General features: G+C 64.6%; 100 protein-coding genes (1 of these 100 cut by a window edge). 60 read left to right on the top strand and 40 right to left on the bottom strand.

Annotated features, from left to right (window positions below; all coding sequences use genetic code 11):
- Positions 1 to 195: 195 nt before the first annotated feature.
- The 3 genes from J2X70_RS08235 to J2X70_RS08225 form a co-directional block, all read right to left on the bottom strand.
- Positions 196 to 1068, bottom strand: coding sequence for a hypothetical protein (locus J2X70_RS08235; protein WP_309909852.1), 873 nt, complete (start codon positions 1066 to 1068; stop codon positions 196 to 198).
- Positions 1069 to 1502: 434 nt separating this feature from the next.
- Positions 1503 to 2285, bottom strand: coding sequence for a hypothetical protein (locus J2X70_RS08230; protein ID WP_100437507.1), 783 nt, complete (start codon positions 2283 to 2285; stop codon positions 1503 to 1505).
- A gap of 432 nt (positions 2286 to 2717) precedes the next feature.
- Positions 2718 to 6266: a hypothetical protein gene (locus tag J2X70_RS08225; protein ID WP_309909849.1), complete on the bottom strand. Its 3549-nt coding sequence runs from the start codon at positions 6264 to 6266 to the stop codon at positions 2718 to 2720.
- A 657-nt stretch (positions 6267 to 6923) separates the two neighbouring features.
- On the opposite strand from J2X70_RS08225, the gene J2X70_RS08220 reads away from it, so the two are divergent.
- The 4 genes from J2X70_RS08220 (at position 6924) to J2X70_RS08205 (ending at position 10049) form a co-directional block, all read left to right on the top strand.
- Positions 6924 to 7517: a hypothetical protein gene (locus J2X70_RS08220; protein ID WP_309909847.1), complete on the top strand. Its 594-nt coding sequence runs from the start codon at positions 6924 to 6926 to the stop codon at positions 7515 to 7517.
- A gap of 73 nt (positions 7518 to 7590) precedes the next feature.
- A complete protein-coding gene (locus tag J2X70_RS08215) occupies positions 7591 to 8055 on the top strand; it encodes a hypothetical protein (RefSeq protein WP_309909845.1) in 465 nt (154 codons plus the stop codon).
- 86 nt (positions 8056 to 8141) lie between these two features.
- Complete coding sequence (locus J2X70_RS08210; RefSeq protein ID WP_309909843.1) at positions 8142 to 8783, top strand: AbiV family abortive infection protein; 642 nt, start codon at positions 8142 to 8144, stop codon at positions 8781 to 8783.
- A 366-nt stretch (positions 8784 to 9149) separates the two neighbouring features.
- The gene (locus tag J2X70_RS08205) at positions 9150 to 10049 is read left to right on the top strand and encodes a hypothetical protein (RefSeq protein WP_309909841.1); all 900 of its coding nucleotides are present in this window, start codon (positions 9150 to 9152) and stop codon (positions 10047 to 10049) included.
- A gap of 154 nt (positions 10050 to 10203) precedes the next feature.
- Here J2X70_RS08205 and J2X70_RS08200 read toward each other — a convergent pair whose 3' ends face one another.
- Positions 10204 to 10461 carry a hypothetical protein gene (locus J2X70_RS08200; protein ID WP_309909839.1) on the bottom strand — a complete coding sequence of 86 codons (258 nt, stop codon included), beginning with the start codon at positions 10459 to 10461 and terminating at the stop codon, positions 10204 to 10206.
- 574 nt (positions 10462 to 11035) lie between these two features.
- Between J2X70_RS08200 and J2X70_RS08195 the strand changes: the two genes are divergently transcribed.
- From J2X70_RS08195 to J2X70_RS08185, 3 genes are all read left to right on the top strand, one after another.
- The gene (locus J2X70_RS08195) at positions 11036 to 11470 is read left to right on the top strand and encodes a hypothetical protein (protein WP_309909837.1); all 435 of its coding nucleotides are present in this window, start codon (positions 11036 to 11038) and stop codon (positions 11468 to 11470) included.
- Positions 11471 to 11565: 95 nt separating this feature from the next.
- The gene (locus tag J2X70_RS08190; RefSeq protein ID WP_309909835.1) at positions 11566 to 12282 is read left to right on the top strand and encodes a hypothetical protein; all 717 of its coding nucleotides are present in this window, start codon (positions 11566 to 11568) and stop codon (positions 12280 to 12282) included.
- A gap of 440 nt (positions 12283 to 12722) precedes the next feature.
- Complete coding sequence (locus tag J2X70_RS08185; protein ID WP_309909833.1) at positions 12723 to 13829, top strand: DUF4238 domain-containing protein; 1107 nt, start codon at positions 12723 to 12725, stop codon at positions 13827 to 13829.
- 937 nt (positions 13830 to 14766) lie between these two features.
- Here J2X70_RS08185 and J2X70_RS08180 read toward each other — a convergent pair.
- The 5 genes from J2X70_RS08180 to J2X70_RS08160 all read right to left on the bottom strand — a co-directional run bounded on the left by J2X70_RS08180 (position 14767) and on the right by J2X70_RS08160 (position 20417).
- Positions 14767 to 16821, bottom strand: a complete 2055-nt coding sequence (locus tag J2X70_RS08180; protein WP_309909831.1) for a hypothetical protein — start codon at positions 16819 to 16821, stop codon at positions 14767 to 14769.
- A gap of 20 nt (positions 16822 to 16841) precedes the next feature.
- Positions 16842 to 17798 carry a site-specific integrase gene (locus J2X70_RS08175; protein ID WP_309909829.1) on the bottom strand — a complete coding sequence of 319 codons (957 nt, stop codon included), beginning with the start codon at positions 17796 to 17798 and terminating at the stop codon, positions 16842 to 16844.
- Positions 17799 to 17813: 15 nt separating this feature from the next.
- Entirely contained in the window at positions 17814 to 18386 is a 573-nt protein-coding gene (locus J2X70_RS08170; protein ID WP_309909827.1) for a hypothetical protein, read from the bottom strand.
- Entirely contained in the window at positions 18373 to 19701 is a 1329-nt protein-coding gene (locus tag J2X70_RS08165; protein ID WP_309909825.1) for a site-specific integrase, read from the bottom strand. Before J2X70_RS08165 ends, J2X70_RS08170 begins: the two co-directional genes overlap by 14 nt.
- Before the next feature lie 140 nt (positions 19702 to 19841).
- Positions 19842 to 20417: a single-stranded DNA-binding protein gene (locus J2X70_RS08160; RefSeq protein ID WP_025873948.1), complete on the bottom strand. Its 576-nt coding sequence runs from the start codon at positions 20415 to 20417 to the stop codon at positions 19842 to 19844.
- Between the two features lie 283 nt (positions 20418 to 20700).
- Between J2X70_RS08160 and J2X70_RS08155 the strand changes: the two genes are divergently transcribed.
- Positions 20701 to 21732: a LacI family DNA-binding transcriptional regulator gene (locus tag J2X70_RS08155; protein WP_032975883.1), complete on the top strand. Its 1032-nt coding sequence runs from the start codon at positions 20701 to 20703 to the stop codon at positions 21730 to 21732.
- Positions 21733 to 21826: 94 nt separating this feature from the next.
- On the opposite strand, the gene J2X70_RS08150 is transcribed toward J2X70_RS08155, so the two are convergent.
- From J2X70_RS08150 to J2X70_RS08140, 3 genes are all read right to left on the bottom strand, one after another.
- Positions 21827 to 23881: a PAS domain-containing sensor histidine kinase gene (locus J2X70_RS08150; protein WP_105163599.1), complete on the bottom strand. Its 2055-nt coding sequence runs from the start codon at positions 23879 to 23881 to the stop codon at positions 21827 to 21829.
- The gene (locus tag J2X70_RS08145; protein ID WP_025873951.1) at positions 23871 to 25367 is read right to left on the bottom strand and encodes an ATPase domain-containing protein; all 1497 of its coding nucleotides are present in this window, start codon (positions 25365 to 25367) and stop codon (positions 23871 to 23873) included. The genes J2X70_RS08150 and J2X70_RS08145 overlap by 11 nt, the downstream gene beginning before the upstream one ends.
- A gap of 81 nt (positions 25368 to 25448) precedes the next feature.
- Complete coding sequence (locus J2X70_RS08140) at positions 25449 to 26162, bottom strand: hypothetical protein (RefSeq protein ID WP_279208312.1); 714 nt, start codon at positions 26160 to 26162, stop codon at positions 25449 to 25451.
- Between the two features lie 155 nt (positions 26163 to 26317).
- On the opposite strand from J2X70_RS08140, the gene J2X70_RS08135 reads away from it, so the two are divergent.
- Together J2X70_RS08135 and J2X70_RS08130 are read left to right on the top strand one after the other, a co-directional pair.
- Positions 26318 to 27217, top strand: a complete 900-nt coding sequence (locus tag J2X70_RS08135) for an ABC transporter ATP-binding protein (RefSeq protein ID WP_032975880.1) — start codon at positions 26318 to 26320, stop codon at positions 27215 to 27217.
- A 12-nt stretch (positions 27218 to 27229) separates the two neighbouring features.
- Complete coding sequence (locus J2X70_RS08130) at positions 27230 to 30808, top strand: M1 family aminopeptidase (protein ID WP_309909819.1); 3579 nt, start codon at positions 27230 to 27232, stop codon at positions 30806 to 30808.
- Between the two features lie 124 nt (positions 30809 to 30932).
- Here J2X70_RS08130 and J2X70_RS08125 read toward each other — a convergent pair whose 3' ends face one another.
- The 6 genes from J2X70_RS08125 to J2X70_RS08100 all read right to left on the bottom strand — a co-directional run bounded on the left by J2X70_RS08125 (position 30933) and on the right by J2X70_RS08100 (position 37748).
- Entirely contained in the window at positions 30933 to 31238 is a 306-nt protein-coding gene (locus J2X70_RS08125; protein ID WP_033830565.1) for a hypothetical protein, read from the bottom strand.
- Positions 31235 to 31699: a GNAT family N-acetyltransferase gene (locus J2X70_RS08120; RefSeq protein ID WP_032975876.1), complete on the bottom strand. Its 465-nt coding sequence runs from the start codon at positions 31697 to 31699 to the stop codon at positions 31235 to 31237. The genes J2X70_RS08125 and J2X70_RS08120 overlap by 4 nt, the downstream gene beginning before the upstream one ends.
- A gap of 117 nt (positions 31700 to 31816) precedes the next feature.
- A complete protein-coding gene (locus J2X70_RS08115; RefSeq protein WP_025873957.1) occupies positions 31817 to 32203 on the bottom strand; it encodes an SseB family protein in 387 nt (128 codons plus the stop codon).
- 153 nt (positions 32204 to 32356) lie between these two features.
- Positions 32357 to 34072, bottom strand: a complete 1716-nt coding sequence (locus J2X70_RS08110) for an alpha-amylase family glycosyl hydrolase (protein ID WP_309909816.1) — start codon at positions 34070 to 34072, stop codon at positions 32357 to 32359.
- The gene (locus J2X70_RS08105; protein WP_309909814.1) at positions 34072 to 35559 is read right to left on the bottom strand and encodes an MFS transporter; all 1488 of its coding nucleotides are present in this window, start codon (positions 35557 to 35559) and stop codon (positions 34072 to 34074) included. Before J2X70_RS08105 ends, J2X70_RS08110 begins: the two co-directional genes overlap by 1 nt.
- Positions 35556 to 37748, bottom strand: coding sequence for a Six-hairpin glycosidase-like protein (locus tag J2X70_RS08100; protein ID WP_309909812.1), 2193 nt, complete (start codon positions 37746 to 37748; stop codon positions 35556 to 35558). Before J2X70_RS08100 ends, J2X70_RS08105 begins: the two co-directional genes overlap by 4 nt.
- Before the next feature lie 236 nt (positions 37749 to 37984).
- On the opposite strand from J2X70_RS08100, the gene J2X70_RS08095 reads away from it, so the two are divergent.
- Positions 37985 to 40039 carry a glycoside hydrolase family 97 protein gene (locus tag J2X70_RS08095; RefSeq protein ID WP_309909810.1) on the top strand — a complete coding sequence of 685 codons (2055 nt, stop codon included), beginning with the start codon at positions 37985 to 37987 and terminating at the stop codon, positions 40037 to 40039.
- 254 nt (positions 40040 to 40293) lie between these two features.
- Positions 40294 to 43053 (top strand): TonB-dependent receptor, encoded by a 2760-nt coding sequence (locus J2X70_RS08090; protein WP_309909809.1) that lies wholly within the window; start codon positions 40294 to 40296, stop codon positions 43051 to 43053.
- A gap of 408 nt (positions 43054 to 43461) precedes the next feature.
- On the opposite strand, the gene J2X70_RS08085 is transcribed toward J2X70_RS08090, so the two are convergent.
- Positions 43462 to 45075, bottom strand: coding sequence for an alpha-glucosidase family protein (locus tag J2X70_RS08085; RefSeq protein ID WP_100435931.1), 1614 nt, complete (start codon positions 45073 to 45075; stop codon positions 43462 to 43464).
- Between the two features lie 215 nt (positions 45076 to 45290).
- On the opposite strand from J2X70_RS08085, the gene J2X70_RS08080 reads away from it, so the two are divergent.
- Entirely contained in the window at positions 45291 to 46289 is a 999-nt protein-coding gene (locus tag J2X70_RS08080; RefSeq protein ID WP_025873964.1) for a polyprenyl synthetase family protein, read from the top strand.
- A 71-nt stretch (positions 46290 to 46360) separates the two neighbouring features.
- On the opposite strand, the gene J2X70_RS08075 is transcribed toward J2X70_RS08080, so the two are convergent.
- Positions 46361 to 47152: a dienelactone hydrolase family protein gene (locus tag J2X70_RS08075; RefSeq protein WP_309909805.1), complete on the bottom strand. Its 792-nt coding sequence runs from the start codon at positions 47150 to 47152 to the stop codon at positions 46361 to 46363.
- 130 nt (positions 47153 to 47282) lie between these two features.
- Between J2X70_RS08075 and J2X70_RS08070 the strand changes: the two genes are divergently transcribed.
- Positions 47283 to 47864, top strand: a complete 582-nt coding sequence (locus J2X70_RS08070; RefSeq protein ID WP_309909803.1) for an SMI1/KNR4 family protein — start codon at positions 47283 to 47285, stop codon at positions 47862 to 47864.
- Positions 47865 to 47930: 66 nt separating this feature from the next.
- On the opposite strand, the gene J2X70_RS08065 is transcribed toward J2X70_RS08070, so the two are convergent.
- From J2X70_RS08065 to J2X70_RS08050, 4 genes are all read right to left on the bottom strand, one after another.
- The gene (locus tag J2X70_RS08065) at positions 47931 to 48545 is read right to left on the bottom strand and encodes a hypothetical protein (protein WP_309909801.1); all 615 of its coding nucleotides are present in this window, start codon (positions 48543 to 48545) and stop codon (positions 47931 to 47933) included.
- A gap of 15 nt (positions 48546 to 48560) precedes the next feature.
- Positions 48561 to 49970: a UDP-N-acetylmuramoyl-L-alanine--D-glutamate ligase gene (gene murD, locus J2X70_RS08060; RefSeq protein ID WP_309909799.1), complete on the bottom strand. Its 1410-nt coding sequence runs from the start codon at positions 49968 to 49970 to the stop codon at positions 48561 to 48563.
- On the bottom strand, positions 49951 to 51303 hold the full coding sequence (gene murL / locus J2X70_RS08055; RefSeq protein WP_218788850.1) for a UDP-N-acetyl-alpha-D-muramoyl-L-alanyl-L-glutamate epimerase: 1353 nt from the start codon (positions 51301 to 51303) through the stop codon (positions 49951 to 49953). Before murL ends, murD begins: the two co-directional genes overlap by 20 nt.
- A 90-nt stretch (positions 51304 to 51393) precedes the next feature.
- On the bottom strand, positions 51394 to 53988 hold the full coding sequence (locus J2X70_RS08050) for a bifunctional aspartate kinase/diaminopimelate decarboxylase (protein WP_309909796.1): 2595 nt from the start codon (positions 53986 to 53988) through the stop codon (positions 51394 to 51396).
- A gap of 75 nt (positions 53989 to 54063) precedes the next feature.
- On the opposite strand from J2X70_RS08050, the gene J2X70_RS08045 reads away from it, so the two are divergent.
- Both J2X70_RS08045 and J2X70_RS08040 read left to right on the top strand, forming a co-directional pair.
- A complete protein-coding gene (locus J2X70_RS08045) occupies positions 54064 to 54936 on the top strand; it encodes a PhzF family phenazine biosynthesis protein (protein ID WP_309909794.1) in 873 nt (290 codons plus the stop codon).
- Between the two features lie 94 nt (positions 54937 to 55030).
- A complete protein-coding gene (locus J2X70_RS08040; protein WP_309909792.1) occupies positions 55031 to 55909 on the top strand; it encodes a PhzF family phenazine biosynthesis protein in 879 nt (292 codons plus the stop codon).
- An 87-nt stretch (positions 55910 to 55996) separates the two neighbouring features.
- On the opposite strand, the gene J2X70_RS08035 is transcribed toward J2X70_RS08040, so the two are convergent.
- Complete coding sequence (locus J2X70_RS08035; protein WP_025873972.1) at positions 55997 to 56428, bottom strand: OsmC family protein; 432 nt, start codon at positions 56426 to 56428, stop codon at positions 55997 to 55999.
- Between the two features lie 370 nt (positions 56429 to 56798).
- Here J2X70_RS08035 and J2X70_RS08030 point away from each other — a divergent pair, with 370 nt between their 5' ends.
- From J2X70_RS08030 to J2X70_RS08015, 4 genes are all read left to right on the top strand, one after another.
- Positions 56799 to 57197, top strand: coding sequence for an HU family DNA-binding protein (locus tag J2X70_RS08030; RefSeq protein WP_025873973.1), 399 nt, complete (start codon positions 56799 to 56801; stop codon positions 57195 to 57197).
- Between the two features lie 304 nt (positions 57198 to 57501).
- Positions 57502 to 57810, top strand: coding sequence for a DUF3861 family protein (locus J2X70_RS08025; protein WP_025873974.1), 309 nt, complete (start codon positions 57502 to 57504; stop codon positions 57808 to 57810).
- Between the two features lie 70 nt (positions 57811 to 57880).
- Entirely contained in the window at positions 57881 to 58423 is a 543-nt protein-coding gene (locus J2X70_RS08020; RefSeq protein ID WP_025873975.1) for a hypothetical protein, read from the top strand.
- Positions 58424 to 58504: 81 nt separating this feature from the next.
- Entirely contained in the window at positions 58505 to 59101 is a 597-nt protein-coding gene (locus J2X70_RS08015; RefSeq protein WP_025873976.1) for a DUF1439 domain-containing protein, read from the top strand.
- A gap of 101 nt (positions 59102 to 59202) precedes the next feature.
- Here J2X70_RS08015 and J2X70_RS08010 read toward each other — a convergent pair whose 3' ends face one another.
- Positions 59203 to 59745 carry a type 1 glutamine amidotransferase domain-containing protein gene (locus J2X70_RS08010; RefSeq protein WP_309909788.1) on the bottom strand — a complete coding sequence of 181 codons (543 nt, stop codon included), beginning with the start codon at positions 59743 to 59745 and terminating at the stop codon, positions 59203 to 59205.
- A 172-nt stretch (positions 59746 to 59917) separates the two neighbouring features.
- Positions 59918 to 60385: an SET domain-containing protein-lysine N-methyltransferase gene (locus tag J2X70_RS08005; protein ID WP_010483549.1), complete on the bottom strand. Its 468-nt coding sequence runs from the start codon at positions 60383 to 60385 to the stop codon at positions 59918 to 59920.
- Positions 60386 to 60595: 210 nt separating this feature from the next.
- Here J2X70_RS08005 and J2X70_RS08000 point away from each other — a divergent pair, with 210 nt between their 5' ends.
- The 5 genes from J2X70_RS08000 to J2X70_RS07980 all read left to right on the top strand — a co-directional run bounded on the left by J2X70_RS08000 (position 60596) and on the right by J2X70_RS07980 (position 65897).
- Positions 60596 to 61051 carry an SUF system Fe-S cluster assembly regulator gene (locus tag J2X70_RS08000; protein WP_025873978.1) on the top strand — a complete coding sequence of 152 codons (456 nt, stop codon included), beginning with the start codon at positions 60596 to 60598 and terminating at the stop codon, positions 61049 to 61051.
- Positions 61052 to 61068: 17 nt separating this feature from the next.
- Positions 61069 to 62544, top strand: a complete 1476-nt coding sequence (sufB, locus tag J2X70_RS07995) for a Fe-S cluster assembly protein SufB (protein WP_025873979.1) — start codon at positions 61069 to 61071, stop codon at positions 62542 to 62544.
- Positions 62545 to 62617: 73 nt separating this feature from the next.
- Positions 62618 to 63382, top strand: a complete 765-nt coding sequence (sufC, locus tag J2X70_RS07990; protein WP_025873980.1) for a Fe-S cluster assembly ATPase SufC — start codon at positions 62618 to 62620, stop codon at positions 63380 to 63382.
- Positions 63382 to 64644 carry a Fe-S cluster assembly protein SufD gene (gene sufD / locus J2X70_RS07985; RefSeq protein ID WP_025873981.1) on the top strand — a complete coding sequence of 421 codons (1263 nt, stop codon included), beginning with the start codon at positions 63382 to 63384 and terminating at the stop codon, positions 64642 to 64644. The genes sufC and sufD overlap by 1 nt, the downstream gene beginning before the upstream one ends.
- Positions 64641 to 65897, top strand: a complete 1257-nt coding sequence (locus J2X70_RS07980) for a cysteine desulfurase (RefSeq protein ID WP_309909784.1) — start codon at positions 64641 to 64643, stop codon at positions 65895 to 65897. The genes sufD and J2X70_RS07980 overlap by 4 nt, the downstream gene beginning before the upstream one ends.
- Positions 65898 to 66593: 696 nt before the next feature.
- Here the strand turns inward: J2X70_RS07980 and J2X70_RS07975 are convergent.
- From J2X70_RS07975 to J2X70_RS07965, 3 genes are read right to left on the bottom strand one after another with little or no spacing between them, the layout of a single operon-like run.
- Positions 66594 to 66959: a hypothetical protein gene (locus tag J2X70_RS07975; RefSeq protein ID WP_081323682.1), complete on the bottom strand. Its 366-nt coding sequence runs from the start codon at positions 66957 to 66959 to the stop codon at positions 66594 to 66596.
- 16 nt (positions 66960 to 66975) lie between these two features.
- Positions 66976 to 67959: an RHS repeat-associated core domain-containing protein gene (locus J2X70_RS07970; protein ID WP_081323681.1), complete on the bottom strand. Its 984-nt coding sequence runs from the start codon at positions 67957 to 67959 to the stop codon at positions 66976 to 66978.
- Positions 67960 to 67962: 3 nt separating this feature from the next.
- Positions 67963 to 73404 (bottom strand): wall-associated protein, encoded by a 5442-nt coding sequence (locus J2X70_RS07965; RefSeq protein WP_309909779.1) that lies wholly within the window; start codon positions 73402 to 73404, stop codon positions 67963 to 67965.
- A 118-nt stretch (positions 73405 to 73522) separates the two neighbouring features.
- Between J2X70_RS07965 and J2X70_RS07960 the strand changes: the two genes are divergently transcribed.
- The 11 genes from J2X70_RS07960 (at position 73523) to J2X70_RS07910 (ending at position 86230) form a co-directional block, all read left to right on the top strand.
- Complete coding sequence (locus J2X70_RS07960) at positions 73523 to 74062, top strand: GNAT family N-acetyltransferase (RefSeq protein ID WP_309909776.1); 540 nt, start codon at positions 73523 to 73525, stop codon at positions 74060 to 74062.
- Positions 74059 to 74391: a non-heme iron oxygenase ferredoxin subunit gene (locus J2X70_RS07955; RefSeq protein ID WP_025873985.1), complete on the top strand. Its 333-nt coding sequence runs from the start codon at positions 74059 to 74061 to the stop codon at positions 74389 to 74391. The genes J2X70_RS07960 and J2X70_RS07955 overlap by 4 nt, the downstream gene beginning before the upstream one ends.
- 660 nt (positions 74392 to 75051) lie before the next feature.
- Positions 75052 to 77376 carry a catecholate siderophore receptor Fiu gene (locus tag J2X70_RS07950; protein WP_309909774.1) on the top strand — a complete coding sequence of 775 codons (2325 nt, stop codon included), beginning with the start codon at positions 75052 to 75054 and terminating at the stop codon, positions 77374 to 77376.
- Between the two features lie 51 nt (positions 77377 to 77427).
- Positions 77428 to 78105 carry a Fe2+-dependent dioxygenase gene (locus J2X70_RS07945; protein ID WP_309909772.1) on the top strand — a complete coding sequence of 226 codons (678 nt, stop codon included), beginning with the start codon at positions 77428 to 77430 and terminating at the stop codon, positions 78103 to 78105.
- Positions 78106 to 78277: 172 nt separating this feature from the next.
- Positions 78278 to 78673, top strand: a complete 396-nt coding sequence (locus J2X70_RS07940; protein WP_080149535.1) for a hypothetical protein — start codon at positions 78278 to 78280, stop codon at positions 78671 to 78673.
- A gap of 148 nt (positions 78674 to 78821) precedes the next feature.
- Complete coding sequence (locus tag J2X70_RS07935) at positions 78822 to 81242, top strand: TonB-dependent receptor (RefSeq protein ID WP_301864135.1); 2421 nt, start codon at positions 78822 to 78824, stop codon at positions 81240 to 81242.
- A 236-nt stretch (positions 81243 to 81478) separates the two neighbouring features.
- Positions 81479 to 82114, top strand: coding sequence for a PepSY-associated TM helix domain-containing protein (locus tag J2X70_RS07930; protein ID WP_309909769.1), 636 nt, complete (start codon positions 81479 to 81481; stop codon positions 82112 to 82114).
- A 40-nt stretch (positions 82115 to 82154) separates the two neighbouring features.
- The gene (locus tag J2X70_RS07925) at positions 82155 to 82673 is read left to right on the top strand and encodes a DUF2271 domain-containing protein (RefSeq protein ID WP_025873991.1); all 519 of its coding nucleotides are present in this window, start codon (positions 82155 to 82157) and stop codon (positions 82671 to 82673) included.
- 125 nt (positions 82674 to 82798) lie between these two features.
- The gene (locus J2X70_RS07920) at positions 82799 to 83602 is read left to right on the top strand and encodes a DUF4198 domain-containing protein (protein ID WP_309909767.1); all 804 of its coding nucleotides are present in this window, start codon (positions 82799 to 82801) and stop codon (positions 83600 to 83602) included.
- A 55-nt stretch (positions 83603 to 83657) separates the two neighbouring features.
- Positions 83658 to 84629, top strand: a complete 972-nt coding sequence (locus tag J2X70_RS07915) for an FAD:protein FMN transferase (RefSeq protein WP_309909765.1) — start codon at positions 83658 to 83660, stop codon at positions 84627 to 84629.
- Positions 84626 to 86230 carry a sulfite reductase subunit alpha gene (locus J2X70_RS07910; RefSeq protein ID WP_309909762.1) on the top strand — a complete coding sequence of 535 codons (1605 nt, stop codon included), beginning with the start codon at positions 84626 to 84628 and terminating at the stop codon, positions 86228 to 86230. Before J2X70_RS07915 ends, J2X70_RS07910 begins: the two co-directional genes overlap by 4 nt.
- 422 nt (positions 86231 to 86652) lie before the next feature.
- On the opposite strand, the gene J2X70_RS07905 is transcribed toward J2X70_RS07910, so the two are convergent.
- The 4 genes from J2X70_RS07905 to J2X70_RS07890 all read right to left on the bottom strand — a co-directional run bounded on the left by J2X70_RS07905 (position 86653) and on the right by J2X70_RS07890 (position 89770).
- The gene (locus J2X70_RS07905; RefSeq protein ID WP_032975832.1) at positions 86653 to 87261 is read right to left on the bottom strand and encodes a HutD family protein; all 609 of its coding nucleotides are present in this window, start codon (positions 87259 to 87261) and stop codon (positions 86653 to 86655) included.
- Between the two features lie 34 nt (positions 87262 to 87295).
- Positions 87296 to 88021 carry a murein L,D-transpeptidase catalytic domain family protein gene (locus J2X70_RS07900; RefSeq protein ID WP_025873996.1) on the bottom strand — a complete coding sequence of 242 codons (726 nt, stop codon included), beginning with the start codon at positions 88019 to 88021 and terminating at the stop codon, positions 87296 to 87298.
- A 17-nt stretch (positions 88022 to 88038) separates the two neighbouring features.
- Positions 88039 to 89106: a L,D-transpeptidase gene (locus J2X70_RS07895; protein WP_105164937.1), complete on the bottom strand. Its 1068-nt coding sequence runs from the start codon at positions 89104 to 89106 to the stop codon at positions 88039 to 88041.
- 337 nt (positions 89107 to 89443) lie between these two features.
- Positions 89444 to 89770, bottom strand: a complete 327-nt coding sequence (locus J2X70_RS07890; RefSeq protein WP_033832065.1) for a helix-hairpin-helix domain-containing protein — start codon at positions 89768 to 89770, stop codon at positions 89444 to 89446.
- A gap of 198 nt (positions 89771 to 89968) precedes the next feature.
- On the opposite strand from J2X70_RS07890, the gene J2X70_RS07885 reads away from it, so the two are divergent.
- The 4 genes from J2X70_RS07885 (at position 89969) to murU (ending at position 93614) form a co-directional block, all read left to right on the top strand.
- Positions 89969 to 91462: a M20 family metallopeptidase gene (locus J2X70_RS07885; RefSeq protein WP_309909757.1), complete on the top strand. Its 1494-nt coding sequence runs from the start codon at positions 89969 to 89971 to the stop codon at positions 91460 to 91462.
- A gap of 69 nt (positions 91463 to 91531) precedes the next feature.
- Positions 91532 to 91801: a GlsB/YeaQ/YmgE family stress response membrane protein gene (locus J2X70_RS07880; RefSeq protein ID WP_025874000.1), complete on the top strand. Its 270-nt coding sequence runs from the start codon at positions 91532 to 91534 to the stop codon at positions 91799 to 91801.
- A 65-nt stretch (positions 91802 to 91866) separates the two neighbouring features.
- Positions 91867 to 92892 carry a phosphotransferase gene (locus J2X70_RS07875; RefSeq protein WP_309909755.1) on the top strand — a complete coding sequence of 342 codons (1026 nt, stop codon included), beginning with the start codon at positions 91867 to 91869 and terminating at the stop codon, positions 92890 to 92892.
- A gap of 11 nt (positions 92893 to 92903) precedes the next feature.
- Positions 92904 to 93614 carry an N-acetylmuramate alpha-1-phosphate uridylyltransferase MurU gene (gene murU, locus J2X70_RS07870; RefSeq protein ID WP_032975826.1) on the top strand — a complete coding sequence of 237 codons (711 nt, stop codon included), beginning with the start codon at positions 92904 to 92906 and terminating at the stop codon, positions 93612 to 93614.
- A 703-nt stretch (positions 93615 to 94317) separates the two neighbouring features.
- On the opposite strand, the gene hda is transcribed toward murU, so the two are convergent.
- From hda to J2X70_RS07855, 3 genes are read right to left on the bottom strand one after another with little or no spacing between them, the layout of a single operon-like run.
- Positions 94318 to 95025 carry a DnaA regulatory inactivator Hda gene (gene hda, locus J2X70_RS07865; RefSeq protein ID WP_218789453.1) on the bottom strand — a complete coding sequence of 236 codons (708 nt, stop codon included), beginning with the start codon at positions 95023 to 95025 and terminating at the stop codon, positions 94318 to 94320.
- Complete coding sequence (locus tag J2X70_RS07860) at positions 95025 to 96197, bottom strand: AI-2E family transporter (RefSeq protein ID WP_032977517.1); 1173 nt, start codon at positions 96195 to 96197, stop codon at positions 95025 to 95027. Before J2X70_RS07860 ends, hda begins: the two co-directional genes overlap by 1 nt.
- Positions 96194 to 97321, bottom strand: coding sequence for a DUF2066 domain-containing protein (locus tag J2X70_RS07855; protein WP_223482051.1), 1128 nt, complete (start codon positions 97319 to 97321; stop codon positions 96194 to 96196). The genes J2X70_RS07860 and J2X70_RS07855 overlap by 4 nt, the downstream gene beginning before the upstream one ends.
- A 112-nt stretch (positions 97322 to 97433) precedes the next feature.
- Here J2X70_RS07855 and purM point away from each other — a divergent pair, with 112 nt between their 5' ends.
- The 7 genes from purM to J2X70_RS07820 all read left to right on the top strand — a co-directional run bounded on the left by purM (position 97434) and on the right by J2X70_RS07820 (position 102342).
- Positions 97434 to 98492 (top strand): phosphoribosylformylglycinamidine cyclo-ligase, encoded by a 1059-nt coding sequence (gene purM / locus J2X70_RS07850; RefSeq protein ID WP_032951578.1) that lies wholly within the window; start codon positions 97434 to 97436, stop codon positions 98490 to 98492.
- Between the two features lie 22 nt (positions 98493 to 98514).
- A complete protein-coding gene (locus tag J2X70_RS07845; protein WP_105163572.1) occupies positions 98515 to 99012 on the top strand; it encodes a hypothetical protein in 498 nt (165 codons plus the stop codon).
- On the top strand, positions 99009 to 99431 hold the full coding sequence (locus J2X70_RS07840; protein WP_032977522.1) for a hypothetical protein: 423 nt from the start codon (positions 99009 to 99011) through the stop codon (positions 99429 to 99431). The genes J2X70_RS07845 and J2X70_RS07840 overlap by 4 nt, the downstream gene beginning before the upstream one ends.
- A 94-nt stretch (positions 99432 to 99525) precedes the next feature.
- Positions 99526 to 100137, top strand: a complete 612-nt coding sequence (locus tag J2X70_RS07835) for a DUF2238 domain-containing protein (RefSeq protein WP_170919604.1) — start codon at positions 99526 to 99528, stop codon at positions 100135 to 100137.
- The gene (purN, locus tag J2X70_RS07830; protein ID WP_025874009.1) at positions 100134 to 100790 is read left to right on the top strand and encodes a phosphoribosylglycinamide formyltransferase; all 657 of its coding nucleotides are present in this window, start codon (positions 100134 to 100136) and stop codon (positions 100788 to 100790) included. Before J2X70_RS07835 ends, purN begins: the two co-directional genes overlap by 4 nt.
- A 68-nt stretch (positions 100791 to 100858) precedes the next feature.
- Entirely contained in the window at positions 100859 to 101656 is a 798-nt protein-coding gene (locus tag J2X70_RS07825; RefSeq protein ID WP_025874010.1) for a DUF3108 domain-containing protein, read from the top strand.
- A 2-nt stretch (positions 101657 to 101658) separates the two neighbouring features.
- The gene (locus J2X70_RS07820; protein WP_025874011.1) at positions 101659 to 102342 is read left to right on the top strand and encodes a DUF3108 domain-containing protein; all 684 of its coding nucleotides are present in this window, start codon (positions 101659 to 101661) and stop codon (positions 102340 to 102342) included.
- A 113-nt stretch (positions 102343 to 102455) separates the two neighbouring features.
- On the opposite strand, the gene J2X70_RS07815 is transcribed toward J2X70_RS07820, so the two are convergent.
- From J2X70_RS07815 to J2X70_RS07805, 3 genes are read right to left on the bottom strand one after another with little or no spacing between them, the layout of a single operon-like run.
- A complete protein-coding gene (locus tag J2X70_RS07815; protein WP_309909746.1) occupies positions 102456 to 102770 on the bottom strand; it encodes an EF-hand domain-containing protein in 315 nt (104 codons plus the stop codon).
- Entirely contained in the window at positions 102767 to 104041 is a 1275-nt protein-coding gene (gene murA / locus J2X70_RS07810) for a UDP-N-acetylglucosamine 1-carboxyvinyltransferase (RefSeq protein ID WP_025874013.1), read from the bottom strand. The genes J2X70_RS07815 and murA overlap by 4 nt, the downstream gene beginning before the upstream one ends.
- A 21-nt stretch (positions 104042 to 104062) precedes the next feature.
- A complete protein-coding gene (locus J2X70_RS07805) occupies positions 104063 to 104293 on the bottom strand; it encodes a BolA family protein (RefSeq protein WP_025874014.1) in 231 nt (76 codons plus the stop codon).
- A 54-nt stretch (positions 104294 to 104347) separates the two neighbouring features.
- Here J2X70_RS07805 and J2X70_RS07800 point away from each other — a divergent pair, with 54 nt between their 5' ends.
- The 13 genes from J2X70_RS07800 to ptsP all read left to right on the top strand — a co-directional run.
- Positions 104348 to 105349: a KpsF/GutQ family sugar-phosphate isomerase gene (locus J2X70_RS07800; protein ID WP_025874015.1), complete on the top strand. Its 1002-nt coding sequence runs from the start codon at positions 104348 to 104350 to the stop codon at positions 105347 to 105349.
- A 66-nt stretch (positions 105350 to 105415) separates the two neighbouring features.
- The gene (locus J2X70_RS07795; protein ID WP_033830524.1) at positions 105416 to 105964 is read left to right on the top strand and encodes an HAD hydrolase family protein; all 549 of its coding nucleotides are present in this window, start codon (positions 105416 to 105418) and stop codon (positions 105962 to 105964) included.
- On the top strand, positions 105961 to 106536 hold the full coding sequence (lptC, locus tag J2X70_RS07790; RefSeq protein WP_080149498.1) for an LPS export ABC transporter periplasmic protein LptC: 576 nt from the start codon (positions 105961 to 105963) through the stop codon (positions 106534 to 106536). The genes J2X70_RS07795 and lptC overlap by 4 nt, the downstream gene beginning before the upstream one ends.
- Before the next feature lie 105 nt (positions 106537 to 106641).
- The gene (lptA, locus tag J2X70_RS07785) at positions 106642 to 107166 is read left to right on the top strand and encodes a lipopolysaccharide transport periplasmic protein LptA (RefSeq protein WP_309909743.1); all 525 of its coding nucleotides are present in this window, start codon (positions 106642 to 106644) and stop codon (positions 107164 to 107166) included.
- Complete coding sequence (lptB, locus tag J2X70_RS07780; RefSeq protein ID WP_025874019.1) at positions 107166 to 107885, top strand: LPS export ABC transporter ATP-binding protein; 720 nt, start codon at positions 107166 to 107168, stop codon at positions 107883 to 107885. The genes lptA and lptB overlap by 1 nt, the downstream gene beginning before the upstream one ends.
- A gap of 40 nt (positions 107886 to 107925) precedes the next feature.
- Complete coding sequence (locus J2X70_RS07775) at positions 107926 to 109365, top strand: RNA polymerase factor sigma-54 (RefSeq protein WP_025874020.1); 1440 nt, start codon at positions 107926 to 107928, stop codon at positions 109363 to 109365.
- Positions 109366 to 109423: 58 nt separating this feature from the next.
- Positions 109424 to 109741 carry a ribosome-associated translation inhibitor RaiA gene (raiA, locus tag J2X70_RS07770; protein ID WP_004147311.1) on the top strand — a complete coding sequence of 106 codons (318 nt, stop codon included), beginning with the start codon at positions 109424 to 109426 and terminating at the stop codon, positions 109739 to 109741.
- A 21-nt stretch (positions 109742 to 109762) separates the two neighbouring features.
- Entirely contained in the window at positions 109763 to 110215 is a 453-nt protein-coding gene (locus tag J2X70_RS07765; RefSeq protein ID WP_032977285.1) for a PTS sugar transporter subunit IIA, read from the top strand.
- A complete protein-coding gene (gene hprK, locus J2X70_RS07760) occupies positions 110212 to 111162 on the top strand; it encodes an HPr(Ser) kinase/phosphatase (RefSeq protein ID WP_004147299.1) in 951 nt (316 codons plus the stop codon). Before J2X70_RS07765 ends, hprK begins: the two co-directional genes overlap by 4 nt.
- Before the next feature lie 27 nt (positions 111163 to 111189).
- On the top strand, positions 111190 to 112074 hold the full coding sequence (rapZ, locus tag J2X70_RS07755) for an RNase adapter RapZ (protein ID WP_032951584.1): 885 nt from the start codon (positions 111190 to 111192) through the stop codon (positions 112072 to 112074).
- Positions 112075 to 112503: 429 nt separating this feature from the next.
- On the top strand, positions 112504 to 112896 hold the full coding sequence (locus tag J2X70_RS07750; RefSeq protein ID WP_025874023.1) for a PTS fructose IIA component family protein: 393 nt from the start codon (positions 112504 to 112506) through the stop codon (positions 112894 to 112896).
- Positions 112889 to 113158, top strand: coding sequence for an HPr family phosphocarrier protein (locus J2X70_RS07745; protein WP_025874024.1), 270 nt, complete (start codon positions 112889 to 112891; stop codon positions 113156 to 113158). The genes J2X70_RS07750 and J2X70_RS07745 overlap by 8 nt, the downstream gene beginning before the upstream one ends.
- Before the next feature lie 2 nt (positions 113159 to 113160).
- Positions 113161 to 114256 carry the 5' portion of a phosphoenolpyruvate--protein phosphotransferase gene (ptsP, locus tag J2X70_RS07740; protein ID WP_309909739.1) on the top strand. It continues 674 nt past the right edge of the window, so only the first 1096 of its 1770 coding nucleotides appear in the window; the start codon lies at positions 113161 to 113163; its stop codon lies off the right edge, out of view.

The following is a 114256-nucleotide window of genomic DNA, read 5'->3' as shown; positions in this document are numbered from 1 at the left end:
CGGCCTCCCAACCGGTATCAAACGCAACGATTCACGGCAATGCAATCGATTGCACCATAGGGGAGGAAATTGTCTGTTTGCAAGTCGCGGTGCACGAAAATCAATGCTGCGAGGCACCACGGCAAGCCCGATTCCGGCATCGCAGCTGAGCGGCCAAGGTGTGCAGCGCTGCGGGGAAGCGAACGCGCGTGAAGCTCAGTGCAGTTCCCGCTTGCCCTGGGACCGGGCCAAGGCGCGCAGGTGTTGATGCCAGCGCGGTTCGAATTCCGCGTAGCTGCCGATCAGCTGCTGGAAGGCCGCTGGATCTCCGCGTCGGTGCAGAAGCAGCAGAGCTTGCCGACGATGGGCCTGGTCGTCGCCTTCCATCAGGAAGTGAACCAGGCTCCACCATGCCAGGTAGTAGCCGTTCACGTGCGCTGCGACGGGCGGCCCGCTGTCTTCCACCAGTTGCTGCAGGGTGGGCAGCGGCGCATTTTCGAGGCTGGGGCGCCCGGCGCTATCGAAGCGTAGTTCGCTCAGCCACCAGACCGGGTAGCCGGCCGGATCCGGCGTGCCCACCTGCAGCGTTCCGCCTGAAAGCCTGCTGGCGCCGAAGTAACAGGCCATGCCTTCGTTCATCCAGCGTCGCGGGGACAGGCCACTGGCCTCGGCCAGCAGCTGATGGGTCACTTCATGCAGCATCCACTGATGGGGCGCGTCGCCCTCGCCGGGGTAGGCAAAGGCGTAAGGTCGGCGGTAGTACGCCTCGGCCCATGGGCTGCTGCGGTTGTGTGCCTTGAAGTCGACCTGGTCGCGGTACAGCACCAACTGGAAAGGCCCGGCGGTGCCTCGCTGCCCCACGGTCATCGCATACGACCGATGCAGCGCTTCCACGGCCATGCCGACCGCAGCGGTCTGTTGCGGGTTTGCGGCGCTGTGGATGAGGAAGTGCGGTGTACGCGACGCCATCGCAGGCAGGCCAGGTGGCGCGGTCGTAGCTGATTGGCGCCGGGAATCGCGGTTACCGCCGTCGCTGCAGCCGCCGAGAATCAGCAGCAGGGCGACGGTGGCTAGGCGGAAGCGCGTCATGTGCACCCACGCTACAACAAAAAACCCCGGCAGGCGCTGGGCCTTGCCGGGGTTCTGCAGGCCGGAGCCTGGCGGGAATCAGAACGGTTGTGTACACAGGAGCAAATCAGACTAGCGCCCGAGCGGACGAAAAAATACGGTTAAATCAATAGCCTAAGAGGAAGCCAGGAGACATTTTCCTCAACCATGCGAGCTGATTCAGTAGATTTTCCAGCCCGCTAGCGCATGACCCGGCCCTTCAGAGCGCAACTGCCGTCTGCCGCTGGCGCTTCTCTAAGCCCTGGTAGCACAAGAAAAGAATCGGCCTACTCGGCATCGGACCTCCAACAGCGGTAGCAGGGCCGGTTCCACCCAGCCCCTCCACGCCCGGCATGCACGCTGGTTCTGCCTGAGGTCCCGCCGAGCAACAAGCCGCGGGGCGACTCATCGTGCAATCACATGCGTCGGATTCTGTAGCCACTAATCACTGGATTGCGCATGGCGAAAGCCCAGCTCCAACCTCCTCCCATCAAACGTCCTCCAAGCAGCGCCACATGCCCCAGCCTCCTCGCTGCCGGCGACACTGCGAACTCAGCCGGAAGCCCTTTCTTCACCGCCTTGTCTAAGGCTTTCGTCAATCCAGCATTGGGCGTGATGAGTTCGATTTGCTCACCAGGCAGTAGTCCATTGAGCAGTCCCACCAACGCGGCTCTCCCGCCCAGCACGCCTATATTGGAGGTTTGTTCGGGCTTCCACTTTTGAATTCGAATCAATCGCATAAATCGAGACTTCGAACGCTTCACTACGTGGAGCTGCACCTTCCCGAATCCAATCGGCTCCAGTACATAGCGATACGCAGGATTCCACTCGCAGGCGGGCTGGCCACGGTCGGGGTTCGACAGTACAAGCACGCGGGTCACGTTCCACTGCCACTGTAGCCAAACTGCGACTGGCAGAATCGGGGCCAGGAGCATCATCATTCCGGCTCGGAACATCGAAGGGCTCATTCCAGCGGAGACGGACTTTAGAACCAGTCCCGTCACACCAAGAATGCTCCAGACCACCGTCCAAGTCATCGCTGCGCTCTGCGTCACCAAGTATCGCTCACGCCCCTGACGCCGTTCGATTATTCCCCAGAATGCGAACAGCGCAACCACAGACAGCAGCGAGCCTATGTAGATCCATGACCACACCGGTATCCATTTCCAATAGAGAACTTCCCAGTCCAGCCAGTTCATGCTTGCCCTCCAATGAGTTGCCTTCTATATCGGCAACTTGGAAGAAAAGATGACCCCGACGTTGTTGGGCGAACTCTGGGTACTAGCTTGAATACGATGAAGCGCCGCACTGACCGGCGTCTGGGCGCGGCCTTCCAGCATGCTGCCCGCACAGCACCACGACTCTCGTTACAGAGATCGTCCGCTCTACAAACCACCTGTCCGCCTAGTGCCTCCCCCCCAAAGGCCCGAGGGGTGTTTTGCATAGCCGCCAGTGTTCAGGTAATTGCCGCCCTGCAGATAGCCGTCTTTCAGGATCCTACATAGCCGGGTGCAGGCTGCGACTGGAGTTTCGCCTTGGATGAAATGGATCAGTTCACTCGACAGGTCCCAGCGGGACATGATCGTATTCCCTTTCCGTATAGCTATGTGGGCTGCAAAGCGGCCCCACGCTCAGATCGGCCCGTTTGATCGGTCCTGATACTCCTCCACGATCCGTTGAGCATCTCGCTCATACCACGCGGCGAGCTCCCGAAGCATTGATGCAAAGCGCTGGAATCCGGCGTTCTCGATCTGCTCTGCCTTGCGTCTGTAATCGGCCGCGAGCTCAAATTCCGGTGCGGCTGCGGGATCAACGACATGCGCGCCTCGCGAGTTGAAGGTTGCTGTCCGGAAGCCGTCTCGCATGTGCTGCGCATCGCGGGCATTGAGCACGGCAGCGGCACCCCGGTCGATCCAGAGACCACCGGAATCGGGGGGCACGTGAATCAGCACCGCCCCAGTCTGAATCAACGCGACATCTATATGTCCCGACTCGTTACAGCGTGCCTTCACCACATCCAGCCAGGCATCAAGTTGCGCAGCGCTGTAGCTGCCATCGGATTGGAGCCCGGGTGGGGTCGACCACTCGTTCAGGAGACGCCACGCGTTCAACGCAATTGCTTTTCGGCTCTGCGATACATCGACGTCAGATGCGTCCTTGTCCGTGGACCGATAGAGCACGCGAATTACCTCGCAGAAGAACTCGGGCTCTGTCGCCAGCTTTCGTTCAAGGAGCTCTGGCCTTCTTTCACCATGCGAGTTCAGCAATGGCAAATACGCCCACTCGACCTTGAAAAGATCATCCTCCGTAACGGACTGCTCGGACTGAAGGAACTTGATCAGCTCTATGGCATAGTGCGTATCCATCGAACCAGAAGCCTCGGTGGTCGCAACGGCCGCCAGCAACGCTCGAACGACCAGATCAACGTCCAACGTACTCCCTTCGTCGCGCATTCTCGACAGGCACTCAATCGCGGCATTTGGCCGGCCGAATTCCAGTAGCTTGGTGATGGCGTACGACAGGCTGGCGTCGGCCTGATAAGGATTTGCCTGCACAGCGCGCCAATAGGCCCCCACTTCTCCTTCTAGCCAACGTTGCGCCCGTGCCCACGCTTCCTCTCCAAATGGCAGCTCACAAAGGAAGAGAGCCTTATCCTCAACGGTCCAATGTTGCTTGACGACGTGGTCACACCATGACCAGCCACAGTCTATATAGCGTTTCCAGATGTATCCATCCACCAAAGCCCTGTGCCTGCCCACAGACCCACCAAGAAGTCGCGGCAGCAGCACTTCGTCGACCTGCTCGTCGCCGAATGCGCCCAAGGCGAGGCCGACCTGGCGTGCGGATCGCACCGCTTCCGCGAACCTGAGCACTTCGGAAACGCCACCGGACTCCATCAGCTTGCGAACGGCGGCCTCTCGCTTGGCAACTAGGGCCTCGCGTTGACTATCCCAGTTGCCCTTCTCGTCAAATAGATCGGAATCGTTCTCATTGAACAAGTGCTGGTACAGCGCAAAGGCGCTAGTTGGCGCCAATGACCTCGCGGCGTCCTCAACTGCAGCAACGCGATCGGCCGGCAAGGCCCATTGGGCATCCGAAAATCGACGATGCTTACGCGCGAACTTGGTAAGCGCTCCCCATATCTCGCGCCGTTGCTCTTCGGGCATGCGTGCCATCTCAGGCGAGCCCAGGCTAGCCAATAGTGCGTCAAACGAATCTAGCGGCAGGTGATCAAGGCGAGAAGCTAGCTGCGCAAGCTTCTTTGGGTCGTTTCTTGCCACGACAACTGCAAGATTGGCATAGGTGATCGTTTGGTCTGCGTACTCCTGGCGAGACACGCCCTTCTCCCAACCGCTTGGAATCGTCTTTCGCCACCTTGGCCTGTGGGTGCCGGTCGAAATACGGTGCTGATCCGGCAGCAGCTGAAGCAACAAGTTCCAACCAATGCTCGGCTGTTCTGTGAGCAAGGTTCGCACCGCTGCGCTGCGCTTCTCGATGGGGGCCAGTGTCTGCGGCATCCACGGGAGTAGGATCGACACCAGTGAATTGGACGGCCTATTGGTCCACGTCCCACCAGGATCGTGACTGGCCACATCGCCCAGAGCAACGCTCACACGTACGAGTAGATCAGGATCCCACGCAAGCCCCTCAAGGGCCCAGAGAAGACCGGCGAGGTAGTTGCCGCCGGTCGGTCCATTTCCCTCTTGGGAAAAGAGCTCATCGAAGGCGCAGGGTGTCGTTGCAGCGGCTTTTTCGACTGCATCCAGAAACACGTGCGGCGATGCTTCCGCGAGCATCGGCAGCAAGTTGCTTAGGCTTCCCCACACTACCCAGTCAGCGTCAGTGAGTACGTCCCGTACGACAGAAGCGCAGGTTGCTTCTGGCTTTCCCCGCGAACAATGGGTTGCCGCCTCAGGGGCGGTGCCAAGCAGCGCCAGGCCCTCGGCCAAGCCTTTGCGAAGCGCAGGCGAGTAAGTCGTCACCTTGCCATGGATGCTTGCCGCGTACCTCTCCTCTGCAGGCAGCTCGAATGCGGGGTCACGCTCGGCGAGTACTGTTCTCGCTATGGTCTTGAACGTGTCGAGATCTCGGTCGAAAAGCCGAGACGCCAGAACGGGCCATAGGTTGGCCCGCTCGGACACAGTCCAAGTACCATCCCTAAGCGACAGAGGACTACCGGACGTGTGGAGGATCTCCCGCGCCTTGTGAACCCATTGCTCGTACTCGATGCCAAGGAGCTCCGAGACCGCCTTGGTGTCGTTGTCATTCTTTTCGTCCCAAGATCCTAGGAGCAGTGAGAGCGCCAGGTAGCTCGCATCCGCGTGATGCGTCCAGTCCACCCCCGCTCCTGTCGGTGCGATATCGAGTTCTTTTGGAAACTCCATTGCAGCGCGCCGCTCGAACGCCGCTCGCAGATCTTCAGGCAGGACTGCCAACGTGATTGTTCCAGCTGCCCGATTCCATGTCTGCACGACATCTATGACACGCCCCCAAGCCCATTGAGGAAGCTCGATGTTGAACTGACACATATGTGAATGCAGCAGTGCGAGCGAGACACCTGCTTCGTTGTCGAGATCCAACCCCAGCAAATGAAAATGCTTCAGAAATTCGAATACCTCATTTTTATCCGGCCGCTTGCCGCAATTGGCCCTCTGGAGATGGGAGGCAATGACTTCGAGCTTTTCCTCTGCCTGCGATGGGCTGAAATTAGCCTGTTTCACGTTACGATAGAACTCATCGCAGTCTTTAGTACGCCTCGCCTGCTCAAGGAGCCAGCAGACGTTCTTCTGATCGACGGCGCTAAGCGCCCCTGTGATCAAGGCGATCGCGTCCTTGCCTTTCGAAAAGACAGAAGAGTTATTGAAGTCTATCCACGCCCCGTGCAGGACCTGCCCCAGCACTTCATTACCCGCCGTGAATGCAACCGCATGCTTCAGTTGCGCCAAGAGCTTTCGCCGTTCACCGGTGCTGGGATTCTGAACATGAATGATTAGATCATCCGTCTCGAAGCCGTCGACCTTGCCCTGTAGTTTGACTTCAACGATGGGCCACCGAGGCAGCGCCGGTGCATAGCCTCCAGTCAAGATCAACGTGACGAAGCAAGCCTGAACGCTAGCCTCAAAGTGCCCCCCTCCGCCCCCCGTCGAGAACGGATTGCTGAGCTTCTTGTTCTTCCCCACGCCCCCTCCAGCTCACTTCTGCTTACTCGATCAAGGCCACTTTATAGCTAAGACACACCCTGCGACTAGACGCCTACCGTCTCAGCCTCTGTAGCCGCGAAAAGTTGCGTTAGAGCCGGCACAGAATTGCGATAAACTGAGCATGTCACCCGGCGGCTTCGCCTCCCGGTTAGGAGTGCCATCGAGAACATCGCGCTGACCGATGCAACGACGTCGGGCGCGGTGCTGATCGCGGTCCGTCAGGCATTCGACCTCGACTACGACATCACGGTGGTGCGGAGTGCCTGCGCTGATTAGGATGACGCCGTGAACGACGTCATCTTTGATGGACTCCTTTCGGCGCGTGCCATCGCGATCTAGACACGTCGCTAGACGCGCTGAATGCCAGTAGCGCTGGATTTCGGACATGCGCTTCTGGCCGCAGGGCGTCATGCGACCCAAAGCGGACGTCCGCAGTGGCGCACGCGCTGCACCCCGCTGGGTCCGGTTATACTTTGGCTTGTTAGCCGAACCGTGCTGTCTTAAGATCGAGCCGTATCAAGGGGATAGCCCACCATACGGAGGGCTGTGGGAAGGTTGTATAACCGGACCAAGGGATCCGGCTATTAGGTAGTTAGCCCTATGCCAAAACGCCGCAGCGAACCAACTGGCGAAAGCATGAAAGTCAGCTTTCGCGCGAGCGTCAAGTTTGAACGGATGCTCCGGATCTTCCGCGACACGTATCAAGCATCCCCACGACCAGAGGCTCTAACGGTCGCCTACGTTGTAATGTGCGCCGCGGCTTTAGAAGCCATCCTCAATGATGCGCTCCTGGAACATGCCGCTGACAAGTGGGGGCAAGACCAGAAGGACTATGGCAATGCTTTGCTCACAATGACCTTCCGCAGCAAGCTAGATGCATTGCCAGTACTTCTCACGTCGCACAAGTATTGCTTCGACAAGCAATACTGGGTGTACCAGCGCCTTGTCGCGCTGATTTCGGAGCGCAACAATGTCGTTCATCCAAAGCCAAAGGAGCACGAATTTCCCATAGCTCGGATGCCCCACCCAGTTTTTGGGGGTGCCCCTAACTTCCCGGTGTTCCCCGCCGAGTACTACGCCGCAGTTGACGACCTCACAATGGGCGCTGGCAGCAAGTACACCCCGTTGGAGTATCACGAGGCGCTAGAGAAGCTTGATAAGTGGTTCCTGCGAAGGCTGCCCGATGGAATCTCAAGAATCGCCATGCTGGTGCCCAATGCAAAGGGCTAACAGTTCATTCAAGCCGATACCACTTCGCGGCACGGCTTAATTCAGGTGTTGGCCATCATTTATAAAATTGTCGATGACCCGAGAACAAGCCACCGCTCTAGTCAATTCCGCGATTGATCAGCTAGTGCAGAATGACTCCGCATTGCTTGATCTCCGCGTTACGGAGCGCTCGCTCTCTTACCGGCTCGCTCACTACATGGCGCTTTCGGAGGCTGTTCGGCCGCCTCTTACCGTGGACTGCGAGTACAACCGCCATTTCGGTGACCCCAAAAGACTCAAGCTCCCCCCTCGCAAGGCTTTGGATTGCGAGATTCGTGCAACCACCGTGTTCCCTGACATTCTGGTACATGAGCGCAACACGGACGCAAACAACATCGTCGTGTTGGAGCTCAAGAAGCCCGGAGAGGACATCGCGTACGACGAGCTCAAACTCCAAGCGTTCCGAGAGGAGCTTGGCTATGTCCACACTGCGCATGTCATCCTGGGCTACGCCGCCGACGGCTCGTTAGTCCGCGAAGTAATCTGGGTTGATGCCTAGCAATTCATTCAGGCCGAACCCGCTTCGCGGGTTGGCTTAATCCTGGCGATAGGCGACATATGAAGGAACTCAGTAACGAAATACTCTTGAAGCTTTCGATCGCGTCGGTTAATAACGCCACTGCTCTAGTTGATGAGGCGGAAGCTTTGCTAAGTGGCGAGCATTTTGCACGAGCCTACTTCCTTGCTGTTGCGGCCATCGAGGAAGTCGGCAAATCCGCCCTGGCGTTTGGCGCGGCAGGTCGAAACCTGGCGGATCGGCAAGTTCTCAAGAAGACTTGGAAAAACCTTCTGGATCACAAGTCAAAGATCAATGCCGCCTTTGGACCATCGCTGAGCCTAACGCAGCGAGAGAATATGAAGGAGGCGCTTGATGCGTCCCTTGAACTTATGGGCAGCCTGCGCCTCGGCCGGGAGCCGTCGATGTATACGGATGTTCTCGCGGATGGCTCGATCCAGAACCCAAAAGACTTGGTGCGTCCGGTCGCCGCACGTGACGCGGTACGCCTCGCCCAACATTGTCTGGCGCGAGCGAAACAGCATCAGGCGAACAATGAGCCAGCGTCCACCACGGCGGCCAGCGACTTCTTCTATACCCTGTCCAGCAGCAAGATTCAGGAGATCATGGGCCAGAATGAGTTCTCGTCGTTCTATCTTGAGCGTATAAACGGCGGCAACCTCAGCCTAGAGGAAGCAATCTATGCCTTCGTCTCCCGGCCTGCCGCCTAACAATTCGTCCAAGCCGACACTGCTGCGCGGTGCGGCTCAACTCAGGCGTTCCGATGTCCGCTTCTGGCCGAAAGCGGTCATAGGGGGCAAACGGGTTGGGCGTAGTTACGGGATAGAGGTACGGAAGCTTTCCGCCCCGAAAGGAGTACATCTTCTTGCTATGAATGACTGGAGTATTCACATAGAGATCGAAACTAGGAAGCGGAAATGCAACGATGAATGGTCGGAGAAGACCCCGGCTAGCCTGACGCCGGCCGTTATTCCCAACAATTGGTCGCCAAAGTCGCTACGATGGGGCTCGGATCCTGAAGAGCACTGCAAGTGAGGGCAGGGGCTTGGGGCGGTCGACACGCGCTGAGGGGGAACTTGAACGGTTATGTTAGAAAGATGATTTTGGTCATCGATGAGTCGGGAGCTAAGGGGTACTCTAGCAATAGGGAGGCAGATCCGGGCGAGCTTGGTGTAATGGCTGGCTTTATCTATCCTGATTTCGAGCTGGAACCTCTCGAGCGAATCTTGGAAAGTCGCTTGGCTCCGTTTCGTGCGATCGATGGAAAACTGCACGTCTCCGAACTAAGTTCGGAGCGCCAGCATGAACTGCGCGAAATTATCTACGATATGTTTCGCCAAACAAGGATTAGATGGATCTATTCAGCTGCGTACGTGCAGGGGTTTCATGAGGCTCTCTCGTCCGCTAAGCGAGCTGAGTCGCTTCACGAAAAGCTCTTTCAAGACATCTTGGCCCATGCGTTAGCTCGCGCTCACCAAATTGGAGTAACGGACCTCAATCTAGAGGTACGAACAGACCATGTGGACTCCGGTGTCCTCAAGCGTTTCGAGGGAATTTCCGATCTTCTGAAGGACTTGCTTTTGCGAAAGGAGAGGAAGTACAAAAAAAAGCCTTACTCGAATGACGGCACCTCCCATGGCCCCGCACATGAGCTAGCGTTGAAGATTGAAGGTAAAAATCTGATTCACTTCAACTCAATTAGTATTGAGATAAATGCCAGCACATCTGCACTTACTGTCGCCGCTGACATCCTTGCAAACTCCGTGTTGCATAACCTCAGGGGGAAGCAAGGGAAGCACTTGGGTATCGCTCTCAATCAGCGAGGGGCCCTTTCTGGACATCCCTTGGAAAAACAGGCCCTTGTTTCTGAGGAGGGTGAGCTTTACTCCGCTCTGGATCTTCTTTATAGCCGTAATCCGCAGCCACAGCGACCCAGTGAGCAATTTGGCGCGGTGAGTGGAATTCCCCCCGAATAGTAGAGACTGCCGGCCTTTAGTCTGGACGCTCGCTAGTGGCCGGTAGCGGAATGGAGCTGTCTGATGTGATATGCGATCTGCAAACCGAATACGGAAAAGTGAAAGCCCGCAGGCTTGGTGACATGCGGGCTTTCCATTGCATCGCTTGTTCGATCTAGAAGGCGTCCTGCGACTGCACTTCAGCGCGGAGCGCGATCCCGATCAGCTGTTCGGGGAAGGCGAGCGCGGAAACCCGGATGAGGATAATGGCCACCTGCGGGGCAGTCTGGCCATACACGGCGGGCCTGACATTGCCGCTGGCGGCGAAAGCGGCTGGCACATCGATTGCAAGAAGGGTTTCCTCCACCACATCCGCAAGCGACCCGCCCAACTCGGCCAGCCGCATCTGGACGTTTTCGTAGGTACGTTTCATCTGCGCCTTCATGGTGTTGCAGTTGGCAGGCTTTGCGTCAGCACCCAGGGCGACCGGCGCTACTAGCTGCCCTTCCGGCGTATGGGAGAGCTGGCCTGACACGAGTCGAATTGTTCACGCGCACGGCCTGCACGTACCCGTAAGCCAATTCCCGCGGCACGCCAAAGCTGGCCGTCTTGCGATTGGAGGTGCTCATTTCGCTGTACTTCTTAGACGGAAGGCGGCGGTCTACCGGTAGGCTGGACTGCCCGCCTGCCCCGAAAGGGCAATGCAAGAGCAGCTGCGCAGGCCGCGGGCCTTCGCTGCTGTAGGCGAGCGGACATTGGGGCCGCTTGGTGGCTTGCCCGGTAGCAACGTCCGCTTTCGACTCCAAGCGTACATCTACACGTCTGCTTGCGCTGGCCGCCGGGTCTAGCGCTAGGTTGTGCTTGTTAGCCGCCATCCGCTGCCCTAAGATCACCCTACATCAAGGGGAAGTCCGCCCCCCCCCCCTGTCCATTGTGGGAAATTCAAATCGCCGGACCCAGGGCCCGTTTATTAGGCAGCTGGGGGGGGTCGCAGGATAGATACAGACATGTCGAAGAAGTGGAAAGTATCGAAAGATCCTCTGTTTCGCGGTGACGCGAAGGACGGCGTAAGACCGGCGTCTCACGGCTCAGTCAAGTCGCTTGTAAGGCATATTCTATTCCTGGATGGCCCAGGGAGGCTGACGCCCTACCTCTCCTTCACAGAGTCTGAAGAAATTGCCCGGACTTTTGGAGGGAAGACTGGCAAAACTTATGAGACCTTACCTCGAGAGTGGCAGAATCAAGGCGTCAAGCATCGTTCAAGGAAAGAACTTCAAGATCTACTTAAGGGTTTTGGTAAAGGAGACGCCGCTTGGCCGGACTCTTTCGAGGTTGCGCAAGCCCGGCGTTACGTTGAGGAACATCTAGAACATTTGGCTGATTTCAGCGACTTGTCAGACCAAAATGCTGTCGACTCTGTCACTGCCAAAATCGTCCCATGACCACCCGCCGTCTAACTTCCTGCGAAAACTGTTGGTTCAACCCACTTCAGAATGGATCCGTAGGGCTGTCGCTCGGCTACTGCACGGAACATCGCGTGACACTTCGGGATTCCTCTGCAACCACATGCGGAAGGCACTTTAGGAAAGATCTTCCTTTGGCTAGTGCTGAGAATTATGCGAGCAAGCATCGAGCAGTCTTTCCTAATGAATCCTGCGTTCAGGATATTTTTCGTAAGGAAGCTGCCGAAGACCCGCGTCAAGTCACTGAAGATACAAAGCTCCTCAGAACTGATGAGGTCGGGGAACTTGCGGCCGACTACGGGCAGTTCGACGGAAAAATCTCGACCCTTTCAGAGCTGAGGAGGCCGATTTCATCAAGGAAAGAATTTGCATGCCTCAACCTGGGCAGGTCATATGTTTATCGTTGCAAGGCTCGCGGTGGTGCATGGACATCTGGCCTAAACATCCTGTGGTGGGTAAAGAAACAACTCCCAAACGAGCCCACTTTCGTCGCGTCTGACTTTCGATACTCCGCCGCAGGGAACCTTGTAAGGCAGGAAGAGCTGGCTGTCTGGTCACTCCTGATGGCTCGTCTACTCATAATTTCTGATGTGGCACGCAACTCCGTAGGGGAACTTCAAAGTCTCGAGAACCTTCCTCAAAGGGCTGCAGTCGCGTCCGAAAATCTATCACCTCGTAAACTCATTCGCTGGATAAAGAGTGAAGCCATCCTAACAATTGATCGCGAGCTTCCTGAAAGCAGATATAGGTCCATTATGGACCCGATCATAAATGGCGAGAACGGCAACTAAAGTATTGGTGAGGTTTAAGCCGCTTCGCGGGTCGGCTTGGCTTGGGTGTTGAACGTCTGCTTCTGGCCGTGAGCAGACTATCCCGCACATGTACATTCAACAACGGCCTCCGTCTTTCGTGCCGGCCTGCAGCGCTCGGCTCGATTTAAACGCTAGAAGCAGCCACCCCACCCTAGTGATGCTGCGGTCATAGCAGCGAGAGTCCCGCTCGCACCAGCGCCTCAGGGCGCCGGTCAACGCTGCAACCTAAGATCACAAGCTACCGGGACATAACGCCCAACAGCAAATTCGATGCGCCGCAAACAATCCGTACCACCAGCGCTCTCCGGCCAGCAAGCTGCCGGAGTCGACCCATTCCGAAGGACGGCTATTGCCCAATACGCCCACCTCGCAGGGCAGGCCTTGATGCTGAGAGCCCGACACCCTCACAATCGGGCTCTATGGCCGCACTCAAGAATCAGCATTTCGTCCCGCGTTGCCACTTGCGCCCATTCACACTGGATGGCGAGAACTTGGCGATAAATCTCTTCAATTTCGCGCGCCAGCGCGCCGTCCTCAACGCGCCCGTAAAGAGCCAGTGTTCGGCGGACTACTTTTACGGGAAGGATCTTCACTACGAAAAGAAGATGCAGGTTATCGAAGGACTGTATGGCGCTGCTATCTCGCGCATCTGCGGGTCAGGCTATGCCTTGACCGACGACGATCTTGAGCTCTTTAGAGCTTTTTGGGTACTGCAGCATCTAAGGACCGAGGCAGCTTCACGCGCCTTCGCAGCGTTGTCAGATGAAGTCGTCGAAACTACAGGAGCGCCTGAGGAGTTCCGGACGTCTATCGCACAGGCCGTGCAAGTGGTGATGTCGACAGTCCCCGAGATGGTGTCTGTCGTAGAGGACCTCAAAGTGTGTCTTCTACGGAATCGAACAGCCGTTGATTTCATCACGAGCGACGATCCGGCTATCCATACGAATCGATGGCACCTGCGACCCGGAAATGAGCGCCTAGGAACACCCGGCTTGGCAAAATCAGGCACGCTCTGCTTGATGCCCCTCAGCCCCCGATACTTCTTTCTCGCATACGACGGAGATGTCTACTCGCTACCGGTAAATGAACGCTGGGTCGACGTCAGAAAGGTGAGCGACGTGAACATACTCAATCAACAGCAACTGCTCAACGCAATGGCCAACGTCTACTTCCGAGAAGCCGCAGATGCCCCCTCCATCGGCCGTCAGTTTGACGCAATGGCGGATCGACGCATTCCCTGTAAGCACCGGCTGAATCACGCGATCCTGGATTGGGACGATGGGGTGATGAAGCGATATCGCGTTACCACGGCTGAGGAAGCCCGCAACCACCAAGACGCAATATTCCACTCGGAAACGTTGTACCCACGACCAAGCGGCTGGCCCGACTTCATTCGCTGGCGTGCAAGTGCCGCAACGTACTCGAACGGAACAGGGATGGGGTTCGTTCGTCGCGCTCACGCGCAGAACCGTACGACATCGTCGCAGTCGTTCAGGAAGATCCGACTAGATAGCATCAAGTTCTGAAGTCGCGCCTGATGTCATCAGGTTGCTTGGCTCAATACAATCTCATAGCCAAAGCTACCAGATTCATGCACATAGACGAGCATGCAACTCTTCCTATGACGAGCTCTATGCAACATGTGGTCACGCAACAGGCGCCAAGGACATGCAGCCATACTGCCCGCAATTTATCCCTTCAAATGGGAATTCCCTCAAGGAAGCCGCTGAATGCAGCCATCTTGCCCGCACTGCTTACCGATATCCTCAGATAAGATAGCGCGAATCTGATCCATTCATGGAGCAAACGCCGTTGAACGCGACTGATCAGGCGATCCTAATCGTTGGCCTATTCATCACCACCTGCGCGGTATCGTTCACGCTGTGGGCGATATGGCTAGCTGCTCGCAAGCGCCTTAGAGCTAGGCGTTACACAAAAAAAGACAACTAGAGATAGTGACGTGCGCGCCTCCGGCGGCACGCGTGTCGTGCCCAGCATATCCACGCGCACATGTTGACCTCCATCAATCTCCCCTCTCCTTACGCTAGCTAGAGCGTCGTCCGGACAGACTGTTCGCGCGATCCAATGATGGTAGTGGGTGATCCAACTGGAGTAGATCAATCCGAACATTGTTGGCATAGGCGTTGTACTGCCAACGACGAAACTGATCCAGCAGTAGGGTATTCGTTTCCTCAAGCCTACGGACCTGAGCCTCCAGATCTGCAATACGTCGGACTGCCCCACTCAGAGTGAAGTCCCTGGGAAGTGCATCCTTTGTCTCCCTCAAGTCCCGTTGGCGTTGCTGGAAACGCTCCTTGATCGTGGGATATAGATACATCGTGTGCTTGGATACTGAGCCGACGCCCAGCACCAATGCGACTTGCGCGCAGAACAACGGCCAGGTGAGCTTCCCCTCCCAGCGGTCAAGTTCACGCAGTATTTTTGGCAGAGCTGCCTTTGTCACTACAATTCTGGGCACTTATCCGTACTCCCATGCATTGTGATGTTGAGGGTCTCAACTGATTCTGAGGCGGGATGTTCAATCAATCCAAGATCCAGCAACGCTCTACGAACGGGTGAGGGATCGTGCCCTTCGGGTATTCTAAGAACAGCTCCTGACGAAACCTCAGGATGCTCGAGTGCGAGCCTCATAGTCCTGACGTGCGCAAGCTTCCACTTGTGGCTATCGACCCAGCGATCCGCACCAAAGTCTCCTTCAGCATGCGCTCTCCTCGCGCGTGCGAGAAGGGCCTCGGTTTGCAGTTCCAGCAAGCGAATTCGTTCAAGCGTCACATGATCTCCCTTGATACAGACATGCTCCTTGCAGGTCATGCACTCTCTCTGCTTCTGGCAAGGTGCCATGGCGTAGTCGTGGACACACATGCCGTAGAGAGTAGCTTTGGCAGTTCCAAGCCGATCAACACCAAGCTCCTGATAGGTGACCGGCGCACGTTGACTGAAGCGTTCTAACAGCGATATGTGGCGCAGGGGCAGGAGCGCTCGCGCACCCGCCAGGCGCTCCTGTGGGCTGCGATGGTCGTAGTGCCTATTGTCTGAAACTCTCGCACGCCCGGCCCATTGGGCGAGAGTGAAATCGTCCATTCCTGCCCTTTCAGACATCGTACTGAGCCAATGTCGTAGCTGATGGGTAGTCAGCTTGACCGCACGCCCGCCCTCCCCCTTCAGCCCCTTTCGTTCGAACAACGACGGGCGGCCCGCTTTACCTAGGCGGCTATTGACTTCGTTGGCGTTGGGAAGCCGCCACGAGAACTGTTTGGCCTCGAACTCCATATGAAATTCATTGATCCTGTGCAAGCACAATGAATCCCAAGCCAAGACAGTTCGCTCGCCGTCAATGTGCGGCCAATAGGCATCACTGCACTCGCTCAGCACGTGTTCGGCTAGATCCCGGTAGCTGGTCTTTCCTTGATTAACAAGAGCCTTCAACCTGCTGTCCAAGCGAACTTCATGCCAGGCGCGGAGGCCGGCGCGTGGCTTATGCCTCGGGTACCGAACATTCACCGCGGCGCAAAATTGCTCCGGGGTGAGGGGTGTCTCATCGACGCCTTTCGTCTCTCGCAGACAGCCCGAGTGATACATGAAGTGCCCCGGATTCGCCGAAGCGAACTTCGCTGCATCGCGTGCAGGTTGACCTATCTCAAGAAGACGCTTTACGGCCTCCTGAACCACCTCATGCATTGCGGGTACAACCCATTTCTTCATCCCCCCTTTGCCCTTGGCCGCTCTCCAGCGTAGGTACATCTGGGACTGCCCGGCTTCATCCAACTCCCATTGCACACAGTCAACAGGCAACCGAAGCACCTCGGAGATCCTGCTAGGGGTGGCCATCAGAATGATGATCAGCGAGCTGAAGTAGCGACTCTCCACGTCGTCCGCCACTGCAAAGAGATCGGCAACTTGCAACATGACCTGTGTGGAAGGAAGTTTCGATGCACGGTATGCTGCTCCGGCTTCGCCCACGCCCTCTGTCAGGATCGCCGGCTTCTTGAAGGGTGATTTCCAAGGCGGCAGGAATCGAACAAGCTTTTTGTCACGCAGAAAGTCGAAGATCAATTGAGTGTGGCGACCAACCGCGTACTGAATCTGCTTGGTGCCGCAGAACTCAGCGCACTTGTTCGCGCACACGTCCATAACTGCAATGCCGAGAAGTCCAACATCCGCTCTCCCACAGGCCGCGAGCAATCCGGCCTCTACGCATCGGAGCGCCAGGATCATAGAGGACAGATTTCTGACGTGCCTGTGGCTCCATGAGTAACGAACATAAGCCTTGGCGAACTGCTTGAATGGCTCAGCCATGGGAGTGAAGCTGTAGGGATCGAGCGGCGCCGTCTTTGTCGCAAACACGACCGTCGTCGCCCCGTCCTGCCATCTATCATCTACCCAATAGCCGTCACCTCCAAAAGCGGTGAGCTCCTCCCTCGTCAACCGGATGAACTCCATGAGGTTCGCATCTGCGTCCTTCTCAACGCGGGGCACGAACTGAACGATGTCACCCATGAGTACTCGCTCCCAGGAGGCTACGCAGTTGACCTTGCGGATCTGCACATTGCCACACAGTGCTCAACCGCAAGTATCAGTTGATCATTCGCATTCACAACCGCATCGGCACATCCTGCAGCTCGAGTTCGGTCCTTCTCGGCGTAAAGATCAGCCAGAACTTCCTCGTGAGGTCCATCAACCCAAGGCTGAAAGTGACTACAGGTATAGCAGGCGCGATACCCACTAGCACAGAACCCATAGTTGCCACAGGTTCCAACTGCGTTCTGACGCTCGTTGGATACACGACTCCTAGGATCACCGCCGCGGATCGCCTCCCTCTCCGATGCTACAAGCTTGCCCAGGCAGGCTTGCGCGAAAGGAGCCAGCTGGGCACCAACCAGCTCGTTGATCAGAACGGCCTCCTGCGCTGTGTTCTTGGTATAGATGCTGACGTTCTGAACATCAGAATGGTCGAGAAGCTCTGCGATCACAAAGGCGCCAAACCCCTCACGACGCAGCTTTGTTCCCCGGGTGTGTCGGAAGCGAGTCGCGGACAGCCGAATGAACTCACCGGTCCGCTCTGAGCGAGCGGTCGACGCTCTCGCGCAGCGCTGCAAAGCCAATGAGAGGGAGGAGGTGCTTGCATGCAGCTGATCCGGCGCATCACCCATTAGAAGCTCTTTCATTTCACTAATGCTGCGCACCTGCAGCAGGCGCTGCCGATTGATGAAGACTGGTAGTTCATCCGCTAGGTCTGGCTCGATCGCTTGCCCTACTGTCTCGCTGGCTAGGACGATGGAGCGCTGGTGCAGCTGTTGAAGCACTAGGTAGAGGTCTTCAATTACAGCTAGCGTACGAAACTCGCCCCGAAACTTGATCCCTCTCTGCTTCGCTCGGGGAACTCGAAGGCTGAATGCTTCAGCGCCGTTGCTGTTGCCACGGATCAGGTCTCGCCCCCGAAGGGCCGCGAGCTGGACCGGACGCCGTGCCGTCATTGCCAGCGCCAGTAGTTAGGCGTAGTCCTCCAGAGAGACGTCCTTACGTGTGACTGCCAGATTTGCCCAGTCAAGCAGGGCCGCCATCTCGAGGTCGGTGTACGGCCCGCTGTCCGGACAACCACTAGCAACCGCCGCCCCCTTCTCGTTGCCCTGAATCCGCCAGCCCTGCAGGAGGTCGACGACATCCTTTGAGACACCGCCAAAGCCGTAGTCGTGCCATGCCAGCAAGAATCCCTTTAATCCACCAAGCTGCCATTCTTCGCGGACGCCGAGAACGGCACGCCAATTGATGAGATCAGCCACGGACACCTGCGACGCACCAGTGTCACGAAGATATCTCTTGAATCGGGTGGCCATGTTCTCGCAATGTCTTGCTGATGCCTCTTCAGCGTAGCGCAATAGAGTCGCACGAAAGCCAGCCTCAACGACCGGCATGACTGCTACAGGAAGGGCTAGCGACAACTGCACGTCTTTGTTCAGACGCCAATAGGCGTCCGAAGGATTGAAGAGGTAGCCATCCTTAGATACCGCTGCACTATCCTGCCGCCCTACCTTTCCGAACGGCCGAGGGTCAGCTGACTTCATCGCCATCCTCGTTGGTAGGGGCCTTGCGCATCATTTTTGCTTGCAAACTTCGAGCAGCTTCGTTGCTGACTTCGCGGACATGTCGGCGGTTGTATGTCGCACCGGAAGCCCTATGGCGATGACCATTCAGAGATGCTCTTACATCCAATTCTCTATGCTCACTGATCGGCGCTGCGCAGGCAGTATCGGCACCCGACTGAGCTTTAGCATTGTTCTCATCGATGCTTCTGGACAGTTCATAGTTGAAATGGTGTCGGAATGCATGGGGATGGATCAGCTCAAAGTCCCTGTCCACAGCCCGCATTCGGCCGAAGATCTGGCTGTTAAGAGCAGAGATGGAGAGTGGCTGCCCCCAGCCAGTGCCCTTCCGGTGCGAGATCAGAAGATACGGATGCTTTCTAGCAGGCGTGATCGGCGCACGCACTTGCAGCATGTATCGGCCGAGCTGCGTGGCGAGCTCATCCGGCAGCGGAAGCGGTCGCTCCTTGGTTTTAGCGACGGGCTGATGACGCCTAGAATCAAGCTTGTCATCTTGGCTATGCCTAACCCAAACAAGAGGCTCGTGACCCAAGTCAAACTGGTCCAGTCGGAGACTTAACAGTTCACCACGTCGCATACCGGTATGTCTCAACAGGCCGAAGATGATCGCATTGCGTAGCCTGATATCCGGGTGCTTGAACGGATTCCTTGGGTCCTGTTCCGATCCCACCGCCATGAATCGGTTCACCACTTCGGTCGGAGGAGAGCGGCGCTCCGACTCTTCCTCAAGGTGCTTCGCTAGACCACGCGGTCGGTGCTTACGAATGGCAGTCACCATCCGCGCGATTTCTTGAGCGATTTGGTGAGAGCTCCTGTACTGCGTGACGACGCTTGCCGTGAACTCCAGGTAGTCGGCAATCGTACTCAAACGGTTGAAATGCTGTTGCGGGCCAATTGCGGCGAGAGCTCGGCTCGAAGCAATCGTCGCTTCCAAAAAGCTCGGGACACGGACACCTGGTTTCCCTGTGCTGTGCCCATCGGATTTCCAGTTCCGCATATCAAGCTTGGCGAAATCGCGCAGCGAAACCACATCGGCGATGGTCAGAAAGCGACCAGCCTGGAAGTCCGAAATCAAGTTACGGCGATTCGCGAATTCCCATCGTAACAACACGATCAGATCGGCAAGCTTGTTGCGGATGGTATTGACGGCCACGCCAGCGTTTCGCAGCTGGGAGGTTACAAACAACGTGGGATAAAACAGCGGCAGCCCCAACTCGTCGTGGAGCATCGGAACTCGCTCGCCGTCTTGCATCACATGGACCGACAGCTTGGGCATCATCCCTTGCTCGCCTGATTTCACGTATGTATGACTATAGCCGTATTTCTTACCATCCTGGGAACGTACAAAAAAAGAGGAGGAGCCCCAGCTACGGGGCTCCTCCTCTCCTTATATCTACTCTTTTTACTAAGTGTGGTCTAGAACGGAATATCGTCGTCAGCGAAGTCATCCATCGGCGGCGCCGACTGCTGCGGCTGCTGCTGCGGACGCTGCTGGCCGTAGCCGCCGCCCTGGTTGCCGCCCTGGTTGTAACCACCGCCCTGGCCGCCACGCTGGTTGCCGCCACCGCCGCCGCCGTATTCCTGGCGCGGGGCCTGCTGGCGCTGCGGGCGCTCGCCGCCAGCGAAGTTGCCACCGCCGCCGCCACCGCCGCCTTCACCGCGGCCGCCCAGCATCTGCATTTCATCGGCGACGATGTCGGTGGAGTACTTCTCCACGCCGTCCTGGCCGGTGTACTTGTCGTAACGCAGGCTGCCTTCGACGTACACCGAGCTGCCTTTGCGCAGGTACTCGCCGGCGATCTCGCCGAGCTTGCCGAAGAACACCACGCGGTGCCATTCGGTACGTTCCTGCTGGTTGCCATCCTTGTCCTTGCGGACGCTGGTGGTAGCCAGGCTGATGCGGGTGATCGCCATGCCGCTCTGGGTGTACTTCACGTCCGGGTCGTTGCCGAGGTTGCCGACCAGGATGACTTTGTTGATGCCGCGCGCCATAGGTACCTTCGTCCGTTGTCCAGGGGCAGGCCGCCAGTGATAGCACGTCCCCGGGCGGGGGTGCAGAGCGCTGGGGTCGCCCCCGGGAAATTTGGGGGAATACGAGAACGGGTCATCTTACCATCCCCTCGGCCGACACCTGGGTCGGGAAAGCCCCCGGCCAGGGCCGGAATCCGGCCTGCAGCCCCTGGGCAGGGCACTGCGCGCGCCCTGCCCCGGCGCGCGGCGCCAGCCCATCGGCGCCCCATGGCATCATTCCCCGATCATTTCCCTGCCGGCCCCCATGACCATCAAAGGCAAAGCCACCTCCCTGGACATCGCCCACCTGGCCGGGGTCTCCCAGCCCACGGTGTCGCGGGCCCTGCGCGGCAGCCCGATGGTCAACGCCGAGACCCGCGAGCGCATCCTGCGCATTGCCCGCGAGCTGAACTACAAGGTCGACAAGAATGCCTCCAGCCTGCGCCTGCGCAATGCCGGCACGCTGGCCCTGCTGTTCTTCGAGGACCCGACCAACGACGACTCGCTGATCAACCCGTTCTTCCACTCGATGCTGGGGTCGATCACCCGCGCCTGCGCGCTGCATGGGCAGGACCTGCTGGTGTCCTTCCAGCAGCTGTCCACCGACTGGCAGGCCGATTACGAAGACAGCAACAAGGCCGATGGCATCATCCTGCTCGGCTATGGCGACTACCACCAGTCGCGCGACCGCCTGCAGCGGCTGGTGGAACAAGGCACCCACTTCGTGCGCTGGGGCGCGGCCCTGCCCGGCCAGCCGGGGGTGTCGATCGGCAGCGACAACTTCCAGGGCGGGCATGACATCACCGCCCACCTGCTGGAACAGGGCTGCCGCCGCATCGCCTTCCTCGGCCATGCCTCCAGCCATTACCCGGAATTCCAGGAGCGCTATCGCGGCCACGTCGAGGCGCTGCGTGCGCATGGCCTGACCGCCGACCCGGCGCTGCAGCACGATGCGATCACCACCGAGGCCTCCGGGCATGAGGCGTGCCTGTCACTGCTGGCCCAGGACCGTTCCATCGATGCGGTCTGCGCGGCCAGCGACCTGATCGCCATCGGCGCGGTGCGCGCGCTGCGCGAGCAGGGCCTGCGGGTGCCGCAGGACGTGGCGGTGACCGGCTTCGATGACATCCCGCTGGCAGCCTCGGTGTCGCCGCCGCTGACCACCGTGCAGCAGGACACCAAGCAGGCCGGCCAGCTGCTGGTGGAGAAGCTGCTGGCGCTGATCGGCCGGCAGCCGGTGGAAGGCCAGAGCATTCCGGTGAAGCTGGTGGTGCGCGAGTCGTCGCTGCGCGCGTAGCCCTTCGGTGGCGCCAGGCCATGCCCGGCATGCATGCGTGGGACGCAAGGCCGACGACAGCCGGGCATGGCCCGGCTCTACAGGACCTGCATCGCTACGCGCCGCCCGGCATGGCCGTGCGTACCGCCATGCTGAACTCATCCAGCAGGAAGGGCTTGGCGATCATCGCCATGCCTTCGTCGAGGAAGGCCGCGCGCTCCTGTGCCTTTTCCGCATAGCCGGTCATGAACAGGATCGGCAGCGCTGGCCGCGTTTGCCGCGCGATCTCCGCCAGCTGTCGCCCGTTGAGCCCCGGCAGCCCGACATCGGTGACCAGCAGATCGATGCTCTGCGCCGAAGTGAGGATGGGAATCGCCGCATCGGCATCACCCACCACCTGCGCGTGATACCCCAGGTCTTCCAGCACCACCGTCACCAGCATCCGTACCTGCTCGTCATCCTCCACCACCAGGATGGACTGGCCGGCGCCGCGCCGGATCGGCTGCGAAGGTGCAGGCGCGTCTTCCACAACGGCCTCCGACAACGGAATGAACAGCAGCACCGTCGTTCCCTCGCCGACATTGGACTGGATGGCGATGTGGCCACCGGACTGCTGCATGAAGCCGTACACCATCGACATGCCCAGCCCCGTTCCCTTGCCGATGGGCTTGGTGGTGAAGAAGGGCTCGAAGGCGCGCTCGACCACTTCCGGCGCCATGCCGGCACCGGTGTCGGCCACCTCCACCAGTGCGTAGTCACCGGCAGGCACGGCCGTGTACTGGCCTTCCCTTACGCTTACCGACGAGGCACGCAGAGTCAGATCGCCGCCGTCCGGCATCGCATCACGCGCGTTGATGGCCAGGTTCAGCAGCGCGCTCTCGAACTGGTTGGCATCCAGCGTGGCGTGCAAGGGCAGCGGCGAGGGTTCGGCGTGGATGCGCACCGCCTCGCCCAAGGTGCTGTGCAGCAGGTGCTGCACCGAAACCAGCAGCGTGTTGAGCTCCACCGGACGCGCATCCAGCGACTGCCGCCGGGAGAACGCCAGCAGGCGCTGGGTCAGTGCCGCGGCACGCTGGGCCGAGGCGGTGGCGGTGTCCAGGAAACGCTCGAGGTCGTCGACCCGGCCCATGTCCAGGCGCAGCCGGACGATGTCCAACGCCGACAGGATGCCGGTCAGCATGTTGTTGAAATCGTGGGCGATGCCGCCGGTCAACTGGCCGATCGCCTCCATCTTCTGTGACTGCCGCAATGCAGCGTCGCTGGCCTCGCGCGCCGCCATCTGCGCTTCCAGTTCACGGGTGCGCTCGGCCACCATCGCCTCCAGCGCGTGCGCGTGCTGTTGGCTGCTGGCAAGGGCCAGCTTGGCCGCGGTGATATCGGTGACGAATACGTGGAAGCCGTCGATGCGCCCCTCGCCATTGCGGCGCGGCGAGTAACGCACTTCGCAGTCCCGGCGCCCATACACGCGATGTGGCCAGACGATCTCGAACATGGCCTCGCGACCGGCCAACGCGGCTTCCATCGCCGGGCGACGCTGCTGCCATACGGTCTCGCCGATGACCTCGCGCACATGCGTGCCGATCACTTCGCCGGTAGCCAGTTCGAACCAGTTTTCATAGGCCTTGTTGGCGAAGCGGAAGCACAGCGAGCGGTCCACGAATGCGATCAGCACCGGCATTGCATCGGCGATCAATCGCAGCTCGGACTCGCTGCGCGCCAGCGCCGCACGGCCATCGGCCAAGGCGGCGACCTGGTCGCGCACCACGAACTGCTTGCCACGCGCGCGCAGCGCGCCCTGCACAGCGCTGAGCAACGACATGCTGCCCAATGGCCGGTCCATCTCCACTACGTTGATCGAGCCGGGCAACAACGGTTCACGGGTGGAACGCCGGTAGGAACGCGCCGAGCGCAGCAGGATGAACGGAATGTCCGACCAGGCCGGCTGCTGCTGCAGCGCCTGCAGCAGTACCTCGCTACCGCGTGCCACCGCTTCCTGGGTCACCACCACCAGCCCGGTGCAGTCATCGAGTTGCTCAGCCAGCACTTCCAGGCTTGGCGCGATGCCTGTCCTCAACCCTGCGCCGGCCAGCACCGCCGCGATGCTGTCGGCATCACGGCCGAAGGGAGCGACGATACGGACAACGGTGCCGCCCTCATCGCTATCGGACATCGGACTGGCCCAGCAGCGCTGCGCTGTCGCCGACGAACTCCGGCGTGCCGGTGAGGATGCCCTGGAAATCGGCCAATGCGGCACTGACCGTGATGCCGCGCCCGTCGATCTTCAGTTCGCGGATGGTGTCTTCATGCGCACCGCCGCGGTTCTTGATCACCGAGATCGCCTTGCGGATGCGTCCCTTGGCTTCGAAGAATCTGAACAGCACCACCGCATCAGCTATGTAGGACACATTGAGGCTGCCGGTGGACATGGTGCCGACCAGCCCATGCTGCGGGTTGATCATGAAGGTCGCCACACCCTTCTGGTTGAGGTAGGACAGCATCTCGTGCAGCTGCAGCATCAGCTGTTTTTCCTGCGGCATGGCGGTCACGTAGCCGTTGAGGCTGTCGATCACCAGCACACGGCAGTTGCGCTCCTCCACGGACTTGCGCAGGTTCCAGGAGAACTCCCCGGGCGACAATTCGGCCGGGTCGATCTGCAGGATCTCCAGCATGCCGGAGCGCAGATGCTTGTCCAGATCGATATCCAGCGCCGAAGCGCGTGCCAGCAGCGTGCCCACGCGCTCGTCGAACTCGAAGATGCAGCTGCGCTCGCCGCGCTCGCAGGCCGCCCACACATACTGCAGCGCCACGTTGGTCTTGCCGCTGCCGGCCGGGCCGGTCAACAGGGTGGAGGTACCGCGCAACGGACCGCCGCCCAGCAGCCGGTCGATCTCGGCCACGCCGCTGCTGATGGGCGTTCCGACGAACCGTCCGTGATGTTCCGAGGCGATCAGGCGGGGGAAGATCTGCACGCCACCGCGACGGATCACCATGTCGTGGTAGCCGGCAACGAAATCGACGCCCCGCAGCTTCTGCACCTGCATGCGGCGCCGCGCAGGGCCGAAGTCCAGGGTCAGGCGTTCCAGCGAGACCACGCCGTGGCACAGGCTGTGCAGCTGGCCGTCGCGCTCATCGCCGGTGGACGTCAGGTCGTCCACCAGGAAAACCGTCGCACTCTTGGGCGCGAAGAACTGCTTGAGTGCGAGGATCTGCCGACGATAGCGCAGCGAATCCTGCGCCAGCAGGCGCAGTTCCGACAACGAATCGAACACCACCCGGGTCGGCCCGATGCTGTCCACCTTGGACATGATCAGGTTGACCGTCTCGTCCAGCTCCATTTCCCACGAATGCAGCACCGACTGCAGGCGGCCATTGCCCATCGCACCTTCGGCCGAACCCAGCTCGAACAGGTGCAGACCGTCCAGCGACCAGCCGTGCGCCAACGCGACTTCGCGCAGCTCCTCGGCAGTCTCGGACAGGGTGATGTAGAGGCAGCGCTCGCCGCGCCGCAGGCCTTCCAGCAGGAACTGCAGGGACAGCGTGGTCTTGCCAGAGCCCGGCGGCCCCTCAAGCAGGTACAGCCGCGCCTGCGGCAACCCGCCGCCAATGATGCTGTCCAGTCCTTCAATTCCGGTTGTGATCCGCATGCGTGCCTGCATCGACGTCGACGTTTGAGGGGGAAAGCCTATCGGCGCCCCTGTCGACGCATTGTGTGATCCAGCGCACCGCTGTTAACGCATTCAGGAAGCTTTCACGGCGCCAGCTCTGCCCCGCCACCAAGTGCGCCCCCTGCGCCAGCTCCACGCCAGCATCACCACCGCATAGAGTGCCAGCAGCAGTTGCAGCGCTGGTTTGACGATAAACAGCAGCCACAACCAACCGTAGTCCGCGTCAGTCACTTTCATCTGAAGGCCCGGTTCCAGGCCCAGTGTCGCGGTTTCTCCGCGCAGGCCAGGCCCGACCTCCACAACGGTGATCTTCAGGTGCAGGTTGCCAGCACCCAGCGTAAGCGGCGAGGCCAGTGGCGGCCACTGGAAATCGGTGGGCGATGCGCTGGGTTCGTCCGGCGTAAATTCGCGCGTCACCTCACCCGAGCCATGCGAACTGACCGGCATGGCCCGATAGATCGCGTGCCGACCGTCATGCTCGACTTTCAGCCTGATCGGCTCGCCGGGCGTGCGGAAGCGCAGGAAACCGGCGTGCTGACTGTTCTGCCAGTTGCCAAGCACGGGGTCCGGCTGGTCGTAGTCCGGCGGGGGACGCTGGAACGTCAACGACAGCTGCGGCCGCCCCGGCAACAGCCGCTCGGTTTCCAGCGTCAGCTGCGTGCCCGGTTCCAGCAGCAGCGGTGCGGATGCGTAATGCGTGGCAGTACGGAAATCGGCCAGCGCCAGCGCCAACCCGATACTGAGGGAGATCAACAGCAACCAGCTTGACCAGAATGCGATGCGCACCGGATGTCCTTTTCCGCGTCGGAGCGTGAACGAGTATATCCAGCCCCCACCCGTTGGGACGGCCATCGTCTGGGGCACCATGACCAAAGGGGCATGACGCCGCCCCCGTTCAGCGCGATAAACAGCAGATCAACACACGGAAAGGTGTACGTCGCATGCTGAAGATCGATTCGCTGTCCAAGACGTACGCCAACGGCGTACACGCGTTGAACGGGGTCACACTGGATATTCCCCGCGGCATGTTTGGCCTGCTCGGGCCCAACGGCGCGGGGAAATCCTCGCTGATGCGCACGCTGGCCACCCTGCAGGAAGCCGACAGCGGCAGTGCCACCCTGAGCATTCCGGGTGAAGCGCCGATCGACGTGCTGCGCGACAAGGATGCCGTGCGCCGCCGGCTGGGCTACCTGCCGCAGGATTTCGGGGTGTACCCGAAGGTCAGCGCACTGGACCTGCTGGAGCACTTTGCCGTACTGAAGGGCTTGACCCAGCGCGGTCAGCGCCGCGAGGTGGTCGATGGCCTGCTGCAGCAGGTGAACCTGTGGGATGCGCGCAAGCGCAAGCTGGGCACCTACTCCGGCGGCATGCGCCAGCGCTTCGGTATCGCCCAGGCGCTGTTGGGCGACCCGCGCCTGGTGATCGTCGACGAACCCACCGCCGGCCTTGATCCGGAAGAGCGCAACCGCTTCCTCAACCTGCTGGCGGCCATCGGCGAGAACGTGGCGGTGATCCTGTCCACCCACATCGTCGAGGACGTGACCGACCTGTGCCCCACCATGGCGATCATGAACAAGGGCCAGGTGCTGCTGACCGGTCGCCCCACCGATGCGATCGAGGCGTTGCAGCAGCAGGTCTGGCGCAAGCAGGTGGAGCCTTCCGAACTGGCCGACCACGAGGCGCGCTACACGGTGCTGTCCTCGCGCCTGGTCGGCGGCCGCCCGGTGATCCACGTGCACAGCGCCAGCGACCCCGGTGATGGCTTCACTGCAGTGGCCCCCGATCTCGAGGATGTGTACTTCCAGCGCCTGCGCCTGCAGGCGCGTGCCCGTGCAGCCTGAGCGGAGCACACCATGATCCTCACCTTCTTCCGCTTCGAGCTGCGCGAGCAGCTGCGTTCGCCGCTGCTGTGGCTGCTGGCGTTCCTGTTCGCCGCGCTGGCCTTCGCCGCCGCCTCCTCCGAAGCCGTACAGATCGGCGGCGGCGTCAACAACGTGCACAGCAATGCGCCGATCGTCATCGCGCGCTTCATGGGCATCTTCACCATGATGGGCATGCTGGTGTCCACCCTGTTCGTCAGCAATGCGTTGCTGCGCGACTTCGAGCTGGGCACCTCGGAGCTGATCTTCGCAAGCCCGATCAAGCGCCGCGACTACCTGGCCGGACGCATCCTGGCAGCGATCTGCGCCAGCCTGGTGGTCTACCTGATCATCGCGCTGGGCATCTTCCTGGGGCCGTTCATGCCCTGGGTGGACAAGGCCCGCGTCGGCCCGGTTTCGCTGGCCAGCTATGCCTGGACCTTCACCTGGATCGTGCTGCCCAACGTGTTGTTCACCACCGCCCTGCTGTCGCTGCTGGCGGCGCTGACGCGCTCGATCCTGTGGGTCTACATCGGCCTGGTCGGCTACTTCGTGCTGTATGGCGTGAGTGCCTCGCTGCTGAGCGATATCGACAACGTCTGGGTCGCCACGCTGACCGAGCCACTGGGCATGCGTGCGCTCGGCCGCACGGTCCGCTACTGGGCCGCCGAGCAGAGCAACACCCGCCTGCCCGAGGTGGCGGGCTACCTGCTGGCCAACCGTGCCCTGTGGCTGGGGGTGGCCGCCGTCTTGTTCACCGCCACCTTCGCTCTGTTCCGCACTGAGCGTACCGGTAGTGGGCGCAGGCGTTGGGGCCGTCGCCAGGCCGTGGCCAGCGCCGATGCGCCGCGACCGGCGGCGATCACCGCGCCGCGCGTGCGCCCCCGCTTCAGCGCGGCAACCGGCTGGCACCAGTTCGTGCGCCAGGTGCGCTTTGACACCCTCGGCGTCCTGCGCGGGGTGCCGTTCATCGTGCTGCTGGTGCTGGGCCTGGCAAACTTCATCCCCGCCGCCCTGCACCAGAGCGCGGTCTATGGCACGCCGATCTGGCCGGTCACCACCGAAATGCTGTCGGCCCTGCAGGGCGCCTACAGCTGGCTGCTGGTGATCATCGTGCTGTTCTATTCCGGCGAACTGGTCTGGAAGGAGCGCGCGGTCCGCTTGAACGAAGTCAACGACGCCATGCCCGTACCCAACTGGGTACCGCTGCTGGCCCGGCTGACCACCCTGGTGGTGATCGTCGCCTGCTTCCAGGCCATCGGTGCGGTGGTGTCGATGGCCATGCAGCTGGTGCAGGGCTACACCCACCTGGAGCCGCTGCTGTACCTGAAGGTGCTGGCCCTCGGTTCGGTGTTCTATGTGCTGATGGGCGGCATGGCGCTGGTCCTGCAGGTCCTGACCAACAACAAGTTCTTCGGCTACGCGCTGTTGATCGTGGTGATGATCGCGCAGGTCGCGCTGGGCCTGCTGGACTACACACAGAACCTGTACAACTTCGGCAACTGGCCCAACGCCCCGTACTCGGACATGAACGGCTACGGCCACTTCCTGCCTGGGCAGCTGGTCTTCCAGGCCTATTGGGGCCTGCTGCTGGCCGCGCTGCTGTTCCTTGCCTCCGCGTTCTGGGTGCGCGGCGTCGGCGCCAGTGCGCGTGACCGGCTGAAGCTGGCGGCACGCCGCCTGCGCGGTCCTACCGGCGCGGGCTTTGCCGTATCCCTGCTCGGCTTTGTCGCGCTCGGCGGATGGTTGTACTGGAGCACCAACATCCGCAATGAATTCCTGTCTCCCGACCAGCAGCGCGACCTGCAGGTGCGCTACGAGCGCGAGCTGTCCAAGTACAGGAACCTGCCGCAACCGCGCATCATCGCCGTCGACAACCGCGTGGACCTGCATCCGGAAACCCAGTCGATGGTCATCGATGCCGACTGGACGGTGCGCAACACCCACGCTGCCCCGATCAGTGACATCCACATCGCGATGGGCGATGACCGCAATCTGGTCAAGGTCGACCTGGGCGGGCAGACCCTGGCCTTCCATGATGTCGACCTGGGTTACCGCATCTACCGCCTGGCCACGCCATTGCAACCCGGCGAGCAGCGGCAGGTGCATTTCCGCGTCGAACAACGCCCCAAGGGCATCACCGCCGGCCAGGCACCCAGCAACATCGTGGACAACGGCACGTTCTTCAACAGCACCCTGCTGCCGTCATTCGGCTACGACCCGCGCGGCGAGCTGGAGGACCGCAACGAACGGCGCAAGCGCGGGCTGGGTGAGCCGACCCGCATGCCGAAGCTGGAGGATGAAGCAGCACGTGCCAACACCTACATCTCCGACGACGCCGACTGGCTGGACTTCCGTACCACCATCTGCACCGCACCGGACCAGGTCGCGCTGGCCCCGGGCTACCTGCAGCACGAGACCACCGTGAACGGCCGCCGCTGCTTCAGCTATGCGATGGACCGGCCCATGCTCAACTTCTACGCCTATCTGTCGGCGCGCTGGCAGGTGAAGAAGGGCATGTACAAGGACATTCCGATCGAGGTGTACTTCGACCCGGCCCATGCCTACAACGTGGACCGCATGATCGAGGCGGTGCAGAAGTCGCTGGCCTACTACGAGGCGAACTTCACGCCCTACCAGCACCGCCAGGTGCGCATCATCGAGTTCCCGGGCTACCAGAGCTTTGCCCAGTCCTTCGCCAACACCATCCCCTACTCCGAGTCGATCGGCTTCATCGCCGACCTGCGTGACCCGGACAAGGTGGACTACGTGTTCTACGTCACCGCGCATGAGATCGCACACCAGTGGTGGGCGCACCAGGTGATCGGTGCCAACGTGCAGGGCGCCACGGTACTGTCCGAATCGCTGTCGCAGTACTCGGCGCTGATGGTGATGGAAAAGGAGTACGGCCGCGCGCACATGCGCCAGTTCCTGAAGACCGAACTGGACCGCTACCTGGCCGGCCGGGGCGGCGAGCGCATCGAGGAACTGCCGCTGGAACGGGTGGAGAACCAGCAGTACATCCACTATCGCAAGGGTTCGCTGGTGTTCTACCGCCTGCGTGAGGAAATCGGCGAACAGGCGCTGAACCGCGCCCTGCAGCGCTTCCTGCAGGACAAGGGCTACCAGCAGCCGCCGTACACCACCTCGCGGGAGCTGCTGGACTACCTGCGTGCGGAGACCCCGGCCGACCGCCAGCAGCTGCTGAGCGATCTGTTCGAGAAGATCACGCTGTACGACAACCGGCTGGAGACCGCCAGCGCGCGCAAGCGTGCCGATGGCCGCTACGACGTCACCCTGAAGCTGCACGCCGCCAAGGTCCATGCCGATGGCCAGGGCAAAGAAACGCCGGTCACGCTGGACGACTGGGTCGAGATCGGCGTGTTCGCCAACGGTCCCTCGGGCAAGGAACGCGACCAGAAGGTGCTGTACCTGCAGCGCCATCACATCACCACGGCAGCGCCGACGATCACGGTGACGGTGGATGCCAAGCCGGACGAGGCCGGTTTCGATCCGTACAACAAGCTGATCGACCGGGTGAGCGAAGACAACCGGCGCAAGGTGACGATGTGATGTGAGTGGCGGTGCCGGCCTTCGGGCCGGCACCGATCTCCTACGGCATCCACGCATGGCGTGGATCTACGGGAATGCATCCATGCGCGGCGTGGATGCCGTACTGACCGGTTGACGCCCTGGGCTACGCTGCGGGGCCCTGCGAACCGGCCTTCGGCCCCAGCACCGCCAGCAGCACGTAGATCACGATCGACGCCACGGTGCCGAGTGCAGCCAGCAACATGAAGGCAAACTCCGAACGGCCCTGCAGCCCTGCCCAAACGCCCAGATGCCAGGCAGCGCCAAGATTGATCAGCCAGGCGATGACGAACACCGGCCACTGCACGATGCCGACCGCGCTCAGCAATGGCGCGGCGATGAGGGCTGCGACGATGGCGCCGATCAGGAAGACCAGGGCAAGACGGGAATGGCGGGCCGAGGCGGTGCTCATGCGCTCAACCCGCGGACCATCACCAGCACCGGGAAGCCACGCGTGTCGGACTCGACAACGGGCTTCCACCCCAATCGCGCATACAGACCACCGTCCAGCGACTCGGTCTGCAGGTAGAGCTGCGATATGCCCATCGACCGGGCCTGCTTCACTGCGTGTTCGACAAGCGTGCTGGCCAACCCTCGCCCGCGTTGGCTGTCGGCCACATACACGCTTCCCAGCCAGTGCTCATACTCGGGAAAACCGGGCATCTCACCGCGCTTGAGCTGCACGGCGCCGACCACCTGCCCATCGTCGATTGCCGCCAGCAGATGCGGGAATCCCTGCGCGTCCTTGGGCTTGCGCAGCCGCAGACGCTCATCTTCCAGAGTGAAGCCTGCATCCTTTCCCCACTGCGCGTGATACCACTGCGCCAGCTGCTCGCACTCCGGCGCTGCCGGCGCCAGCATCCTGAACTCCATGGGTAACCTCGCTGTCCTGATCGTCCTTCAGGAAAGCATGCTTCACCCCTGCAGTCACTGCAAATCGTTGCAATCAATCCAACCGTGCATGGGATCGGCTCCCCGGCGATATGCACCTCAGCCCTGCGAGAAGTCCTTCAGGATCTCACCGACGCCGCTGGGCGAGATCTCGAAGCCCAGCGTAGTACCCGGGTTGATCACCACGCCGTAGCCGCCCGGCACGCGGCGCAGCACGTCCAGCATCAGCCAGCGGACCTGATGCTCGGCCTGCTGGCTGTAGATGCCCACCCGCGCCGGATCGGTGAACACGGCCACGTGCAGGGTGCCCTGCTTGTCGAACAGCAGCGGATCGAAGCCACTCCCATCGGGCGTGACCAGGCTGCCCGTCAGCAGCACCACCTGGGAAGCAACGAAGGCCTCCATGAATGCCCGGATCGGCACTGTTCCGTCCATCGCGGCCTTGAGCAGGGTTTCGATGGGAGTCTGCGGGGCAAGGTCGGTCATGGCAGTACGAGCGCGGCATCAGGGGGTGCCTATTGTGCCGGATGCCGCCACACCAGGTAGTGCCGGCCGCTGGCCGGCAACTGCATTGGGTCCAACGACACGGAGGTTGCCGGCCAGCGGCCAGCATCACCGTTTGCGAGGCCCCGTGCGCGGTCAGCGCTTCAGTCGCTGGTCGCGCGCCAACTGGTCTGCCATGGCCTTGTCCAGTTCGGCCTGCAGGGCCGGCTGCTGTACGTCCGCATCCAGCACAAACACCTTCACCCCGTGCGCCGGCACCTCCGCCTTCAGGCTGCCCTTCACCGTCACCTGGCCGCCGTCCAGCGCGTCGCGCCAGAGGCCGGGCTGCAGGTAGCGGTCCACGCTGAAGGTCTTCGCGGCATCGCCCTTGTTCAGCAGCACCAGCGCGGTCTGCGCCACGTCGCCATGCTGCAGCACACGGAAGAACACCGCTTCATCGCCCTGCAGACGTTCGTTCACCTGCAGGCCGCGCTGCAACGCCGGCGTACTCTCGCGCAGCTTGGCGATGCGCTGCAGCGGGGCGAAGATCGGGCTCTGCGGGGCTGCATCCACCCGCGGCTGGCCGAAGTAGGCACGGTTGCCGGCGTGCTCCGCACGGCCGCGCATGAAGCCGGTTTCCGATCCGTAATAGACCACCGGAATGCCGCGCGCGGTGAACAACCAGTTGTGCGCGTCGATGAAGCCGCTATCGCTGGCCTGCAGGCGTGGCATGTCGTGGTTGTCGTAGAAGCTCATCAGCTCGTACGGGTTGGCGTACGGGCCACCGGTCAGGTGCAGCGGCTCAGCCAGCGTTTCAAAGCCCTTGCCGGCGCTGCCGAAGGCCTGCTCCAGCGCGCCGCGCAGCGGGAAGTCGAGCACGCTGACATTGGCGTTGGCCGGCCAGGTGTGTTCGGCGATGCTGGCGGCGTTGTAGTCGAACGCTTCGCCGAACATGAACATGCCCGGGTGCTGCGCGCGGATGCGGTTGACGAACTCGTGCCACCACGGATGCGGCAGCCAGCCGATGGTATCGATGCGCAGCGCATCCACGCCCTGCGCGGTCCACTGCAGGTACGCCCCCACCAGGTAGTCCATCACTGCCGGGTTGTCCTGGTTGAAGTCGCCCAGCTCGGCCAGGTTGCCATCGAAGATCGAGCCGTCCTTGCTGTCGACCGGGCCGATGTTGTTGTAGAACGCGTGCAGCGGATTGTGCTTCGGGTCCAGCTTCTGTGGCGGCAGGTTCTGGTGGTCGGCAATCAGCCTGCCGTCCTTGTCGAAGATCTGGCCGAACTGCGGCTGCCGCTTGGGCATGGTCCAGGCCGGCGAACCATGGTTGCCGACGATGTCCAGCACCACCTTCAGGCCGGCGCCGTGCAGGCCCTTGGTCAACCCGGCAAAATCCAGGTCCCTGCTCGGCAGGTGCTCGTCCAGCGCGTAGAAGTTGACGCCCCAGTAGCCGTGGTAGCCGGTCTTGCCACGGTCGGTCAGGGTGCTGGTACAGCTGATCGGCTTGCTGCCGGTGAAGGCTTCGTCCGGGTTGTCGACGATGGGGGTGATCCACACCGCGCCGAAACCGAGGTTGCGGATGTAGTCGGCATTGTCGAGCACGCCACGGAAATCGCCACCGAGATAGCCGATGTTGCCGTCCACCTTGTCCGGGCATGGCACCGGAATATCGAAGGTACGGTGCTTGCCGCCCTGGTCGCGATGGTCGTTGGACGGATCGCCGTTGACGAAGCGGTCAGTGACCACGAAGTACACCGCGTCACTGGCGAACGGCTCGGTGGTACCAACATAGGCCGGGCGTGGCGCAGCCGAAGCATGGCCAGCGAACAGCACAAGGGATACAGCAGCAGACAGGGCACCACGCATCACACCACCTCCGGACGGGACGGAACCCGCAACACGCACAGACCCGCAATCAACAGACTGCAGCCACCCAGCACCAGGACATGCATCGGCTGGCCCCCCAGCCATGCACGCAGGGCGAAACCGAGCGCGCTGGCCGCGACCAGCTGCGGGATCACGATGAAGAAATTGAAGATGCCCATGTACACGCCCATCTTCGCTGCCGGGACGCTGTCCGACAGCAGCGCATAGGGCAGCGACAGGATCGAGGCCCAGGCAAAGCCGACGCCGACCATCGACAGCAGCAGCCACTGCGGATCGTCGATGAACATCATCGAGATCAGCCCTGCCCCACCCAGCCACAGGTTGACCAGGTGGCTCCAGCGCAGGCCGATCGCCCGCACCATCGGCGGGATCAGCAGCGCGGCCAGTGCGGCGAAGCCGTTGTAGGCACCGAACAGCACGCCCACCCAGTTGGCACCTTCGTTGTAGGCCGTCGATTCGACATCGGTGGAACCGAAATGCATGCCGGCCACCGCACGCGTGGTGAAGATCCACATCGCGAACAGGGCGAACCAGGAAAAGAACTGCACCCAGGCCAGCCGGCGCATGGTGATCGGCATCGCGCGCAGGTCGCCGACGATGGCGGCCAGCATGTGCGTACCCGGTAGTACCCGCGCCGCCGCCAGCAGTGCGCCGTAACCCGCGCACAGGCCTGCCAGCACGTACAGCATCTTGTCGCCCTGGCGCCACGCGATCAGTGCCGCCAGCAACGCGCCGAGACCGAGCCACAGCGCAACCTGCGTCCACGGTGCGGGCCCGGTGACCGCGGCCCCGGCGTGATGCGCCGGTGGTTCGGCATCATCGAAGCTGGCCAGCTCGTCGGGCGAATACTCACGGGTGCTGACCACCGTCCAGGTGATCGCCGCCAGCAGCACCACCGCGCCGAAGTAGAACGCATAGCGCACGGTATCGGGCACCTCGCCCGCCGCTGCCGTGTTGGCAACGCCGAAGTGGGCCAGGATGAAAGGCAGGAAGCTGGCAACGATCGCGCCGACGCCGATGAAGAAGCTCTGCATCGCATAACCGGCCGGACGCTGCCGTGGTGCCAGCTGGTCGCCAACAAAGGCGCGGAACGGCTCCATCGACACGTTGATCGAGGCGTCCAGCACCCACAGCGTGCCGGCCGCGATCCACAGCGTCGGCGAGTTCGGCATCACCAGCAGGGCCAGCGTGGTCAGCACCGCGCCGATCATGAAGAACGGGCGGCGCCGCCCCCAGCGTGTCCACGTGCGGTCGGACAGATAGCCGATCACCGGCTGCACCAGCAGGCCGGTCAGCGGTGCGGCGATCCACAGTCCGGGCACCGCGTCCATGTCCGCACCCAGCGTTTCGAAGATGCGGCTGGCGTTGGCGTTCTGCAGGGCAAAGCCGAACTGGATGCCAAGGAAGCCAAAGCACATGTTCCAGATCTGCCAGAACGACAACTGCGGTTTTGCAGGACGGCTCATCGTGCGTCCTCTGCTGCCGCCACCGGCGCAATCTTCAGCGCCTGCACCTGGGCCTGGTTCAGCACGCCATCACGACCGCCCTTGCCGCCGGTGTAGTGCGCGAAGTGCTGCAGCGCGCTCATGTTGAAGCCCTCTTCCAGCGTCACCGTGCAGCGGCCTTTGGGTACCGCGAAGGTTGCCGCGGTCGAGTCCTGCGCCGCCACGCTGTGCGGCAGCGTTACCGTGTGCCGCTGCGGAGGGCGGCCCTTGCACTGCACGGCCAGCTGCTTCACCGCCGCGGTCACACCGGTGTTGATCGGGCCGTTCGGGTTGCTGTACTGCAGGCGCAGGCGCACGTGGCCCGCGCTGGCTGCATTGAACTGCCATTGCCGGCTGCCCCGCAGCACCTGCTGCGGGCCGACACAGACCATCGGGCTGTGCAGGGATTCCAGCGCACCTTCACGCCGGGTCAGGCTCAGGCAGTGCTGCAGGCCATCATCGCCGACGCGCACCTGGCCCTTGCTGGCCGTGGCCGCGACACCGTCCTGCCAGAGGACCTGGCCGGCAGCCACCGCGACCGACCAGCCCTTGCCACTGCGCTTTGCCTGCGGTGCCAGCGGCGTGGCCGGTGCTCGTGCATTGGCATCGGCACGCGGCACATCACGGCTCACGGCTGCCGGCGCAGCGACCAGCTGCACGGTGGTCGTGGTGCCGCGCGTACGCGTTTTTCCCGCGATCAACAAGCCAGCGCCCACCTGCCTTGGGCGCTCCAGCACATAGCGCTTGCCGCCCGCCTCCAGACTGATCCGCTTCTGCTTTCCGAACAGCTCCGGCACCAGCTCGGCCGGCAGCTTGGGCTGCACGCGACCGTCGTCCTGCAGGCCGAACACGCCTTCGGTGACCATCGACAGATAGCCGGCCACCGACCACAGCTGGCGCTCGGAGTTGACCACCGGCCCGCTCAACGCGCCTTCGTCCACGTGCACGGCCTGGCTGACCAGCTCGTAGTTCTCCATGTTGGAACCTGCCAGCGCCGCCCCTTGCATCAGCGAGCGGATCTCGGCAGCAATGCGCGGCGCATCGTCCACCTTGCGCGCCGCGCGCAGCGAGTACGCGCTGACGAACGGCCAGATCGCACGGTTGTGGTAGATCGGCTGCTGCGCTTCCTGCGGCCACACCACCGGGCTGCCGGCAGCGCCCATCGGATAGCCCGCCAGCGCCCGACGCGCACGCTCAGCAGGCAGCACGTCGGCGAGGATGCCCAGCGACAGGCCGAGCAGATCGATCTTGGCGTACGGCACCGGGTGCGCCGCCTCGCCGATGTAGCTCATGTACTGGCCCATGTCTTCGCGCCAGAAGCGCGCGTCGATCTGCACCGCCAGTGCATCGGCCCAGGCTCTGTACTGCTCGCTGCGCTCGTCGCTCAGCTGCGCGGCCATCTGCTGCGCCAGGCGCAGCGCCTGGTAATGCAGCACGTTGGTGGACAGCGCGTAGGAATCACCGATGAAGCGCACGTCCTCGCGCGTCCAGTCCGGATAGGTCTGCTCGCGCCAGTCAAGGAACGAGGTCTCGCCGCGATACAGGCCCATCTGCGCGTCGAAGACCATCGCCCGGTCCTGCGCCAATGTGCCCTGCAGGGCCTGCCAGACCTGCTCGGCAAACGCAGGATCATCCAGCAGGTGTCGGGCAGCGAGGAACCACACCACGCGGTCGCTGCTGATCGGCCAGCTGCCACCGGAGCCGGTGTCCTGGGCCACGAACAGGCCGGGCGTATGCCCGTCGCGCGCAGCCGACAACTTGAACTGCAGCGACTGACGGGTGCGCTTCGGGTCCAGCTTCGCCAGCGCCAGATCGGCTGCAAAGCTGACGTCACGCGTCCACACATACGGCCAGCGCGCGCCGGTCTGGAAGCACTCGCACGGTACCGGACGGCCTTCGTCGAAGGCCGGATCGCGGATGGCATCCACCCGGTCCTGGTCCATTTCCTGCTGGGCCAGCGCGAACAGCGCATCGAACATCACGCTGCCGGTCTGGCTGCGCATGGGCGCGGCGGCGATGCGCACCTCACCCTTCGGCGCATGCAGCACGAAGCTGCCCTTGGCAGCGGATTCGGCGCGCGCCTGGCGGCCGTCGAATGTCAGGTCGGCCGCGTGCGCGGTCGTCCCCAGCGCTGCCCCCAGGGCAGCGGTCAGGCAAATGATCTTCAGCATCGAAGCGGCAGACCGGCTTGCGCCCGTCGACCTCCCTCCCTCTCTGCACCGTTGTGGGTCCGCACTGCCGTTGCCGGCGTGCGGGCGCGGCACCTCCCTCAAGGTGCCCTGGCCCCATGGTAGACGCGGGGCTGTCGACTGCGTCCAGCTGCATACGTATTCATGGCGTGCAGTACCGGCAGGCCTGCCGGGCTGGCTTATGGTCCGGGTCTGTCAACGGCGCCTTGGGAGGGGAAATGCCGACGTCACCCACAACGGTACGCGCAGTGTTCGCGCACGCTTTCGGCCTGGCCCTGCTGGGATGGGCCGCGCTGGTACAGGCGGCGGCACCGCAGATCGCCAGCGTCGAATCACCGGACAAGGTGCTGAAGGTCAGCCTGGTGCTGGACGGCGGTACCGCGCGCTACCGCGTCGAGCGCCTCGGCCAGACCGTGGTGGCCGATTCGAAGCTGGGTTTTGAACTGCGCGATGGTCGCCTCGACCGCGACTTCAGCCTGCTGGCGCAGGAACGCCGCAGTGTCGATGACAGCTGGGAACAGCCCTGGGGCGAGCGCCGGCTCACCCGCAACCACTTCAACGAACTGACCGTGCACCTGGCCGAAACCACCGGCAGCAAGCGCCGGCTGGACCTGGTGTTCCGCGCCTACGACGACGGCCTGGGCTTCCGCTATGTGTTCCCCGAGCAACCGAACCTGCGCGAAGCGATCATCGATGACGAGCTGACCGAGTTCGCCATCGCGCCGGAGTCCACCGCATGGTGGATACCCGCGGGCGAACCGATCCATTACGAATACCTGTACCAGCGCACCCCGCTGCGCGAAGTGCCGCTGGTGCACACGCCGATGACCCTGCGCAGCCATGACGGCCTGCACGTGGCCATCCATGAGGCGGCACTGGTCGACTACGCGGGCATGTGGCTGCGACGCACCGAGGGCCAGCGCCTGCGCGCCCAGCTTTCGCCTTCGGCCGAAGGCTGGAAGGTGCGCCGCGCCCTGCCCTTCGCCACGCCATGGCGCACCCTGCAGATCGCCGACCGTGCCGGCGGCCTGGTCGAGTCCGACCTGATCCTCAACCTCAACGAGCCCAATGCGCTGGGCGATGTGAGCTGGGTGAAACCGGCCAAGTATCTGGGCGTGTGGTGGTCGATGCACCTGGATGAAGAGAGCTGGGCCACCGGACCGAAGCATGCGGCCACCACCGCAAAGACGCGGAAGGTGATCGATTTCGCCGCCGCGCACGGCTTCCGTGGTGTGCTGGTGGAGGGCTGGAATCCAGGCTGGGACGGCAACTGGGTCGGCAACGGTTACGACTTCGACTTCACCCGCGCCACGCCGGATTTCGACATCGAATCATTGTCGGCGTACGGGCTGAAGAAGGGCGTGCACCTGGTCGGACATCATGAAACCGGCTGTGCGATCGAACACTACGAAGACCAGCTGGGTGCTGCGCTGGATCTGTATGCGCGGCTGGGCGTGGACCAGTTCAAGACCGGCTACGTCTGCGACGACGGCCAGGTTGATCGCCGCAATCCGGCCGGCGGCCCGCTGTGGCGCGAGTGGCACGACGGGCAGTTCATGGCCCGCCACCACCTGAAGGTGGTGCAGGAAGCCGCCCGCCGGCACCTGTCGGTGAACCCGCACGAGCCGATCAAGGACACCGGCCTGCGCCGCACCTACCCGAACTGGATTTCCCGCGAAGGCGCACGTGGCATGGAATACAACGCCTGGGGCCAGCCACCGAACCCGCCCGAGCATGAGGTCAACCTGGTGTTCACCCGCATGCTGGCCGGGCCGATGGATTACACGCCCGGCATCCTCAGCCTGAAGGGCCGCCACGGCCAGGCCATTCCCAGCACGCTGGCCCGCCAGCTGGCCCTGTATGTGGTGCTGTACAGCCCGATCCAGATGGCTGCCGACCTGCCCGAGCACTACCTGCAGCACCGCGAAGCGTTCCGCTTCATCGAGGACGTGGCGGTGGACTGGGAGCAGAGCCGCGTGCTCGATGGCGAGGTCGGCGACTACGTGACGATCGTGCGCCGCGACCGCAACAGCCGTGACTGGTTCCTGGGCAGCATCACCGACGAGAACGGCCGCGTGCTGCCGGTGTCGTTGGGTTTCCTGGAGCCGGGCGTGCGCTACCGCGCCGAGGTCTACCGCGATGGCGATGGCGCGGATTTCCGCAGCAACCCCTTCGCCTTCAAGCGCGAAACACGCGAGGTCAGCAGCACCGATTCACTCACGCTGGTGCTGGCGCCGGGCGGCGGACAGGCCATCCGCTTCACCCCGCTGTGAATGCGCAGGTAGTGCCGGCCGCTGGCCGGCATCGTTGCGACGTGGATGGTTGCCGGCCAGTGGCCGGCACTACCGGAATGATGATCTGGAAGCGATTACAACCCTGCAAACGCCATTGAATACGTATGCAGGGTGATTCCCACGAAGAACGCGCTGCCTACCATAGCGGCGACGACAGCGGCCACCGCGTCGCACGTCCTCGACACCATCGGGACGACCACGAATCGCACTACAACATTGCCTGGGAGGGGAAAATGTTGAACCACAAGCGCAGTGCGCTGAGCATCGCGTTGGCCGTCGTACTGACGCCATCGCTGGCAGCAGCGCAGTCCACGCAGAGCACGGCAACCCCGCCAACCGGCACCGCCGCCACCAACCTGGACACCGTGCAGGTCACCGGCATCCGTCGCGGCATCGAAAGCGCCATCGCCACCAAGCAGGACGCCACCTCGGTGGTCGAAGCCATCTCCGCCGAGGACATCGGCAAGCTGCCCGACGTCAGCATCGCCGAATCGATCTCGCGCCTGCCTGGCCTTGCCGCACAGCGTGTGGCCGGTCGTGCGCAGGTGATCAGCGTGCGCGGCCTGTCGCCGGATTTCGCCACCACCCTGCTCAACGGGCGTGAAGTGGTCAGCACCGGCGACAACCGCGGCGTCGAGTTCGACCAGTATCCGTCCGAGCTGGTCAACGGCGTGACCGTGTACAAGACCCCCGATGCAGCGCTGGTCGGCCAGGGCCTGTCGGGCACCATCGACATGCAGACCGCACGTCCGCTCAGCTTCCCCGACCGCGTCATCGCCGTCAGCGGCCGCTACCAGAAGAGCTCGTTGGGCCGCGCCGCCGACACCGACCCGTACGGCAACCGCTTCAGCGCCAGCTACATCGACCAGTTCCTGGACAAGACCCTCGGCATCGCCATCGGCTACGCGCACAGCGACATGCCGATCCAGGAAAACCAGGTGGGCCTGTACGAGCCGTGGACCACCGAGCACACCACCAACGGCAACCGCCCCGGTGTTGCCGCTGGCACCTACTTCACCGACGGCATCAAGGCGCTGCGCCGCACCGGCAACAACAAGCGCGACGGTGTGATGGCCACAATCCAGTTCCGGCCGAACAACAGCTGGACCAGCACCTTCGACGCGTTCCACACCGAAGCAGAGCAGATCGACACCGCCAACCAGTTCGAGCTCAACCTCAGCAACTACAACGGCAACTACACCCCGGGCCTGCTGGTCAGCAACCCGCAGGTCAACGCCAATGGCACCTTCACCGGTGGCACCGCCAGTGGCGTGTACCCGCTGGTGCGCGGCATGTACAACAAGCGCAAGGACAAGATCGATGCGTTCGGCTGGAACAACGAGTTCACCTTCGGCAGCGTCAAGCTGGTTGCCGACCTGAACTATTCCAAGGCCACCCGCGACGAACTGAACCTGGAAAACAACCTGCAGCTGACCCCGATGCCGCAGCTGGATACGGTCGGTGTGCAGTTCCGCCAGGATGGCTTCTCGCAGATCAGCCCGGGCCTGAACTACTCCAACCCGGACGCGCTGTTCCTGACCAACACCATCTACGGTTCTGGTTACGGCAAGGTGCCGAAGGTGGAAGACCGCCTGAAGGGTGGCAAGCTGGCCGCGACCATCGCCCTGCCCGAAGCAATGGCGTCGTGGGCACCGGATCTGGATATCGGCGTGAACTATGCCGACCGCCGCAAGGTGAAGACCCAGTCCGAAGGCAACATCCTGCTGGGCGCGCAGGGCGATGCCAACATCGCATCGGATCTGCAGTACCGCCCGGTCAACCTCGGCTTCGCCGGCCTCGGCACCATCCCGGCCTGGAACGTGCCTGGCGCGGTCGGTCGCTACATGACCTTCAATCCGGTCGACAACCTGGACTACCTGATTCCCAAGTCGTGGACGGTGCAGGAAAAGATCACCACCGCCTGGGCGCGCCTGAACATCAACACCGACATCGGTGTGGTGGGCGTACGCGGCAATATCGGCGTGCAGATGCAGCACACCGACCAGAGCTCGGACTCGCGCTACTGGGACAGCTCGCAGGCGGCCGGCAACAACATCCAGCCCTACTCGGACGGCCGCAAGTACAACGACTGGCTGCCCAGCTTGAACCTGGCCTTCATGTTCCCGCATGAGCAGACCCTGCGTTTTGCCGCAGCCAAGCAGGTCGCGCGCCCGCGCGTGGACCAGATGCGCGCGGGCCTGGAGTTCGGCGTGGATACCGGTACCGGTCGCCCCGGCGGCAGTGGCGGCAACCCGTTGCTGGACCCGTGGCGCGCCACCGCACTGGACCTGTCCTATGAGAAGTACTTCGGCGAGAAGGCCTACGTGGCCGCCGCGATCTTCTACAAGGACCTGAAGAGCTACGTCTACACCCAGTCGGTGGACAACTACGACTTCAGCGGCCTGCTGGGCGACTATGTGCCGCCGCCGGGCATGGTGGTGCCGGTGCTGCCCACCGGCACGTTCTCGACTCCGGTGAATGGCAAGGGCGGCACCCTGAAGGGCCTGGAGCTGACCGCGTCGTTCCCGCTGGAAATGCTGACCGACAGCCTGCGTGGCTTCGGCGTGCAGGCCAGCGCGACCTTCAACAAGAGCGACATCCAGATCCTGGATCCGGAAAGCGCCTCCAGCGTGGGCACCGACCCGATCAGCCTGCCCGGCCTGTCCAAGCGCGTGTACAACTTCACTGCCTACTACGAGCGTAGTGGCTTTGAAGCACGCGTGAGCCAGCGCCGCCGTTCGGACTTCATCGGCGAGATCGGCAACTTCAACGGCAACCGCACCCTGCGCTATGTCGTGGGCGAGAACGTGACCGATGCGCAGATCAGCTACACCTTCAGCGACAGCAGCAGCCTGCGTGGGCTGACCCTGCTGCTGCAGGGAAGCAACCTGACCAACGAGCCGTACCGCACCTACGCCGGCACCAAGGATCGCCCGCTGGAGTACATCGAGTGGGGCCGCACCTACATGCTGGGCGTGAACTACAAGTTCTGAGGTAGCGCCGGGCCATGCCCGGCGACCCGGACTCGGTAGTGCCGGCTGCTGGCCGGTACCGCCATCGGTAGCGCCGGGCCACGCCCGGCGACAGGACACAGGGAACAGGACCGGAAACCCGCTGCGCAGGCAGCGGGTTTTCCTTTGTGCGCACAACGCGATGGCCAGTGAAGCGTGATCGGTACGGCCCCATCCACGCATGGCGTGGATCTACCGTCGCATCCATCACCCATCCACGCATGCCGTGGTTCTCCCCCGCCGCATCGCAATCGATGCGTGGCGGGCATCCATTCGCCCCCCTGGTAGATCCACGCCATGCGTGGATGCTCTGCGCCGGAACCGCGCCCACAAAAAAGGGACGGGGCGCTTCGGCCCCGTCCCCGCAAGTACCGCCACCGGAGAAATCGGTCAGCTGCGTCGTGCGCAATACACCGCACGCGGCGGCAGCTGCAGTTCATTGCCCTGCACCGTCCCCGCATCCGGGCCCGGCACAGCCACCTGCTGCCAGTTGCCCGCCGGCAGCGGATGGCTCACCGCTTCGGCCGACAGGTTGAAGGCCAGCAGGAGAGTTTCATCTGCAAGCATACGCTCGAACAGCAGCACTGGCTCGGCACTGTCCAGGAACCGGATGTCACCGTGCAGCAGGGCCGGCTGGGTACGGCGCCAGGCCAGGAAGCTGCGGAAGGCCGACAGCACCGACTGCGGATCCTGCGCCTGCACCGCCACGGCCGCCGCCTGGTGCTCGGCCGGGATCGGCAGCCACGGCTTGCCGGTGGTGAAGCCGGCCAGCGGCGCGTCGATCCACGGCAGCGGCGTGCGGCAGCCGTCGCGCCCCTTGAAGTTGGGCCAGAAGGTGATCCCATACGGGTCCTGCAGCGCCTCGAACGGCACTTCGGCCTCTGCCAGGCCCAGCTCCTCACCTTGGTACAGGCAGACCGAACCACGCAGTGAACACAGCAGCGCCACCAGCATCCGCGCCAGGCGAGGGTCGGCCGGATGGCCACCCCAGCGGCTGACCGCACGCTCCACATCGTGGTTGGACACCGCCCAGCACGGCCAGCCTTCGGTCATCGCCGCTTCCAGGCGCGAAACGGTGTCGCGGATGTAGGCCGCGCTGTAATCGTTGACCAGCAGCTCGAAGCTGTAGCCCATGTGCAGGCGGCCATCCTGGGTGTATTCGGCGGTGGTCGCCAGCGAATCCTCCGAGGAGATCTCGCCCAGGCTCACCGCCCCCGGGTACTCGTCCAGCAGGGCGCGCAGCTGCTCAAGGAACGGCAGGTTCTCCGGCTGGGTGTTGTTGTAATAGTGGTACTGGTAGGCGTACGGGTTGTCCGCGCTGAAGCCGCGGCCGACGCGCTTGTCGGCCGGCTTGGGCGGGTTGTCGCGCAGCTGCGCGTCATGGAAGCAGAAGTTGATCGCATCCAGGCGGAAGCCATCCACACCCCGGTCCAGCCAGAAGCGCACGTTGTCCAGGGTCGCCTGCTGCACCTCCGGGTGGTGGAAATTCAGGTCCGGCTGGTCCACCAGGAAGTTGTGCAGGTAGTACTGCTCGCGGCGCGGCTCCCACTGCCAGGCACCGCCGCCGAACAGCGACAGCCAGTTGTTGGGGGGCGTGCCGTCTTCGCGCGGATCCACCCACACATACCAGTCCGCCTTCGGGTTGCTGCGGTCCTGGCGGCTCTCGCGGAACCAGGCGTGCTCGATCGAGGTGTGGCTGAGCACCTGGTCGATCATCACCTTCAGGCCCAGGCCGTGGGCCTTGGCCAGCAGCCGGTCGAAGTCGTCCAGGCTGCCGAACAGCGGATCGACATCGCGGTAGTCGGCGATGTCATAGCCGAAATCGGCCATCGGCGATCGGAAGAACGGCGAGATCCAGATCGCATCCACGCCCAGCGCGGCGATATGGTCCAGGCGCTGGATGATGCCGGGCAGGTCGCCTACCCCGTCGCCGTTGGCGTCGAGGAAACTGCGCGGGTAGATCTGGTAGATGACGGCTCCGCGCCACCATGGATAGTGCGACATCGACAGCCCCCCTCCGGGCATGCGGGACCCGCTGGAAGCGGGCCGAAAACCAACTCCCGCAAGCTTAGCGGCGGCCCACGACGATGGCGCTGCCTGCATACGTATTCACGCCAGACGCCACGCCCGGTGGCGCGCGGCGGTGGCCTGGCCCCCGGTTTCCTCCCCAATTCACAGGCAACGCCTATAATCAGGGATGAGCCTGAAAGCCTGATCGCATGACCATCACTGAAGACACCCGTCCCGCCCTGGGCCTGTCCCAGATCCAGTCGCTTGCCGCAGCCGACATGGCTGCCGTCGATGCCCTGATCCGCCGCCGGCTGTCCTCGGATGTGGTGCTGATCAACCAGATCGCCGACCACATCATCTCCGCTGGCGGCAAACGCCTGCGGCCGATGCTGGTGATGCTGGCCGGCCATGCGGTCGGCGGCTCCGGCCCCGAGCACCACCAGCTGGCAGCGATCATCGAGTTCATCCACACCTCCACCCTGCTGCACGACGACGTGGTGGACGAATCCAGCCTGCGCCGCGGCCGCAGCACCGCCAATGCACTGTGGGGCAACGCGCCCAGCGTGCTGGTGGGCGACTTCCTGTACTCGCGCAGCTTCCAGCTGATGGTCGAGCTGGACCGGATGCCGGTGATGCAGATCCTGGCCGACACCACCAACCGCATTGCCGAAGGCGAAGTGCTGCAGCTGCTGCACGTGCACAACCCGGACACCGACGAAGCCGCCTACCTGCGCGTGATCGAGCGCAAGACCGCGGTGCTGTTCGCTGCCGGCACGCGCCTGGGTGCACTGGCCAGCGGCGTCGATGAAGCCACCCAGCAGGCCCTGTACGACTACGGCATGCACCTGGGCTACGCCTTCCAGATCGCCGATGACGTGCTGGATTACTCGGCCAACGCCGACGAGCTGGGCAAGAACCTGGGTGACGACCTGGCCGAAGGCAAGGCGACGCTGCCGCTGATCCATGCCATGGCCCATTCCGATGAGGCCACCCGCCAGCGCCTGCGCGCGATCGTGCAGAACGGTGACGCCTCGGCGATGCCGGAAGTGCTGGCGGCGATCCACGCCACCGGAGGCCTGGAATACAGCCGCCGTCGTGCCGAGGAATATGCAGAAGCCGCCGAACGGGCGCTTGACGGCCTAGGCGACAACGATGCCGTCGCCGCCCTGCGCGGCCTGGCCCGCTACGCGGTACAGCGTTCGCATTGATGGAGGAGTGCCGACCAACGGTCGGCACCTGCAAGACCGGGTGGGTGCCGACCGTTGGTCGGCACACCTTTTCAACGCCTCTCGAAACGCTCCTCGAAGAACTCATCCAGTGCCTTCCAAGCGCGCTTGGCGGCGCGTTCGTTGTACTGGCAGCCCGGCGGGCTGTTGGCATCGCGCTCGGCAAAGCAGTGCACCGCACCGCTGTAGTTGGTGAACTCCCAGTCCACCTTGGCCGCATCCATTTCCTTCTGGAAACTGCCGATATCCTCGGCGGTCACGCTCTTGTCGTCGGCGCCGTTCAGCACCAGCACCGACGGGTGGCTGCCGCCGGCCTGCGCCGGCAAGGGGGAGCCGAGCCCGCCATGCAGGCTGACCACGCCCGCCAGCGGCGCGCCGGCGCGGGCCAGTTCCAGCACCGTGGTGCCGCCAAAGCAGAAGCCCACTGCGCCGATCCGGCTGGCGTCCAGCGGTGCCTTGCCCGCCTGCGCCTTCAGTACGTTGATCGCCTCCAGCGCCCGCGCCCGCAGCAGCGGCCGGTCATTGCGCAGCTTGGTCGCCACCGGTCCGGCCTCGGCATCGGTCTTCGGCCGCACACCCTTGCCGTACACATCGGCCACCAGTACCACGTAGTCATCGCCCGCCAGCTGCTTGGCCTTCTCGATGGCCGATTCGTTCACGCCCTTCCAGTTCGGCACCATCACCAGGCCGGGACGCTTGTCAGCATCTCCATCGTCATAGACCAGCACGCCACTGAAGGTCGTGCCCTGGTGCTTCCACTCCACCGGCTGGGTCTTCATCGCCGCCCACGCTGGCATCGCTGCCAGCCCCAGTACCATCGCCACCCCGCAACGCCAACGGTTCATGCGCCTGCTCCAGAAAAAAGGGGACGGAGGGGATTAAGCCGTAATCGCCCCTCCCGCGTCGCATTCTGCATTGGCGGCGTGACGCAGGTGTGGTTGGATACGACTTGATCCCCTCCGTCCCCTTTTCTGCATGAACCTTGTTGATCGCTTTCTGTCTGGATTGATCCCGCGGCTGCCCGAGGAAGATGCCCCGCAATGGGCGTGGACCGAAGGCGCCAGCGAGGCCGACCTGCAACGGCTGCGCGCGCAGTGGCCGCAGGTGCCCGACAGCCTGGTCGAGCTGCTTTCGCGCGTGGACGGCACGCACTTCCGCGACTATCCGAAGGGCGAGGTCTGCGTGCTGATGCTGGGCTCGGACGTGGGCGACTACCCGTACTACCTGCGCTCCATCGGGCAGATCTTCGAAGACCAACAGCAATGGGACGACAGCATCCGTTCCATCTACGAAGAATGGCTGGATGAAGAGCCGGAGATCCTCGGCGCCGGCATCGATGCCGACCTGCCGATGAGCCGCCGCCTGTGCTTCTCGCACTGCATGAACAACGGCGGCACCTCGATGCTGTATCTGGATTTCGATCCCGCACCCGGCGGCAGCGTTGGACAGGTGGTGCGCTACCTGCACGACCCCGACAGCTACGCGGTCATCGCCCCCAGCTTCGATGCCTACCTGCAGCAGCTGATCGACCGCGACTACAGCTTCCTCGACGAGTAGATCCACGCCATGCGTGGATGAACTCCTCGCCGGCCGATGACCTCATGCCATGCGTGGATCAGGGCTTCACCCGCGCTCGATCCAATGCAACACCCCCGGTTCGAACGCAAGCAGATCGTCCACCGCCATCCGCGCGCGCGCCCAACACCGTTCCGGCGGCTTCGGCTGCCGGCCCCCCACAGCCCCAGCGTAGTCGCGCACCAGCAGGCCGATGCGCGCCGCTCCGGCATCCAGCAGGGCATCAATGCGCTGCAGCCACTGGCCGGCGTCTCCCAGGGCTCCATCGCGATGCACCTGCTGATCCTGCTCGCGCCGCGCCAACTGCTCGGTCAGCGCACGGGCGATCTTCGCCTCGCTCCAGCCCTTCCTGCGCCAGCGTTCGGCATCGTTCTTCCCTTCCTGCATCTTCCATGCCGATGCGAGTGCGGTGCCACAGTCGCAGTGGCCTGCGCTCAACCAGGGCTGCCAGCCCGGCCCCACGGCGGCACGCAGGCTGGGCGAATCCTGCGCGAACAGCCGTCGGCCGCTGCGCTCCATGATTGCGGAGCTTTCGGCGTCCGGAAACGAAGTGGGCAGGAACAGGGTGATAAAGGTGCACATAAGGCTCGCCGAATCCGTCCGGGTTTCCACACAGAGTAGTTCCACGCCATGCGTGGATGAACCCCCCAGGTTGCCGGCCACCGGCCGGCACGACCGTCAGGCGATCCCGATACCCGGAATCGCGCTGATCGTATCCGGGTCGAACCCGGCCAGCTCGGCGAAATGCCGCCCGCGTGCAACGTAATCGCGGTAGGCGCCATAGCTCGGCGCGCCCGGCGACAGCAGCACCACCCCACCCTGTTCGCCCAGTGCGCGACGCGCCAGCGACATCGCGTCGGGCAGATCGGCAGCGGCATGCAGGCCGAAACGGCCGGCGTCGGCCAGCGGCTGCAGCATCGCGTGGATGCGCGGGCCGTTGCTGCCCATGGTCACGATCTCCACCGGCGGCACGTCGTGCGCCATGTGCTGCATGAAATCAGTCCAGTCCAGGCCACGATCATGCCCACCCACCAGCAACGCGATGCGCTGGCCGGCAAAGCACTCCAGCGCCGCCAGGCTGGCATGCGGCGTGGTGCTGATCGAATCGTTGACGTAGGTCAGGCCATCGGACTGGCCGATGCGTTGCAGGCGGTTCGGCAGCGGCCGGAAATCCTGCACCGCCGGCGCCAGCGCCACGGCATCCAGGCCCAGTGCCTCCAGCGCGGCCAGCACCGCGCACAGGTTGCCGCGGTTGTGGCGGCCCGGCAGTGGCGTATTGCGGGTATCGAATACCGCCTGCCCGCCGCGATGCACGATGTCACCGCGCATGTGCCAGCCCTGCGGCTGGTTGAACCAGACCACCTCGCTGCCGGGCAGCGACAGCGCCGCCAGATGCGGGTCTGCGGCATTGAGCACGGCAACGCGCGGCGCGGCCCCGGTCACCAGCTGCAGCTTGTCTTCGATGTAGCGCTGTTCGCTGCCGTGCCAGTCCAGGTGTTCCGGGAACAGGTTCAGCACCACCGCCACCTGCGGGTGCGCACCACTGCGCGCGACCTCGCCGGTCTGGTAGCTGGACAGCTCCACCGCCCAGTACGCAGGCGCCGGTTGCGGGTCCAGCACTTCCAGCAGTGGCAGGCCGATGTTGCCGACCAGGCCGGTGCGATGTCCCGCTGCGCGCAGCAGGTGCGCGACCAGCGCGGTGGTGGTGCTTTTGCCCTTGGTGCCGGTCACGCAGATCGTGTCGCGCACGGAGCCATCGGCATCGGCATGTTCGGCAAACCACAACGCCGTGCCGCCGATGAAGCGGGTGCCCTGCTCCGCCGCCGCCAACGCGATCGGCAGGTACGGGCTGATCCCCGGCGACTTGATCACCACCTCGAATGCCGCCAAGGCCTCGGCCGACGGTTCACCACGCACGTCCAGCACGCCCTGCGTCTCCGCACGCGCGGCCGCGACCTCGCTGGCCGGGCAGAACAGGCTCAGGCCAAGCGATGGCAGGCGCGCGCGCAGCACCGCATACGCAGCACGCCCCTCACGTCCCCAGCCCCACAGCGCTACGCGCTTGCCTTCAAGCTGCGAAATCTTCACGCACCCGTTCCCACAGCGTCGCCGGAATACGATGTTCGCCCTGCAGCTGCATCAGCGGTGCAAGCTCCAGCTCGGCCGCATCCAGCTGCGGCTGGATTTCATTGCAGAAGCGCTTCACCAGCACGTCTTCCTTCCACTCCGGGCGCTGCGCCAGGGTGGCCATCGCCGCACGCGATTCGCGGCCTTCGCCCACGCATTCGAACGGCTTGTGGTCCTGGAATTCCAGCAGCGCATCGAAGCCACCAGCCTGCTCGATGTCATCCAGCAGGTTGCGGCCGAAGATGCGCACCAGGCGGGTCTTCGGCATGAAGGGTGCCAGCGCCAGGAAAACGAAGTGGCACTTCGGGCAGACGCCGCACCAACGGTTCACCGGGCGCTCGCCAAGGATGTGGAAGTTGCGGTTGCAGCTGGAGAAATGCGCGTCGTAGAAATCGCTCTTGGCGAACTGGCGGGCCACCGCCAGCTCCGACATCGGCCGCAGCAGCGAGTAGTACTGCAGATCAGCGGCCACCTGTTTCTGCACGTACATGCCGAAGGCCTGCTCGAACGCCCAGCCCTTCGACCACTGGTGGTTGACCTCGCCGGTGCCCGGAATCTGGCTGCCGTAGCTGGCCGAACGTTCGTTGGAGAACACCACCTGGTCAACGCCCTGCAGCAGCGCAGCCAGCACCATGATCGCCGAGTTCACCGCAGTGACCGGGATGTGCCCGTTCCATGCGCCCTGGCGGTTGAGTTCGAACAACTCCGGCGCCAGCGCGCGGCCAAGGTTCAACGTCGGCAGCCCGGTGCGCTCGGCACAGGCACGGATCAACTGCGAACCCCCGATCCAGGTCACCGTCTCGTCCACGCCGGCGCGGCGCAGCGCTTCGATGCTGACCAGCGAATCCTTGCCACCGCCGATGGCCACCAGCGCATGCGCCTGCAGGCCCAGCACCGGTGCCTGCACCGTTTCGCCCTGCACCGGCAGGCGGAAGCGCCCACGCAGGTTCAGGCCGTTGCGGTAGGCGAATTCGCCCAGGCCGTTGAGGTAGATGGTCTCCACCAGCGCTGCGGTATCGGCATCGATGCTGTAGCTGTCGATGCTGACCGTATCGGGCACGCCGGCCTTGTAGTAGCTCACACCGGCAATCAGGTGCAGCAGCCGCAGCGCGCGCTGCACGGCATCGGCACGGGCCGGTTCCAGCACGAACGGAGCGCCGGGCACGGTAACGGTTTCCACCATTTCCGGGCCGTCATCGAAGGCGTAGACCAGCTTGGCCACGCCGGTGTCCGCGGCGAATTCGCAGCGGACGAAACGGAAGCGGGAAACCTGGTGTTTATCGAAAGCAGTCATGGTGAATCCAGTTCAAGCACGGTCAGGCACGTGCCCGCGCGCAGGCGCGGGACGTGTCGGTGGGCGGGTGCAGGGCGCGGAAGGCGGCGATCATTCGATCACGTCTTCGCGCGGCATCGCCCGCTGGTTGTAGGTGTTGGACATCACATAGCCGTAGGCACCGGCGTCGGCGATCAGCATCACATCGTCCGGCGCGGTCGACACCGGCAGCTTGCGGCGCTTGCCGAACACATCGCTGGATTCGCAGATCGGGCCGACCACATCGAACGCCGCTTCGGCGTAACCGCCCTGGCGGCTGAGGTTCTCGATGTCGTGCCAGGCGTCGTACAGGGCCGGGCGCATCAGCGTGTTCATGCCGGCATCCAGGCCGACGCGGCGCACGCCATCCTTCTCCACCACCTGGGTGGCGTGGGTCAGCAGCACGCCCGATTCGGCCACCAGGAAGCGGCCCGGCTCGATCGCCAGGCGGAACGCCGGATGCAGCGCCTTGACCTCGGCCAGGCCCTCGGCCCAGGCATCCAGGTCGAACGGCTCGTCTTCCTCGCTGTACGGGATCGGCAGGCCACCACCGATGTCGATGGTGTGCACGCTGCCGATGCGGCGCGCGAAGCCAGCCAGCTCATCGCACATCAGGCGCCAGTGCTGGGCGGTTTCCACGCCGCTGCCAAGGTGCGCATGCAGGCCGACCACGCGGGTGCCCAGCTCGGTGGCCGCGCGCACGAACTCGTCCACGCGCGCGATCGGCAGGCCGAACTTGGACTCCTTGCCACCGGTGCGGACCTTGGCGTGATGGCCTTCGCCACGGCCCAGGTCCACGCGCAGCCACAGTTCGCGGTTGCGGAACAGGTCCGGCCAGCGTTGCAGGGCTTCGACGTTGTCGACAGTGACGGTCACGCCCAGCGCGAACGCCGCTTCGTACTCGCTGCGCGGGCAGAAGCTGGGGGTGAACAGCACGCGCTTGGGCGACAGTTCCGGAATGGCCTGGAACACATGCTTCAGCTCACCGTGCGACACGCACTCCAGGCCGAAACCTTCGGACTCCAGCAGCTGCAGGATGGCCGGATGGCTGTTGGCCTTGATCGCGTAGTAACGCTGGTCGATCGGCTTGATCGCCGCCAGCGCGCGGGCACGCGCCCGCACCGTCGGCAGGTGGTAGACGTAGCGCGGGGTGCCGGCATCGGCCAGCTGCAGCAGGTGCGCACGCTGGCCGCGCCACCACGGCGTACCACGCGGGCGCACGGTGCCGGCGATTTCGCGCCAGCGCGGGCCGAACACTTCGGTCTCTTCCACCGGCATCGCGCCGCTGTCGATCAGTTCGGCGTGCAGGATCGGCAGCAGGCCATCGGCATCGGCTTCGTCGATGACGAAGGTCAGGTTCAGGTCGTTGGACGACTGCGAAATCATGTGCACGCGCTCACGACCGAAGGTCGCCCACACGTCCGACAGCTTGTGCAGCAGCGAGCGCATGCCCAGGCCGACCAGGGTGATCGCCGCGCACGGCACGATCACCTTGACCTTGCAGATCTGCGACAGGTCGGCCGACAGCGCGGCCAGCACATCGGTGTTGACCAGGTTCTCGGACGGATCCAGCGATACGGTGACGTTGGTCTCGGCCGAACCGATCAGGTCCACCGACAGGCCGTGCTTCTTGAACAGGCCGAATACATCGGCGAGGAAGCCGACCTGCTGCCACATGCCGATGCCTTCCATCGACACCAGCACGATGCCGTTGCGACGGCTGATTGCCTTCACTCCGGGCACCGGCGCGGCATTGCCGTCGATGCTGGTACCCGGCAGTTCCGGACGCTCGGTATCGAGGATCGCCATCGGCACACCCGCATCGCGGCACGGCTTGATCGAGCGCGGGTGCAGCACCTTGGCACCGGTGGTGGCGATTTCCTGCGCTTCGTAATAGTCCAGGCGGGTCAACAGGCGCGCGTCCGGCACGTCCTTGGGATTGGCGCTGAACATGCCTGGCACATCGGTCCAGATCTCCACGCGGCTGGCGCCGAGCAGCGCACCGAAGTACGCTGCGGAGGTATCCGAGCCGCCGCGGCCGAGGATGGCAGTGCCACCGTCGGCGTGACGCGAGATGAACCCCTGGGTGATCAGCAGGCGCGTGGGCTGAGCGCGGAAGCGCTGCGCCCATTCCGCATCGGCACGCCACTGGCAGTTCACCGACAGGCGCTGCGACCAGTCGCTCTGGTTCGGCTGCGGCGGCAGCGCGTCCAGCCACTGGCGCGCATCCATCCAGCCGAAATCCAGGCCGCTGGCACGCAGGTAGGCCGCGCCCAGGCTGGAAGACAGCAGTTCACCCTGGCCGAGCACTTCGGCCTGCCAGTCCAGAGGACGGCTGGGCGCACGCGGGTCGTCCAGCAGGCCCTGCAGCGCGGCCAGCCGCTCGGCCAGCACCTCCGCGCCCAGCCCCAGCTCGTCCAGGAAGGCCTGGTGGCGTTCGACCAGCGCCGCCAAGCGATCGCGGCTGTCCGGCGCGCCATCGGCAATCGCGGTCAGTTCATTGGTGACCCCGGACAGCGCCGAAACCACCACCAGAACGCGCGAACCGGTCTCTTCGGCCCGTTTTTTCGCCAGCTTCCCGATCGTGTCCCAGCGGTGGCGACGCGACACCGAGGTGCCGCCGAACTTCAGTACGATCCAACGATCGACAAGGGGGGAAGCTGACATGGATAGGCTATGTGTAATGTGGGGAAGCCGCCCGAGGGGGCGGAACCTTCGATTCTAAGCCCAATACACCCGTCAATGACCGCCTACCGCTACCTGCAGCTCGATGTCTTCGCTCACCAGCCCGGTACCGGCAACCCACTCGGTGTCGTGTTCGACGCGGATGGACTGTCCACCGACCGCATGCAGGCCCTGGCCGCCTGGCTGAACCTGTCCGAGACCGTATTCTTCCTTCGCCCCACCGCTACCGGCGCCGACTACCACGTGCGCATCTTCACCCCTGCCAGCGAGCTGCCCTTCGCCGGGCACCCCAGCGTGGGCGCCGCCTGGGCTGCGGTCACCTGCGGCCTGGTGCAGCCACGCGACGGGGCCCTGGTGCAGCAGTGCGCGGCCGGCCTGCTGCCGGTGCAGGTCACCGGGCCGGCCAACGCGCCCACCATCCGCCTGGCGAGCCCAGCGGCACGGCCGCTGCCGGCTCTGCCAGGCGACATTCCTGACACTCTGCGTGCCGCTGCCGCCGAGGGCCAGCGCGCCGAGCTGTGGGACAACGGCCCGCGCTGGTGGCTGCTGCCGCTGCGCGACGCCGAGGCCGTACGCACGCTGGTACCGGACATAGCGGCCCTGCGCGACTGGAGCATTGCCACCGACGCGCTCGGCATCGCCGTGTTCGCGCTCGAAGCCGATACCGGGCACGACCTGGTGGTGCGCGCGTTCTGCCCCGCCGATGCGCCCAACGTGCCGGAAGACCCGGTGACCGGCAGCGCCAACGCGCTGATCGGCGCCTGGCTTCGGCAGCGTAATGCCCTGCCCGGCGAGAACCGGACCTATGTGGCCAGCCAGGGCCGCGAGGTCGGCCGCGACGGCCGCGTCCAGGTCACTGTGGACGCGCAGGACACGGTGTGGATCGGCGGCCAGGTGCAGCTGGTGATAGACGGCAACATCACCTGGTAGCGCCGGGCCAAGCCCGGCGGGCTGCCGCGCTGCGCGCTCGCGGGGCATGGCCCCGCGCTACCCTATGCCGCCTGTTTCCTGGAGTTCCTGCCCGATGACCACCCGCCGTTTCCTGCAGCTGGATGTGTTTTCCCCGCGCCCGGGCGCCGGCAATCCGCTGGCCGTCGTGCTCGATGCCGAAGGCCTGGACGATGCAGCGATGCAGGCCATCGCCCGCTGGACCCGCCTGCCCGAAACGACGTTTGTGTTCCCGGCACAGACGGCCGGCACCAGCTATCGGCTGCGCATGTTCAGCCCGCAGAAGGAAGTGCCGTTCGCCGGCCATCCCAGCGTCGGCACCGCCCACGCGGTGCTGCAGGCGGGCTTGGCCATGCCGGTCGACGGGGTACTGGTTCAGGACGGCATCGCCGGTGCGCTGCCACTGCGCGTGACCGGCGAAGGCGCGCAGCAGCGCATCGCCATCCGCACGCCCCGTGCGCAGCTGGCCGAGATCGCCGCCACCGATGACCCACGCCTGCAGGCCGCATTGCACACCTGGCCGCTGGGTTCGCTGCCGCCGGCCCGCATGCAGGGTGGCCGCAGCTGGTGGGTCGTAGAGGTCGCGGATGAGGCCGCGTTGCGCGCCCTGCACCCGGACTGGGATGCGATCGCCACGCTGGCTGAATCGACCGACAGCATGGGCGTGTTCGCCTATGCCTTTGCCGATGGCAGCGATGGTTACGACCTGGCCGTGCGCGCTTTCGTCGGCAATGGGCGCCGCTTCGAGGATGCTGCTTCTGGCGCGGCCAACGCTGTGCTGGCGGCCTGGCTGGACCTGCGCGACGCCCTTCCGCGCGGCCGCCAGCCCTTCGACGTCAGCCAGGGACGCGAAGTCGGCCACGATGCGCGGCTGACGCTGCTGGTCGATGAAGAGGGCGAGGTCTGGTCCGGCGGCCAGGTGCAGACGGTGATTTCCGGCACCATCGATTGGTGAACGCAAGGCGGTAGAGCCGGCCGCTGGCCGGCTGCCACCTTATACCCGGTTTCATGTGGTTGCCGGCCAGCGGCCGGCACTACCTTCTCAGCCCAGTTCGGCTTCCAGGCTGATCGGCACCGCGCTCAGCGCCTTGGAAACCGGGCAGTTCTGCTTGGCGTCATCAGCGATCGCGCGGAACTGCGTCGCCTCGATTCCCGGCACAACCGCCTTCACTTTCAGCCGGATCTGCGACAGCTGCGGGCCGCCTTCCATCGACAGATCGACCTTGGCTTCGGTATCCAGCGAGGTCGGGGTAAAGCCTGCCTCGCCGAGCTTGGCCGACAGCGCCATGGTGAAACAACCGGCGTGCGCGGCAGCGATCAGTTCTTCGGGATTGGTGCCTTTTTCATCACCGAAACGGCTGTTGAAGCCGTAGCGGGTTTTGTCCAGCAGGCCACTCTGTGGCGTGCTCAACTGGCCCTTGCCCGACTTCAGGTCGCCTTCCCAATGCGCGGTAGCGTGTCGCGAGATTCCCATGTCCTGCTCCGTTGTGGCTGTGATGAACCAATACCCTGGCACGCGCCGCGTTAGCCCTGCGTCGCCCCGCCGCATGCGGCGCGCCTGTCCCGAGCCAACGACTGGACACTTCTTCGCCAGCAATCTGGCGATTTCCCCCTTGTTTTCAGTCATTTCGCCCATCCAGTCGAAATCACCGACACTGCGGTGCAGCGCACCACCGCACCCGCTCCCCCTACTGCCGGCCATGTACTGAATCGGCCTGGATATGAAAAAACATGCACTTTCAGCGCTCCAGGCTATTGGCGGCGCCCAAGAGTTGCCCTACATTGCGCTTGCCGACGGGGTTCGGCGCCGACCAAACAACCAACCGTTCACGGAACAGGAAACCATGGCAAAGACCGCTAAGAAGGCTGCCCCGAAGAAGGCAGTGAAGAAAGTCGCGACGAAGGCAGCCGCCAAGCCGGCCGCTCCGAAGCCGATCAAGGAAGTGCTGACCAAGTCGGGCCTGGTTGCACACATCGCTGAAGTCTCCGGCGTTGTCGCCAAGGACGTCCGCGCTGTGCTGGCCTCGCTGGAAGGCGCTGTCGCTTCCTCGGTGCACAAGAAGGGTGCCGGCTCGTTCACCCTGCCGGGCCTGCTGAAGATCACCACCGTCAATGTGCCGGCCAAGCCGAAGCGCAAGGGCATCAACCCGTTCACCAAGGAAGAGCAGTGGTTCGCCGCCAAGCCGGCCACCACCAAGCTCAAGGTTCGCCCGCTCAAGAAGCTCAAGGACGCTGCGCTCTAAGCGCGCGCCCTGCAGCGGATACCTGACGGGACGGCTTTGGCCGTCCCGTTTTTTTTGCCCCGCCTCCGCGCTCGCTCTGCCGTAGATCCACGCCATGCGTGGATGCCGTCCACTGCGCCCCCGCAACACAGCGTTTCCCGCGCCCACGCAATTTCCCGCACAGGCCCGCCGCCCATGGCCGCGCCGCTGTTTTTCCAGCGCAGGAACGAACCGGGTGGAACACTGCGTGCAGCGCCGGCCATCGCCGCCGGCCGACGCCTTGCCTATGGTGGTCCCATTCCTCCCCACCAGCGCGAGCACCCCCATGGCCAGCCCTTCCACCCGCTACCGGATCTCGGTGACCCCGATCGAAAAGGACGGGCACCAGTGCACCGGGCGCTGCACCATCGAACTGGAGCACCGCGCCAGCCGCGACCTGATGCGCCTGCTGGAATCGGCCCCGCGCACGGCAGGCCTGAGCGGTGACGAACGTGCCACCCTGGTGGTGGCCACCCAGCTGCTGCGTGACATCGTGCAGCGCCATGCCGACACCGACGGCCATGCACTGGCAGCGGTCGCCGCGCAGGTCCTGCCGGCGCTGGACGCGCTGGAACAGCTTCCCTCTTCGCGCTGACCACTTCGCGCTGAGCGGTCCCCGGCCGCTACACTGCCGCCTTCCAGGCTGCCTCGGGGAGGAGGCAGACATGCGCGGTTTTATTTCCTTGTTGATCCCGCTGCTTGTGGCGGGGTGTTCCAACCCGGCGCCCCCGGTCGATGCCACCGGGCGCGACGCGAGCGCCGCCACAACCGCCCCGTCGGTGCCAACGACGAAAGCGGCACCGCAGGCCGCTACCGTTGACGCGATCGCCATCGATCCGCTGTATGGCGCCGTTGCCAACGGCAGCGAAACGCCCGCAGCGATGCTCAACCGCTACATGCTGGATCTGCTCAACCGCAACACATCGCGCAGCGATGCGGCCTGGGCCTATGCCCCCGCCGACCCGCGTCATGCCGACGATGCCGTGCTGCGCCTGCTGCCCGACGTGCGCAACCTGCGCCTGGACAGTGACGTGGCGTTGCCCCGCGACGATGGGCAGCCGCCACGCCTGCTGGAGGTGCCAGTGAAGATCCGCGCGGTGACCGCCAACGGCACCTTCCGCTACCACGGCTGGTACCGCGTGCAGCCCAGCGCCGATGGCCGCAGCTGGCAGATCCAGTCGGCCAGCCTGCAACCAACGCTGGACTGAACCGTTGCAACCGTGTGTACCCGCGATTCAGCGGGCAAAGCTACTCTGTAGGCCTCTTGGATCCTTCTTCCGGTCACCGCCATGCGCCTGCGTTCCCTGATGACCCGCCTTGCCGCCTCGACCGTGCTGATTGCTGCTGCGATCGGTGCGCAGGCCGCCCCTTCGATCTCCGGTCGCGAACTGGCGGTTGGCGCCAGCGACGTGCAGCAGTATCTGGACGGCAGCTTCCCGCGCACGCAGGACGCGCTGGGCGGCCTGATCGCGCTGACCATGAGCCACCCGCAGCTGAGCCTGCCGGCAGGCGAGCGCTTGAACCTGGGCATGGACGTGGCGCTGGCCACCGCCGGCGGTAACCCGGCCAAGCTGGGTACGGTGAAGCTCAGCAGTGGCCTGCGCTATGACGCGCAGACCCAAGGCTTCCACCTGCAGCAGCCGAGCGTGGATGACTTCACCCCGGCCAGCCAGGGTGGCCGTCTCGATTCACGGACCCGTGGCCTGCTGAACGCATGGCTGAGCGACTACGCCCAGCGCGAACCGATCTACAAGCTGGACCCGGCCGTGGCCGGCCTGCTCGGCGCCCTGCAGGTGCAGTCGGCGCAGGTGAAGAACGGCAAGCTGGTGGTGACCTTCAACCAGAACCTGGGCGACCTGGTGCCGGCGGGCATCCTCGGCAAATAAGCCCCCGCCAAATACGGTAGCGCCGGGCCATGCCCGGCGGCTTCTGTCATTTCCGCGCTTCGCGCTCGCCGGGCCTGGCCCGGCGCTACCGCATCACAACATCACGCCGCCAGCGCTTTAACCACCGCCTCGCTGAAGGCCGGAATGTCATCGGGCTTGCGGCTGGTGATCAGGTTGCCGTCCACCACCACTTCCGCGTCGCGCCAGCGCGCGCCGGCATTGGCCAGGTCCTGCTGCAGCGACGGCCACGAGGTGACCTCGTGGCCCTCCGCCAGCCCGCTGTTGATCAGCAGCCAGGGGCCGTGGCAGATCGCCGCCACCGGCTTGCCGGCACCCGCCATGCTGCGGATGAAATCCAGTACTGCTTCGTTGGTGCGCAGGGTATCCGGATTGATCACGCCACCGGGCAGCACCAGCGCATCGAAACGGCCGGCATCGGCGCCATCCAGTGGTTGATCCACGGCGACCGAATCACCCCAGTCCTTGTCCTTCCAGCCCTTGATGCTCGCCTCCTTGGCCGGCGACACCACGCTCACGCGCGCGCCCTCCGCTTCCAGCAGCTGCTTGGGCTCGATCAGTTCGGACTGCTCGAAACCATGCGTGGCGAGAATGGCGATCTGTTTGCCGCGTAGACGCTGTGCCATGTCGTGCTCCAGATAGGGGGGAGCGCACAGGGTGGCCGAGTGGCCCTTGAACGGCGGTGACCCTCACGTGCACGGCAGGTGGAGAATCGCCCGGATAGCGCCGGGCCGTGCCCGGCGGCTTCTGGTTCCGCCCGCGCTTCGCGTTCGCCGGGCATGGCCCGGCGCTACCGGATCAGCGCTTGGGCTGCAGCATCGTGCCGGTGCACTTGGGCGAGCCACAGCGGCACTCCCAGATCTTCTTCAGCTTGGCCGTGTGGCGCTCGGCCAGGGTGATGCCGTAGTTGTACGTCAGCTCTTCGCCCGCCTTGATATCGCGCAGCGCCTCGATGAAGACCTTGTCGCCGCGGCTGTCACCGTCTTCGTCTTCCTCGATCACCGCCTCGCAGTTCGGGTCGCAGCTGTGGTTGATCCAGCGCGCGTCGTTGCCCTTGTAGTTGGCATCGATCACCCAGTCGTCGTTGAGGGTGAACAGGAAGGTATGGCCGCTTTCCACGTCGCCACTGTCATCGGCATCGACATCGCCGTGGCTGCGCAGCAGGCCCTTGTACTGGATCACGCGCTCGCCCTGCTTGATCGGGGCCACGGAAAACACACCGTTGCCGTGGATGGCGGACTTGCGGGCTTGGATCTTCTTGGGCATCGGCAAGAGACGTTTGCAGCGGAAGGAACGTTGATTCTCGCCCATTCCGGGTGATTGCGAAAATCACCCCCATGCCGCAGCATGTCGCCCCGATGGCGGCCCTTGGCGACTGCCCTCCGGCCAGGCCCAAGCGCCCGCTGAATGGCCGGGTTGGATGCCGGCGAATAAAAGCGTACAATTTCAGTCCGCTTTAAGAACCACTCGCATCCCATGTTGCGCGTCACCAAGCTCACCGATTACGCCACCGTCGTACTGACCGTACTCGCCGCCCGTCCGGGCGAGGTGCTCAGTGCCACCGAGCTGGCCGAATTCACCGGTCTGGAGCCGCCCACCGTCAGCAAGGTGCTCAAGCCACTGGCCCAGGCCGGCCTGGTCGAAGGCCTGCGCGGCGTCCGCGGCGGCTACCGGCTGACCCGCCCATCGATCGAGATCTCGCTGTTTGAAGTGGTTGAAGCCATGGAAGGGCCGTTGGCCCTGACCGAGTGCAGCCACGACCACCACCAGTGCGGCATGGCGCCCAAGTGCGGTGCGCGCAGCAGCTGGCGGCTGATCAACGACGTGGTCTCCGAGGCCCTGCGCGATGTCAGCCTGGCGCAGATCCTGCCCCCTCTTCCCCTTGTCGACGAAGAACAGCGCCGCACCATCGCTGTCGACGTCGTCTCCTGATCCGTAGGCAGCCCCCCATGGCCACCGAAACCATCGAAACCGTCGCCAGCGACGACACCCCCAACCGCGAGATCCATGAGCAGCTCGGCCGCAAGTATTCGGCCGGCTTCATCACGGACATCGAGTCGGACTCCCTTCCCGCCGGCCTGGACGAGGACACCATCCGCGCCCTGTCGGCCAAGAAGGAAGAACCGGAATGGATGACGCAGTGGCGCCTGGACGCCTACCGCCACTTCCTGACCATGCCGATGCCGAACTGGGCCAAGCTGCAGATCGCCCCGATCGACCTGCAGGCGCTCAGCTACTACTCCGCGCCGAAGGGCCCGAAGTACGCCTCGCTGGATGACGTGCCCAAGGAACTGCTGGACACCTACGACAAGCTGGGCGTGCCGCTGCACGAGCGCGCCAAGCTGGCCGGCGTAGCGGTGGACGCGGTGTTCGACTCGGTGTCCGTCGGTACCACCTTCCGCAAGGAACTGGCCGAAAAGGGCATCGTGTTCTGCTCGATGTCCGAAGCCATCAAGGAGCACCCGGAACTGGTCAAACAGTACCTGGGCACCGTGGTGCCGGTGGGCGACAACTACTTCGCCGCGCTCAATTCTGCGGTGTTCTCCGATGGCAGCTTCGTGTTCATTCCCAAGGGCGTGCGTTGCCCGATGGAACTGAGCACCTACTTCCGCATCAACGCCGGCCACACCGGCCAGTTCGAGCGCACGCTGATCATCTGCGAAGAGAAGGCGTACGTGTCCTACCTGGAGGGCTGCACCGCGCCGATGCGCGATGAGAACCAGCTGCATGCGGCGGTGGTCGAGCTGGTGACGCTGGACGATGCCGAGATCAAGTACTCCACCGTGCAGAACTGGTACCCGGGCGATGAGAACGGCGTCGGCGGCATCTACAACTTCGTCACCAAGCGTGCCGAATGCCGTGGCGCGCGCAGCAAGGTCACCTGGACCCAGGTCGAGACCGGCTCGGCGATCACCTGGAAGTACCCGTCCTGCGTGCTGCTGGGCGACGACTCGGTCGGTGAGTTCCACTCGGTGGCGCTGACCCATCATCGCCAGCAGGCCGACACCGGCACCAAGATGATCCACGTCGGCAAGCGCACCAAGAGCAAGATCATCAGCAAGGGCATCAGCGCCGGCCGCGGCCAGAACACCTATCGCGGCCTGGTCAAGGTGGACCGCAACGCAGACGGCGCGCGCAACTACACCCAGTGCGATTCGCTGCTGATCGGCAAGCAGTGCGGCGCCCACACCTTCCCCTACATCGAGGTGAAGAACCCGGGTGCCACCGTCGAGCACGAGGCCACCACCTCGAAGATCTCCGACGACCAGCTGTTCTACTGCCGCGCCCGTGGCATCAGCCAGGAAGACGCGGTGTCGATGATCGTCGACGGCTTCTGCAAGCAGGTGTTCCGCGAACTGCCGATGGAATTCGCGGTGGAAGCCAAGAAGCTGCTGGAAGTCTCGCTGGAAGGTTCGGTGGGCTGATCGCCCGCCCTGCCCTCGCACAACGCATTCTCTTTACCGGCGGGCCCCGGCCCGCACCACGGAAACCCCCACCATGCTGAAGATCGAAAACCTCCACGCCCGCATCGGCGACAAGGAAATCCTCAAGGGCCTGTCCCTTGAAGTGAAGCCCGGCCAGGTGCACGCCATCATGGGCCCCAACGGCGCCGGCAAGTCCACCCTGGGCAATGTCCTGGCTGGCCGCGACGGCTATGAGGTCAGCGAAGGCAGCGTGCAGTTCGAAGGCGTCGACCTGCTCGACCAGGACCCGGAAGCGCGCGCCGCTGCCGGCCTGTTTCTGGCGTTCCAGTACCCGGTGGAAATCCCCGGCGTGAACAACACCTACTTCCTGCGCGCCGCGCTGAATGCACAGCGCAAGGCGCGCGGCGAGGAAGAGCTCGATTCCATGCAGTTCCTCAAGCTGGTGCGGCAGAAGCTGGCCGTGCTGCACCTGAAGGACGAACTGCTGCACCGTGGCGTCAACGAAGGCTTCTCCGGTGGCGAGAAGAAGCGCAACGAGATCTTCCAGCTGGCCGTGCTCGAGCCGAAGCTGGCGATCCTGGACGAAACCGATTCGGGCCTGGACATCGATGCACTGAAGAGCGTGGCCGACGGCGTCAACGCGCTGCGCAGCGCCGACCGCTCGTTCCTGGTCATCACCCACTACCAGCGCCTGCTGGACTACATCAAGCCGGACGTCGTGCACGTGCTGGCCGATGGCCGCATCGTCAAGAGCGGCGGCCCGGAACTGGCGCTGGAACTGGAAGCGCACGGCTATGACTTCCTGAAGGACCGGGTCGTGCCCGAGGCGGCGGTCTGATGAGCGCCCTGCTCGATTCCATGGCCCAGGCCTTCTGCGGCAGCGATGCGCGCCGCGAAGTGCTCGACAGCGTGCTGCGCGACGGCCTGCCCGGCGCACGCAGCGAAACCTGGAAGTACACCTCGCTGCGCCAGCTGGAGCGTCGCAGCTTCGCGGCCGCACCGTTGGCCCCGGCGCTGCTGGATGCCGCCGCGCTGGAGGACATCCCCGCACCGCGCCTGGTGTTCGTCAATGGCCGCCTCAACGACGCGCTGAGCGATGTGCAGGGCCTGCCGGCCGGCGTGCAGCTGGAGACGTTGTCTTCTGCACTGGCCGCTGGTGAGGACGCCGTGCGCTTCCTCGGCCGCCGCTACGATCGCAGCGACGATGTGTTCGCCCGCCTCAACGCCGCCCTCGCCGATGAAGGCGTGGTGCTGCGCGTGGACGACGGCGTGCAGGTCGAGGTGCCGCTGCAGCTGGTATTCGCCAGCGTGGCCGGCGACACCGACCTGGCCTGGCACCACCGCCACCTGATCGAACTGCGTGCCGGCGCCAGCCTGGGCGTGGTCGAGCACCGCTTCAGCGTCGGTGATTCGGCGCATCTGGACAACACGGTGCTGCACGCCCACGTCGCCCGCGATGCGGTGCTCAAGCACGCCCGCGTGCAGGCCGGCAGCGCGCGCCAGACCAGCTTCCTGCGTACCGACGCGGTGCTGGCCAAGGACGCGCAGTACCACCGCGTGGACCTGGAGCTGGGTGCCGCGCTCAGCCGCCATGAGCTGAACGTGCGCCTGGAAGGCGACAACGCCCAGCTGACCGCCAATGGCGTGCTGCTCGGCAACGGTCGCCGCCACGTCGATACCCGCCTGGGCATCGACCACATCGCCCGCGACACCAGCGCCGAGCTGCAGTGGCGTGGCGTGGCGGCCAACCGCAGCCGCGTGGTGTTCCATGGCGGCATCCAGATCCGTGCCGGTGCCGATGGCACCGACGCCAACCTGTCCAACAAGAACCTGCTGCTGTCGGCCGACGCCGAGATCGATACCCAGCCGACGCTGGTGATCGACGCCGACGAAGTGAAGGCCGCACACGGTGCCACCGTCGGCCAGCTCGACGCCAACGCGCTGTTCTACCTGCGCTCGCGCGGCCTGCCGCAGGCCCAGGCGCAGGCGCTGCTGAGCGCCGCGTTCTGCCACGAGCCGCTGAGGGTGCTGCCCGAAGCGCTGCGCGAACAGCTGGCACGCCGGCTGGACAAGGCGCTGGCTGAGGCGGGCGTGGCATGAACCTGTCCACCCCGCGACCGATCGAAGCACCCGCCGACGCCCCCGACTGGGCGCGCGTGCGCCTGGACTTCCCGCTGCTGATGCGCGAAGTGCACGGCAAGCCGCTGGTCTATTTCGACAACGCCAACACCGGCCAGAAGCCGGTGCAGGTGATCGGCGCGGTGGACGAGTTCTACCGTCGCTACAACGCCAACGTCAGCCGTGCCGTGCATGCGCTGGGTACCGAGGCCACCGACGCCTACGAAGGCGCACGCAACAAGCTGGCCCGTTTCCTCAATGTGCGCAGCAACGACCTGGTGCTGTGCAGCGGCACCACCTTCGCGATCAATCTGGTTGCCTACTCCTGGGCCCTGCCCCGGCTGAAGGCCGGCGACGTGATCCTGGTGTCGCGCATGGAACACCACGCCAACATCGTGCCGTGGCAGCTGGTCGCCCAGCGCACCGGCGCGACCATCCGCGTGGCCGAGATCACCCCCGACGGCGCGCTGGACCTGGAGGCACTGCGCGCGGCGATGACCGCCGAGGTCAAGCTGCTGGCGGTGGCCCATGTCTCCAACGTGCTCGGCACCATCAACCCGGTGCGCGAGATCTGCCGCGAAGCGCGCAAGCGCGGCATTGTCACCGTGGTCGACGGCTCGCAGGCCGCCCCGCACCGCAAGGTCGACGTCACCGCGATCGGCTGCGACTTCTACGCCATCACCGGCCACAAGATGTGCGGCCCGACCGGCACCGGTGCGCTGTGGGCGCGTCGCGAGCACCTGGACGCCATGCCGCCGTTCCTGGGCGGCGGCGAGATGATCAAGGAAGTCAGCTTCGACGGCACCGTATTCAACGACGCCCCGCACAAGTTTGAAGCCGGCACCCCCAACATCGCCGGTTTCATCGGCCTCGGCGTGGCGGCGGACTATCTGCAGAACGTCGGCCTGGACCACGTGGAAGCGCGCGAAGCCGAGCTGCTGGCGCACTTCACCGAAGAGCTGCGCCGGGTTGACGGCCTGCGCATCATCGGCGAAGCGCCGGAAAAGGCCGCGGTGGTGTCATTCCTGATCGACGGCGCCCATGCGCACGATCTGGCTACCCTGCTGGATCTGGAAGGTGTGGCCGTGCGCTCGGGCCAGCACTGCGCGCATCCGCTGCTGCAGTACTACGGCGTGGCGGCAACCTGCCGTGCCTCGCTGGCGTTCTACAACACGCATGAAGAGATCGAGCGGTTCATGACCGCGTTGACGAAGGTGCGGAAGTTGCTGGGGTGAGGCTTCAGTAACAGATGGGAAGATGCGAACGCCACGGGAGACCGTGGCGTTTTTGCGTCCCAAGATGGCCAATGCTGATCTACTGCACGACAACCGTAAAAGTCATCTGCACAGGCAAGCCCAACTGTCCCAGGGGCTACACCCGGCGAAGTTGCAGGCTCTCACCCGGTAGGCATAACTGCCTTTTCCACGGCTGGCACCAAAGCTGTTCGCACCGCCGTTATGCACCACAGTCCAGCCGCCGCCGTTGGCGCTCTCCTAATCGCTCGGCGGCAGTCGACATTCAGAACTCGACCTCTTTGCAATAACTGCAACGCAGTCACCCACGGACAGTCCGCAGGTGTCCGCCGACACAAAAATTCCTCGATAATTGGTCAAAACGAAATAGCTTCTCAGCTTTTCATTCCCCTCCTGATCGAATGACTGCCGAACATCAATCAAATGGACCTCACACATTTGCTCCCTTGATGCGCCTCCGGCGACAGAACTGGAGCGGAGCGCCGCAGCGTATTGATCTGCCCTTGCATTGTTCGGGAGATGATTGACAACCCCACCCGAACTCGCCACTTCACTAGTACACGCAACAAGGCCAGCCAGGCAAATCGCTGCAAAAATTACGACTATTGATCTTCGAATGCGATCAGAATACTGGACTTTACTCACCAATATATGCTCCGATGGATTAATGCAATAAATTCAGACCTCGTCACATAGTTTCACCATTCTTTTCGAAACAACCGAAGCACATTGACCTTCTCCGACATCACATGTGGATGCATCCATGAACCTCCCCTCTCCATCCATCAATACATAGAAAAGCCTCCTCCTTCTCTTTCCTTCCCGGGACAGCTCAAGTTGCGACACCACCAACTCCGCCTTTACTTCGACTCCGCCATCCACAGAGCGCGAACGAATGACGTCATCCACTTCAGCAAATATTTTCTGGGATGATGAACTGTCATGATCTTGATTGATAACCTGCAAATGGCAGCCGCGCTGCTGACCGCAGGAAGAAAGAAGAAAAATTGATATGACGGAGGCCAGTAAAGTTGAAATATTCATCGGAATATCCGGTTGGTTATTTCCCTGAAAACTGCTTATCGAGGCGTTTTGCATCAAGTCGCCCCTCAACCCTAAAGACCCCCTTGAAATCGCTCAACCGATGCCTCGATGTCGTGTCATTACTCAGCATCGCATCCTCATCCCTCGCAGTAATTCGCGTACCATTTCGATCAGCCATGATATGATCGGAAGAGTACCCCTCCATGGGGCTCGATGTACGCCCATCTCGCGACCCCACATCACGATACCCTTCCGGGGCGCCTGCAAAATGCAGGATATCGTGAACTGCCGCGCCTATCCAGTTGCTCTCGGAGCTATCGATATGAGCCGTCCTCCCGCCGATTCCGCCATATACCCCCTGGCCGGCACGAGGATAATTTGCGTAATCCTTTCCAGGCCCCAAATTCATTGAATTCTGGCCATGACCACCGGCGGAACCCAGGACCTGCAAACGAACCTTAATCCCTCGATACTCGGAAGCAATTGAATCAACCCGACTCCTGATCGCTTCCACATTGGATTTTGTTGCAGCGGGACCCGTAAAATTAACCGGAATCACCAGAACATTAACATCTGAAAAATATATCGCATCAGCGCCATCTGGATCGACGAACTTGTAGGGATTCCCATTTCCATACCTGTAACGCTGGAAATTTGCATAGGGATTTTCGACAGTAGTGACTGGATCCACCGAGAGGAAGGTACCCAAACTTGAGTCGAAGTATCTCTGCTGCATGTAGTTCAACCCGGTTACAGAGTCCGTCATATGCCCGGCATACCCTGGACCATCCTTCAACGGCCGATTGACCACGCCTCCATACGGTTCATATACCGTACGCTCGATGACATTTCCGCTGGCATCGGTGATCGCCACCGGCGAGCCCAGTGCGTCGGTGTGGATGTATTCCACCACTTCCTGGGCCGCAGCCGGTGCAGCACCGGCCAGTGTCGCCACCACAAGAAGCGCTGCGCGAATAAGTAGAGAAGTGATTCCATTCATGGCTCAGTCCCAGCTCAGTACGCCGCGCGTGACAGGAAAGCCCGCAGACCATTCCGAACAGCCGCCGGCATTGCAGGCGCGAACGATGTACAAGCTTGAGCAGTAATTCCCGTTGTTTGACTGCACGTAAGTCAGAGGCCCGGTGTATAGACGCCGTCCAGCCCCCGAGGGCTCAAGGTGATACTCCGTTGCGCCGGCCACGGCTCGCCAGGAGACGGTGCACTGCACCTGGTAGGGGGCCTTGCGCGTAGACAACCATTCCGCCAGGAAAATCTGGGTGGCAGCCGGAGGAAGCACGACTGAAACGCTTACGATGCCTGAATATGGGCTGCACCCCGCGAAGTTGCAGGCACGTACACGGTAGGCGTAGTTGCCATTGCCTCTGTTTGCACCAAAGCTGTTCGCACCGCCGTTATGCACCACGGTCCATCCACCGCCGTTGGCGCTCTCCTCCACGATGAAGCTCTCACTATTCGCGGGTACTGACCAGGTGAAGCTGTACTGCGGCACATTCACCAGGCCCGGCGCGCTGATCACCGGCTCGATCGTCGGCGGTCCGATGACTGCGACCGTCACCGTTGCCGACCACGGCCCGCATCCAGCGCCGTTGCAGGCGGCGACGCGGTAGGCATAGCTACCCACTCCACGCGCAGGCGTGGCAAAGGAACCCGCATTACCATCGAACAGGGTCACCCAACCGCCGCCATTGGTACTTTCCTGAAGTGTGTAACGATCAGCACCGCCAATCCCGTTCCAGCCGATGCCAATGCTGCCGGGTGCCGAACGAGCCGGCGCTGATACTCCAGGAGCACCGACAGGCGGGTAGACCACCATCACTGCGGCGCCATTGCTGTATTCGGTACACCCCACCGGATTACATGCACGGACACGATAGTTGAAGCTGCCTGCCGGCTTGCCACTGAATGCCTTGGATTGGCCCGCCGCATTGTGAACCTGCGTCCAGGCTCCGCCATTGGCACTCTCCTCCAGTTCAAAGCGTTCTGCGCCGGCAGAGGCCGACCAGCTGATGCTGTAGCTGCCGTTGAATGCAGTTGTCGGTACGCTCAGCACAGGCACTGCAGCCGGCGGCAGCTCGACGGCGACCGAGGCGGTGTTGCTCCACTCGCCACAGACCACGCGGCATCCGCGCACTCGGAACTGATAGGTGCCGGTGACCAGACCGCTACTGGTGAATGCCTGCGCCTCGCCGTCGAAAATCGTGCTCCAGTTGCCCGCTTGGGCGCGCTGCAGTTCGTAGCGGTTGGCGCCGCCGGCCGGACTCCACGTCAGGTTGACGCTGCCTTGGGTGATGTAGCCCGGAGCGCTCAGCGCCGGAGCACTGGGTGCAGCCTCGCCGTGCACCTGCGCCACTAGGCTGCCGGACAGGTACAGATAGTCCGTCTGCTTTCCCGTGCGCTCATTGCGCTGGAAACGCAGCACGCCGCCATTGTCATAGAACGAGTAGATCACGCCCGTTTCGCTGTTCCATGCTTTCACCCGGCGTCCATGCGCGTCGTACATATAGGCTTCCGTCGTTCCCACCGTACGCAGGCGGTTGCCGTAGTCGAAACCAAACGCCTGGCCATTGCGGATCGAAAGATTGCCCTGCACGTCATAGCCGAGACCGACAACGGTCGCGCTGCTGCCAGTATCGACAACGTTGACCAGACGATTGGTCGGATCGAAATAATGCGTGCGATCCCGGCTGCCGACCTTGGCCCGGCGCAGGTTGTCCAGTGCGTCGTACTCATACAGCGCGTTGCCAAAGCCCGGCGCGGTAACCGAGCGCAGTCGATCCAGCCCGTCATAGGCCATGTCACGATTGCCTGGCGCACCCGGCAAGCCATCAGAGATGGCCATCACGTTGCCACCCGCATCGTAGTCGTAGCTGTCATCGAGCACTGCGGCCGCAGCGGTGGCATCGCGACTTCGGTCAGGAAGACCGCGAGCATTCTGGCTCATCGCATGGACAATGCCGTTGCCATATACGAAGCGCGCCAAGGCGCCGTTGGCAAAATAGCTGGCCTCCTTCGCATAGCCCCCCACCGATGTGGCGCGGCCGAGGGCGTCCGGGGCATAGCTGACGATGCGCCCGCCCGGGTAGGTGTTGCTGGCAAGCGCGCCGTTGCCATCGTAGCCATAGGCCAGGCTCAGATTGCCGAAGTCTGGATGTTGCAGCGTCTCGCTGCTGAGCAGACGACGATGGTTGTACTGGTAGCGATTGATGACCAGCGGACGGCCGGCATCGTTCTGCGTACTGATTTCTGCGGGCAGGCCATCTGGCGTATACGACCAGGTCTGGTTGCCGCGGCCATCAGGGAAGGTCAACGCCAGCAGTCGATTGGCAGCGTCATAGGTGCGCTGCACGGCGCGGCCAGTCGCGAGTGCTTCGCTGCGGTTGCAGTCTGCGCTGCTGGCAAGGCCCGTGCCGGCAGCCGACCACAGAACATTGCCGGCGGCGTCGTAGTCCTGCACCGTCGCCCCGGTTTCCGGCTCGATGGTCTTGCAGAGTTGCTGGTAATCGTCATAGACATAACGGCGGGTCAGTGCCTGGCTGCCGTCGGCGCTGCGACGGGTAATCGCCAGCGGCTTCCCGAGAGCGTCGCGCTGGATCTCGGTCACGACCCCTTCTGGATGCTGCAGTATCAACGGCATCTCATAGGTGGGCTGGTCATAGGCCAGGTGCCGTGTTGTGGTCGACTGTCCGCGTGGATTGGTTACCTTCACCGACAGGTTGCCCACGAACTCAGTGCGAGTCACCAAGGCACCCAGTTCGGACGACTGGCTGACCACGACCGGTCGACCCAGCGCGTCGTACTGCGTGGTGGTGCCGTCAAACGCCGCATTGATGTCGGAAAGCTGGCGAACCGGATAGGACGCGAACACCGTCTTGCCGCTGGTGTCGTAGCGGGTCACGACTGCGCTATCGAGAGCGTTGTCTGCATTTTCAGTGACCAGCACCGGGCGGAACATGGCATCCAGATAGGTATCGGTCCGTCGCCCGCCCTGGGTTCGTGAATGCTTCCAGGCGCCGGCCGGCACGCCGAACTGCGCGCTGCCCAACCGCTGCAGGTCCATGGTGACCGCATTCCAGCTCACGGTGTCGCCACCGGGGAACTGCTGGCTGCGCAGGCGCCCCATGCTGTCGTAGCTGAAGCTGGTGGTTGCTCCGATTTCATCGGTCAACGAGGTGATCCAGCCGTTGTCGTCCACCACAACGGTGCGCGTCGCCCCATTGAGAGATTCAGCCGTGGCCGGCATCCGCAACTGCTGCGGGACACCGCGCTTCCACGCGGACAGGTGGCTGGTGTTGCCACGGGCATCGGCAACCGATGCCACCGTACCATCAGCCGCGTAGGTCACCTGCTGCGCCAACCGGCCGAAGGCATAAGCGCGCAGCGGCAACGCATTGGTCGTGTCGAACTCGGTGCGTGACTGCTCGACACCATTGACTACGCTGCGCGCTGACTGGCCATTCACCCATAGCGCCAGGTTGTCGTAGTAGGTGGTTGTGCTGGCGCGGCTCTGTCCGGCTGAATTGCCCTCGACGACGCTCACCTCGCGTGCAAAGGCATCGAAAGCCTGGACCGTGCGGGTGAACTGCACGCCATCCTGTTCCACCACGGTGGACTGTACGGGCCTGTTGTAGTGTGCCTTGAGGTCGTTCGCACCGTACTTGAAGTCCTTGCCGGCTTCTTTCGGGAATGGCGCCGAGTCAAGCTGGGTGTCGGGATAGTAGTTGTTGCGGTCGATGCGCACGACGGTGCCGCCCGAGCGCGTGGTGGTCGACAGCAGCAGACCGTCGTTGTACGCCACCTCCTTGCCGAATTCATACACACGTACAACGCCGTCAGGCAGCGTTTCGGTGGTGATCTTCGGTTCGGCCTGGCCCGGAGGAATGGCCGGTCCGCCGAGATCCTGCGCGTAGGCGCCATCAAGATTGGTGTACTGATAGGTCCACTGCGCAACAGGCATACCCGGACCAGTGATTGTTTTTGCTACCAGCGACTGCGCGTCACGGTAGACAGGCGTGTAGTTCCAGCCTTCTTCGTACAGATGATTGTCACCAGATGTCTGGCAGTCGAACGTTACGTTCTTCCGTCCGTGGCGGAACGGGCGGAACAAGAACGTACCCACTGCCCCCGAAGGATGCTGGACAGTCGCCGCAATCTCAGTGGGTATGATCTTGTTCATCCGGGCGCAGGTCACCGGATAGTCCATGTACTCCCAGATGTTCTGCCCGGTGTAGTCGGCATACTTGCGGGTGACGGAAAGCGGCGGAAGGTTGTAGACCCACTGGGTCCCATCCGGCAGCGTTACCGTCTGGAGGATATTGGCTGCGGTATATCCGTACGTCCACGTGCGCCCAGCTGCCGTCGCTGATGCAATCAATCCGTCAGCGTTGTACGCCAGGCTGATTTCACGACCATCACTGGCAAAGATGCGTTCGAGGCGGTCGCCATTCCACTCATAGCGCACCCAGTTGCCAAACCGATCCACAATCTGGGAGGGGTACAGGTAAACGCGCCTGCGCTGCAATTGAGCATTACTCTCCGGACCAAATGGCTGCAGGGTCGCAGGATTGACCGGACGGGCCACCATCCAGTCAAAGTAGTACTTGGAACCATCAGGTGCGTGCCCCAGGAAGCCTTCACCGGCCTGGCCACTTTTGAGCGAGCCCAGACAAGTGAACGTCCAACCGCTTTTGGTGTTCCACGGGGTGGATTTACCGAACTGAGGCTTGGGCTGGCGAGCATCACCGCCGTCTCCCAGAATGCTCTCGCCCCCGCCACCAGGCAGCGAAAGTCGCGTGCCATCCCAGTAGGTGTGCGCATTGAAGTTGACGATCTGGGTGTGCCGTCGGTTCCAGACTTCCAACGACGGAGGTCCGCTGACGGTGCTGCAGCGGGCCGCAGGCAGCCAATAGCCTGCGGCCGCAGTCTCAGGCAGGTCGCCGTGCACACCAGACAGGGAAGGAATATCCAATTTCCAGTTGGAGAAAGGGCTCTCATTACTGTTGCCGCCATCGCCGTGACTGCGGCTCAGCGTCATCGGCAAGCTGCCATTGCCCGGTATCGAAATATCCGTGGCCTTGAAGCTGATCGAACCGTCATACAGGTTGACCTGCTCGCCAAAGATCTCGCCCTTCAAGGGCTCGACCAGGTCGCCGTACTTCAAGCGCTTGTCGTACTCCTGGCGCCAGGTCGGTACGATCTGGGCGGAGGCGGGAACCGGTGCCAGTACGCAGAAGGCCAGTGCTGTCAGAAGCAGGCCTTTGATGGCGTTTGCCGCGCGCGGATGAGCAATGAGCCGTGACTGCATGAAGATCCTCCCTGGATCGACCTTCCTTGAGAGCCCCGCCCACATCGCGCCACTGTCGATGATCAGATCGGACGGTACCCACTCCGGCAGACAACCACACGCTTGAACGCGGTGGGCGGGCATTGCTTCATTTATGAATGAGAAATGAAGATCATGTCAACAAGGCGTATCCGACACACTCGGCAAAGCTGGCCGAATCAGCAAGCTCCCCGCCCGCCCCCGCCCCACCTAAAATGCCCCCATGAGCACCCTGACCTTCCGCGCCGCCACGTCGGCCGACATCCCCGCCCTGATCACCCTGGTCACCTCGGCCTACCGCGGCGACGCCAGCCGCGTCGGCTGGACCACCGAAGCCGACCTGCTGGACGGCGCCCGCGTCGATGCCGAAGGCATCCAGGGCGACCTGGACCGCCCGCGCTCGACCATCCTGCTGGCCGAACGCGACGGCCAGCTCGTGGCCTGTACCCACGTCGCCGACGTCGACGGCAAGGGCTACTTCGGCATGTTCTCGGTCGACCCGGCCCAGCAGGGCGGCGGCGTCGGCAAGCAGTTGATGGACGCAGCCGAAGCCCTCGCCGCACGCGAATGGAACGTGCCGGTGATGCAGATGACCGTGATCGACATCCGCGACGAACTGATCGCCTTCTATGAGCGCCGCGGTTACCAGCGCACCGGCATCAAGAAGCCGTTCCCGTATGGCGACGAACGTTTCGGCATCCCCAAGCGCGACGACCTGCGCTTCGAGATCCTGGAAAAGCCGCTGGCCGGAGCCACCGCGTGAGTGAGGCCTGGACCTTTGTCTGCGCCGGCGCCGAACTGCTGCCGGGCGAAATGAAGAGCGTGTTCGACGAAGTCACCGGTACGCCGATCGTGGTGTTCAACCTCGACGGCGAACTGTACGCGCTGGAAGACCAATGCACGCACGAGGAGTTCGAGCTGTCCTCGGGTGAGTTCAACACCGCCGAGGGCAGCGTTGAATGCGTGCTGCATGGCGCGCGCTTCGACGTGCGTGATGGCCGCGCCCTGTGTGCGCCGGCCTATACCGCGGTGCCGAAGTTTCCGGTGAAGCGCGAACACGACGCCATCTGGACCCGCGACGACCGCGATTGAAGCCCAGGGCACCCACCCACGGGGTGGCTCTCCTGACGGGCGCCTGGAGGGCCTTTCAGGGGCCCTGCGGGCAACTCGGAGCCGCTTACAAATCACGCAGATGCGAATCATTATCGTTGGTGTTATGCTAACTAACATCTTCGTCACGACTCCACCTGCGCCATGGCCTCGCCCGCGCCTACCGTCCTGCTGTGCCAGCTTGCTCGTCGGGGTTGGCCACTGCTTGTGGCCGCGCTGCTGACTCTGTGGTTGGGCTGGTCGGCGTTGCAGGAAGGACGGAGCACGCTGACAGATGCGCCCGGAACCTACGTCCAGGACGTAGCGCCGTCTTCGCCCCCATATTCGCTGCCCCACGAGCACGCGATGCAACGCGCGGAATCCGAGCCGGAAGGAAGCCGGGGCGACAAGCCCCCGGTACTGCGGCGGCTGTGCCTGCAGCGCCCGGAACATGCCCCAGCAGACGCTCCGACGCCGGCGATACCTGATCCGCCGGTGCCCGTGATCGATCGTCGCCAGCCGCCTTCGCACGCACCGCCCGCGCAGCTGGCCTGACGCTTTTCTGCGCGCTGCGCAGCCGCTGGACTGCATTTCCCTTTCCCTTCCTGTTGCCGCGCTGTCCAGCGCCGGCGGCTCCTTCCTGTTCCTTCTCTGCAGACGCCCATGAACCCGATCAAAAGCCGCAAGCACGCTTCGCCGCTTCGTACCCTGCCGCTGGCCACCGCCAGCCTCGCTGCCGGCCTCGGCCTGGCCGCGCTGCCTGTGCTGGCCCACGCCGAAGCCACCGACAACGCCCGCACCCTAGACAAGGTCGACGTCCATGCAGTTCGCGGTTACAAGGCTGACAAGGTTGCCTCGCCCAAGTTCACACAGCGCCTGCAGGACACCCCGCAGACCATCCAGATCATCACCAGCGACCTGTTCAACCAGCAGGGTGCCACCACCCTGACCGAGGCACTGCGCAACAGCCCCGGCGTGGGCACCTTCTATGCCGGTGAAAACGGCAACACCACCACCGGCGACGCACTGTTCATGCGTGGCTTCGACACCTCCAACAGCCTGTTCGTCGACGGCGTGCGCGACCTTGGCTCGATCTCACGCGATGTGTTCAACATCGAACAGGTGGAAGTGACGAAGGGCCCGGCCGGCACCGACAATGGCCGCTCCGCACCGACCGGTGCGATCAATCTGGTCAGCAAGCAGGCCAATCTGCAGGACGCGACGTCGGCCAGCGTGTCGCTGGGCAGCGACCAGCAGCGACGCACCACCGGCGACTGGAACCAGACGCTGGGTGCGACCAGCGCGCTGCGCGTCAATGCGATGTGGCAGGACAGCGACCAGCCGGGCCGCGACCATGTGCAGAACAAGCGCTGGGGTATTGCGCCATCGCTGGCCTTCGGCCTGGGCACCGCTACCCGCTACTACCTCAACCTGCTGTACGTGAAGCAGGACAACGTGCCCGATGGCGGCGTGCCGACCCTGGGCCTGCCTGGCTGGGCCGCGCAGCCGACCCTGGAAGCGCTGGCCGGTCATCCGGTGAACCCGGAGAACTTCTACGGTACGCGTGCAGACCATGATGACGTGACCGCGAAGATGGCCACGTTCCGCTTCGAACACGACTTCAGCGACACGCTGCGCCTGACCAACACCACGCGTTGGGGCCGCACAGAACAGGACTACCTGCTGACGGCCTTCATGGGTACCGGCGTTCGCGGTGCGAATGGCCGCCCGACCGGCAACATCAGCTACACCAATCCGGCCGATCTATCGACCTACGCGATCGCGCGCAGCCTGCCGACCTTCAAGGACCAGCGCAACACCATCCTCACCGATCAGTTGAACCTGCGCGCCGACTTCAACACCGGCAGCGTCGGTCATGCGCTGAGCACCGGCCTGGAATTCACCCGCGAAGAGCTGGACAGCTACGGGCAGGCCGCCACCGGCGGCACCACCTGGCCGGCAGCGAATCTGTACAACCCCGACTGGAACGTGGGCGGGCTGACCTGGGCGCACAATGGCGCCGATGCCCACGGCAAGACCACAACCTCCTCGGCCTATCTGTTCGATACCCTGTCCTTCGGCGAGAGCTTCCTGCTGACCGCGGGCGTGCGCGCCGACCACTACAAGACCGAGTACGCGAGCGCATCGGTGTGCGGTGGTCGCGGTGGCCCGGCATGCGGCAGCAATCCAACCGGCACCGTGCTGCGCAACCCGACCCTGGAAGCGTCCGACACGCTGCTGAACTGGAAGCTCGGTGCACTGTACAAAGTGGGCGAGACGGTCAGCATCTATGCCAACTACGCCGTCTCACAGCAGCCTCCTGGCGGCGCGAACTTCCAGCTGAGTAGCTCGGCCAGCAGTGCCGACAACCCCAAGCTCGACCCGCAGAAGGCCAAAACCTTCGAAGTGGGCAGCAAGTGGGCGTTCCTGGATGACGCGCTTGCAGTGAATCTGGCGCTGTTCCAGACCGACGTTGACAACGAGATCAACACCACCGTGCTCGACGATGCCGGCAACCCGACCCAGACCGGCAGCAAGCGGGTCAAGGGCGTGGAGCTCTCTGCAGTCGGTCGCCTGACCGACAACTGGTCGGTCACCGCCGGCTACAGCCACCTCGACACCGAGGTGAAGGAAGGTGCCAAGGTAGCCGCCGATGGCACCACCAACCTGACCTACACCCCGGCCGACACGTTTACCGGCTGGACCAGTTACACCCTGCCCTTCGGCCTGACCATCGGTGGCGGCGTGCGCTATGCCGGTGGCATGCACCGTGGCACCGACGGTGCGGTGGGTACCCCATCGTTCACCAAGTCCTACGTTGTCTATGACGCCGTCGTGTCCTGGGCGATCAATGACTCCATCTCGCTGCGCTTGAACGGTTACAACCTGTTCGACAAGCAGTACGTGGCCAGCATCAACAAGAGCGGCTACCGTTATACCCCGGGCGCCCCGCGCACCTTCCTGCTCAGCGCGGACGTCCGCTTCTGATGTCATGGCGCGGGGGAGCCCGTCTCCCCCGCGCATCGATGAGGAACCGCCATGCTGCTGCACATCCCCAACGTGCTTGCACCTGAAGAAGTGGCGCAGATCCGCCAGCGGCTGGACGCTGCCGACTGGACCGACGGACGCGAGACGGTCGGCTCACAGGGTGCGCAGGTCAAACACAACGAGCAGTTGCCCGATGCCTCACCGCTGAAGGCTGCGCTGGCCTCCGTGGTGCTGGCCGCGCTCAAGCGCAGCCCGCTGTTCTTTGCCGCCTCGCTGCCCTTGAAGTACCTGCCACCGCGCTTCAACCGCTACAGCGGCGGCGGCACCTACGGCTTCCACGTCGATGGCGCGGTGATGAACCTGGCCAACGGCGAGCAGCTGCGCTCGGACGTCTCCTGCACGCTGTTCCTGTCCGACCCGGACGAGTACGACGGCGGCGAGCTGATCATCAGTGATACCTACGGCGAGCACGAGGTGAAACTGCCGGCCGGTGATCTGATCGTGTATCCCTCCAGCAGCCTGCACAAGGTCAATCCGGTCACCCGCGGTGCGCGCGTGGCATCGTTCTTCTGGGTGCAGAGCATGATCCGCGACGATGTGCAGCGTCGTCTGCTGTGGGAGATGGATACTTCCATCGAGCGCCTGCGGCAGACCAATGGTGATGCCGACGCGGTGCTGCAGCTGACCGGCGTGTACCACAACCTGCTGCGACGCTGGAGCGAGGTCTGAACCGATCAGGCCACCCTTGCGTCAATTTGGCAATCATTCTCATTTGCAACGGCTAACGGGTCTCATTACAATCACGCCCCGTTGACGCCGGATGTTCCGGCCAGCCAGGGATCTCCGCTTGCGTCGCCCGTTCCGCCCCCGCCCGCTTCGGCTTGTACAGCTCGGCACCGCCATGCGCGGCCGTCGGCCTGCGCTGGCCAGCCTGCTGGCGTGGGTGGCGATGCTGACCCTGTTGCTGGGCACCCTGCCGCTGCTGCCGGTCGCCCACGCTGCCGCGCCGCAGGCGCTGCAGCAGCCGCTGGAAGAGCGCGGCGGCGAAGGCCCTTTGCAGGAAGAAGCGCCGGCCAAACTGCGGCGCTGCGCCTCGGCACCGGCCAAGTCCACGGACAAGCCGATCCCGCCGCTGTTGCTGGCCAGCCACTGGCTGCGCACCGAACTTGATCTGGTTCCCTCTGCGTCGGTTCCCTCCGGCGCGCGTCCGCACTGGCCGCTGGCCGTACCGGACATGCCTTGGGCCGATGCGCCCGGGCGCCGCCAGCAACGCGGCCAGGCGCCGCCGCTCGCCTGATCCACGGCACGCCGTGACCGCCTGCGCGGTTGCGACGGCTCGCCGCTGCCTGTTTCGCCCCTGCCGCCCCTGACCGGGCCATCCCTGCCCTGCCGTGCGCGTTCCGCGCCCTGCATCGCGCTGCCCTACATCCTTCGAGGTATCTGCCATGGCCCAGCGCCATCGTGTCCGTTCGTCCCTGTCCCGACATCTGTTGACCAGCGCTGTGCTGGCTGCGGTCGCGGCGCCCGCCTACGCCAATGGTGCCGCCAGCGGCGCGCCGCAGACGCTGGACAAGGTGGTGGTGACCGCCTCCGGTTTCGAGCAGAAGGTAGTCGATGCACCGGCCAGCATCAGCGTGGTCAGCCGCGAAGAGCTGAGCAAGCGCCCTTACACCAGCCTGGTCGACGCCCTGCGCGACGTCGAAGGCATCGACGTCGGCCTGGAAGCCACCGACAAGAACGGCCGCGCCACCATCTCCATGCGCGGCCTGCCGTCGGAGTACACCCTGGTGCTGATCGACGGTCGCCGCCAGAGCAACGCCGGCCAGCTGTATCCGAACAACTTCGGTGGTGGCCAGTTCGCCTACCTGCCGCCGCTGGATGCGATCGAGCGCATCGAAGTGGTGCGTGGCCCGATGTCCACGCTGTACGGCTCGGATGCAATGGGCGGCGTCATCAACATCATCACCCGCCGCAACCAGGACAGCTGGCGCGGTGCGGTCACCCAGGGCTTCACCGTGCAGCAGGACGACCAGTTCGGCGACGCGCGCAGCACCGATCTGTACCTGAGCGGCCCGCTGGTCAAGGATCGCCTGGGCCTGGCCGTGCGCGGCAGCTACTACGACGCCAAGGCATCCAATCCCGAATGGGATGCGCTGACCCTGCCCGACGGCACGCTGTGGGAACGCAGCATCGGTTTCGGTGGCGGCGGCAAGTCGGTGGCCAACACCAACTGGAACACCGGCGTGCGCCTGAACTTCCATGTCAACGACGACCACGAACTGTGGCTGGACTACGACGTCTCACGCCAGAAGTACGACAACAGCGAAGGCCAGACCGGCACCCTCGACAGCCTGGCCAGCCTGTGGCGCGTGGGCAACGCGGTGGTGCCGAACCCGAATGGCAGCGGCACCGTCACCCGCCGCGTGGTGCAGCCGCGCGTGGGCTACACCGCCTACCAGCGCTATGAGCGCGACCAGCTCTCGCTGACCCATCAAGGCCGCTACAGCTTCGGCACCTGGCAGACCTCGCTGACCCACAGCAAGAGCAACAACCTCGGCCGCTCGCTGCCGCTGACGCTGGACGAGCGCGCCGGCCTGCAGACCCTGTGGAACGACGTCTGCCGCCGCACCGGTGCCGCCAACAACTGTGCCGCCGGCCGCAACAACGGACTGGCCGCACTCAACGCCAGCGAACAGGCACGCCTGCAGGCGTTCCTGCCGCGGCCGCTGCGCACCATGGAACTGGAAGGCTACGTGCTGGACACGATGCTCGACCTCGACTTCGGTGCGCACAAGCTGACCGTGGGCGGCCAATACAACGACACCGACATGGTGGACGGCGTGTTCGGCATGGACGGTGCCGGCTACCGCAGCAACACCAAACAGAAGCACCGCATGTGGGCGCTGTTCGCCGAGGACAACTGGTCGCTGACCGACACCCTGACCGCCACCTTCGGCCTGCGCTACGACGACCACAACATCTTCGGCAGCCACCTCAGCCCGCGCGGCTACCTGGTCTGGAATGCCACCGATGCCTGGACCTTCAAGGGTGGCGTCAGCACCGGCTACAAGACCCCGCGTCCGGACCAGCTGTTCCCCGGCATCACCGGCTTTGGTGGCCAGGGCGTGCTCCCGCTGGTGGGCTCGCCGAACCTGAAGCCGGAAACCAGCACCAACTACGAGCTGGCCGCCTATTACGAGGGCCAGCGCTGGGGCTTCAACGTCACCGGTTTCATCAACAAGTTCGAAGACAAGATCGCCAGCGGCGGCACATTCCCCAACTGTGAAGTCGCGCCGGCCGGCAGTGGCTACTGCGTGGACATCGGCCCGGGCTGGGCGTCGCTGGGCTACAGCACCTTCACCCAGAGCGTGAACATCGACAAGGCCGAGACACGTGGCGCAGAACTGGCCGGCCACGTCGACCTGCTGGACACCCTGCAGCTGCGCGGCAACTACACCTGGACCAAGAGCGAGCAGACCGCCGGTTCCGGCAAGGGCCTGCCGATCACCGGCACCATGCCGGCCAAGCACATGGCCAACGCCAGCCTGAACTGGCAACTCAACGATGCCATCAGCCTGTCGTTGATCGGCGAAGGCCGCTACGACCGCTACCGCGACACGATCCTTGATGCCGCCGGTGCCAGTCATACCCGCTACTACGAGGACTACACTCTCTTCCACCTCGGTGGCAGCTGGAAGGCCACGCAGTGGCTGACGGTCAACGCGCGGGTCAACAACCTGTTCGACAAGAACTTCGTCTCGCAGTCGTGCCTGCTGACCAGCCCCAGCGAATACAACTGCGTGGACGACTACGCCACCAAGGACCAGCGCCGCAGCTACTGGATCTCGCTCAACGCGAAGTTCTGATCGCCGCTCTGGTGGGTGCCGACCTTGGTCGGCACCGCTTCATCCACGCATGGCGTGGATCCACCGACCCGTGGTAGTGCCGGCCGCTGGCCGGCAACCACGCGATGCTCTCAGGTGGCATGGGATTGCCGGCCAGCGGCCGGCACTACCCCTTCAGAGATACACAACGACATCTAATTGCGAGCAATTCTCATCAATGATGTAATGACCAGTATTCATCCGTCCCGAACCGTGCCGTGAGCCGTCCCGCATCTTCCACCGTGCAGCAGCAGAGCCGCGGCTTCTGGCTGCGTACCCTGCACCAGTGGCACTGGATCAGCTCTGCGGTCTGCCTGATCGGCATGCTCCTGTTCGCGGTGACCGGCCTGACGCTGAACCATGCAGCAAAGATCGAGGCCAAGCCACAGGTGCAGAACCAGCACCTGGAACTGCCGGCCGAACTGCTCGGCGGTCTGGGCTCCCGCGAGGACGGCAATGCACCACTGCCACGCCCGGCCCGGCAATGGCTCGACGATCAGCTGGGCGTCTCCATCGGCGGTCGACCCGCCGAATGGTCGGCCGAGGAAATCTATCTGTCACTGCCACGCCCCGGCGGCGACGCCTGGTTGAGCATCGACCGCGAAACCGGCGCGGTGGAGTACGAATCCACCTCGCGCGGCGCGGTGTCCTATCTCAACGACCTGCACAAGGGCCGCAATGCCGGCCCCGCATGGGGCTGGTTCCTGGACGTGTTCGCCGTGGCCTGCCTGGTGTTCTGCATCACCGGCCTGTTCCTGCTGCACCTGCATGCGCGGCAGCGACGCATGACCTGGCCACTGGTCGGCCTGGGCCTGATGATCCCGCTGCTGATCGCCCTGCTGCTGATCCACTGACTTCCACCGTGACTTCCATCCGTTCTTCCGGAGCCGCCCCATGCGCGTCACCCTGACCATCGCCCTCAGCGGCCTGCTGGCCACCTCGCCGGCTTACGCCACCACCCTCGACATCAACGTCGAAGTGCCCAAGCTCAACGTGGCCGAGTACCACCGCCCGTACGTGGCGGTGTGGCTGGAAGGCGCCGACCAGAAGGTCGCCGCCAACCTGTCGGTCTGGTACCAGCAGACCAGCAACAGCGAAGGCCATGGCACCAAGTGGCTGCCCGACCTGCGCCAGTGGTGGCGCAAGAGCGGCCGCACCCTGCAGGTGCCGGTGGACGGCGTGACCGGCCCGACCCGCCCGGCCGGCAAGCACGCGCTGTCGTTCAACGACAAGCAGCCCGTACTGAAGCAGCTGGCCCCGGGCAACTACACCCTGGTGGTGGAAGCGGTGCGCGAAGTCGGCGGCCGTGAACTGCTGAAGATTCCCTTCACCTGGCCGGCCACCGCCGCACAGAACGGCCGCGCGCAGGGCGCCACCGAACTGGGCCAGGTCACCCTCGCCGTCAAACCGTAATTGCCTGAGCCGGGGTCAGAGCCTTTTCCGCTGGAAAGGGATCCGCCCCCATCGCAGCACCCCAGGGGTCGGATCACTTCCGCAGGAAGGGCTCTGACCTCATCAATCACCCTGGAGTCTTCCGCATGAAGCGCACGCTCGTCCTCGCCGCCGCTCTGGCCGCTGCCCTTCCCTTCTCTGCCCTGGCCCACAAGGCCTGGCTGCTGCCCTCGCAGACCGTGATCGCCGGCAACGCGCCGTGGATCACCGTCGACGGTGCGGTCTCCAACGACCTGTTCTACTTCAATCACGTGCCGCTGCGCCTGGAATCGGTGGTGATCACCGCCCCGGATGGCAGCACCGTGCAGGCGCAGAACGCGGCCACCGGCAAGTACCGCAGCGTGTTCGACGTCGAGCTGAAGCAGCAGGGCACCTACCGCATCGCCTCGGTCAACGACGGCCTGTCGGCCACCTATGAACTGAACGGCGAGCGCAAGCGCTGGCGCGGTACCGCCGCCACCTTCGGCGAACTGCCCAAGGATGCGAAGAAGCTGGAAGTGAGCCAGTCGGTCGGCCGCGTGGAGACCTTCGTCACCAACGGGGCGCCGAACGACACCGCGCTGAAGCCGACCAACCGCGGCATCGAACTGGTGGCCGTCGGTCACCCGAACGACCTGTTCGCCGGCGAGGAAGCCACCTTCCGCGTACTGGTCGACGGCAAGCCGACCGCAGGCCTGGAGTTCGAGATCGTGCGCGGCGGCACCCGCTACCGCAACGCGCAGGACGAGCAGAAGCTGACCAGCGACGCCAAGGGCGAGATCAGGGTGACCTGGCCGGAAGCCGGCATGTACTGGCTGGAAACCGGCACCGAGGACAAGAAGACCTCGGTCAAGCAGGCCGCCAAGCGCCGCCTCAGCTACGTCGCAACGCTGGAAGTGCTGCCGCAGTAAAGACAGCGCTGCGATACCCGGCGCGCCCTGGTATCGCAGCCTGCCACGCATGCCCATGACCTCTACCGCACCCGACATCGCCCGGCTGGGCGGCACCACCATGGGCACCACCTGGAGCGTGTCACTGGTCGTACCGCGCCAGCGCGACCTGCATCCACTGCATGCTGGCATCCAGGCACGTCTGGATGAAGTGGTCGCGCAGATGAGCACCTGGGAAGCGGGTTCCGACCTGAGCCGCTACAACCGTGCCGACGCAGGTCAGTACCTCGTGCTTCCCATCGAGACACGCCATGTGTTGGCCTGCGCGCAGGCCATCGCTGCAGCCAGCGGCGGTGCGTTCGACCCCACCGTCGGCCCGCTGGTGGCGCTGTGGGGCTTCGGCGCCCATGCCGGCGCACGGCGCGCACCCGATGCCGCCACGTTGCAGGCAACGCGTGCACGCTGCGGCTGGCAGCGCCTGCACTGGCAGGACGATGCGCTGCTGCAGCCCGGTGGCCTGGAGCTGGATCTTTCGGCGATCGCCAAGGGCTTCGGCGTCGACCACGTCGCCGCCTGGCTGCGCGGCCAGGGTGTCGATGCCGCGCTGATTGAAGTCGGTGGGGAACTGGCCGGTTACGGCCGCAAGCCCGACGGCCAGCCGTGGCGCGTGCTGGTGGAGTCGGCGCCGGAAGAAGATGCCCACACCGATACGCCACCGCGTGTCCTGGCGCTGGACGGCAAGGCGGTGGCCACCTCCGGCGATCGCTGGCACCACTATCACGACGATGACGTGGCCTACAGCCACAGCCTCGACCCGAGCAGCGGCACGCCGGTACGGCAGGTCGCAGCCGCCGTCACTGTGGTCGCCAGCGACGCGATGCACGCTGACGCGTGGGCCACCGCGCTGACCGTGCTCGGCCGCGACGCAGGCATCGCGCTGGCAGAGCGCGAGGGGCTGGCCGCGCGCTATCTGGAACGCACCACCACCGGCCCACGCGAAACCCTCAGCAGCGCCTTCCAGCAGCTGCTGGATGAGCAGGCTGGATGAGCATGCGTTTCCCGCGCGCGACCGTTGGCAACGTCATGGTGCTGGCCCTGCTGGCCGTGATCGGCGGGGCACTGCTGCGTCTGCACCTGGGCGAAGCGTGGTGGCAGGGTGCACCGCCGGCCCGGCAATGGGGCATCGCGCTGGCCGCCACCGCGCTGTATCTGCTGGCGTGTGGCGTGCTGTGGTGGCGCAGCCGTCCGCGCGACGACACGCCCGAAGGCGGCAACCCACCGATGCTGCTGGTCTGGTCCAGCCAGACCGGCTTCGCCCGCGAACTGGCCGAGCGCAGTGCGCAGGCTCTGCGCTCGGCCGGCATGCCGGTGCGCCTGCGCGGTCTGCATGGGGTCGATGCCACCCTGCTGGCGGGCAGCGCGCGTGCACTGTTCATCGTCAGCACCACCGGCGAAGGCGATGCACCCGACCACGCCCTGCCCTTCCTGCGCAAGGTGATGAGCACGCCGCCGCCGCTGCAGCACGTGCAGTACGGGGTGCTCGCACTGGGCGATCGCAGCTACGGGCATTTCTGCGCGTTCGGCCACCAACTGCATGACTGGCTGCGCCAGCACGGAGCACATCCGCTGTTCGATGCCATTGAAGTCGACAACGCCGATCCAGCTGCCCTGCGCCACTGGCAACAACTGCTTGGCCAGCTCGGCGGCGGCGCGAGCGAACTTCCCGATTGGACACCGGCCGAGTACCAGCCGTGGACGCTGCTGCAGCGTACCCACCTCAACCCCGGCAGTGCCGGTGGTCCGGTCTATTGGCTGCGCCTGCAGCCCCCGACCGGCAGCGGCACGCAGTGGCAGGCCGGTGACATCGCCGAGGTCGGTCCGCAGCATGCCGAACAGAGCACGCGCGACTGGCTGCAGACGCAGGGCTTCGATGCGGACACCGTGTTGGACGACGGCACGACGCTGCTCGCCCGCGTTGCGCGCTCGCACCTGCCGTCATTGGTTGCAGCAGGCGATCTGCCTGGGCTGTTGGCGGCACTGCAGCCCCTGCCACATCGCGAATACTCCATCGCCTCGGTAATGGACAACGGCGCGGTGGAACTGCTGCTGCGCCGGCAGCTGCGTGCCGATGGCACGCCGGGCATCGGCAGTGGCTGGCTGTGCGACCACGCCGCCATCGGCGGGCCGGTACAGATGCGCCTGCGCCGCAACGAGAATTTCCATGGCGTCGCCGCTGATGTTCCACTGCTGCTGATCGGCAACGGCACTGGTATCGCCGGCCTGCGCGCGCACCTGCACGAACGCGCACGCATTGGCGGTGCCCGCACCTGGCTGTTGTTCGGCGAACGCTCGGCCGCGCATGATTTCCACTTCGGCGATGAACTGCAGGCGATGCTCGGCAACGGCAGGCTGACCCGCCTGGATACGGTGTTCAGCCGTGATGGCGGCGCACATCGCTACGTGCAGGATCGCCTGCTGGCCGAAGCATCCACGCTGCGGCAGTGGGTCGATGACGGCGCGACGATCCTGGTCTGCGGCAGCCTGCAGGGCATGGCCCCGGCAGTGGATGCGGTGATCGAGCAGGTGCTCGGTGCCGACGGCAAGGAAGCGCTGCTGCTGGCCGGTCGTTACCGGCGCGACGTGTATTGAGCGAACGTTTGGGGTAAACCGCCTCTTGTGGGTGCGAACTGCCTCCTGGAGGGTATGAACCTTGGTTGGCACCCTGCTGCGGCATCGGCTGCCACATCCACGCATGGCGTGGATCTACTGAGCGGCTGGCGGCGATCCCTTGTTCGCACCCTGCTGCGATATCGGCTGCTGCATCCACGCATGGCGTGGATCTACTGAACGGCTGGCGGCGATCCCTTGTTGGCACCCTGCTGCGGCATCGGCTGCTGCATCCACGCATGGCGTGGATCTACTGAACGGCTGGCGGCGATCCCTTGTCCGCACCTGCGATATCGGCCGTCGCATCCACGCATGGCGTGGATCTACGCGGATCCAGGGTGACAACCATGCTGCAGTAGATCCACGCCATGCGTGGATGATTGCCTCCGGGCGCCGACGCTGGCTCAGCCGCCCGCCGCGCTCACCCGTATCGCCAACAACTCGCCGCCGCCCTGCAATGCATGCCGCTGACGCTCACCGGCGGCCAACCACGCGGTATCGCCGGCCTGCATCGCAGGCAATCCGCTGTCCGCGCCGAACGTGGCCTGCCCGCCCAACAGGTGCAGGGCCCAGGCCACGCCCGGCTCGCAGAAGAAGAACATCGGCCCGACCAGTGGACGGTGCAGCAGCTCGGCCTGCAGCAGTCCGCGCTTCCACATCAGGTTGAAATCGTGGGTGGTGCCGTCCACCAGCTCGCCGTGCAGCGCAGCCTCACCGGCAAAACGCACGCGCCCATGCGGTGGCAGCACCTCGGCTACGCGGCCGTCCTCGAAACGCAGGCGCACGCCATTGCCCTGCAGCAGCACCAGTTCGCGCTCGACGCCCGGGAATGCGGAAAACGCGGCGTCCTGCTCGATCTCGGCCACCGACAGGCGCAACGCCCAATCATCGCCCTGCGCTGGCAACCGCAGGATCTCGCGGGTCCAGCCGAGGCCATTGCGCCAGCGTTCGCGGCGGTAGTCCAGGCTGGAAATCACCTGGCTCGGGGTCTGCAGCAGGGAGTCGATGTTCATGCGCGCATTGCATCATGCCGCGCGCCGCAACGCATCAACGCGTTGCAAGACCCGCAGCCGTACCGCAATCGCCGCCCAGCAGCTGTGAGTGCTTGAGCCAGTCCTTGTCGGGGTAGTACGCAAACACCATCGTGCCGCCTCGCAACGCGTCGATCAGCGGCTTGGCCACCGACAACCGCACCGCCGGGCAGCCCAGACTGCGCCCCAACCGCCCCTGCAACTGCGCAGTGGACGGATTCACATACGGCGCACCGTGGATGACGATGGCGCGCTCGCGTGCACGATCGTTGAACCCCGGCTCCAACCCTGCCAGGCGCAGCGAATAGCCGTTGCCGCCCATGTAGGTTTCCTGCGCGGTGAACGCACCGATGCTGGACATGAAGCTGCCATCGCGGTTGGAGAAATGTTCGGTGCGGTTCTCGCCGCTGTTGCGGCCGTGCGCCACCCACTCCTCGAACAACAGCCGCTGGCGGGCGAGATCGAAGACCCACATCCGCGGCTCGGTGGACGGCCGCGAGTAATCGATCACGCTCAGGCGTTCACTGCTGACTCCCAGCTCCGGCCGCTGCAGTGCGCAGCGCATGGCGTGGGCAGCCAACTGCAGAACCCGACGGTCCGCCTTGGGCGCGGTGCGTGCCAGCTGCGCGGCGAGGTCGTCGGCGCTGATGGCGGCAATAGGCGTCTGTGCCCCGGCCGGGGCACTGGCAGTGGTTGCCAGCAGGCCAAGGGCGGCCAGCCGGCACAGGCGGGAAGCAGACATGGGCACGTAGGGAGGTCTCAGGATCCCTTGAGGGTGGACGCTGGCGGCTCTGATTCCAAGACCGGCTGCATTCCCGATTCAGCCGCGCTTGGGCGCACCGCCGGCAGCGACGTCACCAGCAGGGTCGTGCCCGGCACCAGCACCTGGTACAGCTGGCGAGCGAAATCGGCCGGCAGGGCCATCGGCAACGACGGCGTGGCCAGCAGGTCCGGCGTGGCCTGGGCGCGGTCCTGGCCGAGCAGCGGATAGGCCGTCCACTGGTGCAGGCGCTGCTGTGCATCAAGCGGGCTGGGCGTATCGCTGTAGCCCTGGCCCATCACGAACAGGGTGGTGCCCTGGAACGCTGGCAGCGCGTCGGCCTTCAGCGGCGACTCACCGATCATCACGCCATCGCGCAGCACGTACAGGCGCTGGTCGTGCAGGCTGACCAGGATGCCGACCTGGCCACTGGGTGCGGCCGCATCATCCCACCAGGCCTTGTCGGGAGCACCGCCCTCGCCTTCCGGCAGGGCCTGGCCGCGTGCATTCACCGGCGCCAGCACCGCCGGATAGGCCAGCGTCATCGGCGCGCTCTTGGCATCGGCCACGACCACCGTATCGCCGCGCTTGGTTTCGCTGAACAGCTTCTGGGCGAAGGCCTGCGGCAGGCGCACGCAGCCATGCGAGGCCGGATGCCCGGGCAGGCTGCCGCCGTGAAGGGCGATGCCGTCCCAGGTCAGCCGCTGCATGTACGGCATGGGTGCGCTGTTGTAGAGGTTGGAGCGGTGGTCCTTGTCCTTCTGCAGGATGGTGAACACACCGGTCGGCGTCTCATGGCCGGTCTTGCCCGAGCTGATCGTGGTCAGGCCGATGGCAATGCCATTGCGGTACACGTAAGCCCGTTGCTCATCCAGGCTCACCACCAGCACGATCGGACCGGCCGGCGAGACTTCCGGATGCCACAGGTACTCGCCCGGCTTGAGGTCGGTCGGCCCGCGTACTTCGGAGGTCGTGGCCACGACAGGCTTGGAGGGTGCGGCCGCCTGTGCGGCGCACGGCAGTGCCAAGGCCACGGCGAGCATCAAGGTCAAACGGTGCAGGTGCATCCAGCAGGTTCCATTCCATGCGAAGGCCCCACCGTACACCATGGGCACGTCGCAGCCGCGCCAAAAGAAATTGCCCGGCGACACAGCCATGTGTCGTACCGGGCAATCGTCACGTCCCTGTCGGCCTGCTGCCACCCCCTCGCATCCTGCGAAGCGGGGGCGGCGTTGCATCCTGCACGCGGCCGCGTCTGTCCTGTTTGTATCTCAGCCCCTTCCACAGGTCTGTGATGCCACCATCCTGGTGATTGGTGCCGCATCCCTGCGACGGTCGGCGGCTGCAGCCATCCTGTCCGCAGCCATTGAACCTGCATCCTGCAGATTCCGACGATTCCTGTTGTCAGCGCCTGGGTACGGTTCGCACCGGTACCGATCCGGGTACCGGATCCGCAGGCAACATCGTGTTGCCAACGGTGATCCGTCGTCGATTCCGTTCGACGATCGATGTCCCTATCCCCTTCACCTGCGTCAGGTCCTCGACGCGGTGAAACGGGCCGTGTCTGCGCCGGTGCTCGACGATCGCCGCAGCCTTGGTGGCCCCGACCATCGTCAATCCCTGCTGCAGCGCCTGGGCATCGGCCCGGTTGATGTCGATCGGCTCGGCAGCTTGCGCTCCCGCGATCCACACTCCCAGCACCAGCGCCCTTAACACGACAAACCAAGGCACGACGTGTATCTCCTTGTGGTTCTGACCGTCCCGACCGGCAATCCCGTCGGTCGAAACAGTGTCCGTCACCACATGCACACAGCGTATAGGGTTCACGGATTTCTAAAAGCCAGCCAAATACCCGACGTGATGTAGGGAAAACCCTACCCTTGGCCGAGGCGTAGAATGGGCGGATCAGCCATGCAACCGGAGTTTCAGATGGACAGCGCCAAGCTCGGCCAATTCGTCAATGACAAGTGGGACAGCGAAATCGTCCCGCAGTTGGTCGACTACATCCGCATTCCCAACAAGTCGCCGATGTTCGACGCCAACTGGGTGCAGAACGGCTACATGGAGCAGGCGGTCACCCTGATGGAAACCTGGGCCAAGGCCCAGGACCTGCCCGGCCTGAAGGTCGAAGTGGTGCGCCTGGAAGGCCGTACCCCGCTGATTCTGCTGGAAATTCCGGCTACCGGCGCCGAAACCGGCGACGACACCATCCTGCTCTACGGGCACCTGGACAAGCAGCCGGAGATGACCGGCTGGGATGACGACCTGGGCCCGCGGACCCCGGTCCTGCGCGGCGACAAGCTGTATGGCCGTGGCGGTGCCGATGACGGCTACGCCATCTTCGGCTCGCTGGCCGCCGTGCTGGCACTGCAGGCCCAGGGCTTGCCGCATGCCCGCTGCGTGGTTCTGATCGAAGCCTGTGAAGAGTCGGGCAGCTACGACCTGCCGGCCTACGTGGACCATCTGGCTGACCGCATCGGCAAGCCGTCGCTGGTGGTCTGCCTGGATTCGGGCTGTGCCAACTACGACCAGCTGTGGTGCACCACCTCGCTGCGCGGCCTGACCGGCGGCAACTTCTCGGTGAAGGTGCTCAACGAAGGCGTGCACTCCGGTGATGCCTCCGGCGTGGTGCCGTCCAGCTTCCGCCTGCTGCGCCAGCTGCTGTCGCGCATCGAGGACCAGGACACCGGCCGCATCCTGATCGACGGCATGAACGTGGAGATCCCGGCCGAGCGCCTGGAACAGGCCAAGCGTGCCGCCGACGTGGTCGACACCGCGATCTTCGAGAAATTCCCGCTGGTCGATGGCCTCAAGCCGATGAACGACGACCTGACCGAGCTGGTGCTCAACCGCACCTGGCGCCCTGCCCTCTCGGTGACCGGCATCGGCGGCATGCCGCCGCTGGAATCGGCCGGCAACGTGCTGCGCCCGCATACCGCAGTGAAGCTGTCGCTGCGCCTGCCGCCCACTGCCGATGGCAAGACCTGCGGCGAGCTGCTGAAGGAAGCGCTGCTGCGCGATCCGCCGAACGGCGCGCAGGTCACCCTGGACCTGGAAAAGGCCTCCACCGGCTGGAACGCGCCGGCGATGGCACCGTGGCTGACCAAGGCCATCGACGATGCCAGCCAGACCTTCTTCGGCAAGCCGGCGATGTACATGGGCGAAGGCGGCTCGATCCCGTTCATGGGCATGCTGGGCGAGAAGTTCCCGGGCGCCCAGTTCATGATCACCGGCGTGCTCGGCCCGCACTCCAATGCCCACGGCCCGAACGAGTTCCTGCACATCCCGATGGGCAAGAAGGTCACCGCGTGCGTGTCCAAGGTGATCAGCGAGCACTACGCGGCCAGCCTGCGTGGCGAGACCAGCGGTTCGCCGGTAGCCGCCGACAGCGGCACCCGCCACGGCGACCACGGCTGCTGCTGATCCAGCACGCAGTGACGGACGCAGCCCGGCCTTGCTAGGCTGCGTCCAACCTTCCAGAGCACTGATCGCATGAACGGTCTGTTTGGCAGCACCAGCTGGCTCTACATCATCCTGGTCGGCTTCTTCGTCGGCCTGCTGGGACGCTTCTTCATGCCCGGCAACAACCGCATGGGCTGCCTGCTGACCATCGTGCTGGGCATCATCGGCGCGCTGCTGGCCGGCTGGTTCGGCCAGTACATGGGCTGGTACGCGCCCGGTGAACCGGCCGGCTTCCTCGGCGCGGTGCTGGGTGCGGTCGTCGTGCTGGCGATCCTGCGCCTGTTCAGCGGCCGCCGCTGAGCCGCCCTCTCTTTTCCCATTCTGCCCCCGACGTTGGCGCGCCCGGCGCGCCCGGATCTGCCTGCATGACCGAACCCGCCTCTGATCCCCAGCGCAGCGCACAGCGCCTGCAGTGGGCCCGTACCCAGCTTGACGACGGCAACACCGTGGTCGAACGCGCCTCGGTCGACGCCGGCATGCGCAGCTACTGGCGCACCACCAGCCAGCGCGGCAGCCACATCGTGATGGACGCCCCGCCGGGGCTGGAAGACCCCACGCCGTGGCTGCGCATGCGCGGCCTGCTGCACGATCACGGCCTGCGCGTGCCCGCCCTGCTTGCCCAGGACCTCGACGCCGGCTTCCTGCTGCTGGAAGACCTGGGCGGCCCGACGCTGGCGAAGATCCTCGACGAACGCAATGCCGACGCGTGGTTCAGCCGATCCATCGATCAGCTGCTGCGCCTGCAGGCCATTCCGGTGCCGGCCGATTTCGGCCAGTTCGGCGAAGCGCTGCTGCAGCGTGATGCTGGCCTGTTCGACGAGTGGTTCCTGCAACGCCATCTTGGCCTTGAACTGGACTGCGGCGAGATCGAAGGCCTGCAGCTGGTGCACCGTCGGCTGATGGACAACGCGCTGGGCCAGGCCCAGCTGATGACCCACCGCGACTACATGCCGCGCAACCTGATGCCGGTGGATGGCGGCCCTGCGGTGCTGGATTTCCAGGACCTGGTGCGTGGCCCGATCGCGTACGACGCGGTAAGTCTGTTCAAGGATGCCTTCCTGAGCTGGCCGCTGCAGCGCGTGGACGAATGGCTGGCGCAGTATCACCAGCGCGCACGCGATGCCGGCCTGCCGGTACCCGACCGTGCCACTTTCCTGCGCGATGCCGACTGGATGGGCATCCAGCGCCACGTGAAGATCCTCGGCCTGTTCTGCCGCCTGCGCTATCGCGACAACAAGGGCCACTACCTGGACGATGCGCCGCGCTTCATCGCCTACCTCGATGAAGTGCTGCCGCGCTATCGCGAACTGGCGCCCCTGCAGCAGTTGCTGGAAACGCGGATCAAACCGGCACTGGCCGAGTTGGTCGCGCCGATGCGCGTGCAGCGCTGAAGGCCGCATCGATGAAGGCACTGATTTTCGCCGCCGGCCTGGGTGAGCGCATGCGCCCCCTCACCCTGCACACGCCCAAGCCGCTGCTGGCAGTGGCCGGCAAACCCCTGATCGCGTGGCATCTGGAGCGGTTGGCTGCGCTCGGCATCCACGACGTGGTGATCAATACCGCGTGGCTCGCCGAGCAGTTCCCGGCCGCATTGGGCGATGGCAGCCAATGGGGCCTGCGCCTGCATTTCATGCACGAAGGCGATACCCCGCTGGAAACCGGTGGCGGCATCCTCAATGCATTGCCGGCGCTGGGGGACGATCCGTTCCTGGTAGTGAACGGCGATATCTGGACCGATTTCGATTTCGCCACGCTGCCGCGTGAACCGGCCGGCCAAGCGCATCTGGTGCTGGTCGACAACCCGGCGCAGCACCCCAACGGCGACTACCGGCTGGACGCGCACGGTGTGCTGCACCATGACCGCGAAGGCCCGTGCCTGACCTATGCGGGCATCGGCGTCTATCGTCCGTCGATCGTGGCCGATTGGCGTGCGGTGATCGGTGAGGCACCGGGCAGCGAGCGTGTGCCACCGAAGTTTTCGGTGGTGCCGTTGCAGAAGCATTTCATGGCACAGGGGTTGATGACGGGGCAGCATCATCGCGGGCGCTGGACCGATGTCGGGACCGTTGATCGCCTGCATGCGCTGGATGCGGAGTTGGCCGCGAACGGCTGAGCCCGTCGTGGTTGGTCGCTTGAATCAAAAGCCGTGCTTGGCCGGGCGGGTGGGCCATGCAGGGGACGCTGCAAGTACGTCCCTGTAAGCTCGATGGCGCCATCCATGGCGCCAACGCCCCTGCATGGCCCACCCGCCCGACCTCTGACAGTCTGCGTGTGCGTCCAGCCACGGAAAAGAAGGAAAAGCAGAAGCGGGTCGCTTCGCTCTGGTGACGACCAACGGTCGTCACCCACCACAAGCAGAGAACGTCGGATCCAAAGCAGTCCTTCCTGGGAAAGTCTCATCCACGCATGGCGTGGATCTACTTGTCGCCATCCATGGCGCCAACGCCCCTGCATGGCCCACCCGCCCGACCTCTGACAAATTCCGTGCGCGTCCAGCCACGAAAAAGAAAAAAGAAAAGCAGAAGCGGATCGCTTCGCTCTTGTGACGACCAACGGTCGACACCCACCAACAGCAGTGCAGAACGCCGACACGGCAGATCGCGGGAACCTGTCGAAGGCGGGGTGGCTCAGGTTGCGGGGGCGTGAGCGCCATGGATGGCGCGACCGAGGCTACAGGGACGTACTTGCGCCGTCCCCCGCAACCTGAGCCACCCCGCCATCCCACGGATATCGAGCTTTTGCTGTTGACGTTGACGTTGACGTTGCCCTGGCTTCGGCGGGTGCAGGGCGCAGCCCTGCCTAACACCCAACACCCCTCAGTAACGAGGACGGCCTTCTTCCAGCACCTGGCGCAGGAACGGCACGGTGATCCGCCGCTTCGCCGCCAGCGACTCGCGATCCAGCCAGTCCAGCAGCGTGATCAGCCCACCCAGCTCGCGCCCGGTGTGCGACAGCAGCCACTCGATGGCGGCCTCGTCGATCGCCAGCCCCCTGCGCAGCGCGCGCTCGCGCAGCACCGCCGCGCGGCCTTCCTCGTCCAGCGGCTGCAACAGCACGCGCACGCATTGGCCCAGGCGCGAACGCAGGTCCGGCAGCACCAGGCCCAGTTCGCCCGGCGACTTCTGTGCGGTGTACAGCACCGTCACGTCGGCAGCGCGCGCGCGGTTGTGGAAATCGAACAGCGCGATTTCATCCTCACGATTGCTTGCCACCGCATCCAGGCCATCCAGCGCCACCAGCTCGCGCTGCTCAAGCCCTTCCAGCGCCACCCGCACCCGGCCGACCACGCTGGCCAGCGGCACATAGGTCGGCAGGCGCCCGGCCTGCTCGGCGCTGGAACACATCGCCAGTGCCTGGTGGGTCTTGCCGGTGCCGGCCGCGCCTTCCAGGTACACCCAGTCGTGGCTGGCCCCTACCGCGATGGCATGCAGCTGCGCCAGCGCGCCGTCCGGCGCGCCGATGAAGCTTTCCAGCCGCTGGTCCCGCGGGTAATGCAGGGCCAGCGGAAGTTGCGGCACACCAATCACTTCAGTTCCGGACCCTTGTCATTGCCAGGCACGATGATATGGGGCTGGTCGATCACACCATCAAGCACGATCGCGGGCTTCTCGCCGGCGTACAGCTCACTCTGGCGGTAACGCTGGTGCGCATAGCGCAACAGCACATTGCTGACCGCCGCCACCGGCAGCGCCAGCAGCATGCCCAGGAAGCCGAACAGCTGGCCACCGGCCATCACCGCGAAGATCACCGCCACCGGGTGCAGGCCGATCTTGTCGCCGACGATGCGCGGGGTCAGCACGTAGCTCTCCAGCAGCTGGCCAACGGTGAACACCACGCCCACCAGGATCAGCAGTTTCAGGTCGAACCCCTGCGCCTGTACCAGCGCAGCCACGATCGCCATCAGGATGCCGGTGGTCGCGCCCAGGTAGGGAATGAAGCTGATCAGGCCGGCGATCAGGCCGATCAGCAGGCCCAGCTTGAGCCCGACCAGCGACAGGCCACCGGCGTAGATCACGCCCAGCGCCAGCATCACCAGGAACTGCCCGCGGATGAAGGCGCCGAGCACCTCGTTGGATTCACGTGCCAGCGTGGTGATCGTGCCGATCTGGTTGCGCGGGATCACCGATGCCACGCGTTCGACCAGCTTGTCCCAGTCACGCAGGAAGTAGAACGCCAGGATCGGCAGCAGCAACAGGTTGACCACCCAGGTGACCACCGTGAAGCCCGAACGCGATACGTAGCCCATGAAGGTCGTGGCGAATCCGCCGGCCTGCTGCCAATGGCTGCGCACCCATTCGATCACACGGTCCGGATCCATCCACTGCATCACTTCCAGCCCGGTCTTCTGCTCGAACCAGGGAATGCCCTTCTCCATCAGCCAGGCCTGCGCCTGCGGGGCCGCGGCGATCAGGGTGCTGATCTGGCGCTCGATCATCGGCACCAGCACCAGCAGCAGCGCGACGATCACCAGCACCATTGCCACGAACACCAGCACCACGCCGGTCATGCGCGAGCGGCCGGTGGCTTCGATGCGGTCCACCAGCGGATCGCCCAGCCAGGCCAGCGCCAGCGCCAGCACGAACGGCGTCAGGATCGGCGCCAGCAGCCACACGACCCAGCCGATCAGGCCGGCCAGCAGGATGAACTTCAGCCGCCGCAGGAACTGCGCAATTTCCGCTTCCGGGGACAGGATCATCGCAGGCGGTACTCATTGCTGACCGGCGCCGGTGCCGGTGCACCGGTCGTATCGTCGATCGGCGTCGGCAGGGCCGGCAGTGTCGCCGACGGCACCAGCACGCCGTTGTCGCCGAGCATGCGGTTGAAGCCGGCCAGGCCGGTGGTCATTTCCAGATTCAGTTCCAGATGGTCGGCGGTCGCGCGCAGCGGGGTGACGTTGCGCACCACCGCCACTTCACGCAGGCCGGCGGCCAGGCGCAGGTATTCGTCGGCACTGTTGATGCCGGTCACCACCACGCGGTAGGTGCCCGCCTGGCCGGTGGCCGCACCGGCCTTGGCATAACGCTTGACCAGCGCGTCGGCAGCGCCATCGGCACCGGCGGCCATCGCGCGCATGGCGTTGGCGTCCTTGCTGGTCCACTTGTTCAGTTCCCGGCCGTTGTCGACGAACACCCAGTCCGCCTGCCAGCCGCCATTGGCGCGGTAAAGCTTGCCGATCAGCTGCATCGGCGGCGAATAGCGCGACGAGGCCCGCGCGACTGCAGCGCTGTCCTGGCGCCAGATGGCACCGGCCAGGGCCTGCTCGGCGGCGCCACCACTGGGCAGGCCGAGCTTGTAGCCGCGCTCGATGGCCCGGCTCAGCAGCGGCCGCGCAGCATTGGCCTGCTGCACGCTGACCAGGCGCGGACCACTGCCGTCGTCGACGGCCAGCCACAGCACCGGCTTCGGCCGGGGCTGCGGCCACAGCGGCAGGCCCAGGGCCGACACCAGCCCGTCCACGTCATCCTCGCGGAAGCGCGCGACCAGCAGGGTACGGAAGCTCGGCGCACCGCTGGCGCCCACGCTCTGGTCCTGCTTGTAGTCGTAGCTGGCCACATAGTCCTTGGCATTGCGCAACGCCTGCGCCACGCCGGGGCGCGACATGACGCTGCGATCGCCGGACAATTTGCCCAGTACAACGCTCAACGCGCGGGCAAGTGCACCGTTGCGGTCAGCCTCGGCTTGGCTGTTGACGGGCACTTCGGCCTCGTACGCACCACTGGCAGTGGCAACATCCCCCTCGGTTCGCATGCCGCTCTGGGCCATCGTGGCCACCGGCAGGCACAGCGCAAGGAGCAGGGTCAAAAACAGGCTGCGGCGCATCAGGACATCCATTGGCTCGACGTATCCGGGGGGAATTGTTGCCCGAATACGGCCTTTGCGCCAATGCGGCCTGTTAAAATCGGCGATTCAACCCCTGCCAGCGCCGACGCCCGTGACCAACAGCCCGTCTTCCGCCCCTTCTCCCCTCACCTACCGTGACGCGGGTGTCGACATCGACGCCGGCAACGAACTGGTCGAGCGGATCAAGCCCCTGGTCAAGCGCAGCTTCCGTCCGGAGGTGATGGGCGGCCTGGGTGGCTTTGGCGCCCTGTTCGACCTGTCCAACAAGTACCGCGAGCCGGTGCTGGTGTCGGGCACCGACGGCGTCGGCACCAAGCTGAAGCTGGCCCACCAGCTGAACCGCCACGATACGATCGGCATCGACCTGGTCGCCATGTGCGTGAACGACGTGCTGGTGCAGGGCGCCGAGCCCTTGTTCTTCCTGGACTACTTCGCCACCGGCAAGCTGGACATCGACACCGCCGCCGCGGTCGTGGGCGGCATCGCCAATGGCTGCACCGAGGCCGGCTGCGCCCTGATCGGCGGCGAAACCGCCGAGATGCCCGACATGTACGCGCCGGGCGAGTACGACCTGGCCGGCTTCACCGTCGCGGCCGTCGAAAAGAGCGAACTGAAGGACGGCGCCAATGTCGCCGCCGGCGACGTGCTGATCGGCATCGCCTCGTCCGGCCCGCACTCCAACGGCTATTCGCTGGTCCGTCGCATCTATGACCGCGCCGGCCGCCCGGCCGAGCTGGAACTGGAAGGCGGGGTCAAGCTGGTCGATGCGCTGATGGCCCCCACCCGCCTGTACGTCAAGCCGATCCTGTCGCTGCTGAAGTCGCACGGCGATGCCATCCACGGCATGGCCCACATCACCGGTGGCGGCCTGACCGAGAACATCATCCGCGTGGTGCCCGAAGGCCTCGGCCTGGACATCCAGGCCTCGTCGTGGACCCTGCCGCCGGTGTTCCAGTGGCTGCAGAAGGAAGGCGCGGTGGCAGACAGCGAGATGTGGCGCACCTTCAACTGCGGCATCGGCTTCGTGCTGATCGTCGCTGCCGACCAGCTCGAGGCCGTATCCGCTGCGGTCAAGGCGGAAGGCCTGGAGCACTGGACGATCGGCCAGGTGGTCACCGCCCAGGGCGGCGAACGCGTCCACATCGCCTGATCCACTGGACAAAGGAACCCGCATGGACGCACCTCCTCCCTTGTCGACGCCGCCGGCTCCGCCGGTGCTGCCGCCGAACCCGGCCGTGCCGGTGTTCGGCCCGCAGGACGCCACCCAGCTGCGCCAGCTGGCGATCGGCCACTATGTGGTCGCTGGCCTGATGGCGGTGTTCTCGCTGGTCTTCGTGCTGCACATCGTGCTGGGCATCGCCATGCTGTCCGGCTCGCTGCCGATGAAGTCCGGCGGTGAACCGTCATCGCCGGAAGAGCAGCAGTTCGTCGGCTGGCTGTTCACCGTGATGGGCGTCTGCATCGTGCTCGGCGGGCTGACCCTGGCAGGCTTCGTGGCCTATGCCGGCCGCTGCCTGTCACGGCAGCGCCGCTACCTGCTGTGCATGATCGTGGCGGGGCTGGCGTGCCTGTTCACCCCCATCGGCACCATCCTCGGCGTGTTCACCCTGGTCGTGCTGCTGCGCCCGCAGGTGAAAGCCGCCTTCGCTGGCCAGGCGGGTGTGGCATGAGCGATGGCATGAACCCACCGCCGCTGCCACGGCAGACCCTGGCCGACCTGCAGACCGCAAGCCACCTGCACAACCTGAAGATCCTGTTCTACGCGCTGGCCGGCTTCCATTGGCTGGCAGCGCTGGTCTTCCTCGGCTTTGTCGGCATCGTCGCCTTCGAACGCGGAATGGACGACGGCGCGGTGCTGGCGACGGTGTACGCCGCGGTGTCGCTGCTGGCCATCGGCTTGGGTTTCCTGCAGCTGCGCACCGCGCGGCTGCTTGGCCAGCGCAGCCACCTGGCCTGGTGTCGCGGCGCGGCCTGGGCAGCGGTGATGGCCGGCCCACTGGGCATGGCCCTGACCGCCTACGCGGTGTATTTCCTGCGCAAGCCGGAGATCGCCGCACTGTTCGACCGCGGCGACCACGTCAGCGTCTGAGCTGGCAAGCGCATGTTCCGTCTCTTCTGCTGATCGCCCCGACATGTCCACGCCCGCTGCCTCCACGCTCGCCCGCAACCGCGCCACCCACTCCCTGTCGGCACCGAAGAAGGCTGCACTGGTCGCAGTGCTGGGCATCTTCGCCGCCACCTGGATCCATCCGCTGTGGCCGCTCGAGCAAACCCTGCACAGTTCGCTGACGGTGATCGGCCTGCTGGCCCTGTGGTGGGTGGACCGGCGCTGGCAGCTGGGCAACGGCGCGTTCATCGCCATCTGCGGCTTCATCGCCATCCACTGCGTGGCCGCGCGCTGGCTGTACTCCAACGTGCCGTATGACGCATGGCTGCAGTCGCTGCTCGGGTGGTCGCCGGACGCAGCCTTTGGCTGGCAGCGCAACCACTTCGATCGCCTGATCCACTTCCTCTATGGCGTCTGCTTCACCCCGGCATTGCTGCAGTTGGCGCGACATTCCTGGCCTGCGCTGCGCATCGGCCAGGCATTCACCCTGGCGGTGATGGCGGTGATGTGTTCCAGCCTGGTGTATGAGTGGCTGGAATGGGGCATCGCCCTTGCCCTGTCGCCGGAAGCGGCTGAGGCCTACAACGGCCAGCAGGGCGACATGTGGGACGCGCATGCGGACATGCTGCTGGCGACCCTGGGCAGCCTGTTGCTGTGGCCGCTGGTGCGCCGGAGCGTGGTGCGATGAGCATCCGCCGAATCGCGGTGCTGGCATCCGGGCGCGGCAGCAACCTGCAGGCCATTGTCGACGCCATCGCGGCAGGGCGACTGCAGGCCGAGATTGTCGGCGTGTTCTCCGATCGTCCCGATGCGACCGCCCTGGAGCGGGTGGCAACGGATCGACGCTGGGGGCATGCGCCGAAGGAATTCAGCAACCGCGCCGCCTACGAGCAGGCGCTGGGTGATGCGCTGGCAGCATCCACGCCGGACTGGATCGTCTGCGCCGGCTACATGCGCATTCTGGGCGCCGATTTCGTACAGCGGTTCAATGGCCGCCTGGTCAACATCCACCCCTCGCTGCTGCCGCTGCACAAGGGCCTGCACACCCATGCACGGGCGCTTGAGGCCGGCGATAGCGAGCACGGCGCCAGCGTGCACCTGGTGGTGCCGGAACTGGATGCCGGCGCGGTGCTGGCGCAGGCCCGGGTTCCGGTGCTTGCCGGCGACGATGCGCAGACCCTGGCCGAACGCGTGCTTGCGGTGGAGCATCCGCTGCTGATCGCCACCCTGGAACTGCTCTGTGCAGGCCGCCTGGCTGAACGGGAAGGCCAGCCGATGTTCGACGGTCACCCCCTGTTTAGCCCCTTGGCTCTAGATTCCGCCGGAAACCTGAACCGGTAACGCCCGTGCACACGCCCCGCTGACTGCGGGGCTGGCATCCTGCTCCCCTCCTGCGGTTCCTGTCGGCCATGAAGACCACGTCCCTGCTGCGTACAACTCTGCTGCTGCCGCTTGCCGTCCTCGCCTGTGCGGGCTGGGGCCAGGCAACAGCGCCCGCTGCGCCGGCACCTGCGGAGGTGGCGCCGCCGGTGTTGCCTGCACTGGCCTGGGAGCCGCCGCCGCTGCAGCCGTTCAGCGCGACCTACCAGGCGTTCTTCAAAGGCAAGGAAGCAGGCGATGCGACCATGCAGGTCACCCACACCGGCGGCAGCCAGTGGCGGGTGGACATGCAGGTGGTCGGCCGCCGCGGCTTTGCCAGCGTGCTGGGCCTGAACATCGAGCAGAGCACGGTGTTCGAGGAGCGCAGCGGTGTGTATGCGCCGCTCAGCCAGAGCACGGTGCGCAAGGGCCTGTTCCTCGGCAAGAAGGCGGTCGGCACCTACAACTGGCAGGCCGGTACCGCGCAATGGAGCGGCGACGTGGAAAAGAAGCGCGCCCAGCCGATTCCACTGCAGGCCGGCGACCAGAGTGCGTTGCTGATCAACCTGGCGATCATGCGCGACGCCCGTCCCGGCGCGGCCATGCACTATCGCTACGTCGACATGGGCAAGGTGCGCCAGCACGATTACCAGGCCGCGCCGCAGACCGAGAACGTCGAGGTCGGCGACCTGTCCTACAACGCGCTGCGGGTGTATCGCACCAACGGCGGCAACAATGAAACCATTCTCTGGATCGCCAACGGTGTCCCCACCCCGGTGCGCATCCTGCAACGTGAAGACGGCGAAGATCGCGTCGATCTGCGCCTGATCGAATACCAAGGAGTCTGAGCATGAACACCCTGACCCGCCCCCTGACCTGGATCGCCGCTGCCGCACTGTCGGTGGCCAGCCTGCCGGCCATGGCCCTGCAGCCGTTCAAGGCCGACTACCTCGCCAGCTACATGGGCATGCAGGCCAATGGCAGCATGACCCTGGCCAGCGAAGGCACCAACAAGTGGCGTTACAGCCTGCAGGTCAAGAACCAGCTGGCGGACCTGAGCCAGACCACGGTGTTCGAGGAAGTGCGCGGGCAGTTGCGCCCGCTCAGCAGCCAGGACCGCTCTGCGCTGCTGGTGAAGAAGCGCAATGTGCAGGCCAACTACAACTGGACCAGCAACCAGGCCACCTGGACCGGCGACATCAAGCCGGACCGCGCCGGACCGATTGCCCTGAAGGCCGGCGACATGGACGCGCTGCTGATCAACCTGGCCATCGCCCGCGACCTGGCCGCCGGCAAGCCGCTGACCTATCGCATGGTCGACGAAGGCCGCATCAAGAACATGACCTACCGCGTGGTGGGCAAGGAATCGGTCACCGTCGGCGGCAAGAGCTACGAGGCCACCAAGGTCTCGCGCGTCGACGGCAACAAGGAGCTGATCGCCTGGATCGTGCCGGAGTTCCCGGTGCCGGCGCGCATGCTGCAGCGTGAGAGCGGCCGCGATGCGCTGGACCTGACCATCAAGGCGATGAACTGACCGACGATGCGCGCCATCCACGCATGGCGTGGATCTACTGGGACGCAAAGTAGATCCACGCCATGCGTGGATGGATGTCCCAGAAAAAACGCCCGCTTTCGCGGGCGTTTTCTTTATTCCTTCGGCGTTTCCGCCGGCTTGAACTCGGTGCGGCAGTCGACCCGGATCTGCTCGCCCGTGGATCGGCGCACGAACGTGCGGCAATGGCGGTTGCCCTCCTGGCTGTCGTTCACCGCAACCGCGTAGAACGACTGGATGATCTCGTCACGGGTTACCGTGCCGTCGCCATTCCAGTCCATGTCCTTCTGCTCGATGCCCTTGGTGATGGCGATGTTGGCGTACCAGGCATAGCCCAGCCACGCCAGCACGATCAGCACCAGCACCAGAAGCGCCTTGCGGCGACGGCTGAACCTGCCGCGCAGGATCATGCGGCTACGCGCCGGATGGTGGCGCCGAGCGAAGACAGCTTTTCTTCGATGTTTTCGTAGCCGCGATCAAGGTGGTAGATGCGATCGATGGTGGTATCGCCATCGGCCATCAAGCCGGCCAGGATCAGCGACGCTGACGCGCGCAGGTCGGTTGCCATCACCGGTGCACCGCTCAGGCGCTCGTGACCACGCACGATGGCCGTGTGGCCTTCCACCTGCACATCCGCGCCAAGGCGCAGCAGCTCGTTGACGTGCATGAAACGGTTCTCGAAGATCGTTTCATTGATCACGCCCACGCCGTCGGCCACGCAGTTGAGCGCCATGAACTGCGCCTGCATGTCGGTCGGGAACGCCGGATACGGCGCGGTGGTCAGGTTGACTGCCTTCGGCCGCTTGCCGTGCATGTCCAGGGTGATGCTGTCTTCGGTGGTCTCGATGGTCGCGCCGGCTTCCACCAGCTTGGCCAGCACCGCGTCCATGGTGTTCGGGCGCGCGCGGTTGACGGTGACCTTGCCACCGGTCATCGCTGCAGCCACCAGGAAGGTGCCGGTTTCGATGCGGTCGGGCAGCACTTCATGGCGGCCACCGGACAGGCGTTCGACGCCTTCGATGACCAGGCGGGCGGTGCCCAGGCCTTCGATCTTCGCGCCGAGAGCGATCAGGCAATGCGCCAGGTCGGTGACTTCCGGTTCCATCGCCGCGTTGTCGAGGATGGTGGTGCCTTCGGCCAGCACTGCGGCCATCAGCACGTTCTCGGTACCGGTCACGCTGACCATGTCGAAGGTGAAGTGGCCACCCTTCAGGCGCTTGGCGGTGGCCTTGATGAAGCCGTTCTCGACCACGATGTCGGCACCGAGCGCCTGCAGGCCCTTGATATGCTGGTCGACCGGTCGCGAACCGATCGCGCAGCCGCCGGGCAGCGACACTTCGGCCGCGCCGAAGCGGGCCAGCAGCGGGCCCAGCACCAGGATCGAGGCGCGCATGGTCCTCACCAGCTCATAAGGAGCCACATGCTGGTTGACCGGACGCGGGTCGACCACGATCGCGCTGCCACGCGACAGCGTGCCCTGGTCGATGGTCACGTTCGCGCCCAGTTCGCCCAGCAGCTTCACCGTGGTGACCACATCGTGCAGATGCGGCACGTTGGTGATCTCCACCGGCGCATCGGCCAGCAGGGTCGCGCACAGGATGGGAAGGACGGCGTTCTTGGCGCCGGAGATGCTTACTTCACCGTGCAGCGCAGCGCCGCCGGTCACAACGATCTTGGCCATGTATTGGGGATCTTCTGCGGTTCAGCCGGCTTCGGCCGGGGTCACGGTTTTCAGTGCGAGCGCGTGGATCGCGCCGCCCATCAGGTCACCCAGAGTGGCATACACCATCCGGTGGCGGGCCAGCGGCAGCTTGCCGGCAAAGGCCTCGCTGACCACGGTCGCTTCGAAATGCACGCCATCGTCACCCTGCACGTCGGCGCGGGCGCCGGGCAGGCCGGTTTCGATCAGATTGCGGATGGTGTCGGCGTCCAACGGGCTTTCCTAATAAAATGTGCGTCCATTCTACTTCCGCTGCGTGGCGTCCGCATGGCCGAATCCCTGTTGCCCCCCCGTTCCGCCGACCCTGCCGCCCTGGTCGCCAGTGGCCGGCGCGTGTTCGAGATCGAACGGCAGGCGCTGGACGCCGTGGCCGACCGCCTCGGCGATGCCTTCCAGCAGGCCTGCCGGGCGATCCTGGGCAGCCGCGGCCGGGTGGTCGCCACCGGCATGGGCAAGTCCGGCCATGTCGCGCGCAAGATCGCCGCCACCCTGGCTTCCACCGGTACCCCGGCGTTCTACGTGCATCCGGGCGAGGCCGGCCACGGCGACCTCGGCATGATCACCGAGGACGACGTGGTGCTGGCCCTGTCCTATTCGGGTGAATCGGATGAGCTGCTGATGCTGCTGCCGGTGCTCAAGCGCCAGGGCAATGTGCTGATCGCCATGACCGGCCGCCCGCAGTCGAGCCTGGCCAGCGCCGCCGATTTCCACCTGGATGTGAGCGTGCCGGCCGAAGCCTGCCCGCTGGCGCTGGCGCCCACCTCCAGCACCACCGCCTCGCTGGCGATGGGTGACGCGCTGGCGGTAGCCCTGCTGGATGCACGCGGCTTCACCGCCGACGATTTCGCCCGTTCGCACCCGGCCGGCAGCCTCGGCCGCCGCCTGCTGCTGCACATCACCGACGTCATGCACACCGGCGAGGACCTGCCCAAGGTCGATGTCGGCGCCAGCCTCAGCGAAGCGCTGATGGAGATGAGCCGCAAGCGCCTGGGCATGACCGCCGTGGTCGACGACCAGGGCGTGCTGATCGGGCTGTTCACCGACGGCGACCTGCGCCGCGCCCTGGACACCGACCTGGACGTGCGCACCGCCAGGATCGCCGATGTGATGACCCGGCAACCGCGCACCATCAGCGCCGACAAGCTGGCGGTGGAGGCTGCGCGGCTGATGGAAACCCACAAGATCACCGGCCTGATCGTGGTCGACAGCCAGGGACGTGCGGTTGGCGCCCTGAACATTCATGACCTGTTGCGGGCGCGGGTGGTTTAACCGACAGTCCGTAGACCCCATTCAGTCTGTACCAACGAGCCCGCAACCACCGAGTCCGATGCCCTGATGCCCTGGTCCCCCCTGCCCGCCTTCCCCACCCACCTGCATGCCGTTGCGGCCGGTATCCGCCTGGCCTGCTTCGACGTGGACGGCACCCTCACCGACGGTCGGCTGTACTACGACAAGGATGGCAACGAGAGCAAGGCGTACTTCGTGCAGGATGGTCTGGGCCTGAAACTGCTGCAGCAGCACGGCATCCACCCCGTGCTGATCACCGCGCGCAACAGCCAGTCCGCGCTCAAGCGCGGCGCCGACCTGGGCATCGACACCCAGATTGCCGTCGGCGACAAGCTGGCCAGCGTGCAGGCGCTGTGCGCCCAGCACGGCATCGGCCTGGAGCAGGTGGCCTTCATGGGTGACGACCTGCCGGACCTGGCGCCGCTGGGCGCGGTCGGCCTGGCGGTGGCTCCGGCCAATGCCCACCCGTGGATCGCCGAGCGCGTGCACTGGATCACCCGTGCTGACGGTGGCCGTGGTGCCGCGCGCGAGCTGTGCGACGTGCTGCTGGCCGCGCAGGGCCGCGTGGACGCCGTGCTGGCGAGGTTCGGCGCATGAATGCCCCCACCCTGAACTGGCGGATGATCCTCGGCGTCGGCCTGCTGCTGGCAGCCCTGCTGAGCAGCTGGGCGGCGCTGCGCAACCGCGAAAAGGCACCTGCCGCCGAAGGCCAGGACGCTGGCGTGGACTACATCCTGCACGATTTCCAGATCGTCGCCCTGGACGAACATGGCAAGGAATCGACCACCCTGCGCGCGCCCCTGCTGGAACGCCAGCGTGGTGACCAGACGCTCAACATCACCACGCCGCTGTTCGAAATGCCCGACAAGGACGGCAAGCACTGGACGCTGCGCGCCCAGACCGGCTGGCTCAGTGCCAAGGGCGACGAGATGAAGCTGCGTGGCAACGTCGCCGGCGACAGCCCGGCCGGCCCGGGCGTGGTCCCGACCACCTTCCGCACCGACCACCTGGATGTATTCCCGAAGGACAACCGCGCCCGCACCGATGCCCTGGTGACCATGACCCGGCCCGGCATGGAGCAGTCCGGCGTCGGGTTCGAGGTGGATTCGAAGAACAACACGTATCATTTCCTCAGCCAGTCCAAGGGTCGTTACACGCCCAAGCGCTGATTCCGCCGCCCGCCCGCGACGTCTTCCCGACAGGCGCGAAGCCGGCAGCCCCCACCCGCCGCCCCCGGTCCCGCCGGAGGGCCACCACCGGTAGAACGGACCCCGATGAAGATTCCCTTTGCAGCCGTGCTCGCACTCAGTCTTCTTGTCCCCGCTGTCGCCTTTGCCAAGTCGACGGACCGCAACGAAGCGATGAACATTGATTCCGGTGCGCAGTCCGGCACCCTCACCGGTGATGGCAAGACCGTGCTGTCCGGTGGCGTGATCATCACCCAGGGCACCCTGGAGCTGCGCTCGTCCGAAGCGGAGATCTACCTCAAGGGCGGCGAAGCCGTGCGTGCGGTGTTCACCGGCAAGCAGGCCAAGATGAAGCAGCAGCTCGACGATGGCACCTGGATGGATGCGGTGGCCGACCGGATCGACTACGACATCACCACCGAGATCATCACCCTGACCGGCAACTACAAGGTCACCAGCGCGCGCGGCACCAATGCGGGCCAGCGCATGGTCTACAACACCCGCAGCGGCGAAATGAACTCCGGCGGCGACGGCAGCCGCGTGCGCACCGTGATCCCGCCGAAGAACAAGACGCCTGCTGCCGCTCCGGCTCCGGCAGGAGGCAAGAAGTAATGCTCGTCGCAACTGGCCTGCGCAAACGCTACAAGCAGCGCGAAGTCGTCAAGGACTTCGGGCTGACCCTGGACGCCGGTGAAGTGGTTGGCCTGCTCGGTCCCAACGGTGCCGGCAAGACCACCTGCTTCTACATGATCGTCGGCCTGGTCGGTGCCGATGCCGGCAGCATCGTGCTGGACGGCAAGGACATCACCGGCGACCCGATGTACACCCGCGCCAAGCAGGGCGTGGGCTACCTGCCGCAGGAACCGTCGGTGTTCCGCAAGCTGACCGTGGCCGACAACCTGCGCCTGGTGCTGGAACTGCGCGAGGACCTGGATTCGGCGGGCCGCGAGCGCGAACTGAACAGCCTGCTCGACGAACTGCAGCTTGGGCATGTTTCCGAACAGCTCGGCGCCAGCCTGTCCGGTGGTGAGCGCCGTCGTTGCGAGATCGCGCGTGCACTGGCCGCCAAGCCGCGCCTGATCCTGCTCGACGAACCCTTCGCCGGTGTCGACCCGATCTCGGTCGGCGAAATCCAGCGCATCGTCACCCATCTCAAGCAACGCGGCATCGGTGTGCTGATCACCGACCACAACGTGCGCGAGACCTTGGGAATCTGCGACCGCGCGTATATCCTCGCAGAGGGCACCGTACTGGCCCAGGGCTCGCCCGAGGCGATCCTGGACAATGCCGACGTGCGCCGCGTCTACCTTGGGGATTCCTTCAAGCTGTAACCGCGGCCGCCGGGCCCTCTCCCTTCCGTTCGGCACAGGCATGAAGACTCGGCTGCAGACATCGTTGGGACAGCAGCTGGTGCTTACGCCCCAGCTGCAGCAGGCGATCAAGCTGCTGCAGATGTCCACGACCGAGCTGGAGCTGGAAATCGCCCAGGCGGTGGAGAGCAATCCGCTGCTGGACTGGTCGGACAGCAGCGACGAAGGCGCCGGTGTCGACAAGGACGGCAGCAGCGAGGACGCGGGCGGCGACAATGACGCCCCGCCCGACAACGCTGAAAGCAGCGGCGACGACTGGGCGCCTGCCGAGCTGGACTGGAGCAGTGGCGGCAGCGGCGGTAGTTTCGATGACGACGACGACAACGGCAGTGCCGCCGAACGCGTTGCCGAAACCGAAACCCTGGCCGACCACCTGCTGTGGCAGCTGCACCTGACCCACCTGTCCAAGCGCGACCGCAGCATCGGCGCCGCGCTGATCGATTCATTGGAAGACGACGGCTATCTGCGCGAGCCGCTCTCGGCCATCGCCGAAGCGCTGTTGCCGGCAATCCACGCCGGTGAAGACGAAATCCTGACCGTGCTGCACCAGATCCAGCGCTTCGACCCCGTAGGCGTGGCCGCACGCAGCCTTGGCGAATGCCTGCAACTGCAGCTGGACGTGCTTCCTGCTGATACCCCGTGCCTGGCCCTGGCCCGGCAGGTTGCCGCCGGCCCACTGGAACAACTGCCGCGCTCGGGCGTGACCGGCCTGGCCCAGCAGCTGAAACAGCCGCTGGCCGAGGTCGAGACCGCCGTGGCCCTGCTGCGCTCGCTGGACCCGCGCCCCGGCACCCAGATCGCCCCGCTCGCCCAGGACACCTACGTGGTGCCCGACGTCGTCGTATGGCGGCAGAACGGCATCTGGCGCGCCGCGCTGGCCGCCCATGCCGGCCCCAAGCTGGTGATCCACCGCGGTTACGAGCAGATGATCCGCCGCTGCGGTGACGCCGATGCCGGTTATCTGCGCGGCCAGCTGCAGGAGGCGCGCTGGCTGCTGAAGGGCCTGCAGGCGCGAGGCGAAACGCTGCTCCGGGTAGTGCGAAGCCTGATCCAGCAGCAGGCCGGCTTCCTTGAATTCGGCGAACAGGCATTGCGCCCGCTGACCCTGCGCGAGATCGCCGGCGAACTGGGCCTGCACGAATCCACCGTATCGCGCGCGATCGCCCGCAAACATGTGCGTACGCCACGCGGCACCCTGCCGCTGCGCGCCTTCTTCGCGTCGGGCATCGACACCGACGGCGGCGGCGAAGCGTCCAGCACCGCCATCCAAGCCATGATCCGGCGCCTGATCGATGACGAGAACCCACGCAAGCCGCTTTCTGACGCCAAGCTGGCTGACCTGCTCAAATCGTCGGGAATCCCAGTAGCGCGGCGCACCGTGGCGAAGTATCGTGAGGCCATGAACATCTCCGCCTCGCACGAAAGAGTCAGAATCGTTTGACGCGCCGCCGCGCCCGGCGGAGAGGTTCATTGGCACATCCGATCAAAGGAGAAACCCGATGCGCATCGAAACGTTTGGCAAAGATGTCGAAGTCACCCCGGCCCTGCAGTCCTATGTAGAGGAGAAGCTGGCCCGGATCGGCAAACACTTCGACCAGCACTGCGAAGCGCGGGTGACGCTCAAGCTGCAGAAGACTGAACACCACGTCGATGCCAGCCTCAATATTCCGGGTCAGACCCTGCACGCTGAAGCCAATGCGCAGACCATGTATGCGGCGATCGACCTGCTGGCGGACAAGCTTGACCGCCTGGTGATCAAGCACAAGGAGAAAAAACAGCAGCACGCACCGCTGCCGGTGGGCGACAATGGTGGCTGATCGCCACCGCTCCCCGCAGACATGCCCCTGACTGACCTCCTGGCGGCCGTGCAGACCCAGCTCTGCACGGCCACCGACCGCGACAGCGTCCTGCAGGCCGCGGCCGGATTGCTGGCCTGCCGCCAGGCCAACGCCGAACAGATCTATCTCAACCTGTGCCAGCGCGAGGCGTTGGGCAGTACCGCGATCGGCTACGGCATCGCCATCCCGCATGGTCGTGCGCCGACCCTGGATCGCCCCCGTGGCGCGCTGCTGCGTCTGCAGACCCCGGTCGATTTCGGTGGTGACGAGCCGGTGGACCTGGTGTTCGCCATGGCCGTTCCCGCCCACTACACCCATCAACACCTGATGCTGCTGTCCGAGCTGGCCGAGCTGTTTTCCGCGCCCTGCATCCGCCAGGCGCTGCGCGAGGCCGGTGATGCACGGGAGCTGCGCCAGGCCCTGGACCTGACCCCACCGGCGAGCGCCGCATGAATACCAGCATCACTGCCCGCGAACTGTTCGAACAGCAGCGAGAGCGGCTCGGCCTGCGTTGGGCAGCGGGCAAATCCGGCGAGAAGCGTGAGCTGGAGGCCGGCAATACGGTTTCGCGACGCCCTTCGCTGGCCGGCTATCTCAATGCGATCTATCCCAACAAGGTGCAGATCCTCGGTACCGAGGAACTGTCCTGGCTGGACGCGCTGGAACCACGCCAGCGCTGGGAAACCATCGAAAAGATCATGCAGTCGCATCCGCTGGCACTGGTGCTGACCCGCAACCAGCCGTGCCCGGAAGACCTGCGCGCGGCCGCCGATGAATCCGGCACGCCGCTGTGGTTGTCACCCAAGCGCGGCCACGAACTGCTCAACCATCTGTCCTACCACCTGGCCCGGACGCTGGCGCCGCGGGTGATCCTGCATGGCGTGTTCATGGAGATCTACTCCATCGGCGTGCTGATCACCGGTGAAGCGGGATCAGGCAAGAGCGAGCTGGCCCTGGAACTGCTCAGCCGCGGTCACCGCCTGGTGGCCGACGACGCCCCCGAGTTCACCCAGATCGCCCCCGACGTGCTCGATGGCACCTGCCCGGAACTGCTGCAGGACCTGCTGGAAGTGCGCGGCCTGGGCGTGCTGAACGTGCGCGAGATGTTTGGCGACACCGCTGTAAAGAAGAACAAGTACCTTCGGCTGATCGTCCACCTGACCAAGCCGATGACCGAGCCCACCCCCCATGGTTACGAGCGCCTGACCGGCGACTCGGGCACGCGCCACGTGCTGGACCTGGACGTGCCGCTGATCACCCTGCCGGTGATGCCCGGCCGCAACCTGGCCGTCCTGACCGAGGCGGCCACCCGCCTGCACATTCTGCGTACCAAGGGTATCGACCCGGCGGCGATGTTCATCGCCCGCCACAGCAACCTGCTGGAACGGCGAACGCCCTGACCCCCCTGTCCTTCGAAGAGCCCGTCCATGAGCACCGTCATTCCCACCGCCCCGACCCTGATCATCGTCAGTGGCCTGTCCGGCTCGGGTAAATCCGTCGCCCTGAAGACCTTCGAGGACCAGGACTACTACTGTTCGGACAACCTGCCGATCCAGCTGCTGCCGGATTTCGTGCGCAATGTGCTTAGCCACCATGACGGCGCGGCATCGCGCCGGTTGGCAGTGGGCATCGACGTGCGTGGGCAGAGCGACCTGACCCAGTTGTCCAGCTGGCGGCAGCTGGCCACCGATGCCGGCGTCGACGCCAAGGTGCTGTTTTTCGAGGCCAGCGATGAAACGGTGCTCAAGCGCTACGCCGACACCCGCCGCCGGCACCCGCTGAGCCAGCTGGGCCTGTCGCTGCCCGAAGCGATTGCCCGTGAGCGCGAACTGATCGCGCCGCTGCGCCGCGAAGCCGATGCGGTGATCGATACCAGTGCGTTGAACGTGCACCAGCTGCGGCGCCGGATCATCACTGAATTTGCGATGGGCCATGCCAGCCGCCTGTCGCTGCTGTTCGAATCGTTCGCCTACAAGCGTGGCGTACCGGCCGAGGCCGACTTCGTGTTCGACGCGCGCGTGCTGCCCAACCCGCATTGGGATCCGGAACTGCGTGCGTTGAGCGGCCGCGAACCCGGCGTGCGCGACTACCTGGAGGCGCAGCCGGATGTGCAGCGCTACCTGGCGCAGCTGATGGATTTCCTGGATACCTGGCTGCCCAAGCTGGGCGATGGCACCCGCAGCTATGTGACGGTGGCCTTCGGTTGCACCGGCGGCAAGCACCGCTCGGTGTTCCTGGCCGAACGCCTGGCCCGCCATGCGCGTGAGATGGGCTGGGAAGACGTGGCGACGTACCACCGCGAGCAGGATTGAGGGGGTCGGCCGGGCTGCGCCCGGCCCCCGCAGAAACCACGGCAACGTCAACAGCAACAGCCGAAGCAACAGCAACATCGGATTCCCTTGGATGGCGAGGCGGTGTGGGCGCGCAGGACACGCCGTAAACCCATCCTTGGGGGCTCGATGGCGCCATCCATGGCGCCAACGGTCCTGCACCCCCACACCGCCCCGCCTCTGACAGATCGCGGCGGGTCGGAGTTGCACTGTGGGTAGGTGTCGACCTTGGTCGACACGGTAGATCCACGCCATGCGTGGATGAATCTCTGTCAGGCATCGAAAAAACGGATGGAGTCGGATCCCTTTTTCAACGAAAAAGGGCTCTGACCCGAACAACGCTGAATACGGGACACAGTGCCCCTCTCCTGCTGCTATCGCCAATTCACCTTGACCTGTTAACGTGCAGTAATGACCTGTGGCATTCTCCTCGTAACACATCCTGGGGTCGGGATCGCCCTGCTCGACGTGGCGACCCGGCTTCTGCGGCAGTTGCCGCTGAAGACCGAAGCTTTCGAAGTACCGTTCGACGCAGACCTGGATGCTCTGCTCCCGCTCGCCTCGGCCGCTCTGCGGCGGGTCGATGGGGGCGATGGCGTGCTGATCCTGACCGACCTGTACGGCGCCAGCCCTGCCAACCTTGCCGGGCAGCTGGCCCGGTTGGGGACCCCGGTTCGCCGGGTGTCGGCGCTGAGTCTGCCGATGTTGCTGCGGGTGATGAATTATCCGGAACAGGGACTGGATCAACTGCCCGCCACTGCGGCGGCGGGCACCCGTAATGGAGCGATAGTCGACGATGCTTGAACGAGAACTCACTGTGAGCAACCGCTTGGGCCTGCATGCCCGGGCCACCGCCAAGCTGGTGCAGACCCTGGCGCCGTTCCGCTGCAACGTGACCATGGCCGCCAAGGGCCGTGAGATCAACGCCAAGAGCATCATGGGCGTGATGCTGCTGGCGGCCGGGCAAGGCACGCCGGTCACCATCCGCATCAACGGCGAAGACGAAGTCGCCGCGATGGATGCGGTGGTCGACCTGTTCGAGCGTCGCTTCGACGAGGACAACTGAGCGTGCCGCGCGCGCGCGCCGGCCAAACCCCTACCGGCCAACTGCCGGTACAGCTGCTGGCCGGCCACGGCGCCGCCCGCGGCACGGCAATGGGCCGCGCCCGCGTGCGCCTGCCGCATGCACTGGAAGTGGCCGAACAGCGCGTCACCCCCTCCCAGGTTGAATCCGAGCTGGCACGCCTGCATCGCGCCGTGGACGCGGCGCGCACGGAGATGCACGAGCTGCGCCAGCGCCTGCATGGCGCGCTGAACCAGGAAGTGGGCGAGTTCCTCGACCTGCATGCACTGCTGCTGGACGATCCCGAACTGCTGTTCGGCCTGGACGAACTGATCCGCAGTGGTCCCTACAGTGCCGGCTACGCGCTGCGCCTGCAGCGCGACCGCCTGGCCAAAGTCTTCGACGGCATGGACGATGCCTACCTGAAGAGCCGCATGGACGACCTCGACCATGTGATCGGGCGCATCCATGCGTTCCTGCAGCCAGAGCGGCCCACAGCGGTGAAGGGCCTGGCCGGCGAAATCCTGGTCTGCGACAACATCGCCCCTTCCGAGCTGGCCCAGCTGCAATCGCACGGTGTGGTCGGCATCGTCACCAGCGCTGGCAGCGCGCTTTCGCACAGTGCGATCCTTGCCCGCAGCCTGCACCTGCCGTTGATCGTCAGCGTGCCGCAGCTGCTGAACAAGGTGATCGACGGCGACGTGCTGATCATCGATGGCGCCGACGGCAGCATCACCGTCAACCCGCAGGCCGATAACCTGCGTGATTACCGGGCGCGCCTGAAGGAGCACGCACGCGAGCAGCGCGAGCTCGGCCGCCTGCGCAGCAAGCCCAGCCGTACCCGCGACCAGGTCGACATCGCACTGCTGGCCAACGCCGAATCGCTGGAAGATGTGACCCAGGCGCATGCGCTGGGCGCCCATGGCCTGGGCCTGTACCGCACCGAATTCCTGTTCCTGCAGCGCAACGAGCTGCCGGACGAAGAAGAACAGTTCCAGACCTACCGCGATGCGGCGCTGGGCATGAGTGGCCGGCCGGTGACCATCCGCACCCTCGACCTGGGTGCAGACAAGGCCGACCGCACCGGCCTGACCCTGAGCA

This window comes from Stenotrophomonas sp. 1337 (assembly GCF_031455455.1).
GTDB lineage: Bacteria > Pseudomonadota > Gammaproteobacteria > Xanthomonadales > Xanthomonadaceae > Stenotrophomonas > Stenotrophomonas indicatrix.
Note: the sequence above shows the minus strand (reverse complement) of the source record. Positions and strands in the feature narration are given on the sequence as shown.

What these genes read in the sequence shown, in the direction of transcription:
- J2X70_RS07975 (WP_081323682.1), bottom strand. Translation starts at nt 66,959, where the DNA reads ATGAATATTTCAACTTTACTGGCCTCCGTCATATCAATTTTTCTTCTT.
- J2X70_RS08030 (WP_025873973.1), top strand. Translation starts at nt 56,799, where the DNA reads ATGGCAAAGACCGCTAAGAAGGCTGCCCCGAAGAAGGCAGTGAAGAAA.
- J2X70_RS08120 (WP_032975876.1), bottom strand. Translation starts at nt 31,699, where the DNA reads ATGGAGTTCAGGATGCTGGCGCCGGCAGCGCCGGAGTGCGAGCAGCTG.
- rapZ (WP_032951584.1), top strand. Translation starts at nt 111,190, where the DNA reads ATGAGCACCGTCATTCCCACCGCCCCGACCCTGATCATCGTCAGTGGC.
- J2X70_RS08095 (WP_309909810.1), top strand. Translation starts at nt 37,985, where the DNA reads ATGCCGACGTCACCCACAACGGTACGCGCAGTGTTCGCGCACGCTTTC.
- J2X70_RS07960 (WP_309909776.1), top strand. Translation starts at nt 73,523, where the DNA reads ATGAGCACCCTGACCTTCCGCGCCGCCACGTCGGCCGACATCCCCGCC.
- J2X70_RS08235 (WP_309909852.1), bottom strand. Translation starts at nt 1,068, where the DNA reads ATGACGCGCTTCCGCCTAGCCACCGTCGCCCTGCTGCTGATTCTCGGC.
- J2X70_RS07925 (WP_025873991.1), top strand. Translation starts at nt 82,155, where the DNA reads ATGCGCGTCACCCTGACCATCGCCCTCAGCGGCCTGCTGGCCACCTCG.
- J2X70_RS08050 (WP_309909796.1), bottom strand. Translation starts at nt 53,988, where the DNA reads ATGTCAGCTTCCCCCCTTGTCGATCGTTGGATCGTACTGAAGTTCGGC.
- J2X70_RS07895 (WP_105164937.1), bottom strand. Translation starts at nt 89,106, where the DNA reads ATGCACCTGCACCGTTTGACCTTGATGCTCGCCGTGGCCTTGGCACTG.
- J2X70_RS08150 (WP_105163599.1), bottom strand. Translation starts at nt 23,881, where the DNA reads ATGTCCGATAGCGATGAGGGCGGCACCGTTGTCCGTATCGTCGCTCCC.
- J2X70_RS07815 (WP_309909746.1), bottom strand. Translation starts at nt 102,770, where the DNA reads ATGATCCTGCGCGGCAGGTTCAGCCGTCGCCGCAAGGCGCTTCTGGTG.
- J2X70_RS07935 (WP_301864135.1), top strand. Translation starts at nt 78,822, where the DNA reads ATGGCCCAGCGCCATCGTGTCCGTTCGTCCCTGTCCCGACATCTGTTG.
- J2X70_RS08200 (WP_309909839.1), bottom strand. Translation starts at nt 10,461, where the DNA reads ATGAAACGTACCTACGAAAACGTCCAGATGCGGCTGGCCGAGTTGGGC.
- murA (WP_025874013.1), bottom strand. Translation starts at nt 104,041, where the DNA reads ATGGCCAAGATCGTTGTGACCGGCGGCGCTGCGCTGCACGGTGAAGTA.
- J2X70_RS08160 (WP_025873948.1), bottom strand. Translation starts at nt 20,417, where the DNA reads ATGGCGCGCGGCATCAACAAAGTCATCCTGGTCGGCAACCTCGGCAAC.
- lptA (WP_309909743.1), top strand. Translation starts at nt 106,642, where the DNA reads ATGAAGATTCCCTTTGCAGCCGTGCTCGCACTCAGTCTTCTTGTCCCC.
- J2X70_RS07820 (WP_025874011.1), top strand. Translation starts at nt 101,659, where the DNA reads ATGAACACCCTGACCCGCCCCCTGACCTGGATCGCCGCTGCCGCACTG.
- lptB (WP_025874019.1), top strand. Translation starts at nt 107,166, where the DNA reads ATGCTCGTCGCAACTGGCCTGCGCAAACGCTACAAGCAGCGCGAAGTC.
- J2X70_RS07885 (WP_309909757.1), top strand. Translation starts at nt 89,969, where the DNA reads ATGGACAGCGCCAAGCTCGGCCAATTCGTCAATGACAAGTGGGACAGC.
- J2X70_RS07905 (WP_032975832.1), bottom strand. Translation starts at nt 87,261, where the DNA reads ATGAACATCGACTCCCTGCTGCAGACCCCGAGCCAGGTGATTTCCAGC.
- raiA (WP_004147311.1), top strand. Translation starts at nt 109,424, where the DNA reads ATGCGCATCGAAACGTTTGGCAAAGATGTCGAAGTCACCCCGGCCCTG.
- J2X70_RS07880 (WP_025874000.1), top strand. Translation starts at nt 91,532, where the DNA reads ATGAACGGTCTGTTTGGCAGCACCAGCTGGCTCTACATCATCCTGGTC.
- J2X70_RS07945 (WP_309909772.1), top strand. Translation starts at nt 77,428, where the DNA reads ATGCTGCTGCACATCCCCAACGTGCTTGCACCTGAAGAAGTGGCGCAG.
- murU (WP_032975826.1), top strand. Translation starts at nt 92,904, where the DNA reads ATGAAGGCACTGATTTTCGCCGCCGGCCTGGGTGAGCGCATGCGCCCC.
- J2X70_RS07950 (WP_309909774.1), top strand. Translation starts at nt 75,052, where the DNA reads ATGAACCCGATCAAAAGCCGCAAGCACGCTTCGCCGCTTCGTACCCTG.
- J2X70_RS07795 (WP_033830524.1), top strand. Translation starts at nt 105,416, where the DNA reads ATGCCCTGGTCCCCCCTGCCCGCCTTCCCCACCCACCTGCATGCCGTT.
- J2X70_RS08125 (WP_033830565.1), bottom strand. Translation starts at nt 31,238, where the DNA reads ATGAGCACCGCCTCGGCCCGCCATTCCCGTCTTGCCCTGGTCTTCCTG.
- J2X70_RS08105 (WP_309909814.1), bottom strand. Translation starts at nt 35,559, where the DNA reads ATGAGCCGTCCTGCAAAACCGCAGTTGTCGTTCTGGCAGATCTGGAAC.
- J2X70_RS08035 (WP_025873972.1), bottom strand. Translation starts at nt 56,428, where the DNA reads ATGGGAATCTCGCGACACGCTACCGCGCATTGGGAAGGCGACCTGAAG.
- J2X70_RS08090 (WP_309909809.1), top strand. Translation starts at nt 40,294, where the DNA reads ATGTTGAACCACAAGCGCAGTGCGCTGAGCATCGCGTTGGCCGTCGTA.
- J2X70_RS07800 (WP_025874015.1), top strand. Translation starts at nt 104,348, where the DNA reads ATGGCCGAATCCCTGTTGCCCCCCCGTTCCGCCGACCCTGCCGCCCTG.
- J2X70_RS07745 (WP_025874024.1), top strand. Translation starts at nt 112,889, where the DNA reads ATGCTTGAACGAGAACTCACTGTGAGCAACCGCTTGGGCCTGCATGCC.
- J2X70_RS07825 (WP_025874010.1), top strand. Translation starts at nt 100,859, where the DNA reads ATGAAGACCACGTCCCTGCTGCGTACAACTCTGCTGCTGCCGCTTGCC.
- J2X70_RS08100 (WP_309909812.1), bottom strand. Translation starts at nt 37,748, where the DNA reads ATGCTGAAGATCATTTGCCTGACCGCTGCCCTGGGGGCAGCGCTGGGG.
- J2X70_RS08110 (WP_309909816.1), bottom strand. Translation starts at nt 34,072, where the DNA reads ATGCGTGGTGCCCTGTCTGCTGCTGTATCCCTTGTGCTGTTCGCTGGC.
- J2X70_RS08185 (WP_309909833.1), top strand. Translation starts at nt 12,723, where the DNA reads ATGGCCGCACTCAAGAATCAGCATTTCGTCCCGCGTTGCCACTTGCGC.
- J2X70_RS07765 (WP_032977285.1), top strand. Translation starts at nt 109,763, where the DNA reads ATGCCCCTGACTGACCTCCTGGCGGCCGTGCAGACCCAGCTCTGCACG.
- J2X70_RS08180 (WP_309909831.1), bottom strand. Translation starts at nt 16,821, where the DNA reads ATGGGTGACATCGTTCAGTTCGTGCCCCGCGTTGAGAAGGACGCAGAT.
- J2X70_RS08135 (WP_032975880.1), top strand. Translation starts at nt 26,318, where the DNA reads ATGCTGAAGATCGATTCGCTGTCCAAGACGTACGCCAACGGCGTACAC.
- J2X70_RS08080 (WP_025873964.1), top strand. Translation starts at nt 45,291, where the DNA reads ATGACCATCACTGAAGACACCCGTCCCGCCCTGGGCCTGTCCCAGATC.
- J2X70_RS08230 (WP_100437507.1), bottom strand. Translation starts at nt 2,285, where the DNA reads ATGAACTGGCTGGACTGGGAAGTTCTCTATTGGAAATGGATACCGGTG.
- J2X70_RS08010 (WP_309909788.1), bottom strand. Translation starts at nt 59,745, where the DNA reads ATGGCACAGCGTCTACGCGGCAAACAGATCGCCATTCTCGCCACGCAT.
- J2X70_RS07920 (WP_309909767.1), top strand. Translation starts at nt 82,799, where the DNA reads ATGAAGCGCACGCTCGTCCTCGCCGCCGCTCTGGCCGCTGCCCTTCCC.
- J2X70_RS08130 (WP_309909819.1), top strand. Translation starts at nt 27,230, where the DNA reads ATGATCCTCACCTTCTTCCGCTTCGAGCTGCGCGAGCAGCTGCGTTCG.
- sufC (WP_025873980.1), top strand. Translation starts at nt 62,618, where the DNA reads ATGCTGAAGATCGAAAACCTCCACGCCCGCATCGGCGACAAGGAAATC.
- J2X70_RS08115 (WP_025873957.1), bottom strand. Translation starts at nt 32,203, where the DNA reads ATGACCGACCTTGCCCCGCAGACTCCCATCGAAACCCTGCTCAAGGCC.
- lptC (WP_080149498.1), top strand. Translation starts at nt 105,961, where the DNA reads ATGAATGCCCCCACCCTGAACTGGCGGATGATCCTCGGCGTCGGCCTG.
- J2X70_RS07965 (WP_309909779.1), bottom strand. Translation starts at nt 73,404, where the DNA reads ATGCCCGCCCACCGCGTTCAAGCGTGTGGTTGTCTGCCGGAGTGGGTA.
- J2X70_RS08020 (WP_025873975.1), top strand. Translation starts at nt 57,881, where the DNA reads ATGCGCGGTTTTATTTCCTTGTTGATCCCGCTGCTTGTGGCGGGGTGT.
- J2X70_RS08215 (WP_309909845.1), top strand. Translation starts at nt 7,591, where the DNA reads ATGACCCGAGAACAAGCCACCGCTCTAGTCAATTCCGCGATTGATCAG.
- J2X70_RS07915 (WP_309909765.1), top strand. Translation starts at nt 83,658, where the DNA reads ATGACCTCTACCGCACCCGACATCGCCCGGCTGGGCGGCACCACCATG.
- J2X70_RS07775 (WP_025874020.1), top strand. Translation starts at nt 107,926, where the DNA reads ATGAAGACTCGGCTGCAGACATCGTTGGGACAGCAGCTGGTGCTTACG.
- sufB (WP_025873979.1), top strand. Translation starts at nt 61,069, where the DNA reads ATGGCCACCGAAACCATCGAAACCGTCGCCAGCGACGACACCCCCAAC.
- J2X70_RS08165 (WP_309909825.1), bottom strand. Translation starts at nt 19,701, where the DNA reads ATGCCCAAGCTGTCGGTCCATGTGATGCAAGACGGCGAGCGAGTTCCG.
- murL (WP_218788850.1), bottom strand. Translation starts at nt 51,303, where the DNA reads ATGACTGCTTTCGATAAACACCAGGTTTCCCGCTTCCGTTTCGTCCGC.
- J2X70_RS08015 (WP_025873976.1), top strand. Translation starts at nt 58,505, where the DNA reads ATGCGCCTGCGTTCCCTGATGACCCGCCTTGCCGCCTCGACCGTGCTG.
- J2X70_RS08175 (WP_309909829.1), bottom strand. Translation starts at nt 17,798, where the DNA reads ATGACGGCACGGCGTCCGGTCCAGCTCGCGGCCCTTCGGGGGCGAGAC.
- J2X70_RS07940 (WP_080149535.1), top strand. Translation starts at nt 78,278, where the DNA reads ATGCGCGGCCGTCGGCCTGCGCTGGCCAGCCTGCTGGCGTGGGTGGCG.
- J2X70_RS08145 (WP_025873951.1), bottom strand. Translation starts at nt 25,367, where the DNA reads ATGCAGGCACGCATGCGGATCACAACCGGAATTGAAGGACTGGACAGC.
- J2X70_RS08195 (WP_309909837.1), top strand. Translation starts at nt 11,036, where the DNA reads ATGTCGAAGAAGTGGAAAGTATCGAAAGATCCTCTGTTTCGCGGTGAC.
- J2X70_RS08155 (WP_032975883.1), top strand. Translation starts at nt 20,701, where the DNA reads ATGACCATCAAAGGCAAAGCCACCTCCCTGGACATCGCCCACCTGGCC.
- purN (WP_025874009.1), top strand. Translation starts at nt 100,134, where the DNA reads ATGAGCATCCGCCGAATCGCGGTGCTGGCATCCGGGCGCGGCAGCAAC.
- J2X70_RS08025 (WP_025873974.1), top strand. Translation starts at nt 57,502, where the DNA reads ATGGCCAGCCCTTCCACCCGCTACCGGATCTCGGTGACCCCGATCGAA.
- J2X70_RS08045 (WP_309909794.1), top strand. Translation starts at nt 54,064, where the DNA reads ATGACCGCCTACCGCTACCTGCAGCTCGATGTCTTCGCTCACCAGCCC.
- J2X70_RS07840 (WP_032977522.1), top strand. Translation starts at nt 99,009, where the DNA reads ATGAGCGATGGCATGAACCCACCGCCGCTGCCACGGCAGACCCTGGCC.
- J2X70_RS08170 (WP_309909827.1), bottom strand. Translation starts at nt 18,386, where the DNA reads ATGAAGTCAGCTGACCCTCGGCCGTTCGGAAAGGTAGGGCGGCAGGAT.
- J2X70_RS08000 (WP_025873978.1), top strand. Translation starts at nt 60,596, where the DNA reads ATGTTGCGCGTCACCAAGCTCACCGATTACGCCACCGTCGTACTGACC.
- J2X70_RS07980 (WP_309909784.1), top strand. Translation starts at nt 64,641, where the DNA reads ATGAACCTGTCCACCCCGCGACCGATCGAAGCACCCGCCGACGCCCCC.
- hprK (WP_004147299.1), top strand. Translation starts at nt 110,212, where the DNA reads ATGAATACCAGCATCACTGCCCGCGAACTGTTCGAACAGCAGCGAGAG.
- J2X70_RS07875 (WP_309909755.1), top strand. Translation starts at nt 91,867, where the DNA reads ATGACCGAACCCGCCTCTGATCCCCAGCGCAGCGCACAGCGCCTGCAG.
- J2X70_RS08075 (WP_309909805.1), bottom strand. Translation starts at nt 47,152, where the DNA reads ATGAACCGTTGGCGTTGCGGGGTGGCGATGGTACTGGGGCTGGCAGCG.
- J2X70_RS07855 (WP_223482051.1), bottom strand. Translation starts at nt 97,321, where the DNA reads ATGCGCCGCAGCCTGTTTTTGACCCTGCTCCTTGCGCTGTGCCTGCCG.
- J2X70_RS07910 (WP_309909762.1), top strand. Translation starts at nt 84,626, where the DNA reads ATGAGCATGCGTTTCCCGCGCGCGACCGTTGGCAACGTCATGGTGCTG.
- J2X70_RS07750 (WP_025874023.1), top strand. Translation starts at nt 112,504, where the DNA reads ATGACCTGTGGCATTCTCCTCGTAACACATCCTGGGGTCGGGATCGCC.
- J2X70_RS08070 (WP_309909803.1), top strand. Translation starts at nt 47,283, where the DNA reads ATGAACCTTGTTGATCGCTTTCTGTCTGGATTGATCCCGCGGCTGCCC.
- J2X70_RS08220 (WP_309909847.1), top strand. Translation starts at nt 6,924, where the DNA reads ATGAAAGTCAGCTTTCGCGCGAGCGTCAAGTTTGAACGGATGCTCCGG.
- sufD (WP_025873981.1), top strand. Translation starts at nt 63,382, where the DNA reads ATGAGCGCCCTGCTCGATTCCATGGCCCAGGCCTTCTGCGGCAGCGAT.
- J2X70_RS07860 (WP_032977517.1), bottom strand. Translation starts at nt 96,197, where the DNA reads ATGATCCTGTCCCCGGAAGCGGAAATTGCGCAGTTCCTGCGGCGGCTG.
- J2X70_RS07845 (WP_105163572.1), top strand. Translation starts at nt 98,515, where the DNA reads ATGGACGCACCTCCTCCCTTGTCGACGCCGCCGGCTCCGCCGGTGCTG.
- J2X70_RS08085 (WP_100435931.1), bottom strand. Translation starts at nt 45,075, where the DNA reads ATGTCGCACTATCCATGGTGGCGCGGAGCCGTCATCTACCAGATCTAC.
- J2X70_RS07900 (WP_025873996.1), bottom strand. Translation starts at nt 88,021, where the DNA reads ATGTCTGCTTCCCGCCTGTGCCGGCTGGCCGCCCTTGGCCTGCTGGCA.
- J2X70_RS07970 (WP_081323681.1), bottom strand. Translation starts at nt 67,959, where the DNA reads ATGAATGGAATCACTTCTCTACTTATTCGCGCAGCGCTTCTTGTGGTG.
- J2X70_RS08005 (WP_010483549.1), bottom strand. Translation starts at nt 60,385, where the DNA reads ATGCCCAAGAAGATCCAAGCCCGCAAGTCCGCCATCCACGGCAACGGT.
- J2X70_RS08040 (WP_309909792.1), top strand. Translation starts at nt 55,031, where the DNA reads ATGACCACCCGCCGTTTCCTGCAGCTGGATGTGTTTTCCCCGCGCCCG.